Consider the following 115343-nt stretch of genomic DNA (forward strand, 5'->3'; position numbering starts at 1 on the left):
GCACTAGTAAAATCTTCGCTGTCCGAAAGATCGAAGCCCCCGACACAGCCCTTGCCTTCGAATTGCTTCGGGTCACGTTCCTGGTTGTTCCGCTTCAGCACTTCGAATGAAAGGAACGATTCCTCGTCCGCTTTGACAAAGATGTTCAAACGCTTGGTGATAAAGTCATTACGTTCAGCAGGAATATGTTTACGATCATCCCATTCCTTTAGCATGTCCTCCATTTTTATGGTAACACCCAAGTTAGGGTTAGCCTTCCCCCAGTTATCAGGATTTTCAATGTCATCCCCTGGGTCAAGCTCCGCCATAAAGTAAAAGGCATGCTCAGCAGGAATTACTCCCTCTAGAACATCCGCAGCTTTATCATAATAATCCATCAGCGGACCATCCAACTGATAACCAGCTGTTGTAATGTACAAGATCATCGGCTGTGTACGGGCACCCGTTGAGTTCTTTATGACATTGATTAGCTTGTACGTTTTGTACTCATGGATCTCATCAAAAGCACCCATACTGCAGTTCTTACCATCAAGCTTTTTACTATCAGTTGCCAACGGTAGAATCTTGGACATTGTCTTCCGGAAACGAATCTCATGTAGCGTCTCATCAAAGTGTTTTCTGAGTAACGGGGACGCCTTGATCATAGCCTTACATTCATCGAACATATCTCTAGCTTGTTCTTTGGAGTTTGCCAGCTGATAGACCCGAGCTCCGTTCTCTCCGTCCTTTGAGGCACCGTAAAGAGATAGACCAGACACCATAGAGGTCTTACCGTTCTTTCTGCCCATAAAAATAAGCCCCTCGCGAAAGCGACGAAGCCCGGTATCTTTATGCACCCACCCATAGAGTGAGCCGATTATGAAATGTTGCCAAGGTTGCAGCTCCAGTCGATCAAAGTCACCCATTGAGGGCTTACAGAACTTTTCAATATAACCAACTGGACGGTATCCCTTTTCCTCATCAAAAACAAACGGAAATTCACGAGTTCCTTGCCTTTTTAGATCATTTAAATGGCGTTTACAGGCTTGATAAACCTTCTTCGACGTAATAATAAGGTGCGCTGTGACCGCAGTTGCATATTGTGTGGTTTGAAGTTTAGACGCTTCAATAGCCAGTAAATTCGTCACCTTTATCGCCACCTTCCGGATCAACTACACCGGAGACCTTTCTGTCTGAGGCAGGGGTCAATTTCAACTCGGCTTGCAGCTTCCGCTGGTGTTCAATAATTTTGATTACCATGTCCACAGACTTGTTCTGTCTGTACATTTGCTGTGACCCATTGACAAAAAGCTCGACCACACCACGAGCCTTTATGTCCGCCAAATGCTGCTGTTTTAACTGCTCAAGCAAAGCCAAGTTATCTGTTATCATGATGGTCCGATCAGAAAGATTATCATCAATCTCTAATTCTCGTATCACGATATCAAATAGTTTCTTAGCTGCTCTATCTTTGATCTCCCGTTTTGGTTTGTGTTCCATGACACCCCCCCCTCATATATGAAATGGTCATACGCCGAAAACGAAACTGGGGGCGCGGTCCCTTGTGCCTCTCGTTTTAACTTTTAAGGCAGGGGGGCTGGTCTTATTTTGTCCCATTTTTCCACCCCGTTTAATTTCACATCTATTTGTTGATGCATTGTCACAGCTTCTCTGAGGCTCACTGAGGCGTTATAACATTCATAGGAACACTTGTTAGAGTTATTCCAGAATCCCCCTGTAATGGCACCTTAATTAGCTATAATGTCTTATCTATCATTCGCTAGCTATCATCATCAGAACACCTCACTATTTCCTTTGGAAACTATGAACCTCGCCCTTCGGTTCGTTACTGATGTCTCTACCTTCTCCCCTGCAAGACCATGTTCTTTGTTATGGCAACTATTACAGAGGCTTAATAGATTCTCTAGTCCTAAAGCAAGATCAGGGTAATCACTCAGTGGTTTAATGTGATGGACCATATCAGCAGGAGTTAATCTCTTACGCTTTATGCAGTGCTGACATAGATAGTTGTCTCTGATGAGTGCTTGTACTCTTGCTGTCTCCCATGCTGTAGACCTGTAGAACGCTTTTGCTGACCTGTCTCTCTTGTAGCGGTCATAGTAGCGGTTCTGATCACGTCTGTCGCTTGCCATATTTATCAGTCCTTCACCTTAACGCGATAATTGGAACCACTACACCAATAACAACTCCTAACCATGCTGCAGGACTCTTGATGTAGTAGATTAGCATATCTCTCACAAGACTCATCCTCTCTCAACCTTTTCTTTCACCCTATCCATGCCTGCCTTAATCTGGGCTTGTATATCTTTAACTTGCTTCAGTGTTGCAGCCTGATCAACTCTGGGGTTCTGAAGCTTAGTCTGTACCCGTCTGATCTTTGCCTGTAGTTCCCTTACTTCCAGATCTGTATAGAAAGCAATGTACTCATGCTTACAATGTGGACATGTGAAGTACGTCCTCTCTATGGCTCCTGGTAGCCTCGCTGTCTGGAAGCCGTTAACCTCGAACTGTTTATTACAACCTTCGTTACAAATGGCTGGCATGGTCCTATTATTTCTTTTAGTACTCATCAACTTCACCCTTTCTTTGAAATACAAAAAGGCCACTCTTTTATGAGCAGCCTTTATACATGTTTTTATGAGGTTGTATATCTATAAGAATATGTGTCTCTTATATATCTTTATATATTACTTTCTTTAATGTTTCTTTTAGTTATCTTAGGGGGAGAACTCTCCACCACTAATGGTGGAGAATCATACCCCAAGGTGGTGGAGAACTCTCCACCACGGATGTATATGTTTAGTGGTGGACAACTCTCCCCCAAGAGCATTCATGATGTATGTATATTGTGTATAAGTTTTTATAGGTGCAGGCATAGAAAAAGCACCGACTAGGGTGCTTATATATTTCTTTTTGAGAAGTCTTCTTGAACATCAACTTTTGAGGTCACCTTAATATACGCGTCTTCCTCGTCATCGCCATAAGCATTTTCACAGAAAGCTCCCTTTGTTGCAGTTGCTTCCCATGTTCCCCGAACGCGTTTATATTGGATATTCCAATCACGATATGTTTTCTCTGCTGCCAAAACACTCACCTCCCAGCATCAAATTTCGACACTAGGTGACTGATTCCTTTATTTGTAACTAAACTAAAAGAAAAGCACCTGTTAGGGTGCCTTATCTTTGTAGCATCCTGCTGATTTCTTCATTAATATTTTCCAGCATTATTAGACGCTGCCATTGCTCTTTTTGAATTCTTGAAAGTTCAGCATCCTTTTCATTGAATGCTCGTTGTATCGGTTGTACAAATGATTCTAGGAAACCAGAATGTTCAGGTGTTCCGGTTAATCTCATTTCTACTTTGCTAACGACCTGAAGACGGGTGAACAGTTTGTTGATTTCTTCTTGCAGGGCATCAATCTCAGTCGAATCCGCTAATTCAGCATCAATTTCTTTTTTCCATTTTAGAAGTTCTTCATTGTTTATCTGTGCCATAAAGCACCTCCTACCGCCATAATTCGACGTTTGGAAGATAAATCCTGCACAAAGGACACTGATTAGAGAATCGAACTGTCAAAGTTGGAACCTACAGATCTTCCATTAACTGACCTCGTTATGAAAAAGAGGTTGTTAGATTTTCGTCCAGACTTATTGTTATTTGAACTACTTTGTGATGATATTAAAACCAGTGTGTCGATTCCTGTAATTAGAGAAGAAGTCATATAGAATTAAGGAGAGGACATTCATCACTTTGGCAGTAATCAGGCTTAAGTGAGTAAGCAATTCCTTTTCATTCAAACCAAACTCCCTACCTAATTGAAATAACCAATTGATTTGAACTTCTTCCGCAAAATAAAAATCATGTTCTGCTGGGGTATCTCCTATTTTGTACCCAGAAAAAAACTTTTCATCAGACAATGATTTCAAAACCTTTTTTGTTGACTCGAAGTCTCTCTCTTTAAGCTGTTTTATCCAATTTCCTTTGTTGTAATGGAATGTATTGTTTCTGACATGACTAAGGACTTGTCTATAAAAAGAACCATGGAGTTCGCCTTCAATCAACTCTACTAATTCCTTATATCTGTTCTCAAATTGCTCGATATTGTTAAATAGTCTCCAAATCTCAGGATAGTCCGATTGCGCTTTTTTCAAAAGGGCGAGGGATTCGTTAACATGTGCAGCAGACATTTTTGCATAGTACAATATACCGTCACTAGAGTTGCAGTCAATTAGATGAACTATTTGTTTGTTTACAAAGAATAAATCCTGTCTTGCAGCACCAATGGAGAGAATCCATAAATGGTACTCTTCGTTTTCATTGAACATATCCTCAATCTTAAATTTTTTTTCAAACACTTTTTCTCCTCCCAGCATCACTTTTCGACACCAAACAAGATTTCCTTTGTTTGTAATCATTTAAAAAAAGCACCTGCTAGGGTGCCTTTCTCTATTAATATGCACTTTCTCGTTGGGCAGTTTTCCTTGGGCCTGATTCTTCAACCTGATAAACAACTATAGCAGTAAAGAGCTTCAAAGCTTCATCATCAAGCGTAACTGCAACGACTGAATGCTTAATATCTTCTACTTTACTACCCTCAATCTCCAATAAAAATTCATTCACTTCATCTTCAAGAGACATCATGCTAGTATTCTCGAAAAGTTTTATTTTCTTGTTCATATTAAAACACCTCCTTCGATGTCATATTTCGACGCAAAGGAAGTATTTACCTTCTATTATTTACCTATTTAACTTAATTCGCCGTCACATCATGAGCTTTTTTGGGTTTAGATTATGGGTTCAAAGTCCTTACATGAGCCTTATCAAATTCCCTAATAAACTCTTTATCAGCATCAGTTCTGTTAGGAAATTCAGTTGGTTCTCCATTTAAAAAAATCATTTCTCCTTTAAATGGCTCCGGCTTTGCTATCGACATATGCGGACCGAATTTCTGCATAAACTCCCATATTTGAAATCTGGTGTACCCTTCAGAATCTACCTTCGATACATATGGTCCGATATCTTTAGCCCCTCGTTCGAGATAATGCAGGTTCCACTCTTCATGTCGGCTCCTCAGTATCTGCTCACCGAAATCAGTAAGCTGTACTTTGACGCTCTGATTGAAGTTCATTCGAAAGTCCATAATAACCACCCTTTCTGGACATAGAAAAAGCCACCCGGGTTATGGATGGCTTTATGTAGTCTATATTAATTTGTTGGTTTACCAAAAGAATGCCGATGCTGCGTTTGAATCTTCAAGAGCTTCTACTACAACATTTAGAAAAGGCTTTGAATCAAATACATCCAGTTGACTACCAACTACTTTCACCAACTTTGATTTTCTCGAGCCATCGCCAGTTTCAACTGATATCTTGATACTATCCGTTGCAAAAAGCGCAGTTACTTCGGATTGATCTAAATCTCTCTCAGACCCAAGACCCGTCACGGTCTCTCCGTTTTCATTCTTTAAAATAAAGATCACTCTCATATATCTCACCTCCCACAACCATAATTCGGCATATGGAAGATAAATCCTGCTATGGTTTGACAAGGAGTGTAGTCAAAGTCTTCCACAAGAACCCTACTAAATCTTCACCTTCAGCGGATTCAATAATCTCATCAGTGATGAGCAGCCAACCTTTACCCCATGCTCTTAACTCAAATGATTCTCCGTAATAGCCTATCATATCAATAATGGCTGTCGTTGAGATGAGTGGTAAACAGTTGTCATAATAATCAATTACCTTACCACCGTCATAAACCACGTTTAAGTTATTATCTCTTTCTTCTGCTTCGATTACGTAAGCCTTGTCTGGTTGGTCTTTTATAAAAAAATATTCTCCAGCAGAAAAGTCGTAGAATTCAAATAACTTATCAAGGATTGCTGAATCTGTAGCTTGGACCTCTGCAATGGAAACTCTCTCACGTGGTAATCTCAAGTAAATCCCTCCTAGGCGTAATAAGTGTCTATTCGACGGAGAGGAATCATTACCTTCTATTACCAGATCATTCGCTTATTCATTTGATAAGCTGATGTAATGCCTCTTCATTTATTAAAGCTTTCACATTGCTTTCGCCTATCACTAGCTCCGGTCCTCTGCGCTGTGCGATGGTTATCAATACATTGAGTACGTCTACCATTCTGTTGTCGGTATCATTTGCGTAATTCTTTGCCCTTTCCTCAACAAGGCTATAACTATCGCTAAAGATTTCCTGTGCCTTATTTATTATTTCGAGGTCCATCTCCCCAACCTCCCATATCATTTTTAAATCAATGATACTACATATATTATAGGAAGCAAAAAGAACAGCTACCCCGCAAATGATACCCTTGCGACTCTCTGTAGGATTTACGCTCTTAGCTACCTACCGCCGTCAAACAGGTACTGCTTTGTGTCGGGTGCTGCTCTTTCTTGATTTCCTATGCTACTAATATAACACGTCTAAAACCTAATGCTCATTCCTAATCCTTTGTTTTTCCTTCTATTATTCTTTACTCTCTGCTACTACTTTATGGTGGTTAAAATATCTCTTTGGAGTTGATCTAAGCTTTCAGCTGCGTCTGATTGCATGTTAGGCATCAAATGCCCATATGTGTCCAGTGTTAACGACACCGAGGTATGTCCTAATCTTTCAGATATAACTTTGATGTGTACCTTCTGCTGGATCAAGAATGCCACATGAGTGTGTCTGAGATCATAAAATGCAATATGAGGTGCTTCGTATTTCTTCAATTGACGTTCCCACATACGTTGAATACTTCTCATTGTTGATGGACCACCGAAAGACGTACAAACCACTAAATCGTTCATTTGGTATTCTGAACCTAGTGATAAACGTTCCTGTAAAATCAGTGATCGGTGTTCCTTCAAAGCTGTAATTGTCTCTGTAGACAACGCTATTGACCTAACACTTGACTTGGTTTTTGCCCCCTCTTTAATCCGCCGTCTTTTGGTTACGGTCTGCTTTATGGATAGGTTGTTATTTTTGAAATCAATATCTGACCAACGTAATCCTAATATCTCTCCAGGTCTCATACCAGTCATTATGGCAAGATATGTTGCAATCCAGTATCGGCTCGTCCCTTTGGTCTTCTCTAAAAAATCAAAAGCAAATTCAGGAGTCCAAATTGGGCGTATTCTTTTATTCACCTTAGGCTTATCAACAACACTACAAGGGTTATACTCAATAAGCTTCTTCTTAACGGCATCATTCAAACATGTATTAACATTAGAGAACGTCCGCTTAACTGACCACTCTCCAAGTCCTTTTTCTTCTATCATGAATGTAATGAAATCCTCTATATGTTGTGCATTTAATTTAGATAAAGGAATATCACCGAGTGAAGGTTTAATGTAGAGTCGTATATTGTTCTCATACATCTCCCTTGTTTCTTCAGATATTTTTCTTTTATTTTTACACCATTCTGAAATGAATTCTCCAAACGGAGTCTTTTGAGGATTAAAGTAAGTTCCATTCTTTAGCCTAGACTTATGCTCAACCTCAGCTGCCTCAGCTTCCTTCTTTGTCTTAAATCCACGTTGCTTCTCCCGATCTCGTTTGCCATTCGTTATAGTTCCCGTATAGAACGAATAATACCAAGGATTCTTTTTAACGTTCTTATCTTTATATACTCCCATGGGTAGCCTCCGATCATTAAAAAACATCATTAACACCAAATTAGCACCAAATCATGAAAAAAGCAAATTATTATCTTAAAAAACCCTTATATATCAACGTTCTTATCATTAGGCAGTACACCCTTCAATGGTGTCACCCCTCCTTGCCCTGGGTTTGTTTGGTATAACAAGGTAAAGGGATACAGTCAAAACATATTATGTATTGTTGATGTTAATGGTGCTGTAACAATTATAAAATGGGCTTAGTTCATTCAAATGCAAAAGCCTGAAATTTTCATGAATAAGAACATCTTTTTTCAGGGCAAACTACGGTTTGTTGTTCCTTATTAAAGGAGGTGTATGTATGAGCCATTCAAAAAACAATCAACCCACCAAAGCAGAAGTACAAACAACGAAATTAAACAAATTACCACTCGTAGGTAAATTCGAACCTGAATTTTCTGCAGAGGAAGCTGCAGAAGTGTTCGAAAACCAACCCTCTGCCGATCATGAATCCCATAATGAACGATAAAAAGCAGATGACCTTTGATCTTATTCTTAAGCAGATCAAACCTTCAAAGAATGGGACTGTCGCATTAACAGCTTAATTAACTATAAATGAGACGGTTCGCTTCATTTAAACATCGTAAACAATATAGAGCAGCGATTCGCCATTAATGGGAATCGCTGCTTTATGTTGTGGACCGTCGGCTGCCCGCTCCAATAGTGTATTCATCAGCCCCTACTGAGGCTTTCGGACCCAGATGGCGTTATTTGCAAATTTATCGCCTTTTGAGCGAAGTTTCGGACTCCAGTGACGCTATTCCTTAGAAACAGGCCCATATTCGGTACTTTTCAAGTCAATAGTGACTATGCGGTCCGATAGCGACTCAAATATCGAATAATGCTGCATTTAGTGTCATCTGAGTCCTTTAGTTACTGCGTATGCCCAAAGATCAACTTGTCGGTTACTGCTGACTACGCATAAAGGTTCGCTGGGGCCTTTACTGCTGCGTACGCGCAAAGGTTCGCTGGGGCTAGAGCTGAGTTCGTTGTTGCTGAATATGCGAAGAGAATAGTTGGGCCGATTACATAGTACTGTGTACGTTCGCTTGTTCGCTGGGGCGGTTACTATTCTGCTTTTTCAATTGTAATCGGATACATTACCACAAACCATACTCCCAACCCTGGGAGTTTTTTGTCGGGCAATTATTACAATGAGATACATCACATTTTTATATTGACAGTAATTGTATACGGACTTATGATAAGTCCAGCATAATTGATAACGATTATCATTTAGATATAAAAAAGGGGTGTTTTTTTAATGAAATTTACTTATGCGGTGCCTGCAGGTCTGCTTGCAGCCTCCATACTATTTACCGGATGTACCAATAACAACAATTCTACAAATACTGCTGCTAACAGCACTACAGCCACCACTGCACCGGAGACTGCTACGGCTACCACTGCACCGGAGACTGCCACCGCTGACTTTACGTCAGCTATAGATTCATATCGTACATACGTCATCCAGCAATGTGATGAATTTGTGAAGCAAACAGAGAGTTTCACCAACGCTGTAAAAGAGGACAAGATTGATGAGGCTAAGGCGCTCTACGCTCCTGCCCGCATGTATTATGAACGGATTGAGCCTATTGCAGAAGCACTTGGCGATTTGGACCCAAATATCGATGCCCGGGAAAATGATGTAGATGCGGCAGAGTGGCGCGGTTTCCACAAGCTTGAGAAAGCACTCTGGCAGGACAATACAACTAAAGATATGACAGAAGTTGCTGACCAATTGTTGAAGGATGCACAGCTGTTACGTGCGAAAGTTGAGACCGTTGAGATCGACGCGAATCTGCTCGTAACTGGTGCTGTTGAGCTTTTAAATGAAGTCTCCTCCTCCAAAGTAACCGGAGAGGAAGAACGTTACTCGCACACAGACCTGTATGATTTCGTCGCAAACGTTGAGGGCGCGCAAAAGATATACGAGCTGTTAAAACCAGAACTAGCTAAAAAGGATGCCGATCTTGAAAAAACCATTGGTGAACGATTCGCTGCCTTGCAAGCTGAGCTTGCCCCTTTCAAATCCGGAGATGGATATGTTTCCTATGAAGAGCTGAAAGAAGATGAAGTACGTAAACTGAGTCAGAATTTGGACGCCTTGGCTGAGCCATTGTCCAACATGGGAACTATTCTAGGAGTGTGACCCTCATGAATAAACATAACAAGTTCACTGGAGTACCAGGTAATCCTGAAAGTCCCCCTCTTAATGATCAATCGAAGAATGAGCCTATATTTGGTAAAAAATTAAGCCGCCGCGATATGCTGCGGCTTACTGGCGCCACTGGCCTTGGTCTTTTGTTAGGGGGCGGAGGTGTCGGTGGAATTATAGCTGCGCGTAATGCTGTAGCTGAGCCAACGAAAGCCGCAGAAGGTGATTCCAGTTCCATTCCTTTTTATGGGAGCCATCAGGCGGGGATTTTGACACCTGCACAAAACTTTATTTATTTTGCTGCCTTTGATTTCACCACAACCAAACTGGCCGATGTGAAAAAACTAATGCAAGCATGGACCACTGCCGCTGCCGCTCTTACTACTGGCGAGCTTATTGGTGACGTAAATGACAATCCCAATCTTCCGCCCTCAGACACCGGGGAAGCGGACGGGCTAAACCCTGCACGGTGTACGCTGACCTTTGGTGTTGGCCCTTCCTTTTTTGATGAAAGATTCGGCTTAGCTTCGAAACACCCAGCCCTATTGGCCGATCTTCCGGCATTTGCGGGTGACAATCTTGATCCGAAATGGTGTGGCGGGGATATTTGTGTGCAAGCCTGTGCCGATGATCTGCAGGTCGCATTCCATGCGATCCGCAATCTGGCTCGTATCGCCCGGGGGACTGCTGTACTACGCTGGACACAGGAAGGTTTCCAACGTACTGGAGCAGCGGATCCCAAGGGGGCTACGCCACGCAATCTTTTGGGTTTCAAAGACGGCACGGGCAATCCCGATACAACTGATAACTCTGAAATGAACAAAGTGGTCTGGAACAGCAGCAGTGACGGTCCTTCTTGGATGAGCGGCGGCACTTATATGGCAGTACGCCGGGTGCGTCTGCGTATTGAAGTCTGGGATCGGTCTTCGCTAAGTGATCAGGAGGCTACCTTCGGGCGTTATCGTCACACCGGAGCTCCACTCGGAGCTAAGGATGAATTCGATGAGTTGGATCTTTCAGCGGCGGACGCTTCCGGGAAACCTGTCATTCCGGCGAATTCACACTCCGCATTGGCGCATGGTGACGGTACAGTCAAAATGCTGCGCCGCTCCTACTCTTTTTCCAGCGGTTTGGACGTCACCACGGGACAGCTTGATGCAGGTTTGTTATTCATAAGCTTTCAACGTGATTTAATGAAACAATTCGTTGCCATTCAGCAGCGCCTCTCTAAGACTGATCTCCTGAACGAATATATGACTCACACCGGCAGCGCGGTATTTGCCTGCTTCCCGGGTATCCGCAGTGGCGGCTTTATCGGGGAAACACTACTAAGCTAAATTTATGGCTGTCCATTATTGAAGGGGGATTATCCCGATGTTATCTCTTACGCATCCTAAACGGCAATTGCCAAAGGTTGCCTTGCTGATTCTTTTTGGCTTTTTGTGTATGCTTTTGCTCTCCAGCCCCGCGGGGGCGGAGGGCGATGGCACGGTCGACGAGCTCCTGCCGCCGATCGGCAGCGCGCTCGTCGAAGCCGGCCAGAGCCGCTGGGACGCGGCCGCGGCCGATGTAGAAGTGTTCGCTGCGCTGTGGCGCACCGCGAACACAGGCACGCCGGACCCGGCACTCGCCGGTCCGGCTGCTGCCGTTGACGCCGCGCTTGCAGACGCGGCGAAAGCCCTTGCAGCGGGCGGCGGCGAGCCCGCCAAAACCGCACTGTCCACGCTCGCGAGAAGCGTGGACGCGTACGTCACCGCCGCCTCCGGCACGGTCGGCGGTGATACTGGAGCCGCCGGACGCGAGACGGCGGCGAAGCTTTTGCCCGCGGCGGAACGCACGCGGGATGCGGCGCACAGCGCCGACTGGAGCGCGGCAGCGGCAGCGTACCGCGACATCGTCAGCGGATGGAAGCCGGCGGAGCGCAACATCCGGGCGGACGATTCCGCCGTCTACAGCCTGCTGGAGACGCGAATAAGCCTGCTGCGGATTGCGCTGCAGGCTGAACCGCTCCGTGAGGCGTCGGCGAAATCGGAAGCAGAAGCACTATATCAGCTGCTGGCTGATTACAGTGAAGGCAAAACCATTGACGCTGGGGACACTTCCAGTGAACCAGCTTCTATAGAGGGATTAATCAACTACCTGAACAAAGCATCCTCCGCTGCCAAAGACAATAACAGCACAGAGGCCGCTAACATCATGGAGCAATTCATCGTAGCCTGGCCTTCTGCCGAGGGGCAAGTCCAGATCGCCTCACCAACAGTCTACAACAATATCGAAAATGAGAGTGCGGCTGTCACAGGTTACCTGCTCTCAAATCCACCTAAACTGGATCAAGCTTTAACCATCATGGACAATATGCTTAGTGAACTAACGCCTTTGGCTGGTGAGACCACTTATAATGCTTGGGATGCCGCTTTGATTCTGTTGCGCGAAGGACTTGAAGCTATTCTCGTCTTGTCAGCTCCTCTTGCTTACCTGAAACGTGATGGCAACGCCAAAGCGCAAAAATGGATCTGGTCCGGTGCAGCTGTCGGCCTCACCGCAAGTATCGGATTGGCTGTTGTGCTCACTTATACCATTTCTCGGGCAGCTTCCGGGGGAGCGCGGGAGATGATTGAAGGGATTACTGGTCTTGTCGCGGTAGTTATGATGCTCACCATCGGACGCTGGTTGCATAGCAAATCAAACACTGCGAACTGGAACAACTACGTGGGTAGGCAAGTTGATGGCGCGCTGGCCAAAGGAAACCTTTGGTCACTGTCCTCCGTTGCAGCGCTTGCGATTTTACGTGAAGGTGCAGAGACTACTATTTTTTATGTGGGCATGGCTCCATCCATCAAGCTGTCTCAATTACTGCTTGGGATTGGATGTGCTCTGATTATTCTTGGTATTGTAGGCTATGCAATGATTGCCTTGAGTGCAAAATTGCCGATTGCCGCCTTCTTCCGTACAGCTACAATTCTTATTTATTACCTAGTATTCCGCTTTCTTGGGGAGAGCATTCACTCGCTTCAGGTCGCTGGCAGACTTCCTGCGCATGTACAAGAGGGCTTGCCTTCAATTAACTGGCTTGGCATGTATCCAACTTGGGAAACCTTGCTTCCACAGCTGCTTGTCCTGCTGTTTATTGTGTGGGAGCTGCTTCGGAACAGATCGCCAAAGGCTTCACGAACAGCTTAGTTTTATTAATACAATAGATCTACCGGTCCGTCACGCCCTTGTGGTTACGCCGGTTTAGTCCGGTAATCTCTTGCATTTACAGTCTAATTTATGAAATGGATTCCATAGCAAGCTTTTTATTTGGGAGGTTATTTGCGGACAATATGATAAAATAAAATGACTATACACAAGCACCAAAGGGAGGCTGTTGTACTCTAATGGCTAATATTAAAGAAATTGCCCGTATGGCTGGTGTTTCCGTGACAACAGTCTCGCGGGTGCTCAATAATCACCCTTATGTAAGTGAAGTCAAACGAACCGCAGTTCTAACTACAATTGAAAAATTAAAATACACGCGTAATATGAACGCTGTGCATCTGATCACTGGGCGGACTCAAGCTATAGCTGTTATTATTCCGTATACCAACTTATTTTATTTCTCAGTCATTATAGCAGGCTTGGCTCAAGAAGCACTGCTGGCTCAATACCGGCTCGTTCTGTGCCAAACCGATTATCGTACTGAAGAAGAAATTAAGGTGCTTGAGATGCTGCGCAATAAAGAAATTGACGGTGTGGTTATGGTCTCTTCAACAATGAGCTCAGAAGCTATTGAAGAATATACAGCTTATGGCCCTATTGTGGTATGTCAGGATAGAGGAGAACGCCAATTTTCTTCTGTATATATTGAGCATTATTCTGCTTTTCGCAGCGGCCTTCAATATTTGAATGATAAAGGTTACAGCCATATTGGCTACTGTGAAGGAAGACCACACGGCAGCAGCAGCTCTATCCGACAAATTGCCTTTAGAGACTTTCTGGCGGCTACAGATCATCCTTACATTGATGAATGGATGATCTATAACTGTGTGACCGAAGAGGACGGTGCCCGCGTACTACACCAACTGCTGCAGATGAAAAATCGTCCTGATGCCCTGATTATTTCAGCAGGTGATCATATAGCGGCCGGTTTAATCATCGAAGCTTGGAAAAAGGGTATCCGCATTCCTGAGGATCTGGCCGTCATCGGATTTGATGATCAGCCTATCGGCCGAACGTTAGGTCTGACCACTGTAGATAATCAGTTAACTGAAATGGGCATATCCGCTTTTCGGATTATCTATGATCAGATCCAGCGAAATGATGGACAACCCGTTCACCGCAAGCTTGAGTACCGTATTATAGAACGCAATACCGTATAGTATCCCTTTTATCTTATATCTCCGTCGTAATTACATCATTTAACGGTCCACTTTGCAGCCTTCTGCGAGTAGGCCGTTTTTTATTTTTGCATATTCCCCTCTAGTATTCATTTTTATCCCTTGCTTCCGAATGGAATTTGTTTTATCCTAAGTATGAAAATAATTTTCTACATTTAGTTAATAATTATAAAAATAATTTCAATACCCCATTGAAACGAGGTGGATGAATGGATGTCCCCAATACTGCATGCACTCGAGCATGAGAAGGCCAAGCTCTCTCAAATGGAACGAAAGCTGGCTGAACGAATTCTCTCCTCACCAGGCGAAATCGTTCATATGGGCATTACAGAATTAGCAGAACAATGCGGAATAAGCCCGGCAACGATCACACGTTTCTGTAAGGTGCTTCATTTTAAAGGCTTCCCCGACTTCAAGGTGAAGCTGGCAGCAGAAATTGCTCATAGTGATGCCGCGCCGCAGGATGGTGGCTCTTCTTATCAAGATATTGTAGCAGGCAACCCACTCTCCGTGATTGTGGAAGCGATGCAGACGAACCATCTGACCTCCATCAGGGACACTACTTCCCTGTTAGATCTGGAGCGACTGCAGGCAGCAGTTAATTTATTGTGCCAAGCACGCCGCGTTGATCTATACGGGATGGCGACCTCTTCCATTGTTGCTCAGGATTTCTATCAGAAGCTGATCCGCATAGGCGTAAATTGCACTGCTTTTGCTGATTCCCATATGCAGATTACCTCTGCTTCATCACTCTCCGAAGGTGATGTCGTGTTCGCAGTATCCTATTCGGGAGAGACTCCCGAGACCATTGATGCCTTGATGTGTGCGAAGGCTAGCGGAGCAAGCACTATCGCACTAACCTCTTATGGCAGCAGCACCTTGGCTACTCTGGCGGATATCCCCCTATTCTCCTCATCTTTGGAGAAAGGTATGCGCCGGGGAGACATGGCCTCACGCATAGCTCAGCTTCACATCATTGATATTTTGTTCACTGGAATGGTCAGCACCCGTTTTGGGGATTTTATTCCTAGACTGGAGCAATCTTATCTCAATGTCCAACAATACCGAAACAAACGAGGAGGACAATCCTAATGAATATTCTAAAGTTCCATAGTGATGAAGATTTCGTACAAACGGGTGCGAATCTTATCGCCAGCCTACTGCAAAGCAATCCTAAAGCCGTGCTCGGTCTTGCGACCGGAAGCTCCCCAGTTGGTGTTTATGCCAAATTGGTTGAAATGCACCAAAAAGGACTTGTGAGTTTCTCTAAAGCAACTTCCTTTAATCTGGATGAGTATATCGGCTTGCCTGTCGACCATCCACAGAGCTATCGCAGTTTCATGAACGAGCAATTATTTAACCATATAGATATTGATCCAGGACAGACACATATCCCTAACGGAAACGCAGCGGATATGGAAGCAGAATGCCTTGCATACGATAAAATGCTGGAAGAAAACGGACCCGTTGACTTGCAGATTCTCGGTATTGGCAGCAACGGCCACATTGGATTCAACGAACCCGATGCTAACCTCAGCAGCAAAACCCATGTCGTTGACCTGCTTGATGATACCCGGGAAGCGAATGCCAGATTCTTCGACAGTTTGGACGAGGTACCTCGGCAAGCGATCACAATGGGCATTGGAGGCATCCTAAAAGCACGCCAAATTCTCTTATTAGTTCGTGGTGCCGGCAAAGCTGAAGCCATCCGCAATGCTGTTGAAGGCCCGATTACAACCCAATGCCCTGCATCCTTGCTGCAGAGCCATCCAAATGTAATCGTTCTCGTAGATGAAGGAGCAGGCAAATGGCTGAAATAAATAAAGAACTAGAACAGTTGCTGTTCGGTAAGGTACTGACTCCCCAAGGTTTAATTGAGCATGGTGTGATTGCCGTATCTGGAGAGCAGATCCACTATGCTGGCGATGCGGCTTGGCTCCCAGAGCGTTACGCTCATTGGCCTGCCAGTGGTCAAGCAACGGATCTTCTGATCCCCGGATTTGTAGATGTACATGTTCATGGTGGAGCTGGCCACGACTTTATGTACAGTGATACTGAATCGCTGAATGCCATCACTAAGTTCCATAGTTCCCAAGGAACAACAACAATGCTGGCTACAACCATGACCGCTTCCAAGTCTGCTATTGACCAAGTATTCTCCGAAGTCAGCGCTTATCGTGCTGCTGAAATGCCTTACACACAAATTGCAGGCATGCATCTGGAAGGACCCTTCATCAGCCCGAAATGGTCCGGCGCACAAAATCCAGAGCATATTGTTCCTGCCAATATTGAGTGGCTAGCACAATGGGAGAACGATTATCCAGGAATGATCCGGCAAGTCACGCTTGCTCCGGAACGTGAAGGTGCCCTCGAAGCTATTCTCTGGCTGCGCAAGCACGGTATAACTGCAGCGCTCGGGCATACGGATGCTTCCTTTGAAGAGGTTATTGCCGCAGCAGATGCTGGACTTAACCAAGCTGTGCATATGTTCAATGCGATGACACCCCTACATCACCGTAAACCTGGAGCGGCTGGAGCTATTTTGTTCGATAAACGCATTCGCGCAGAGATTATAGCCGACGGGATTCATGTTCATCCCGCAGCCATTTCTATATTGACCCGTCTCAAGAAAGAGAACAATTTATTACTGATTACTGATGCCATGTCTGCAACTGGACTTAGTGATGGTGAATATACAATTGGTGATTTACCTGTACTCGTTCAAGATGGCATCGCCACCCTTAAAGATAATCCTGCTGCTCTAGCTGGAAGCACACTAACGATGATTCGCGGCTTCCGTTATCTGATCCAAGAGGTAGGACTCAGCTTGGAAGAAGCCTCCCGTGCTGCAAGCCTTACGCCAGCGGCGTCCATTGGAATGGAGCGTAGCATTGGTTCCTTGGAGGCTGGAAAACGCGGCGATATCCTGCGCCTTGATGCTGAATTTAATATTTGCGGCGTATGGATCGGCGGACGTCCAATCACCACTTCATAAAATTAGCTCCAAACAAAAAAGCAACAATTCTCTCCAGATGGTGAGATTGTTGCTTTTTTATTTAGATCACAATAATCATTAATGATTACGTGTTGGGAAAATTCGTTCAACCATGGTACGGAATTCATCCACAAATCCTTTTATCGGATGACCAGCACGAGCCTCTTCAGCATAAACATTAGCGCGTTCCACGAAGTCAGGATTTGCTGATACGTATACATCCTTAATTCTCGCATCATGTTTTTTAACTTCTGCAGCAATTTTATCTTTAATTGCTTTGGTAACTGTTTCTGTTTCTCTTGTATTTATGGTGTTATTTGTGTTATTTGAGTTATTCGTGCTATTGGTGTTGTACATATGCGTCGAATTACTTCTGTAATTCGTGTCATGGGTACTAGGAGTGGTACTGCGCATGCCCATGCCCATTCCAGTTCCCATACCTTTTCCCATCCCCATATCTACATCATGTTTCGAGCCATCGCTGTTCAGCAGAGGACCATTATTATAAGTATGGTTTCTTGTCGTACCTGTTCCCATAGTACCTGTACCTGTACCCAACATACCCGCTCCCAAATTACCCATACCATTGATTCCATTTCTGGTTGCCGGTCCAGTACTTGTTGTACCAGGAACTGTATTTACAGTACCTCTTAAGGCTCCGTTCATACCATTTGTTACGGCTCCAGTATCATTCATTCCATCACGGCCAATTTTCACTCTTCCTGTACCAGACATTACGCCAGTCGGTCCATAATTGTGAGGAGTGGTTGAAGATTTTGCCCGATACGATGGAGTCCCTTTGGCACGCAAGCCAGCAGTTGCATCATTTAAAGTTACTGCTACATACGCGCTTTTACCTGCAAGCATTACATTCGCTGAACGGACTTCAGGCATAGCAGCAATCCGGTCTGCAAGCTCCTGACTAACTTCCATCTTAGTGATGTTATGCGTGCCACCGCGTACGGAATTTACACCAATACGCCCATCATCTACTCCCCGGACACTATTGGTTTGCACATTAGATTTTTCTGCCGTATTGGTTCCACACCCTGTAATACTCACCAAGCCGAGAAGCAATGCAGCTGAGACTGACATACTGATCTTGGATCGCAACATGAATTCATCCTCCATCTCTAATGTTGTATGTGTGCAGTGTACGATCGTTAGGATGACCTTCTGAAGAACAAGCTATCCTGAAAGGATTTGGAACTATGCCACTTTGACCGTCACCCGCGAGTGCAGATCGGCGTATCTTATAAACAGTAAGCCATATCTCAACAAGTCGGTATTGCTCCGCAAAAGTCAGGAGGCTTGTGCATGAAAGTTCTATTTACGTTTTATGTACCGAGTGGCGGGGTGGAGACATTAAATAAGCTGCGATGTGAAAGTCTCCAGCGAAGTGGGATCGAATGCCATGTTTTATATCTAATGCCGGGTTCAGGCCAGAATACGACCAATTTTCCGGTATTTGTCTCATCTTCAGATGAAGAAATTAAAAATTTGCTGGATACCCATAATTACGATGCTATTATTGTTACATCAGATTATTTATTACTGAAACGTCTGCGTGAACTCGGTTACCGCGGTATTATGATATACGAATCTCAAGGCCTTGGAAAACGCAGTCATGCGGAAACTCTGATCAGAGATGCTGTCCCTTATTTACGTTCTTATTGTAATGCGGTACTAATCCCGCCAACCGATCATTTGTTGGAGCTGTTTATTGAAATCTGTCCCTGGCTGCATCGTTATGTAATTCCGAATATTGTTGATGTCCAGTCCTTTCAGCATATCCCTGCTGAACCTCCGGCTAATCCGGTTATCGCTTGGGTAGGCCGGCTAGAGAGCAATAAAAATTGGCGGGAATACTTGAGAATCGCCCATGAAATTCGCCTTTATAAACCAGATCTTCATTTGTGGATGTTCCATGATCCTAATTTAGCCGCAGAGGATCAAAAACAATCCTTTCAGGAGGAGCTACACGCCTTAGGGCTGAATGATCGTCTAAGTACTTTTACCAATATTCCTAATCATGTAATGCCGATTTATTATTCCTCGATAGCCAATTCTGGTGGATTCCTGTTAGCCACCTCCATTACAGAAGGATTTGGATATGCTGTTGCCGAAGCGATTTGCTGCACTTGTCCAGTACTTAGTACAGATTCCGATGGTGTCAGATCCTTTATTGTTCATAATGTCACGGGTAAATTTTACCCGCTTGGCAATATTCCAACTGCCGTCAACGAAGGACTGGAGCTTATGAACAATATTCCTCTGCGAGAGGGTCTCCGTCAGCAAGGAAGAGGATATATGGTCTCACGCTTCGGAACCGAGAAGTATGCGCAGTCTTTTCGTGAAATGATGAATTCATATGCCATCTTCTAACCGAAATCAAGCAAAAAAACCTTCAAGCCACTTCTCAAGTGGTACTGAAGGTTTTTTATATTTTAAGGACATATTACTAAGAGTTCCTCGCTACGATCTCAAACAGTGCATTCTGAAACAATTGTGTGCTTTTTTCCCAAGTGAAATGCTGTGAATCCTGCTCCCCCTTACGAGCCAGCCGCTGGCGTAAATCCGGGTCTTTAATTAAGGTTATGATATCATCCGCGAGCCGATTCTCAAACCGGTAGGACATTAAGCAGTTGTGGCCATGCCTGCCATATTCCATATTCCCACCGGAGTAAACAGTAACGAGTGCTGCTCCACAACGCATAGCCTCGATGCCTGGTAGCGATCCCGTATCATACGTACTTGAGCTTACAAAAATATCACTCTCACTATAATGGTAACAAAGTTCAGTATCATTTGCAGGAGTCCTTATATGATATCGTTCATCCATTAATAAAGTTTGCAGTGTAGTCGACTCAGCAAATTCACCAGGAGGAATAATCAAATAAAGTTCAACTTCTGGATGAAGTCTTCTGACCCGATTTAACTGTTCAAGTAAATAATCTTGTTCACGATGACCTGAGAATCCTCCCTCCGGCTTTCGCATAACCGCGGAAACTACAAGCTTATTTTCAGGTTCACGAATGTTCAGGTTTCTAAAAACAGGATTCACACCAATGGGCACGATTGTCCCCTTAATGCCATGATTCATCTGGACGATTTCTTGCTGCCAGCGGGAAAGTACGAGCAGATTGCTGGTTAAACTATAAGATGCAAAAGAACGGCTATTGTCAGGTAAAAAAGTGGGCTCGTAGCAAAGTGCTAAGCGAATATGAATCCCTTTCCCCTCATTACTTGCCTGCTGCGATACCTCGACTGTGGTATAAAAGTTGGAGACAATCACGTCCCCCACTGGAAAATCGTTGGCCGACAAATCATCATCTGCCGCATAACGCAATTCACAATTTATCTCGTATTCAACGACACCATCGCTGGGCAAGAGGATCGTAATTTCATGACCGATCTCTGACAGACGATTAGCCAGTTCTGCCAGCATCCGTTGTGCTCCGCCCCTAGATAGAGTTAGAACAGGAAATATTAATTTCATTCCCCTCTCTCCTTTAGCAGCAGATGCGATAGAACCCCGTGATGTTTTGCTTGTACCAGTTCTATCTCTCTTTTCTGCGCCTCACTATGAATCACTGAGCCCATCTCTTGATGCACTCGATAATCAAGCTGCGGATGCTCAATATAAGACCAGCTAAAATGCGGTAAAATACGCAGCCATAAATCATAATCTTGAGTATATAACAACATTTCATCGAACGTTCCTACAGCACGAAATATATCCATATGAAGAAGAACTGTACTCCCATTCACCGGACAACCCAACATCATAGTCTCAATAAAATGGGCCCTGCTGCTAAAAAGCATACTTACCGTATCTGAGATCCGTTCTCCCTGCTCATTTATATAATAATAGGCTGTATAGTTAAATAAAGTGCCCGTACTTTTGAGCTTTTCTATTTGGTTTTTGATTTTATCCGGGTGAAATTGATCATCTGCACTGAGCCAGGCAAAATACGTTCCGGTAGCCACTTCTATCCCTTTATTCAAAGCAGAGGCCGTCCCGCCATTATCCTTTTGTATATAAATGATCCTGTCACGGAAGGGAGTCAACTTCTCCAGCCATAGGGTAGAACCGTCGTCGACTACAATGAGTTCTATATTCGGATAGCTTTGATTCAAGACACTTTGGATGGCGAGATCCACATACGAACAGTTATAAAATGGGATGATCACCGATACTTTAGGTTCTTCACTCATACGCGCTCACCTCCTTCACCCGGAGCTCAACTTTTTATACTGTTTTACAAGCAAGCAAGGCATCTACTGGTGCATGGTCTTCACCGAACGCTTCTCGAAACGATGGGTTTTGGGCATGATGGAAGCCTTTCAGTACCGTTACCTCATACCCCAGTGCAATAAAATCCTCCGGCTCCCATCCGCTCCGGTGCTTTTGATAATGCTCCCCCTGCAAATGATAATGATCCATACCCTCCTGTGGAAAAAAGCCCCGAGGGGTAAATACAACTACTCGGTTATTGGCGATTCTTTCGGCCATCCCGAGCAGTGTCTTCGCTTCATTTTTATTAAAGTGCTCTATTGAATCAATAAAGGTAACCGCTGAAAATGTTTTGGGGAGGAACAATTTATCCATATGACTGGCATCTGCATGTACCGGAATAATATGAGGTGACTTATATTGACGATGCAGCAGGTACGGCCTGTGAATTTCTAATCCAAGCACTACTGCGGCTTCATATCGTTCAAGCAGGGTACCGGTGCCGCTGCCGATATCCAGAATACTCTCGCAGAATTTCAACTGTTCCAGTAAGACTGGCAGAAAGTCATTCACTTCAATTTCCCGGTACATTACCTTCAGCCCCCCATAGAAGAAATCAAGTGCTGCAGCGAATTCTTGTAGCGGGCATTGGTCGCAGCTGCCTCTGCCATAATTACATCAAAATATTTGATCGTTCCCATGCCATCATGAGTCCGGTAAGCTGTAAGTGATTGATTCAACATCACAGGTGGATATCCGTTCAGAATGGCGCGGAACCATAAGTCATAATCATGTGTGTAAGGAAGTGATTCATCAAAAAGCCCTATGGCTCCAAACACCTCTCGTTTAAACATCACCGTACAGCCATTAATAGGATTACCGTGTAAAAAACAACGTAAGTAATCCAGGTGACTAGGAAACAATGGCGCAGCATTCAGCTGAACCAGCTGCGATTGAGCGTTAATATAATTAAAGTTGGTATAGGAGATTAACAAGTGGTTCTGCTCCATGAACAGAACCTGATTGTTGATCTTATCCCGATAAAATAAATCGTCTGAACTAAGCCAGACCACATAGTCCCCTGTTGCATTCAAAATGCCGTGATTCAGTGCGGAGGCGGTTCCCCCGTTGCCTTTGCCCAAATAATGAATTCGGGAGAGATACGGTGTAATTAGATTGCTATGAGCGTGCGAGCCGTCATCGACAATAATGATCTCGTAAGGTTCCCAAGACTGGGAGAGCGCACTTTGCAGGGCGTGTTCAATATAAGGACAATTATAAAAAGGAATCACTACCGAAACCTTCGGTCTCATAACAACCTCCCCTCCCCGTTAACTCGGTAATAATTCAAAATATCCATTAACGATTGGCTAAGCCCAATCTCCGGGCGCCAGCCCAGTGAAGACACATCAGCCTCAGGGGTTGATGCTTCTGAATGAACCTTCTTATCCGCTGTGGCTGCGATCTCTGAAATAGCCCGTTCAGCATCTGCAGGTCCCCAGTCCATTGGCACTGGTCCTACAGAATGACTGAGCATCTGCTCCGCGATCTCCCCGAGTTCCCGCTGCTTCCCCGAATCGATGCGATAGATGGTTCCATTTGTACCTTTACGCAAAATGTAGTCATAAGCTCTAACGGCATCTCTAACATCTAAAAAATCACGCAGCGCATAACGAGAAGAGAGCTTAAATGGAGGTATTTCCTCATCTGGCTGGACTTCACTTCGAACAATGTGCTGTGCTAATAAAGAGCAGAAGCCGGTGGAAGGACCGGGACCAATCAGATTACACGGCTCAGCCAGCAGAACCGGCTGTTTAAATAAGGTGCCCCATGCGAGGGACACCAGCTCTTCTATTGTTTTGCTAAGGCTATACGGGTGTGGTGGCCCAGCCACCACACCCGGTTTGAACTTAAGTCTGGAGCCTGCCACTAGAATCCGACTGCTCGGCAAGCTTCGCATTGCCTCTAGTAAATATAAGGTGGCCATCACATTTGTCTCCATATAAAGCAAGGGATTAAGCCATGACTCGGGTACGGAGTTCTTCCCAGCCAAATGAAGGACAGCGTCCGGCGCAGTTTGCTTGATCATCTCAGCTACTGCTTTCCGGTCACTTAAATCACAAACATATATCTTTACTCCTTCTGGAAAAAGAGTGGAGGCAGCTGTCGATTGCGGCCGCAATACAGCGATAACCTCAGCCCCTCCTGCCGAAAATAATCGAACCGCATGTTGCCCGGTGAATCCACCGGCTCCGGTAATCAGAAGTCTTTGCCCTGTCATAAATACATCTCTGACTGTTTCATCCAGTCAGCCAGTTCCTGCAGCATTAAAGGATATGAAGGCAGCGGCAAGAGGACATCCGCTCTTGTATTCACTAGTGTACGATCCTGAATATGTTCATCCTCAGGGATGATCTCCACATTTTCTTTATGAAAAGCCGCCTGAATATGCTGAAGCAGCTCATATTTACTTACTGGCTCTGGATGCGCTAAATGGATCAGCCCCGATACGGTGGAATCCAGCATTACATCCACTGCTTTGGCTAATTGGAGCGTTGTGACCCCGTTCCACATCACCCGCCGGTATCCTGAAACTTTACCACTCTGCGCCAGGAACCAATCCATCAGACCAATACCGCCTGAGCGGATTTCGGGGCCAATAATGGAAGTGCGAATCGTAAGATGCCCGGGTTTTTGCACCTCACCGAGGCTTTTCGAAATTGCATATACAGAGGTTCCATCAGGAGCATCCTCTTCGGTGTACCCTCCGCGTGTTCCTTCGAACACGCAGTCGGTACTGATATGGATGAGCCTTGCCTGAACATCCTCCGCCTTTCGCCACAAGTGATGAGGGAGAAAGCCATTCACGTGGTAAGCCCCAATTTTGTCACGCTCCGCGAATTGATTGAGAACCCCCATTGCATTGATAATGCAATGAGGGGAAACGATATCGACCAGCTTCTCAACTCCGGCTATATCGTTCGCATCTACATACAGCCCGCCAAGATCGCTCTTATCCCGGGTTGTATGGAAGACGTGATGCTTGCCCTGGCGGCGAAAATAATCCGCCAGCATATGCCCCGCCATACCGTTTCCACCTAGGATAAGCAGCTTCATTGCAGGAACCCTCCCCGGATCAAGATGCTTTTGATCTCTTCCCGATCCATCAGATTCGTCTCTGAACTGAAGCTATTGAAAGAGACATGAGGATAAGCGCTATAATGTGCCTTTAATTCCGGCATGTTCAGCGTAGGGAGAATTACTAGATACTGTTCATCGTAGACAACGGTAGTTAAGCTTTCGAAATCGCTCATCAGAATCTCGTGGATTTTCTCCCCCGGACGAATCCCGGTCTCGACAATACTCACATTGGACTCTCCGGAAGCTTCAATCAGCACCTCAGCAAGATCGATAATTCGGCAGGTAGGCATAGTCATGACGAAGATTTCTCCACCCAAGCTAACCTCAGAAGCTTTAAATAATAATGTAATAGCATCGCGTAGGGTAAAAAAGAAGCGGGTCATTTTCATATCCGTAATGCGTACCTGACCCTTATCCTTAATCTGCTTCATGAACAAATGCACGACGCTGCCGTTCGTTCCGAGCACATTACCTCCGCGTACAGTAACGAACCGGGTGTTTGAGCCAATCAGATTGGCATAAACGAACAATTTTTCCCCGATCGCTTTGGTCATTCCATAGAAGTTGGATGGGTTCGCAGCCTTATCGGTAGAGATGTAAATTGCTTTTTCAACGCCATTTACAATGGCAGCTTCGATCACATTTTGAGTTCCCACTACATTGGTTTTGAGTGCTTCATAAGGCTGATCTTCACAGACTGGAACATGTTTGAGCGCCGCCAGATGAAAGATGTAATCAACGCCACGGCAGGCTGCAATCAGCGCATCCTTGTCACGGATATCGCCAATGATAAAGCTGAGACGTTGATCTTCAAACTCCCGGCTCATCGCCACTTGAGCGGATTCACTGCGGGAGAATACGATGATTTCCTTAGGATTTTGTGGCAGAAGTTGCCTAATCAGTTCATGCCCCCAGGAACCAGTTCCGCCTGTGACCACAATCCTTTTATTATTGAACATGCAGGTTCCCTCCAAGCAAGAATTTAACTACCTTGACCGAAACATCCGGAGTCATGTATCCTTCCGGTGCCTCCCAATCCCGATTGAGCGCCGTCATCAGCTTGACGCTGCGAAGAATACTTTTCTGATCTACACCTGAGACTACATTGCTGCCACAATCCACTGTTTCTGGACGTTCCGTCGTTCTGCGAATCGTAACTGTTGGCACTTTCATCAAGCAGCATTCCTCCTGTACAGTCCCGCTGTCGGTGATGGCACATAAGGCGTGCTGTTCCAAATAGACAAAATCAAAAAATCCGAAAGGTTCATGAAATTCAACTAGTGGGTTCATTGGAAGGGAAAATTGCTCGGTAAGTTTGGAGCGAGTGCGAGGATGAATGCTGCATATTAAACGAATTCCAAAATGCTCAGCCACTGCGTTAAGACCCGACATAATTTGTACAAGGGACTCTGGATCGTCTACATTCTCAGCACGGTGGGCCGTGACTAGAAAATACTGTCCTGAGGTAAGCTTCAGCTGCTCCAGAATGTCGCTAGTCTGGATTTTGTGCTCAAAATGGGTCATGACCTCATGGATCGGATTTCCTGTTAACACGATACGCCTGCTGGGGAAACCTTCGCTGATTAGATGTCTTTTGCTCTGCTGCGTATAAGGCATATTAATGGTCGAAACGGCGTCGATGACACGGCGGTTTTTCTCTTCTGGTACTTGGAGGTCATAGCAACGGTTGCCCGCTTCCATATGCACCACCGGAATTCCCATACGTTCAGCCAAAATCGCGCATAACGCGCTGTTCGTATCGCCCAGAAGCAAGACACGATCTGGCTGTTCTTTTAGTAAAATGCTTTCTAACCCTCCGAACATGGCGGCAAGCTGACCGCCTAGTCCTGCTTGTTTATCCTGCAGCACATAATCCGGTGCCCGCAGTCCCAGCTCAGCAAAGAAAATGCCGCTGAGACTGGCGGTGAAGTTCTGGCCTGTATGCACCAGGATGTGCCGCTCAGCATGTTCGTCGAGAAGCGGAATGATTACACTGAGGCGAATGATTTCAGGCCTCGTGCCTAAAATCGTCATGATCTTCATGAGTTCACTCCCCTGCCTGTTTAATTATGGTCTGACTTGGCTCAGTCAGCGGACTGTGCTCTGGTTGCTGGATTGAGCTCTTTAAACGGGATTTTTACCGTTCATTGCGCTCAAGTTGCTGGATTGAGCTCTTTAAACGGGATTTATACCGTTCATTTGGCTCAGGTTGCTGGATTGAGCTCTTTTTGCGGGATTTATACCGCTCATTGCGTTCAGATTGCTGGATTGAGCTCATTTAGCGGGATTTATACCGTTCATTTGGCTCAGATTGCTGGATTGAGCTCATTTTGCGGGATTTATACCGCTCATTGCGTTCAGATTGCTGGATTGAGCTCATTTTGCGGGATTTATACCGTTCATTTGGCTCAGATTGCTGGATTGAGCTCATTTAGCGGGAAATGTACCGTTCATTTGGCTCAGGTTGCTGGATTGAGCTCTTTAAACGGGATTTTTACCGTTCATTGCGCTCAAGTTGCTGGATTGAGCTCATTTTGCGGGACTTATACCGTTCATTGCGCTCTGGTTGCTGGATTGAGCTCTTTTAGCGGGAAATGTACCGTTCATTTGGCTCAAGTTGCTGGATTGAGCTCAATGAAGAGCATTTTTATCTCTCTTTGTACTCAGCTTGCCACTTCGCTGCAATCGAGGCATTTACGCCGCGCGCCGCCGTCCACCGCGGCGGGCCCGGCGGCGCTTGCCCCCGGCGGTGCTGCGCCGCCGGGCAGAACCTTTACGCCGCTTGCGAGCAACGCGGCGCAAAACCAACGGGCGCCCGCTTCGCCGGCGCGCCCGGGCTTTGCCGCGCCGCTTGCGGGCGACGCGGCTCGGCAGGCCCTTGCTTCGCGGCGGCAAAGCCGGCGACGCTGCGGGTAAGTCAGGCTGGACAGCGGGTGGTTCCACCACCACCACTCTGTCAGCCTCGCGCACCGCGGGTGCGCTGCAATAGCGGAGGTTCCACATCTCCGCAAGACCCTGCAGGCGGCTCCGATAAGCCGCCGGACCATAGACGGCGTCGACGCGCTCCCGCGCTTGACTGCCTATAGTTAACGCCATTCCTGGCTGCGCCAGCATGACGTTGACTCTTTCTGCCAGCGCGGAAATGTCCGATGCTGGCACGAGATTTTCGCCGCAGCCCGCTGCGTGCAGAATTTCTCGTAAGCCCCCAGAGTCGTAAGCGACCACGGGTTTTCCAAAAGCCATTCCTTCCAGAGCAGTCATGCCGAAGCCTTCGCGGATCAGACTAGGAACCACTAGCACATCCATGGCGCAATAAGCGGATGGAAGGCATTCAGCATAACCAACAAATTTAAACCGGGTGTACAGTCCCTCAAGCTTCACCTTGCGGACACAACGCTCATAGTAGCTTTTATCACCAGCAGACCCAATGACAACAAATTTCGAGCTTGGATGAACCGCGTGCACAAGCACAGCTATTTTCACAAAATGTTCTAGCCCTTTTTCCTTGTTGATAAAAGAAGAAATATAACCGACCAGCTGTTCATGCGGTTTAACCCGCAATTCCCGCCGCCGTTCGCTCCGAAGCTTGCTCCAAGCCTCAATCATCATCTCTTTATCATTCCAAGAGGGAGGCAGCTGGATCACTTTTTCCGCTCTCACGTCCTCTGGAAAGCAAGCTGCAGCTGTTTGTGAAATAGCTAATATCTCATCACTATTCCGATGAATCAGCCCTACACTAATAGGTGTATATTCATTGTCTGTTATCGTCTCTGATATTTTCCATATCACCGGAATGCCCAGTGACTTTGCAGCCATTGCTGGCAGAGCATGCACACAGGTACTTGTAATAACAAACGCCGGGCGCAGGGAATTCAGCCAGTCTGTTAACTCGTGATACTCCCTGCTTTCCTGGAATTTCTGAGCATCTGCCTCCAACCCTGCATAAGGAGTGTACATTCCATATAAAAGAGGAATCGAAAGCAACTGTACACTTATTCCACAGCTTCGAGCCTGAGAAGTCAGCTTGCCGTCCTGAGGTGCAACGAGAATACAATTAAAGTACGGAGAAAGCTCCTGAGCGAAAAACAACAATAGCTTCTCCGCTCCCGTAATACTGCGTGTATTGGATACATGTGAAAAGAGGACGATTGTAGCTTTGTCAGCCATGGCGTTTCGGCGCTCCCTAACGAGGGGCCTGGAGCAGCCATTCACCTCCTTAAAAAATTTACAAACTTTCGCTAAATTCTATCCTTCGCAGTAAAACTCTCTTAGAAGATAGTCGCTCCTGTGACTCGCAACATCGCTTCCGCTTAGCTCTAGAATCTCGTCAGTCAATTCACTTCGCTCCCGAGCTTCGCCCCTTCGCTTCCACTCTGCTCTCGAATCTAGCCAGTCGCTTCCGCTCCGCTATACAAGCCCGCTCCAGACGTTGCTTCTTTTCATCAGGCCACAGGCATAAGCTGAGGTTCGGTTCTACAGTATATCGAGGAAAAACAGATGCCGGCACGACACCTGTCCCCTGGTAAGCGCACATTTCCATTCCATTTTCGGGCATATGACCTAGCCGTAAATTACTGTTAACAGCTGGTGTATACGTTTAGTGTAAGTGTGATCCTTAAGCGTCCGTTCAAAAGCGCGCAGGGCTATCGCACGACGTTCTTCCTCATGAGTCAGGTAATAACGGATTTTATCCATCATTTCTTGAGGGCTTGCAAAAGTCTCAATTTCTTCACCAGGTTTGTAAAAGGATCCCATATCATCTCTGGCATCCACTAATTGCAGCGTACCCGTTGCCGCGATTTCAAAAGTACGCGGATTAGGAGATACCGCCGGAATCGAAAGCGTATTGTTGTTCACTACTTCATCAATGTGCGAGCGGTGGAGGTTGATGACGATTTTGGATCCGCTGTAAGCTACCGCGGTTTCTTGTGGTGACATCCATTTGCCAATCTCAATTCGATCTCCATAAAGCGCTGCTTCAGGCAGACGATCCCACCAGATGCCGTTAATCACCGTGTTATAGTTCATCAAATCCGGAAGAATCTCACGGAAGAAATTAACCCGGTTCCAATAGGCAGAGCCAATAAAACTAACTTCGCGATTCAATGGTGAACGTGTTGTAGTTGGACGGTAATGCTCGCGGTGAGCGGCAAAAGGAAGATAATGAACTTCAGGGCAGCCAAGTCCCTTATAAAAATCAATACAATTACGCTCAAGCGTGAACACAAAATCGTAATGCGCCACAATTTTAACTGTAAAATCAGTGTAATAAGGATCATCTGTAAGCCAAATGGCTGTCTTAATCCCGCTAGCCCGAAGAACGGAGATCTGCTCAAGCGGTAAATCCATACCGTCCAGCACAAGTACCAGATCCGGTCTTTGCGCGGCGGCTAACTCCACTAAGTTTTGGCGTACATCCGTTATCGTGACTTGTGCGGTTAATTTTTGCAGCGCGTAGAGGACTGCATCGTCTAATGGAGAGTAGGGATATCCTTTACCAGAAGCCACATACATTACATGAATATTCCGTACGGGAAATACTTCTTCTGGCCGACCATCCAAAATCGCAAGCCGCCCCCGTAAATATCCCTCATCATATCCGCCCTTAAAACCACTCAGACGACCACGAAGCTTTTCTTCCTCTGGAGGTGTCAGAGGTAGCGGTGGTGCAGGCATAATAAATTCATTGTTGTTCATCATCATCCTCGCTCCTTTGTCCCGTTATAGATTTCATACACTTGAAGCAATCACATTCAGCAAATGAGGCAAACGCGCAGTGAATGTATGGTTGCGCATGGTTGTCTGTAGTCCCCGTAAAGCGTAAATTCGGCGCTCTTTTTCATGCTTCAGATAGTACTCAATCTTCTCCTGCAATTCCTTAGCAGAGCCAAAAGTATCCAAGTCATAACCTGGCCGATAATAATTGCCCAGATCCTCACGAACATCCGTAAGCTGCATAGTACCGCAGGCACTGATCTCATAAGTACGCGGATTGATAGAGCGTGATGGTAAACGGAAGCTATTCCGGTTATCCTGCCCCTCCTCCCACGGACGGTGAATATTAATGACTAGCTTTGCGCCACTGTAATAGTTCGCAGTTTCCTCAGGCGGGATAAAGCCATTGCTAATGAAAGGGGCAAGCTGGTCATAAGTCGCAAGCCGTTCCCAGAACCCCCCAGCGATCAGCACCTTCTTATCCTTTAGATAGGGGGCAAGTTCATCAAACAGCGCTGTCCGATTATGAAATGCATTGCCAATAAACACAATGTCGTACTTATACTGCGGTGCCGTACGGCGTGGATAGAACATCTTTGGATTGACGCAAAGCGGTAAATAATGAACGGATGGAACCCCAAAGGATTGATAAAACTCCACACAACCGAGCTCATGCGTAAAAACGTGATCATAATGCCGGCAAATCACTGAAGTATCCTCTGTAAAATAAGGATCATCCACAAACCAGATCGCAGTCCGAATGCCCAGCTTTCTGATTTCTGTAATCTGTTCTAAATGATTTTCCGGAAAAACATGCAGTCCATTCATAACCAGCACTGCCCCGGGCATCTCCCGAGCCGCAGTCTCCAGCATAGCTTCTGGAGTGCTAATCACAAGCTCACTTACAAGCTGCTGGAGCGCCTCAATTACCCCAGTATCGATTGCATGGAACCCTTGAGGAACATACATTAGCTTAAATGGCCGAGAGGCTTCGACCTCTACAGTACTCCGACGCTGTACAGCCTCACACATGCCGAGACGATATCCTTCGTGATAACCGTCGCGATAATCTCGCGGACGCTTGTGTTTTCTCCTTTTTGCTTTCACGGCCTTCACCCTGCCCCGTTGTATTCTCAAGACAGTATAACTATATGCGGAGTCAGCACTCGCCTCATGGACATCTGTCATTACTAGAACTAAATTGGCAGATGTACCCTGTCTTTTGCCCGGCTTGCCCGAACCCCGTCAAGATTTCATCCACTCGCTGGATGCTGTTATACTATAAAGGTCTAGCTAGAGGCACTAAACTTGTCATCTCTGTCCAATCTGTCCGAAGATGATTATTTTTTGAAATTCACAAGGGGGGAACTATGAATAACACCACGTTGTATTTGCGACACGCGGAGCTGCTGCGTGATCTGGTGCCATCCTTTCAAACCTATCCTTTTCATCTGCCTGCTGTTCGAACGCTGGATCGCCTGACTTTTCAAAAACCAGTGACCTTTCTTGTTGGAGAGAACGGCACGGGCAAATCAACCTTGTTAGAGGGAATTGCTGCTGCTTGGGGCTTTAACCCTGAGGGTGGAACGCTAAACTTTTCTTTTAACACTCGTTCCTCGCATTCGAGTCTCTATGAGTATTTTAGAATTGCTAGAGGGGTTAGACGGCCGAAGGACGGCTTTTTTCTACGTGCGGAGAGTTACTATAATGTGGCTTCTTATATTGATGAGTTGGATGAACAACCCGGTGGCCCACCGATCAAAGACTCCTACGGAGGCAAATCTCTGCATGAGCAGTCCCACGGAGAGTCTTTTTTAGCTACGTTCGTTCACCGTTTCGGCGGCCGCGGTCTTTATATCCTCGACGAGCCTGAAGCAGCGCTTTCCCCCTTACGTCAAATGTCTCTGCTGGTGCGTATGCATGAGCTGGTCGGGCAGGATTCACAATTTATTATTGCTACCCATTCGCCGATTCTGATGTCCTATCCCGGTGCTGAAATTTTTCTCTTGGAGGGGGAGGGAATACGTTCCGTCGCCTTGGAGGAAACTGAACATTATACCGTGACCAAAGCGTTTATGAACGATCGTCAAGGGATGCTGCGTGAGTTATTTGAGGATGAACAAGCATAAACGCCTTCGACGGCTATAAGGACGGTAAGCGTTTAAGCGAGAAATATAAGGATAATTTACAATATGGAACATATAAATTCTTATATTTTAATAAAAACAGCAAGTCTCCATAATCGGAAACTTGCTGTTTGATTTGTTCCATAAGCTAACGTCTTACAAATCCCACTACCTTGTGAACAATCCACCCAAACATGACCACAACCATCATATCGAAGCACACATTAAACAAGAATAAATGCTTACCGATGTCAGCCCTTCCGTCCCCAAGAATCGGAACCAAGAAGGAGAAAATCCCTATTAGCCCTAGCAGCATCAGCAGCTCGCCGGCAATTTTGCCGCGAATATCTCTGCTGCGGAAATACTGGAACAAGGCTCCCGCAAAATACACCAGATAGAATATGGAGAGAAATCCGAGCGTGTGCGGAATATGTTTATTTTTGAATTGGCTCCATCCACTGTAAGTATAGGATAATGCACCTGCTGGTTTATTCTCGCTTTTCTCGTAGTTTCCTAGATAATACGGGCGAATCGCCATGCTGTTACTCGCAGCATATTTCATATTATCTATCAAACGGTCCGGATGCTTCAGATAGAAGAACAACACATCTTTATGAGATACACGGTCATAGAAGTCCGGAACCAGCGAAGGATCATCCTGCTTAATCGCTGTATCGGTCTGAAAATAATTCGTACCCGCCAGTACCTCCAGCCGCTCCGGTAATCCGAGATCCTGCAAGTCTCCCTTCACATCCGGCGATTCGTTTAAAATCCCAAAAAACACCGTTTGATACAGATTAATATGCTTCAGATCTTTTGGCGCTGCCACATACAAAACGATGGATACAAGAAAGATGGCAATCGAAAAACGTAAAGCCAGCTTCCTCCATTTGCCCTCTCCGTCAAGCATCATAAACCGCAAGAAAATCAGAGCAAAGGCAATCCCAATCGGTGCATTCTGGATTTTGGAGGTGACCAGAAACAGAATCGCGATAAAAAACAAAGTTAATCCTTTAGTGGTTGGCTTCTCTTGGCTAGTTAATCTTAATCCTAATGCAAATGTCAGCAGCATAAACACCATCGACACCGGTTCTCCAAACAAGGAGTTGAAATAGGCCACATACCCGATATCGTAAAATACAAATAAGATAGCTGCACCCAACAGCAGCCCTGTAACATAAGAGCCACGAGCATTATACTTCACCAGCAGCCAAGTTGCCGCCAGTAAAAGAAGCCCATAAACTGCACCCAGCAAACGAACATCAAAAAAGCTGCCATGGATGAGCCCGCCGATCAACCTCGGCACAAGCACTATAAAAATCTGTGAGGAAGGATAAAAGCCCCTAAACAAATCCTCATACGCAAAACGAGAATGGCTAAAGCTGAAAAACTGATCGGCATACGATGCAGCAGTATCGTAGTAGTTCAGACCGATGGTATTCATCATACGCAGAAAATCTCCATTATCGGCAACACCAATAAATGGCCCTACGAATAGCAAATAAATAATGATACCGCAGCCGGCAAGGCCTACGAGATACTCCGGTTTCCAGAACTTTTTCATGATTCCCCCTATCTCTGTGGTAACAGCTTCACATATTCGTCGGACAAATTCATTAGCTTCAAAATATAATCATAATCAGTCTGATATTTTGTAAAATCCGATACTGGCTTAAGCGTATCCAGCGACACAGCTTCACCATCAGCAAAATCTCTACCAGGCACATAGAGAATATCATCATTAAAAAATGAACCGGAAGGTAAATAATACCGCATCCCTAACACGTTACGATCAATGTTCAAGAGGTCATGACCAAATGCTGTATAACCTTCTTCCCTTAAAGAAACCCCCAATAGGTTAGCTATTGTAGGAAGAATATCCAACTGTCCACCTGTTCGCTCTACTACCTTCCCTTGCTCCATTCCTGGTACATGTACAATCAATGGAATATTAAAGCGGCTGATCCGGGAATCGTATGGAATCCCCAGTGCACTTTCCACTTGCTCCGGTGGAACATCCTGCGGCTGCAAGCCAAAATGATCACCATACATCACCAGCACAGTGTTATCCCACATTCCGTTTTTCTTCAAACCCTCTATTAAAGTTCCAATGGCATAATCAGTATAGTTAATAGCAGTCAAATAATCGCCAAGCATCGTGTTTTTCAACTCATCAGGCACTGAGATCTTCTTAAAAGAGTCCGGAATTTGGAAGGGATGATGGCTGGACGCCGTCACCAGTTGTGCGTAGAAAGGAGTTCCTTTCTTCTGCAATTCTGCCATTTTCTCGACACCCGTAATATAAAGCTGTTCATCGGAAGCACCAAACGCATTAAAATGATCATTAGTAAAATAATCTTTGTCATAATAACCGTTAAAGCCAAGCGCTGGATATAGCTCGTTCCGATTCCAAAAGCCTACTTGATTCACGTGAAAGGTGTACGCCTCATATCCTTTATCTCTCAGCAGACGTGGTAGGCTCGGCAGTTCTCTGTCCCCGAATCCAGTGGACATTGCCAACGTCCCGATTGGATAAATCGACGTGTTGCTCATAAATTCAGCGTCAGAAGTATTGCCCGGACCAATCTGCTGGTAGACATGGGGAAAGTAAAATCCCTCATCTGCCAACTTGTTCAACACTGGAGTCAGCTCTTGACCCTTCAGGGATTGATGCAACGGGAAGTTTTGAAAAGCTTCCATTTGAATGACAATTACATTTTTGCCCTTTTGCGAGCCGAAATACTCAGGTGCTGTGCCCGCGGCTTTACTACTATAAGGATAGGAAGCTTGCAGCTCATCAATCTTCGCGATTGTATCCTTAATATCTCCGGTTCCAATGAGATTGTTATCTTCCTTGACCTTGATTGCGGCAACGACCTCATAATTCAGGAATCCGGCACTTTCTGCCTGCACAAGTTCATTTGTAATTCCCCGCGCAGAATTGACAGAATTGGCCGAAAAAGCAAAACCTCCAAGAATAGCCACCAGAATCACCATCATATGTGCCAATCGTGTGTTCCGGGAGCTGAATCGCTCACGCTCATGCGGATAGGCTTTTCCATGCTTCCATCTGCGGATCAAGACATAGATCACCATGATCACAAGATCAGCGAAAAATAAATAATCAATAGTCTGTATCGTTGATTCTACGCTTGCCTTCACTTGAAATACCTGATTCAGTTCATATAAAGCCAGATACGTCGGAACAGAACCAAAGTGATTGAAATATACACTGGCTGCGAACAGCAGCAGCGATAATATCCCGTTAAATGTCCAATAGACGGCTGTTCTCACCCGCGAAGGAGTAATGACCGTCAGAATCCCCATGATGAAGAGGACTGGAGCAACATCTGCTGCCATCCACTCCCAAGCAATTCTATCAAAGAACAGCACTCTTAGCAGGAGCAGCTTCAACCATAGCAGCAGGACAACAATATAGAACTGAGCTCGATTCGGCCCGTGCTTTTTCACGTTTTAATCCCCTCTTACCTTTTCATTTGTTCTGATTATGAAATCTATTCATCTTTTCTGTAAAATATCAGATTGTTCTAGTATAACAATACTTACTTTTTTTATCAAAAATGTGCACCGTTCGCTTCCACTACAAATAGGGAAACCCCACGCCTTTTCGGCTGTGGAAGCTCCCTATTTAAGCCTATTATGTTATGCCCTTCAATCTAAGACTGGCTTGCTGGCGAATCCTCTTTCACCTTCCAGATCGTTAAATCACTATCATAATATACAGTGATCTCAGGACTGCCAAGCTTATGAAAGGTGAGATTCCCGGGCTCCTGATCTCTTTTAAGCAAGCTATATTCGCCCACATCAGCAACGCTAAATATCTTAGTCAGCAGAGGTGCTGCCTTCTCACGTAGGCGATCCCCATCAATTAGAGACAGCTCACGGTCTAATACCGTTAGTTGTTTGGGATCTGTTTTATCACTAGCACGAGGATTTGTATCACTAATCTGCTCAATCCTTCTAGTAACAGTATCGAGCGTAACCGAAACCTTTGATCCGTATTGCAGCGTAAGTCTATCCTGATCCATGTCCATAGCCCGAAATACTAAACTAAGCTCTTCATCACCTCCGTTACCTCTCAACATCTTCAATGCCTCTTCCCCAGCTTGACGCATCTCTTCTGATACCGCCGAGGCCTCAAGCGTGGCTGATGCGTAATCGAATTCACCATTTACAAATCCGATACGCCATTTCTCCGCCCTAAAGTTATTTTCAATTTTCACGCCAGAAGAATTTTGTGTAGCATCATATTCAACATATCTGAGCACATCATAAGCTGAATCATTCGCATAACCCAGTTTGCCCTTGATCTCTTCCGCACGGGTTTTCATTTCAGCGTCGATCTCCGCAGCTGTCAGAATCGTACTCATCTTCGTTTGCACCAGTTCTCCTGTCACATAATTGATCCAGATATATGCGGAGTCCTCATCTTTCTGGTAAGAGTAAAATATCTGCTGTTGCTCCTTAAGCCATTCCCGGTGATCTAGCGGATAAGTCTTTCCAAGTAAACTCTGCATCACCTGATCTGCGTTCCGCTGTAGCTCAGCCTCCGTGAAATGCGACGAAACCTCAGTTTGCGCAGGGTTGCTTGATTCATTACCAAGGAACCTTCCGTTCAGAAAGAATATGCCTAAGCCCAACAGTACAATAAAACTTGCCACAGCCCACATTTGCACAGATAGTCTTTTTCCTGAAAAAGATTTCGTTCCCTGTTGATCTTCTTGAATACGGCGAATGACGTTGTCTGCATGCCTCATAGTAAACTTTTCATTTCCAAAAGGTCCTTTTCGGGCCTGAGCATACCATTCCGGTTGATGATCCTCCATCATTCTACCCCCTTTAATTTGTTCTGAATTTTTTGCCGCGCTCGGTGCAATCTTGATTTTACCGTTCCGTGACTCAAGTTCATCAGTTCAGCTATTTCTTTTATAGAGAGCTCATATTTCAAATCCAGGACCAATACTTCGCGCAGCTTGGGAGACAATGCCATAATTAAATCCCATATCTCACCAATGGACTGATTACCCAAATACTCCATCTCCGCAGATCGGGCTATACCAAGAGGTTCAATAGTTTTTTCCCGCTGCTCCACATCAACCGTGGACAATGGCTGTACACCACCCCATAAGCCCGAACGAAAAAAGCGCGATTTCCGGTGCGAAAAAACAGTATTCCTGGCAATCGCAAGCAACCATGCTTTAAATGAAGAATTCCCCCGGTACGTGCCAATCCGGTAATAACATTTAATGAATACTTCTTGGGCCAGATCATCGGCCTGTTCAGAATTTTTGGTAAGATAATAGATATAATTCCATATATCCTCTCCGTAACGGCTCATGATTTCTCTTAGTTGCTGTTCATTCATCGTCTCGCTATGCTGAAGACCTTCCAGTTCCAATTAGCTTCACCTCACTTAATACGACCTCATAAAAGGCACTTTAGTTCCCTTATGTTCATATTTTCTCATAAAAAAACAGGGGGTCCAGTGATCCCCTGCAAATAAAGATATCCGAATCGCCCTCTCTCCTCAAACGATCGAGGTATGCGTAAGTAATCTTTTAATAGAACGGTTAGCTTCATTTAGTACAATTTCTTTATCCACAGTCTTTAGCAAACCTCTTTCCATCACGATCTCCCCGTCGATTATCGTTGTCTCCACATCTGCCCGCGTAGCGGAATATACAATTCTAGAGATGGGATCTACGTCGTAAGAGGGGAAGGTATGAAAATTGTAGAGATTCAGGAGCACTAGATCTGCTTTTTTGCCTACCTCGATACTCCCGATCTTATCCTCCATCCCTACGGCCTTCGCCCCACCAATAGTAGCCATACGGAATACACTGCGGGCATCCATGGTTGTGGGTCCGTGATGAGGCTTTTGAATAATCGCCGCCAATCGCATCTCATTAAACATATCCAGATTGTTATTGCATGGAGCGCCATCCGCTCCCAGACTAAGAGAAACATGCTCATGAAGCATCCCTGGTGTGTCCGCAATTCCGGAGGCCAATTTCAGATTGGAACCCGGGCAATGACTTACATGCACCCCTCGATCCCGCAAAATCCGCCGCTCCTCAGCATCCAGCCACACGCAATGCGCCAGTATAAGCCGTTCATTGGCTAATCCTAGATGATCCAGATAGACGATATTACGCATGCCAGTCATGGCCTGCACAATCTCAATTTCCCCTAAATTCTCAGACGCATGAGTATGCACCTTCACATCGTATCTTGCGGACAGATCCCGCACCTCGGTTAATAAAGGCTCTGTACAGGAAATCACAAAACGTGGAGAAAATGCATACTGAATCCGGCCGTTTCCATAACCATTCCATTTTTCCAGTAAATCGACACTTTCCTGCAAAGAAGATGCGGTATCCTCCTGCAGCGCCTCAGGCACATCTCCCCCTTTTTGATCCATCATCACCTTGCCGGACAAGGCCCGGATTCCACTTTTAGCTATAGCCTGAAACGCAAAATCCGTATGATGGACAGTCTCCATATCCACAATCGTCGTCGTGCCGCTGGTGATCAGTTCGCCGATGCCAAGCATAGCCGAATAATAAAGGGATTCTTCATCATGCGCGGCCTCTAATGGCCAGATTCGTTTGCGCAGCCAATCCATCAGCTCCAGATCGTCCCCTTTACCACGGAATAACGTCTGGCATAGATGAATATGAGTTTGGATAAAACCCGGAATTAATGTACGGTTCGTAGCATCAATGATCTTCTCGTCACCCTGCGGGATCAGGCCAGTGCCGATTTCAACGATGAGATCATCCTTAATCCGGACATCCCCGTGTAAAATTTCCTCTTGCTTGTTCATCGTAATGATTTCGGCATTTTTGATCAAAATATTTCCCATAGCCCTTCTCCCCCTCATTGAGTTAATTCCAGCACAACTTCACGCCTGTAAAGCAAAAAGGCCACAAAAATATGCCTGAGCATATTTTCGTAGCCAGAAATTTACGGTTCCCGGTAGAGACCCTTAAACCAATTATTAAGGATATACGAAAAAAAGACTATTCATTTGTAATTTGAATAGTCCAATAATAATCTAAAGACAGGTTACATGTCAATATACATGACACACAATATCGATTATGTATTTTAAATAGTGTTTTATAAAAGGAAATCAGCGTTTTGCGTTACATAAAATAACATTAATTCGTTTTATGATCACGAATTCTTACGTTAAAATATTTTCGATTATGCTACGCTGTGCATCGTGTCAGACTTACTGTCAGGAAAACATGGAAAATAAGCTATCCGAGAGCTATTTCATGGCTTAAGAGACAGTCGTTTCGGACGATTAGGTCGGCCATTTCGAATGATTAGATCAGCCATTTCGGACAATCTCTGCTTACTCTAACGCCTTGTGGTAAACCGCTGTGCATATAGCGCGGTATGGTGGACAGGTTAGAGCCCGAAAGTGTACGTCTAGCTCTATTCATCTTTTGAACCTATGCCTTCCCTACTGCTACTCAACTGCTTCTGCACTCCTACATTCTCCTTGCGCCCACTCCACTGCAACGTCTAATGCTTCTGCTACTACTACTGCCCCTACACTACTCCTACTTCTGCACCGCTACTTTCTCCTTACGCCTACTCCACTGCTACTTCTACTGATACTGCTTCTGCTTCTGCTTCTGCTTCTACACTACTCTTATTTCTGCACTTCTACGTTCCCCTTGCGCCTATTCCACTGCTACTTCTACTGCTTCTGCTACTACTGTCCCTACACTACTTCTACTTCTGCACTTCTATGTTCCCCTTGCGACTATTACACTGCTACGTCTTCTGCTTCTGCTTCTGCTTCTACACTACTCCTACTTCTGTACTTCTACTTTCTCCTTGCGCCTATCCACTGCTACATCTACTTCTACTACTACACTACTCCTTCTTCTTCACCGATAATTTCCCCATGCGCCTACTCCACTGCTACATCTACTTCTGCTTCTACTGCTCTCGCTACGTCCACACCACTGGTGAGTCATAATCCTCCATACTTTCGGACCCAGATGGCACTATTTGCACATTTTTCGCCTTTTGAGCAAGATTTCGGACTCCAGTGACGCTATTCCCTCGAAACAGGTCCATATGCGGTGTGTTTTGTACCAATAGCTGCGGTGGAGTCCGATAGCATCCCAAATGTGGGGAAATGCCACGTTTAAGGTCATCTGGGTCCGTTACTGTCGAGTCATACTCAGCCACTGATGCTTAAGGACCCAGATGACGCTATTTGCACATTTTTCGCCTTTTGAGCATGGTTTCGGACTCCAGTGACGTTATTCCCTCGAAACAGGTCCATATGCGGTGTGTTTTGTACCAATAGCTGCGCTGGAGTCCTATAGCCTCCCAAATGTGGGGAAATGCCACGTTTAAGTTCATCTGGGTCCGTTACTGTCGAGTCACAATCAGTCACTGATGCTTTCGGACCCAGATGACGCTATTTGCACATTTATCGCCTTTTGAGCAAGATTTCGGACTCCAGTGGCGCTATTCCCTCGTTACAGGCCCATATGCAGTGTGTTTTATACCAATAGCTGCTCTGGAGTCCGATAGCATTCCAAGTGTGGGGAAATTCCGCATTTAAGGTCTGCTGGGTCCGTTACTGTCGAGTCACACTCAGTCACTGATGCTTTCGGACCCAGATGACGCTATTTGAACATTTTCGCTTATTGATCAGGGTTTCGGACTCCAATGACGCTATTTGCACACTTATCGCCTTTTGAGCAGGGTTTCCGTAAGCGCAAATTGCTACCTAATCAAACAAAGTTTTTGTTTAGAAAACGGTGTTATTTCCACAAAAAGAGGATATCTCAGTAGCCATTAGATGGCTCATGAGATATCCTCTGGTTCTCTCGCTATGTTAAGCTTCCGAATTCCCGTGTTTTTCTAGAACCTTCTCGAACACCGGAAAATTAGCGGTACGCCCTGGAAAAGTTACCTCACCCCTGAGGTCATAACCCAGCTTGGGATATAGGGCGAGTGCCCCAGTGTTCTTAGCATATGTGTCCAGACGGATACTTGAATAACTATTCTGGCGAGCATATTCTTCTGCAAAAGTGCTAAGACGGCGTGCAACTCCCTTTCCTTGAACTTCAGGATGCACAGCCAATCTATGCATAATTAAATGAGGCCCTTGCGTTTCTGTCCAGTCAATCTTCCCATACTGCTCGGATTGGTGCTCGTCCAACACTAGAATGCCGGCCACCGCATTGTTCTCCTCACATACCCATAGATTGCCACGTTCAATATCAAGGGAGATGATCTCCCGGTTCGGATAATGCTCGTCCCACTGATCGCTGCCACCTGCTTGCATCACCTGTACGCATTTGGCAATCAGCTCCATAATTTCATCAATCTCATCTTTGCGTGCTCTGCGAATCTCAGTATCCATGAATCATCCCTGCCTTCATCTTAACCTCATATTATTTTCACTTTCATTATGAAGTTTATCACATCGGCAGCGCAGCAAACCAGTCCGCACGAAAACCCCAAGACCCGCTCACGGGCGGAGCGGATCTTGTCATCTGTGTCCCCTAGCTGAATTCCAGCTTATGCCCGTCCTCGAAGCCCTTGGCGAAACCGGCGTCGAACCCCACGTTGTATGCTTCGGTGTAGCCCTGTTGAAAGGCGTCTGCCGGGGGCGTTTCCGGCGAAACGCCCAGCTCCGGGGGGAGCGGAATTACCTGTGGAGCAGGCGGAGCCTCGCTCACGGGTACCACAAGCACCGGTGGCTGTGAAACCCTTACTTTACGAACAAGCTTACGACGAAGTCTTCTTTTCTTGCGTAGCAATAGGCCTTTTTTCGACTTCCCATAACGAGCAGTTTTCCGGGCAAGAACTCTGCGGGTTTTACGGGCTAGCCCTTTACGAACTTTTGCTTTCCGCGAGAGCAGCAATGTGCGTCTACGGGTTCTGCCTGAACGTAGCGTTCTGCGGCTTTTCTTCTTCATGCTTCTACTCCTCCTGTGCTCCATGTTCTCTGGAGGTTCCTACGGCGTATGCCTTACTCAGCCATGGCGCAGCAGGAATTCCCCGTTTAGGACGATGTAGTGAAATCCCGGACATCATCCGGCACATCGCACTCTGATACCCACTTAAAATCCTGATATTGTCGCTCAATTTGCGGGCCGTCAACTCAGATTGCTCCGTCAATTCGGCGATGCTCTCCAAGATGGCCGCCAAAGCAGCCTGACTGCGCGAAATGGAGCGAATCATCTCCAGCTTGACGGCATGTTCAGAGAGACGGTCCCCGCTCATTTGCTGTCTTCTCCAAAACTAAAGCCATCACCTGACATGTCTCCAAAACCTTCCCCGCCACCATCGTCTTCACCACTGCCCAGCACTGCTTTTAAATTGCTGTAGAGTCCGTTCTCCAGTTTGGTCAGCCCTTCGACCATCTCCACGATGACCTCGTGTATAGAGAGGGACTCCTTCAGTTGCTCACTGTGGGAATCAAAGGCTCTAGCGTGGATATGATGCTGTGCCCACTGCTTTACCTTTTCAGCTTCAACCGCCTTAGCTTCCAGAATCAACGCAACGTTCCACTGGATGGCGGCGGTGGACTCCAGCATTTGCAGATAAGCCTTTTCTCTGCTCATCTTCCGCCTCCCGCTCCTATAGCGTTACTCTTCTTCTTGACCGTTCAATTCCTTAATCACTCTGCCTACCCCATCAGCCATCGCTTCTTCCAGATCTGCAAGTGCATTCAAGTAAGCAATAATATTCTTGTTTACCTGAGTTGAGCTTTCGATCATCCCGCTGATCCCATCAAAATCAGGTTCCGCATCTGGCAGATCGTGGACAATTTGCGACATACGGACAGCCACATGGCGCTCAGCGTCTAGAATCCGCGCCATCTGTTCGTGCGTATGGGCCATGTGCTGCAGGACTTTAGTTATTTTACTCTGCACCTTCATGTCTCCTTTGCTCAAACGCCCTGCTACAGCATATGCGGCAGGAGCCGTTACGGTGCCGGGGATCCTCGACAAGTTAAGGCTCTACAAGTGACTGGATGACATAAAGATTACGTTATTGCTAAGTACATTTAAAAGGATTAAAATGTGAAATGCGCAATCCTGAGTTTACCAATGATTGGTGGGGAATATATGAAGCTTGAAAGCCAGCGGATCGATCTAATACCTTTAACTGCCCCAGAGCTCTCACTAGCAATAGATAACTATTCGGAGCTACAGCAACAATTAGGCTTAGCTGCCATCAGTGCGGCGCTTGATGATGAAATGCAATATGCTATGCAGATCAGGCTAAAAAAGGTGCAGCAGGACCCCGACCATTACCTATGGTTAACGAACTGGGCCATCGTCCATCGGGAAGATCAATGTATTATAGGATTCATTATCCTTAAAGGTTACCCGAATGAGAAAGGCGAGGTTATTATAGGATATGGGATTGATGAGAAATATAGAAGAAAAGGGTATGCAACAGAGGCACTACGCACAATTACTGCATGGATTTTCTCCCATCCCCAAGCTGTCTATGTAATCGCTGACACTGAAAAAGATAATACAGCCTCCCACAAAGTATTGGAGCGTCTAGGCTCTGAGAGATACAAAGAAACTGAGGATTTAATCTGGTGGAGGATTTCCAACCCCCGAGCCCTCTGAGTAACGCGTGATTTCAAAGCCCTTGCGGCTATCTATAGCAAGATTACAACAAAAAAAGCACTGCCTTATGGCAGTGCATCCTTTAACTTTTCCCCCGCCTCGTGCAAAGACTGGAACGTCCCCGCATCACTCCACCAATCCTTAAGCACATCATAACTAAGTCTGCGATCAGCGGCGTATATATTATTTACATCAGTAATCTCCAGCTCCCCCCTTTTGGAAGGTGATACCCGCCGGATGATATCAAATACAGCTTCATCGTACATATAAATACCAGTTACACAATAATTAGTCTTCGGATGCTCCGGCTTTTCTTCGATATAAGCAATCCATGCCGCATCTTGACTATCAAACACAGGTACACCGTATCTGCGCGCGTCCTCCACCGGCTTCAGCAACACCTTTGCAGTGCCCGCTGGCTGACGAAGATAACCCTCCACATAAGGCTTCAGATCATCCATAAAAAGATTATCCCCGAGCAATACAACAAATCGTTCCCCCGGGAAAATGAACCCTTCTGCTAAATCAAGCGCCTCGGCAATGCCTCCGGCAGCTTCCTGAATTTTATAGGTCAGAGATACACCAAATGCAGCACCGCTGCCTAAAAAATCCGTGTACAGGCCAGCAGACTGCTTGCTTATGACCAGAAGAATGTCGGTAATTCCTGCCCGGCGAAGCCGGTCTATGCCGTAACAGACCATAGGATATTTGCCGACCGGAAGCAAATGTTTGTTCATAAGCCGGGTCAGCGGTTGAAGTCTAGATCCTGTTCCGCCCGCCAGTATGACTCCTTTCACTTACTTTCCTCCTCTTTATCTACGTCCTTTGCCTTCGGATCTGCACTTCATATGAAATTTATAGGGTCTACATTCCATTTATCTATAAAAATCTTGCGATTTCGTTCCACCAGTTCTTGCAGTCCGGTATTGTAAACTTGCTTGAAACTTGCACTTCCTTCATGGTGCACCAAGCAATCCCCGGCGATAAGCAACCGATATCCCTTTATCCTGGTACGGTAACAATAATCATCATCTTCGTAATGTCCAGGTGAGAATCTCTCATCCAGTAGACCTACGGAAGTAAGCAGCTCTCTTTTGAATAAAAAACATAATCCTACCAGCCGTCTCGTCTCCAACCATTTCTGGGGATTTGGAAGGTTCGCCCTCTCAGCAGCCTGATGAAAATCTATCAGACCTTCATAATCAGTCTTCACCTGTTGACGTCCACTAGCATAGTTTGTGACTGGCCCAACAATACCAACATCAGGAGCACTATATAGAGCTCTCTTCAGATTAGTTAACCATCCTTGAGATACCACTACATCGTTATTCAGCAGCAGTAATTCATCACCTGAAGCTAGCTGTAGCCCCATATTGCATGCAGCTGGAAAGCCGCGATTGTCAGGCAATGAAATAAACGTTATATGATTCGCACGGCAATAAGTGTCTGTTCCGTCCGTTGAAGCATTGTCCACTACGATAATCTCATAAGGCGGCGGAGTGTAGGCAAGAATAGATTCCACACAGGCCCGCAGCAAGGGCAGCGCATTGTAGGTTGGAATAATAATACTCGTCAGCGTCATATGCGATTCCTCCAAGCGGCTACCTGTCTGCGGTACTCGCGCTGAGTCTCACTACTTAGCAGACCGCCAGCTTTTCGCCGCGAAAGAACCTCATGTAGGGCCTCAGCATGATCTCCTATGATCAGTTTTTCCACAGCATTTCCAACCCCTGTATTTGCCTTGCGCAGCCGATTATGTTTAATAACATTTACCGTCCCAGCCTTCTCCACCCGTAACTTTTCTAATACAGAACGAGCTTGGGCTTTAGGTGGAACCATTAATTCACGGTAGCCTATGGTCTCAAGCGCATGCCGCGAAAGCGCATGAGGAACAGCTGTCATAGAGCTAACCCCGAGATCGTACCTATCCAGAGCATAATTCAGAAACAGTTTGCTGCGGGTGACATCATCACATAATCCAAAAGAAGGCATCAGTGAGTCTAAATCATTAAGAGCTACATCAATCCCACGATCTACAGCCGCCGTGAATGAAACGAGCTGAGAGGCCGGAATGACCATATCTCCATCCAGAAAAAGCAATATATCCCCGCGACTCAGCTTCGCACCGATAGCCCGACCCACATCATGTCCGACAGACTCTGGGCAGTGTACTACAATGGCTTGACGATGTTGTCTAGAAATAGGAAAAGAGTTATCACTGCAGCCATTAAGTACGACGATAATTTCTGCAGGTTCAAGCCGTGCAACCTGATGCAGCAGACGTGACAAGGTCTGCTCCTCATTACGCGCGGAGATAATGACTGACAAAGTCCCGCGTAACTTCGGTAACTTCAGAGTCTCCTTGCCTGCCTTCGATTGCCGAGACAGAAGCGGGCGAGTAGCAGCGTTGCCTTTTACAGAGCGATTGGCTGACCTGTGACGGATTGGGCGTTTCTTTGCCGTTCGAGCTGCTGTGCCTCGTAAAGTTGCAACCATCATCTCACCATCTCTCTGCGCCGGGCTCCGTCGCCAAAGCCCGCTCTGATCCCCCGATGTTCCAGCAACAGGGATACAGCCTCCATATGATCCGCTGTAATCAACTGCTGCAATGGATCTTTGCCGTCTTCCTTGCGCCTTACCGCATTCAATTTCCCTACAGGTACTTTGTGAGCGGCTACCACATGCAGTCCACTAAGAATTGCCTGGGCATGCGCCAGTGGAGGACGTGATAATGAATCGCTCCCTAAAATATCAAGTGCTCTGCGGCTGATTGCGTGCGGAACTGCCGTCATCGAACATCCCTTCAGATCTGGACGGCCAAGCAGAATATTCAGTGCATGTTTAGACAGCACCACCGGATGGGGGGACAGCTTCCGGACCGGACCGGAATAATCATTAAGCGCTATGTCCACTCCACCACTAACAGCAGTGACGTAAGGACGCAGCCCCGAAGCAGGTATCACCAAATCTCCATCTGTAAACAATAGGATTTCTCCCTTGGCTGCCTCAGCTCCCACACTACGGCCAGCGTCGTGTCCAAGCGGCAACTCATAGGAAATAACACGCGCACCTAGCGATTGTGCAATCCCTGCCGTTTGATCAGTGGATCCATTCACGACCACAATTACCTCGCAGCGCGGATGGACCCCTCTGGCTCCAGATATCACTCCCGCAATGGTCTGAGCTTCATTCATGGCTGGAATAATAACCGAAACATAGGGATTAGGATGGTTAACTATAGGGACTACAGCGACTTGCCGCACTGGGCGTGAAGTCCGCCGCTTCATCCGAGAGACCCGCCGTCCTGTGCGGCGGGCAGAAGTTCGTTTGGGCTTCATGCTCATCCACCTTCCTTACAGAGCCAATTCTTCAGGCTGAGGGTTACATCACAGTTTATGTACTACAACGCACAGGGTAACGGCAATTGTCTCCTGTCGTTCTGAAAACAGGACAAATGTACTCCCCACCAAACTTCAGCTTAGATACATTGCGCATAGCCAGCTGCCGCGGCCACAATCTGGGGCGGTAACGAACGCAGATTGTGTCCGCGGCAGGGCGATTAGGTTAGGACAGTATCGGACAAAACCGAATCTGCAGCGGATGTTTAGACATTAGCGCTATCGGACACAGTTGCTCCTATTCGCCGCATTATCACACTTTTAGATTATTAACGGACTCCGTAGCAGCTATTGGCATGAAAAGAACTCAATAATGCTCTATTTCTATACAATTGCTTCACTAGAGTCCTAAACCAGCCTTAAAAAACGACAAACCTGCAAATAACGCCATCTGGGTCCGTAAGTAGCAGCGGATGTTTAGACTACCAGGCTATCGGACTGAGCCGCAGCCACAGCGAATGATTAGAACCCGGCGATGCTGACATGTACCGTTCCCCCCCAAAAAAACAGAGCAGCGATCTCCAATAAGGAGATTCGCTACTCTGCTATTTTTAAGAGGAACTGCTTAAGGTTCAATCAAATACGCGATCATCTGCTGCCGGCTTAGCTAAGGGAGCGCCTATAGCAATCCAAGAGATAACCCCATAGAAATGCGGAGTCTCGCGCAACCGCACTACTTGAATCACTGCTTCTCCATTGGCTCTGCTCTTTAAGGAAGCGTAGAAGTAAGGCTGATTGGTCATGGCAACAAGCACATAACCCGTATGCCCAAAGCTCTCATCAAACGATACGGTCACCTCTACACTCTCTGCATCCCCATTGAACATAAATGCTGTCATTCCAAACTGCTGTAGTGCTTCTCGCTTCCCAGCTGTTTGAATCGGACTGAAGGACAGATGATCTGTATTTACAGAGTTCGGTGCCAGATGAGTCCCGTTTACTGCACCTGGGGAAATATGATATTCCTGAACACTCTCTTCTTCCAGATGGCGGGCTTGAATCGCAAACGAAGAGATTTTGGATGCTACTACCGCTTCATCCTGAAGCTCTGTTGTCCCTACTGCACCTTCTGTCAGATGAGCGGACTCGATACTGCCTTCCTTCAGCTTAGCTCCGTTGATACTGCCATCCGGGAGCAGTGCTGAGCTGCGTGTTTCATCCGCAAGATGCTCTAATTTGATGATGCCAGGCTGCAAATGCCGATCTGCCACGCTCTTGTCAGCAAGATGCTCTCCGTAAACACTCCATGGTTGTAAATGTGAAGAACTCACGGAGCCTTCGGCGAGTTTTTCTTCAGTAATACTGCCATCCGGCAACAAATCCGCACTGCGTACCTCTTCTGCCAAATGCTTCAGGGTGATGCTGTCCGATCGAATATGGCGGCCATCCACCGCATCCCCGGCCAAATGACCTCCAGAGACGCTGCCTTGGGCTAAATGGAAAGACTGAATCGTCGCGACTTCAATCTTCTCGCCTGTAATACTGCCTTCCGGCAACAAATCAGCGCTGCGCACTTCTTCTGCCAAATGATTCAGAGTAATGCTTCCAGCACGGATATGGCGGCTATCTACCGCATTCCCCCCTAAGTGTCCCCCATAAACACTGCCAGGAGCCAAGTGGTAGGCAGTAATAGATCCACCCTCCAACTTTTTACCGGTAATGCTGCCATCCGGCAGTAACTCGGAGCTGCGTACCTCATCCGCTAGATGTGCTAGCTTGATCTCACCTTTTCCAATATGGAGACCTTCTACTGCAGACGGACTCAGATGAGTTCTATCCACACTGCCAGGCACTAGATGAATTGCTTCTACGGAGGCTTCCGCCAGCTTCTCCCCAGTAATGCTTCCGTCCGGCAGCAGCTCGGAGCTGCGTACCTCATCCGCCAAATGCGCTAGCTTGATCTCACCTTTTCCAATATGGCGTCCTTCTATTGCAGACGGACTCAGATGAGTTCCCTCCACGCTTTCAGGTACAAGGTGATTTGAATTTATGGATGCTTCCGCCAGTTTCTCCCCAGTAATGCTACCGTCTGGCAGCAAATTGGAGCTGCGTGTTTCTTCGGCCAAATGAGCCAGCGTGATCTCACCATATCGGATATGACGTCCTTCTATTGTGTCCGGACTCAAATGACTGCCATCTACGCTTCCAGGCACCAGATGATTAGAATTTACGGATTCTTCCGCCAACTTCTCCCGAGTGATGCTACCGTCTGGCAGCAAGTCAGCGCTACGTGTTTCTTCGGCCAGATGAGCTAACGTAATCTCACCTTTTCCAATATGGCGCCCTTCGACAGAACCTGAACTTAGATGAACGCCTTCCACACTGCCAGGTACTAGATGATTTGAATTTACGGAAGCATGTGCCAGCTTTACACCAGAAATACTACCGTCTGGCAGCAATTTGGAGCTGCGTGTTTCTTTTGCCAAATGAGCCAGCGTGATCTCACCGTATCGGATATGACGGCCTTCTACTGTGTCTGGGCCTAAATGGCTGCCATCCACACTGCCAGGCACTAGGTGAATAGAACTTACGGATTCCTCCGCCAGCTTCTCTCTAGTAATACTACCGTCTGGCAGCAGATCAGCGCTTCGGGTTTCATCGGCGAGATGAGCCAGGGTAATCTCACCTTTTCCAATATGACGTCCTTCGACGGAACCTGAACTCAGATGTCCGCCTTCCACACTTCCAAACACTAAATGAATAGAATCCACGGATGCTCCCGCCAGCTTCTTCCCGGTAATACTGCCTTCAGGCAGCAAGTCGGAGGTATATGCATCTGCAGCCAGATGAGCAAGCGTGACCTCACCCGGTAGGATATGTCGACCTTCGACAGAACCCGAATTCAAATGGCTTCCGTTCACACTTCCAGGCAGGAGATGGTTGGAATCTACCGATCCTTCAGCCAGCTTCTCCCCAGTTATGCAGCCGTCTGGCAGCAACTCAGAGCTACGTACCTCTTCCGCCAGATGAGCCAGCGTGATTTCACCAGGTAGGATATGACGACCTTCAATCGTATCGGTACACAAATGGCTGCCGTCTACACTACCAGGTGAAAGATGCTGAGAATCCACGGCACCTTTTACCAGCTTAGAGCTATTAATACTGCCCTCTTGGATTTGAACCGCAGAAATAGAATTCGGAAGGATATGACCATTCCCTATAGACAACGGCCGGATATGCGCCCCACTGACACTGCCGGGATTCAAATGTCTACTTTGAACGGCACTTTCGCTTATGGTTTTCGAACTTACAGCATTTACCGACAAATGCTCAGCATGAACTGCTGACGCCGCCAGTTTACTGGATTCTATGCTGCCGTCTGCAAGCTTAGCCGAAGTGACTGCTAAATCACTGATTTTATCCGTTGAGACACTTTCCGGTGAAAGCTTCAACGAGGTCACTGCATGATCGGCCAGATGATGAGGCTGCACAGCTCCTGCTGCCAGGTGAATTTCTCTCACCGCAGCGGAAGCCAGCTTATCTCCTGAAACTGAGCCCGATTGAATCGCAGCGGAAGTCACACTATTTTCACCAAGATGTCTTCGTTCCACGGCTCCCGTGGCCAAATGATCCTTATTTACCACAGCATCCTGCAATACACGGCCGCTCACACTGGCATCCGCCAGATGCTTTTCCTCCACTGTACAAAAAGCGATATGTTCACCACTGACTACTTCACGCGCAATCGTGCTCCCGATCACTGCACCTGCTGCCAGCTTAGCTGCATTTACACTTCCATCTGCCAACTTGGCAGAAGTAACGCTCTGTGCACGAAGATGCTCCCCGCCCACAGATTCTGAAGCCAGCTGTTCTCCAGTCACAGCACCGGAAGATAAATGTTGAGTCTGAATAGCTTCTTCCTTAAGCTGCTCCGAGCCGACCGCTTCCGCCGCTATATGCGAATGATTCACTGCTTCGCGTTCCAGATGAATAGAAGTTATGGCTTGCATAGCAATTTGCGGTCCGCGAATGGCGGATTTAGCAATATGTCTTGTGGTCACTGCTTCGTCTGCCAGCTTATGTGGGAGAATGCTTTGGTCAGCAATTTTGGACGAGGTTACCGCTTGCTCCACTAACTGTGCAGTTCCTACTGCACCCTCAGCCAGCTTTAAAAAAGAGATGCTGCGGTCAGCCAAATGCCGACTCGATATTTCGCCATCACCGATATGATTACCATTCACACTTTCTGGGCTTAAATGGACGCTTCTCACGACATCTGCACCAAGTTGCTTAGAGCCTATAGCTCCATCAGCTAAATGCCCGCCTTCGATAATACCCGACTGCAGCTGTTCCTTACCGATCAATTTGCTGGCAAGCTGATCAGAACCGATCGCTCCCGGGGCCAGATGTCTGGCGGTTATCAAAGCGTCGCTAAGATGGCGGCCTTCAATAACAGCATCCGCTAGCTTTGAACTGCTGATTTCACCATCAGCAATTTTATCGCCAGATACCGCTGCATCGGCCAGCTTGGAACGGTCAACACTGCCGTTAGCTAGGTGGCGACTTGTGATGCTGCTGCTTCCTATTTTGTCACTAGTAACGGCTCCATCTTCCAGTAAATCCGCAGTAATAATCAAATCGCTTAAATGGCGGCTCTCAATGGCTTTATCTGCAATTTGACCGCCGCCTATAATCCGATCAGCCAGCTTCTCTGGACTAATACTGCCATTTTTCAGCTTCTCTCCACTAATCGAATGATCCAGCAGCTTACCGCCACTAACGCTTCCTTCTGCTAAATGCTCGCCCACAATCGATTCTGGTGCGATTTTTGCAGAAGTGACTGCCTTGTCCGCGATATTGATACTCTGTACAGCGTAATCTTGCAGCCAAGGTGTACCAATAATGCCGAACTTTAGCTTAGAACCGTCAATGGTACGTGGAGCGATTTTGGCTCCGGTCACCGCTGCATCCGAAAGATCATCTGTATAAACGGGCTGAAAACGTTCTTTCTCTGGAGGAGCGAACCATACGGTTTCAGGAAGATTATCCGCCTGTTTCTGAAGCTGCGCTTCCTCTATAAGCTCCGGCTCCAATTGTAGAACTGGAGCAGAAGTTGGCTCCTCTAGAACGACTTCAGCTATTGCTCCCCCACTCACCTGAACTTCCGCGATCTCTGCTTCGCTGACTCCGTCACTGTTATTCCCCGAGCTTCTAGAGCTGCTTTTGGTATCCAGCATACTCAGTTCCTCTTTATTGGGATTATCTACAAAATAGAGTCGTTTCTGTGGACTGCGCGGCTGCTTTTTTTTGGAACCCCTCACAAGCAGTCTCCTCCTTCCATCTAATGTTTCTCCTAGGCATCATATGCAGCGGTATGGGCTTATGACACCCTTTTGCGATGAGGCCTTCATAAGATTATGTATAAAAAAAGGCATCTGCCTTCGCGCATTCGTCCACCCTGACACGCGGGTACAAACATACTATGACAAGAGTAGAAAAAGCAGGGATCATGTAACCGATGAAACAGGAGGAACAAACATGGGGCATAAGCTCGTTGGAATATTACTAAATGCCGATATGCACCGGGGCGTTCCCCGGCTAAAAACAGGACAGGAGTCTCTATCCAACTATGAAGAGGCCGCGGCGGCATACGGTTTAGTCCCTTGCTTCCTGAAGCTCGCGGACATCGATACGGACACAGGCTTTAGTGCCGCCTATATAAAGGGAGCCAACGGATATAAAAGCGTAGTTGTTCCTACGCCTGCTGTTATCCATAACCGGGCAATATACAGCAAAAACAGCCCTGGGATGCAGCGTCTGCTGAAGCACTATCCCCTGATTTTCAATACATGTAATCGATACGGCAAAGATGAGATCCATCAGCTGCTTGAAAAAAATACGGAGCTTCGCGAATATTTACCCGTAACAACGAGAGTCTCAGGCCTAAAAGAAATGATGAATCTTTATCCCGATCTCATTCTTAAACCTTGCCGTGGAAGTATAGGGAATGGGGTCATGCGGCTGGTCCGCAAGGGATCTCAGCGTTGGACCTTGAGCTACCTCTCCCCTTCGATGCAGCGCTGGAGAAATATTCCCGTAAATCAGGCGGCGTTGCCACAAGCGCTCCGCGCACGCCTAACCTCCGTGCCTTATCTTGTTCAAGAACGTATTCCCCTTGCTGAGATTGGAGGACGTCCCTTTGATCTACGCGTCACCGTTCAGCGCGGCTGGGGAGGAGATTGGCAGGTCACTGGGCTCTTCGCCAAACTGGCTGCCCCAGGGGGCTTTGTCTCCAATATAGCCCGCGGAGGAGAAGCGTTAAGCTCCTCCCTAGCGCTCGAAAAAGCCTTTTCAAGATCCACAGCGGCCCACATCCGTATGTCTGTCGAAATACTTAGCCTTGCAATCGCACGGTGTCTGGAGCAAGACCTTCCCGGACTGGCCGATATCGGACTGGATATAGGCATTACTAAGGACGGACGACTCTTCTTCATAGAATGTAACGGTCGCGACCAACGCTACGGATTTCATAAAGCCGGCCTTACGGAAATTTGGAAAGACAGCTATCGCAGACCTATGGGATACGCGCGTTTTTTAATAGAAACGAACAGTACGGTATATAACAGTTATTGATTTGTCTCCTATTCTATGTCAATATAATGCAGAGCAGAGACGACCCGTATACAACCGTACTGCTGCATTATGGAAGGGAGATGGGCATGGTAAAACAATTGCTACGGCTGATGACCGAGCTATCCTCACACCGGTGGCTTTCACGGTTAATGGGATCTTTTTCTCATAGTAGAATCAGCCGTTTTCTTATCCCGGCATTTATTAAGACTTATCAAATCCCCTCCGCTCAAGCGGAGAAAAATCCTGGAGAATATCTCACTCTTAATGAGTTTTTCAGCCGCCGGCTGAAGCCGGGCATGCGGCCTATTGCAACCGATGCTGACGCTTTGGTTAGTCCCGTAGACGCAACGATTACTGCTATGGGTGACATTACCGCCGGTACGATTATGAATGTAAAAGGGCAGGATTATAAGATCGAGGATCTCCTTAATCACTCCCCGCATCTGGAGCTGTACAAGAAGGGTTTTTTCTTCGTTCTTTATTTGAGTCCTACCGATTATCACCGGATTCACTCTCCCCTTACCGGACAAAAGGTGGAGAGCGATTATATTCGCGGACGGGCCTATCCTGTCAACGATTTCGGAATGCGACATATGAAGGGTGTCCTGAACCGCAACGAACGTCTCATTACGTATATTGCCGGGAGTTACGGGGAAACCGCGGTAGTAAAGGTAGGCGCAATGAACGTCAGCAGCATCCGTTATACGGATGCTACGGCTGCCGAGTGGCAAATAGGCGATGATCTGGCTTATTTTGAGTTTGGCTCCACCGTAGTGCTGCTCACGGAAAGCGGTACCTTTACCCCGAGACCCAAGCTTGAGGTCAACTCGAAGGTAAAGATGGGCGAACTACTGGGAACGTTGCATCGACCTTTGTAGGGAGAGTTGGGCGAATGTCAAAAATTAGAGGGTGCCTCAAAAGCCATGAAATGGCTGCTGGGGTGCCCTCTAATTTTGGGGACTTAGTGTGGAGCACAGTTGCGGACACGAACCCTCTAGCTATCGTATACCTATCGTATACCTATCGTTAGCTATCGGACCCAGCTGACCTTATACGCGGATTTTTGACACATTTGCGATTCTATCGGACTCCACCGCAGCTATTGGCATGAAAAACACCCTATTTGCGCTAGATCTTAGGCAATAGCGGCACTGGAGTCCGAAACTCCGCTCAAATGGCGATAAATGGGCAAATAGCGGCTGCTGAGTCCGTAAGCATTTGCAGAGCGTTGGTCGAGGTTGGTCGAGCGTTAGTTGAGGATGGTCGAGATAGTGGAGGGCTGGTCGAGATAGTGGAGGGCTGGTCGAGATAGTGGAGGGCTGGTCGAGCGTTAGTGGAAGGTGTGCGCTCGCCGCTATCGGACCCAGCTGACCTTATACGCGACTTTTTCACACATTTGCAATTCTATCGGACTCCACCGCAGCTATTGGCATGAAAAACACCCTATTTGCGCTAGATCTTAGGCAATAGCGGCGCTGGAGTCCGAAACTCCGCTCAAATGGCGATAAATGGGCAAATAGCGGCTGCTGAGTCCGTAAGCATTTGCTAGAGCGTTGGTCGAGGTTGGTCGAAAGTTAGTTAAGGGCTGGCCGAGAGTTAGTTGAGGGATGGTTGAGCATTAGTGGAGGACTAGTCGAGAGTTGGTGGAGGGATGGTCAAGAGTTAGTTGAGGATTTGAGGGCTAGTGGAGCGTTGGTCGAGGATCTACGGAGCGTTGGTCGACGGTTAACATTCAACGCTTTCGCACCCAGCTGACCTTATACGCGCCATTTTCGCACATTTGATTGGTCACAAACACACTAATAGCAAAAAGGACAGCCCCGAGGCTGTCCTTTTATCTTTTCATGTAACCCACCTAATACGCCTGTTACGCTTATTAACCTGCTACGCCCTAATGTGATTATTACGCCGCCTGTTTTGCTTACTATACCTGTACACCCGTTATACTCAATACACCTGTTACGCCTATACGCTTATTACACGCCAATTACACATGTCCCTGCTTAGCAACATCAAGCGCCTTGGCCGCTACCTGTTCCGGATCTCCTAGATAAAAGCGACTGATAGGATTCATGTCCTCATCCAGTTTGTACACGAGCGGTACTCCGGTAGGAATATTGAGCTCCAGTAATGCCGCTTCATCAATATCCTCCATAAATTTAATCAATGCACGCAGCGTATTGCCGTGGGCTGAGATAAGCACCCGTTCTTTTTTACGCAAAAGAGGTACGATCCGGTTTCCCCAGAAATCGCCTACACGATGTACAGTGTCCTCCAGGCTCTCTCCACGCGGGATATCTTCCGGACGAACACCGCTGTAGCGAATATCGTTTCTGGCATACCTAGGATCATCAAGCTCCAGCAACGGGGGTCTCACCGATAAACTCCGCCGCCAGATATGCAGCTGCTCATCTCCATATTTTAGCGCTGTCTCGCTTTTACTTAATCCCTGCAATGCCCCGTAATGGCGTTCATTCAATTTCCAAGACTTTTGCACGGGTATCCACAGCAAATCCATCTCTTCCAGTACATAGTTAAGAGTTTTAATCGAGCGTTTGAGTACCGAAGCAAAAGCCAGATCAAATGTATACCCAGCGTCCTTCAACAGCTTGCCAGCAGTCTTTGCCTCTTGGATACCCTTCTCAGTTAAATCCGGGTCACTCCAGCCTGTGAACAAATTCTGTACATTGTACTGGCTCTCACCATGACGTATTAGTACGATTTCGTACATTTTCTCTCTCTCCTTCCAACTATGGACCTTATATATTCTACCGACGAACAACATTATGCGAAACGTATCGCGGAAAGCTCTCACCTTAGTAATAACCCAATCGTAGAAATAAATATCTACCGCTACCTCATAGTTAGACCAATTAAACATCCTCAAAGGTACGTGAATGAGGCGTGCATGGACCGTGAACGGCGTGTAGATAGTGCGGTACATGAGCTTACGCTTCATTGCAGAATGTGCAACAGAAAATCTTAACTCTCACTTGAAAATACATTACATTGTACTTTGTGCAATAGATTATCGTGATGATCTCTAGAAAGGCTGCTTCTCCTGAATTTGAATGTAAGATGTGCAACAGAATTCAAATCCGACTGCTTTTAGACTCAATCCCATTGTACAAAATACAACGTGAGGCACGATGTAATGTCCATCAGTTACTCTAGTCTTCGACTTAAGTTCATTATATATATCAATTTCTAACAACACAAAAAAACCGGATGCCTCATGGCCCCGGCTATTTATATTTTTAGTCATATCATGCGATTGTATGCTTGCTTGTTCCGTTTAGAACCAGCTGTCCACGACAAAAGCGTTCGCCTGCTTTAACCGTTTTAAGCGGTTTCTAAAAATACCTCCGCCTCCACTCTTACAATCCGTGTTGCAGATTCTGCGTCTGATGATCATGCCAAGAGTCTCCTTCCAAGAAGTTATGTAAATTCTCTGTAAACTAAACTGCAAAGTATTTACCCTTGGTTGAACAAACTGAAACAAAAAAAGAGAATCAGCGGATCTCAGATGGACTTTTTCCGGTATATTGCTTGAACTGGCGGCTGAAAAAGAAAATGTCACGATATCCGAGCGCATCTGCGACCTCAGTAACATTCATTCCTGCGTACAGCAGTAAATGCTGAGCACGCTCAATCCGGGCTCGGATGACATAAGACTGCACAGAAGAGCCCGTAAGCTCCTTAAACTTAATTGAAAAGTACCGAGGCGAAAGCCCCGCACGAGCAGCAAGATCCTCTACACGATGTGCAATCCCCGGATGCTGGCTCACATAGTTCGCTATTTCGTGAATGATTTCTGTCAAATGGTTGCTAACATAACGTTCTACTGGCTTCACACGGTCCTCCCTCAGCAGATGAATCATCAGCTGCTTCAGTACAAGCTGCCCTTCTTCCTCAGCGGCGTAAGTATCCACCAGAAATAGTCGAACGTACCTAGCAAGCAGATGTTCAAATTCAACGGTTTCTGTAAGCTCACGATAGGGCAGCGGAATATCCGTCACCTCTTCGGAGACATCAAAATGAATATATGTAAGTACAAGTGGCTTTTGCGGATTATGTGTAGCACTAGTATGGTCACCCGGACGAAAAAGGAAGCAGCTTCCCTTACCTACTTGAAAGGGTTCATCGTTACGCACAACCGTCCCTTCCCCGCTCCATACATAAAATAAATCATAATTTTGCAGCGACTTCTCTCTTTTTTGCCATTTCCAGCCCGGCTCGCATACAATCTTAGCCAGAGCCGGTAAAATAACAAAAGAGGACGGCGATGCATGCAGCATAACGTTCCCTCCTAAAAGTTTTGTTAGCATAAACTACCTTGAACACTTCGCAAAACTTGCTTCGTAAGCATTTCGCTTTGTTTTGTTAGCATAAACTACCTTGAACCACTTCGCAAAACTTGCTTCGTAAGCATCCGCTTTGTTTTGTTAGCAAAACTTGCCTCGTAAACATTCGCTTAGTATTGTCAGCAAAATCTGCTCTGACTTCGCAGCGTCCATATAGTTTTGTTTAGCTTAATCTACTCCGAGTTTCTTCGTCAAAATTCGTAAGTATTCGCTTAGTTTTGCATTTCATCTTCTTTATCATACCTTGTCATGTTGCATTTTGTACATCTTCCCACGCCAGATGCAGGCTTGTTATCCCTTCCTCCAGCTCCTCGGCATTCAGATGGGCAAAAGAAAAACAAGCGGCCGGTGCTCCCGGTGATAGCTGATATAACGCGGCATCTCTAAAATCCGTGTCGCGCCTAAGCGCTGCCGCTCGGAAAGCAACAAACTCTTCACTGCTGCGCAGCCAGCGGGCATATACATGCAAGCCCGCATCACCAGGCAGCAGCTCGAAGAGCTCCTTAAGCCGTTCCGACAGCAGCGTCCTGAGGATGCGTCCGCGTTCACCATAGATGCGTGTCATCCGGCGCAGATGACGGCCATAGCCGCCTGTATTCATGAACCGCGCCAAGGCACGCTGCTCCAGCAGCCCTACCGGCAAGGGCTCATATAGCGCCTTGGCGGCGATAGTCGGCTTTACCAGAGAGGGCGGAAGCACTGCAAAGCCTAGCCGCAGGCCCGAAAACATCGTGTTTGAAAAGGAGCCTACATACACGACCCGCTCTTCGCGATCCAGTGCTTTTAAGGGCTCAATAGGACGCCCAGCCCAACGGAACTCACTGTCATAATCATCTTCAATGATTACTGCATTATGCCGCTGCGCCCATTCCAACAAGGTCCGTCGTCGTTCCAAAGGCAGTACCACACCCGTAGGAAATTGACGGCTCGGCGTAACAAACAACAGCCGGGCATCCCAATCCTCCGGAATAAGGCCGTTGCCATCCAGCTTCCCTGCCAGCAATCGGCCTCCAGTGATCTCTACGGCTCGCCGGATCCCGTGAAAGCCCGGGTCCTCTACGACCGCTGAGCCCCCTGCATCCAGCAGCAGCTGCGTCAAAATAACGATGCCTTGCATCGAACCGCTGAACAATACGATATGCTCTGCATCCGCGCGAATCCCGCGGGTAATCCGCAGATGTGCAGCGATAGCTTTCCGAAGTCCTTCATCGCCTTGAGGTGGACAAGTGCTTTGCAGCAATCCACCTTCCTTCCCTCCGGCATAAGAGAGCGCACTGCGCCATTCGGAGTAAGGAAAATGTTCCATCCGCATACCACTACTCTGGAAGCTCACTGCTTTCTTATTACTCTTTTCATAAAAGGGTATCGGGCGCGCAAGCAGCCGCTTTCCCCATGCTGAAATAGGAATCGTAGTCTCGATTTCACAATCTCCTCCAGCAGCATCTGTGGCTTCACCCAAAGCCTGATTCTCACCGTCACTGCGACTGGCAGCTGAAGCAAAGCTATCTTCCGATACGAATGTCCCCCGCCCCGTTTCAGTCCTTACATACCCATCAGCGAGCAACATTTCATACACCTGCGAGACCGATCCGCGCGACAGCTCATAGTGCTTAGCAAGACTTCGTGTAGACGGCAACGGAGTGCCTCCCGGAAGTGTTCCTTCCAATATTCCTGCGCGGAGCGCGTGATATAACGCTAAATATTTGTAGCGGTGTATCGCCAGATATTGATCGTATGCCAGCGTGATATTCATCGTTATCCTCCTTGACCAGCAAGTGGTCCATTAAAAACTATCTTAATTGGTCCTTTTTAATTGTCAACCACTCTACTATTCTTTAAAGAACAATTACATTGGAGCAGACGCTCTAGACTAAAAAGAAAGAGGACGTGATCCCTATGCGCAGAAAAGAATTTAAAGTAGATCAGGAGGAAGAATTGGTCTCTTTTCTAAACGGAATGAGTTTTGGTTTTCTCGGGACAAGCGATGAACAGGGGCAACCGCGGGTGACACCGCTGAATTTTGTATATACAGATGGTTGTTTCTATTTCCATGGCAGTCATGCTGGTGGCAAAATGAAGTCGATCCGCAATCAGCAGAAGGTCTGCTTTACGGTAGCGGATGAGTATGCTCTTATCCCGTCTTATTTTAGCGATCCCGAGCTGGCATGCCCTGCAACCGCCTATTTTAAAAGTGTGACCGCCTACGGCACAGCCGAACCTGTCGAAGACATTAATGAAAAAGCCGGCGTACTCTCCTTATTTATGAAAAAGCTCCAGCCCGAGGGGGGGTATGATTCCATCGATGCAGAGGACCCTAGATACCGTCCCCGTCTAAAGGGAGTTGCCGTTGTGCGCATTACCCCCGAGGAGATCACTGCGAAGTTTAAGTTTGGGCAAAACCTAAAAGAAGAAGAGCGCTCCGGCATCATTTCCGGCCTGTCCGAAAGAAATAATCCACGGGATGAAGAAACGATAGAAATGATGAAAAAATACTGCCCTTTCCACGCCGAATGATATTTTTTAAAAATCGTATCTTTCCAAGTGACGGTTGCAATTGGCGGTGATATAATGTTAGGCAATGTTAACAGTATGTTATCCCCAAAGAACCCTGGAAGGATGAAACTGATGAATCCACTAGCTGGACAATTAAACGAAAGTATCAAAGCAGGAAATGAACATGTGTATGATATGCTCTCTACGCTTGGCAAAGAGATTTACTTCCCAAAAGAGGGCATCCTGAGCCAATCCGCTGAAGCAGGAGCTCACGCCAAGAAATACAACGCAACCATCGGTATTGCTACTGAAGGTGGCGTACCTATGCACCTCGGCGTCATTCAGGATAAACTCTCCGCTTACAGTCCTAAGGATCTTTATAGTTACGCCCCTCCGGCAGGTAAACCAGAGCTGCGTACTGTATGGCGTGAAAAGATGCTGCGCGAAAATCCATCGCTAGAAGGTAAAACCATCAGCAATCCCGTTGTAACCAATGCCCTGACTCACGGGCTTAGCATTGTCGCTGACCTCTTCGCAGAGCCAGGTGACGCGATTATCTACCCGGACAAGAACTGGGAGAACTACGAATTAACCTTCGGAATCCGCCGCCATGGGGAGACCGTTAACTATCCGCTGTTCACAGAAGAAATGACTTTCAACAGTGCAGGTCTGGAAGACGCGCTGCTCGCTCAAAAAGAACGCGGCAAAGCGATTGTGCTGCTGAACTTCCCTAACAATCCTACCGGATATACTCCAGGAATTAAGGAAGGCGATGAGATCGTCGCAGCTATCCTTCGTGCGGCTGAGGAAGGCATCAACGTTGTTGTTGTAAGTGATGATGCATACTTCGGGTTATTCTTTGAGGATTCACTAAAAGAATCGCTGTTCGGCAAACTGGCTCATCTGCATCCTCGTGTGCTTCCAATCAAGATTGACGGTGCGACCAAAGAAGAATTTGTCTGGGGCTTCCGTGTGGGTTTCATCACTTATGCCTCGGAGGACAAAGACCTGCTGGCAGCATTGGAGCAAAAAACACTAGGTATCATCCGTGCCACCATTTCCAGCGGTGCGCATCCTTCGCAGACCTTCGTACTAGACGCCTTGAAATCTCCGGAATTCGAAGCACAGAAGGAAGAGAAGTTCCAGATCATGAAAGGCCGTGCGAATAAAGTAAAAGCACTGCTGGATAGCGGTAAATACGGCGAGGATGTATGGACGTATTATCCTTTTAACTCCGGTTACTTTATGTGTCTGAAGCTGCACACAGTTGCGGCTGAAGATCTCCGGCTTCACCTGATTCATAATTACGGACTAGGCACTATTGCTTTGGGTGAAACTGACCTACGTATTGCTTTCTCATGTATCGAAGAGGAACAGCTCGAAGATCTTTTCGATCTTGTATACGCAGGTGTTCGCGATTTAGAAAAAGCCTAACTGAACTTTATATAGCTTACAATCAGCTCCGTTTTCATGGAGCTGATTTTTTTTGTACACGACTCCGACATTGGCCTATACACGCCCCTCTCTCCGCACATACAATACGATGTACTCAAGTACAACACACACACCGAAAGGGGAATGAACATGAGCGAAGAAGTTAGAGGCGGATATGGATGTTGTGGAGGTGGCCCATTCACTAGCACTGGCGCCATCCTGGTTCTCTTTATCTTGCTGGTTATCATCAGCCGTTCACTTTTTGTCTAACCATTAATGACAGTCTCGGGAGAGAGCTTTAAGCTCTTTCCTATTTTCAATCCCTTTTTTTTACAATAGACGTGGGTGTCCAGTAGGTCATGATAATGGCCGCTGTGACGTCCGCGTCTTTTTTTATTCCACCTTGGTCTAAGCACCAACCGCACCAACCTTCGTTACCGCAGATCACATTTGCCCGCACAAAGCAGCTATCGGACACCCCTGACCCTAAAGGCAGTATAATCCCATATTTTACTTACTTACGGACCCCAAAGCCGTTATTAGCATGCCAAACCCCAAATATGAACCTCTTCATAGGGAATAACGCCACTGGTGTCCGAATTTCCCCGATAAAGGTTATATATTGGCAAATAACGTCTGCGGGGTCCGTAAGCCTCCGGGGATAATTATGATCGGCGGCGGAGTTGCAGGCTTAATGTAGATCTAGCTAATGCGAACTTCTAAACTTAGATACTCACCCAATAACCACACCTAAAAAAGGCTGTCGCAAACGTAGAAAATCTACGGATGCGACAGCCCAAAAGCTAAAAGTATCTTTACAACTGATGTATTACAGATTGTACAGGTTGTAGATCAAAACCGCTGCCTCTGCACGGGTGGTAACACCTTGTGGATGAATCCGCAAGCCGTCTCCCTTGATCAGGCCAGCACGTATTAGTGCTGCCACACTGTCACGTGCAAATGCTGATACTTGCTGGCTATCCGTGAAACTGGACATTGAAGCTCCGTTGCCGGCTGGAAGCTGTCTGCCGGCTGCTGCAATCGCTTTTGCAGCCAGTGTCATCATTTCCTGCCGCGTAACAGAAGCGTTAGGATCAAAGCTTCCATCTGGACGACCAGTGGTGATCCCCAACTGCTTCGCCATAGCCAACGCTTCATATCTGTAATCGCCAGGCTGCACATCTGTGAAGCTTTCTGCACTATCTCCTTCCAAGCCAAACGCTTTTATAAGCAGGAGCACAAAATCTCCCCGCTTCACTTCCGCTTGAGGCACAAATTGATCCTCTGTCATTCCGTTGATGATGCCTTTAGAGCCAAGCACCTCAATCGCATTGCGGGCCCACTCAAATTTGCCGATATCCCGGAATGTCTTCTCCGTAAAGGTGATACTGTACGTACCAGAGAGAATTCCTGTAAAGGAAACCATCCCCGTAGCAGCGTTATATCTGCCACTTGGAACAACCGTTAGAATCCCCAACGAATTCAGACTATGAATCGTTATATGTCCTTCTTTACCACGTTCTTCTGATTGTGGAGTATACGGCAGGGACACCTTAACCCGCATGTCAGAACTGTTCCATACGGCTTCCTTGCCATTGATAGTTACGCTCAGTTTAAATTCTGGGCGAGAATCTGAATCCACCTTGGTTATCGTAATTACCCATGGGGTTCCTGCCTCTTTTGCCGCTTGTTTCAGCAGACTACCTGGCAGCTCCAGCACACCAAATTCAGTATGAACGACCAATGAAGTCTTATCATCTGCAAAGATTATACCGTTTGGCAATTGTAGCTCATAACCCTTAGCTTTAGCTACTGCCGGTATATCAACAGTAACCGCTGAAGTTGCTCCACTTAAGCCTGCTGTAGCAGCCTTTTTCAAGCTTTCCAGGTCTATACTTGCTCTTGCCGCACCGGTATTACTGTTCAGCACTGGTGCTGCTGTAAGGATGGTGCTGCCTGTTACACTGCCTGCATTTCCGCTTGAATCCCCCCCTGTTGTTCCGCTGTTGCCACCACCTGAGGTACCCCCGCTTCCGGAAGTTGGTGCTGTCGTTGGCTGAGTAGTCGGTTCAGAGGTTGGACTTGGGGTTGGTTCAGGCGTTGCTGTTGGTGTAGGTGTTGGTGTTGGTGTTGGTGTTGGTTCAGGTTTATCCGCAGAAACGATATATTCAAAACTGGAAATATCACTTGGCTTCCAGCCCTCTTTTACAGCAATCGCCTTAATCGTCTTGTTCTTGCCTACATAAATCACTCCACTATACAGTTCGCTGGCTGCTGTAGGTACAGTGCCATCCAACGTGTAGTGAATAGACGCTCCAGCTGTAGCTGTAGTTAACTTCACAGCAACCTGCCCTGTATAAGTTCCCCCGGCAGGATCAGCCTGCGGTGCTGACACCGTCTTCATATCAACCGCTCCGCTGATCACATACGTGAATGGAGCTACAAAACTGTTCTCCATGCCCTCTTTTACCGCTATCGTACGAAGAACTGTGACTCCTGCTGCGTCAATAGTTCCGGTATAAAGTGGACTGTCTGCTGTAGGCAACGACCCATCGGTTGTGTAATGAATCTCTGCTCCTGATGTCGCTGTAGTAAGGCTGATCGTTTGTAATCCGCTGTAAGCTCCCGGTTTCAAAGAAGAAACAGGTAAGGAAGTCTTTGAATGAATCGGCTGCTCTCCTTCTTCCGTCCGTTCAAGCGTGAACCAATCTAGATTGGCACCGTCATTATTGAAGTTCATCCGTACTACCTGTTTTCCTTGCGCAAGTTGTACGACACCACTCGCCAGCGTGTAATTCGACCAGCCACCTGTAGTAGGCATAGGCACTGTCGAGAGTTTTGTACCATTTACAGATAGCGTAGTGCTTACTCCGCCTTGTGCTGTAGCATACCGATATACGATTTTATAAAATCCGGCTTCAATAATATCAAGCATATAATCCATGGAACCACCTGCAACGGTAAACCCGACATTTCTAAAATCCAGCACACCGCCAGTCAAGGTACTCTGAATTCCATTGGGTGTAGCATCGTAATAATTCTCGGCTTCCACTTTCAAAGAACCAGTGCCATCCATGATTACTTCAGTATAAGGTTCTATTTTAATACCACTAAGCTCGTATCCTGCTGATCCAGCTTGCAGGCGCAGCTTCTGTTCACCAGCCTTCAATTGAAGAACGGTGCGTATGCCAACGGTTTGCGAGTAAAGATTCGGCACATCAACGGTTCTTAATGTCTTCCCATCCTCCGTTTTATAAATAATGCCCTTAGGAGCACCATTCGCGGAAGTCACGGTAAGCGTAAAAGCATAGTTTCCATCCTGCGGCACATTTACCCAGTAATCAATGCTGTCTCCAGCATCAATGCCGGTCAGCTTCGCTCCACTGCCTTGGCCGCTGACTGTGATACCTTGAAGCTGGTAGAATTGATCCAATCCGTTCAAGCTTGTGACTTCTATAGGTGCTGTAGCACTAGTTGTTCCTAAGAGCTTAACCTCCGCACGCAGCACGCCGCCACCACTTGAATCGGCATAAGCATTTGCAGGCACATTCACGGTAAGCTGCAAATCACTATAATACGGGGTATGATCATTCCATGCCAGCGTCAGCTTCACATGGGTTGGGTCAAGTAAGGCAGCTGCCCCAATACTTACATGCCCCTGATCCTTACCTGGGCCAGAGACAGAAATGCTCTGAATGGCATCAGGATTAAACGTTCCTCCTATAAGGCTAACTACCAATTCATTCCCGTTCACTTGATAAGGAAGCGTGTTCGGAGAAAGACTGATGCTCTCTTCGTCGTTGATTGCTGTAACTATAAGTGGCAATTTCAGAACATGGACGCTGCCAAAAGACTGATTTGATTCTGTCTGATACACATCAGCGGTAACCGTAAGCGTACGATCAGTGTCGAAATCAATAGCTCGCGTCCCCGCTAATACGACCTTCGCTGTATAATCATCCACCCGGTATACGCTATCCACAACCGTTCCCTCGTAACCTTCAATAGACCAATAAGCGGTATCCAGTTCAGGTGCATATTTGTCATTTACTAGCTTGACGATAACTTCTGCACCCTCCTCATTTCCTTCTACCAAAGCAGTCTCCGATTGAAGCGCGGGTCCGATCGTAAGCGACTGCAGATGAAATCCTGCTCCATTTACTTTCATGGTCAGCGTCTGCTCCCCGGCAGGCAAGGTTACCGTTCCATTAGCTATTTGCCAATTGGACCATCCCCCCGTCTTCGTCAAAGCATAAGTCGCTGTCGTTACTGTTGCTCCATCCTCTCCCGTCAGCAGTTCCAGTTCTGCATCATCCTGATTAGTAGCATAGGAGATCAAGAGTGGGTAGGTACCGCTGGCAGGTACATTAATCTTGTACTTCATCCAATCGCCGGGGTCAGTATAACCCACTGCACCACCCGTCACTAACACCCCTGAAGCTGTAGTGTAGTCTTGCGCTTGAAGCACACCAGGAAGCTCATGTGATCCGGAAGGCGCTTGGCGTAAAGTTAATGAACGGATATTATAACCGTTCCCGTTCGTCTTCAAGGTGAGCTTGTGAATGCCCTTGTTCAGAAAGATCAAGGATTGATAATCTGCAAAATCTGTCATACTCTCCGTCTGCTGCACAATTGGAAGCGTAGCGATAACCTTACCATCTTCACTAATTTCCACCGATTTTCCGGCGCCATCGCTGAATTGAGCGGCATGCTTAAATTGAAGTGAATATTTACCGCTTTCTTTAACATCAATCACATAGTCGAAGGTGGACGAGGCGTCTGGCGCGAACCCGCCAATATAACCCTGCTCATTTACAGTGTAAACCCCTTGCGCTTCTTCAAAATCAACAGCATTCACTACACCCGGCACCGTCTGTATACCATTCAGACGTTCCCAGCTATAAGTGCCCACTGATTTCGCCGGCAGCACAGCACTAATTTGCGCACCGTCCACTAGCAATTTGAACGGCTGTGGATCCGACGTCTGGTTGATCACTACCGTCACAATCTCTTTTCCATCCGGACTAGCAAAAGCTACGTTCGTTACAGTGCTGCTTGAGCCGTAGTCACTATCAATCCGCACGTACCCCGGTTTAACGAATTTCGTATATTGGCCCATCAGATAATATTCTGGCAGCAGCCAGTAATGGTTACGGTCTCCCGAATCCTGCACAATCGGGGTTGGGTCTGGCGTTCCGGTCCACTGATGAGAGGCAATATCACTGTCCAGCATCGCTACCCAGGAGTTATAGCTGCGGGCCCAATTACGGAAATATTGAGCAATGCGGTCTGCGCCTGAGGTACCCCAGACTGCGCGTTCGGTCAAATATACATTTTTGTCAGGATAGAGATTATGGAGCTGGGTCATCAGACCAAGGTCACCGCCATAATCATGAAAAGCAGTTCCGTCCACCGCATCGTAGGCACCTAATTCAGGATTGCCAAGGATTTGTGCTGGATAGGCCATCGTGTCACCAGGATTATGATCAAATGTCCACAGCTTTACGTCTTTGAAACCATGTTCATCTAATTCCTTCCGCAGCAGTTTAGCCAGCTGTGCTTCTTGCTCCCACGGCATTTTGGTGCTTGGATATTCAATTTCCAGCAGAGGTTCATTCTGCAAGGTCAAACCTTCAAAGGTAATTCCCAGCTTCTCGTACTCCTGTACGAATTTGAGATAATATTTGGCCAGTACAGGCAGATATTCATCCTTCACTTGGCCTTTGATCATACTGTCTGTAGTCTTCATCCAACCCGGCGGACTCCAAGGTGAAGCAAAAAACTTAATGTCCGGATTGATGTTTTGAATTTTTTTAACCGTGCTGATGATATGGTAGTCAATGTCCTTTTGGATGGAGAAATGCTCCAAATTAATGTCCGTTTGTCCTGGAGGCATATCATCGTAGGTATAAAATTGTTTATCTGTAAAGTCAGCCGTCCCAATCGTCAACCGGAGCATACTCATTCCGATCCCTGATACAGGATCAATCATTTTCCGCAGCAATTCCTCCTGCTTCGCCGCAGACATCTTCGCCAGATTATTAACCGTCGATTCCTCCATGGAGGTACCGATCCCTAGAATAGATTGATATTTCCGGTCAGGATCAATATGGATCTCTGTACCTGCCTTCACATCGGGAACCATAATATCCAGCTTCGCCTGCTCTTCCAGCTTCAAATCACCCTCTTGATAACGGTCAGCATAATACCATTTCCGATCGGAAGGATCTCGCTCACTCGATACCCAGGAGCTAACTACATCTGACTTAATAACATGTTTAATGCTTTCCCCGCCATCTCCGGGATTTGATGGATCTACAGGCACATCACCTGTTCGAGTGAAGCTCACCCAGTTCAGGTTGATATCCCCACCGGTAAATTCCAGACGGATCTTTTGCAATCCTGCCTTCTTAAACACAACATTTTCTACAGCTTTCGTCTGCCAATTCTGCCAGCCACCTGTTGAGGTCACGCTTAATGTTCCTAGCTTGGTTCCCTCTGCTGATTTGATGTTGATGCCTGTAGTGCCACTATTAACGGAATAGCGGAAATCGGCTTGATACGTACCTGCTTGCGCCACATTCACGTTATATTCGAGCCACTGTCCAGCCGAGGTATAGCCGACATCGAGACCGCCACCTATATCCTGCGTGTTTTCAGTTTGCAGTCCTGCGCTTTTGTTCAAAAAGTCCTCTGCTTCAATTTTGCCGGGAACCGGCAGGGAAGGAATCTCTGGAGCTTCCGGATCGACAGGAGCGGTTGGAAGCTTTGGTGTTTTCTCATTTTTGGTCAAGCCATATCCCGTTTTGAACAACACATTGGTACTGTTATTGTCTGCCGGATAATTATTCAAAGTGAATGGCCAACGAATTGGATTTTTGCCTACAAAATCCTTAGTACCAAATAACACATCAGCTACTCCAGCACCCTCTGTACCTGGTAGCCAAGCTGCCACAAGCCCATCCCAATCTTCCACTTGGCTGGCTATCGTCATTGGACGTCCAGACACCAATACGACGATAAGCGGAATATTAGGATCAGCAGCACGTATATTCGCAAGTGTCGCCAGATCCTGCTCATCCAGATTCAAGCTGGTCCGGTCGCCATCGGTCTCGGCGTAAGGTGTCTCACCGATAACAGCGATCGCCGCATCATAACCCGCAGCTCCCCGCCCGTTCAGGTTATATTTGACCGTTGTAGAAGCAGGAACAGCCTCCTTTATCCCTTCGAGGATCGTCGTGCCTTCAGTTATATTGCCCGACTTCCCTTGCCAAGTGATCGACCAACCACCGGCTTGGTTACCGATATTATTAGCGTTTTTACCTGCTACGAATATTTTATCCATCCCGCTTAATTGCGATAGAATTGGACTTCCATTTACCTCATCGTTCTTCAAAAGAACAAGCGACTCCGCCACAGCTTGGCGGGCTAATTTGCGGCTTTCTGCTGAGCCAAATGCACTCAACAGATCCGGTTCGCTTTTGGGATGCTCGAACAATCCTGAAGCGATTTTGACATGCAGGATACGTTCTGCCGCATCATCTATGCGCTCAGTAGTAATTTTACCTTCGCCTACAAGTTCTGTGATGTACTTAATCGTATCCTTCCAAACGGTCGGCATCATGAACATATCGACTCCGGCGTTTACGGACACATACAGCTGGTTCTTCAATCCGCTAACTGCTTTGCCCTCGCTATCCACTGTGATTTGCTGCACAGCGTTATAATCCGAAATCACGAAACCGGTAAAGCCAAGCCCGCCATTTTTCTTGTCACCCTTCAAAACATCGGTCAGTAAATGTTTATGGGCATGCATTTTAAGACCTTGGATGCTGTGATAGGAGGCCATAACCGTCTGCACCCCTGCGTCTACAGCTGCTTTATAAATTTTCAAATCCTTATCCATGATCTCTTGCTCGGTATATTTAGTGATGTTGCCTTGATTTACACCATTATCTGTATAACCTTCACCTAGATAATGTTTTGCTGTTGCCGTGATTGTATCTGTCCCTGCCAATGCAGCAGCAGTCCGTCCTTGCAGTCCAAACACATAAGCCGCACCTAGTTCTGCTGAAATATCCTGATTATCACTAAAACCTTCATAGGTTCTACCCCATCTTGCATTATGAGGGGAGGCTATCGTTGGGGCAAATGTCCAGTTCGCTCCTGTTGCGGCTACTTCCCTAGCAGCAGCTGCACCAATAAGCTCAGTCAATGCGGGATCATTAGCAGCCCCTAGGCCAATATTATGCGGAAAAAGCGTTGCGCCTTTGACATTGTTATGTCCATGCACCGCATCCACCCCATAGAGCAGCGGAATGCCTAATCTGGTAGACAATGCACCATCCTGATAGCTATCTATCAAGTCTCTCCAGTTAACGCGGGTACTGTCACTTTCTTTTCCGTTAGGGAATGAGCCTCCCCCGCTGAGTACAGAGCCAAGAGCATATTTCTGTACCTCCTCAGGAGTGACGGCAGCTCTTTCTGCTTGAACCATCTGCCCAATCTTCTCTTCCAGCGTCATTCGGGATAATAGATCCGCAGTGCGCTCCTCCACACTTTTTGTGGGATCATAGTACACTGGAACTCCTGCGGCATCCGCTGCGGCCCGTGGTATACCCGCCTCAAGCACATTCAAGAATAAGGATGATAGTAAAAGCGCCACCATGAATATTGATAATCTTCTTTTCACGCCTGAATCCTCCCCCAATACTGTTTTGTTGGTACGGATGACTACGCCTATGAATGGAAGCGTATACATGATGTAAGATACAGGCTTATTATGCTGGAGCTATCTGGTAAAAGACATACAGCATTTTTTAAATACTCTGTTCCGTTTTTGCAAATTTAAGGACTTGCCCGGCTCAAATTATGCTTCCAGCAAAAAAAGGCTCTCTCATTCGTAGAATTTCTCTACTGTGAGACAGCCTTTTTATTGTGACTATGAAATTGCTTTACAAATCGTCGTCATCCAATCGTGCCGCTTTGCGGGACAAGTATCCTTTAAACAGGAAGACTACCACAACACCTGCCGCTAAGGTAAAGATCACTGGCATCAGACGGTCACCTATGGAAGCTAAGAAAGGTAATCCAAGAATCAATGCCACAACCAGATGCGCACGGAATACAAATTGTGTCGTGTTGTCCGCCTTACTGCCTTCAGGAAAAGGATACACTGTCAGCCAAAAAGACTCGCTATGCAATTTGCGGAGTGCCGACAATTGAACACCAATGATGAACAGGAAGAACAAATAAATTCCGGTGCCAAAGTAACTATCACGGTTCCACCAATTCAGCAGCAGAGCCAGCACCGATATCCGCATAATGATTCCAAAGATATCGCCCCGGGCAAAGCTTTTGGTCAGCAGATACCGATAAGCAGTATCCTTACGCCAAGGCAGCTTAGCGCCCCATTTGGAAAGATAACGGCGGGAATACACCCGTTGCTCACGGCCCGGTACATCCACGAACCAGCCCAGAACCATCAGCGCACGTGCACCTTGATTGTTTTCCATGGCGATCAGTCTTTCCCATGGCACAGCGTGACGCCCAGGCACAGACAGTGCAGCAAGATAGGCTGCTGCCAATAACACCATAAATATCAGGCTTGGGCCGGCAGGCTGCCACAGCCAAGCGGCAATAATCAAACCTCCAACTGCCCAGCGCAAGAAAGCAAACACACCCGCCATCGGACGTGACAGCATAGCTATCTCTTTCCATAATCCATAGCTCGCGATCAGCTTCACAGCAATCAGGATCAATACTGTAAATAAAAGTCGCTTGGGAGAATCATCTGTACGTATGTACAACGGCCAAAGGGTAATCAGTACAAATAACAAACGAATGATCTTCCACACGTTTCCACTGACCCAGGAGGGTGCAAAATATTCCTTCATGCGGTGACCCTGAGGCAGCAGAAAGATCGTATCCGGTGTCTGCAAATAGGTTCGGAAGCCGCTATGCACTGTCGCAGGCAACAGTAATGCTAACATAATCCAGCGAATGGGAATGCCTTCAGGTACATTTTGTAACAGCGATGTATACCAAGCAGAGAAGACGATCAACACGAACAGGAAGACCATGGCTACGCCGCTTTGAATGATATATCCCACATAAGGAAGCATGCTTCCCATGAATCGACCGCGCCGCGTGCGCCGCAGCTCTTTCAAATCCATATTATTTCCCTCCCTGAACCAGCTCGTAGAACAGCTGCTCCAAAGTCAGCCCCTGATGCCCGGCAGTTGCCGCTATTTCCGCCAACGTACCCTGTGCAATCACCTTACCTTTATGCAATACAATAAAACGGTCGCAATAATTCTCTATTGTGGAAAGAATATGAGAGCTTAACAGAATCGACGATCCAGAGTTCTTTAGATCCATCATGAAATCAAGCAAGGAGCGGATACCTAGCGGATCCAATCCTAAAAATGGCTCGTCGATGACATATAATGCAGGTCGTGCAACGAAAGCGCACATGATCATAACCTTCTGTTTCATCCCTTTAGATAGATGGGTCGATAGGGTGTCCATCTTATCCTCCATATGGAACAGCTTGGCAAGATGCGAGGTGCGGGATTCATAATCCTTTTGATCTACCCCATAAGCTCTGGCAGTAAATTCAACATGCTCACGAACCGTCATTTCGTCATACAGTAGCGGCGATTCCGGTACAAAAGACAACGCATTATTGTATCCAACGGGATCTTCAGCACGCGTCTTGCCCTGTACGGTGATATCGCCCTTATGGGGCGACATCAATCCTAGAATATGCTTCATCGTCGTACTTTTTCCTGCTCCGTTTAAACCAATCAAACCAACCATTTCGCCAGGCTGCACCTGAAGTGCAATATCATGCAGCACTGGCTTATTCAGGCTGTACCCACCACTGAGACCCGTAATTTGCAATACGGGAGCATTATTCATTGACCGTCACCTCTCGGAGTTTTGTCTTTCAACCACTTTGGAGCTCCTTTATTTTTACGGTTCTTCTCACGTTCCGCATTGCTGCTGCGTTTGCTCCGTGCAGGTGTCGCATCTCCGCGTGCTCCCGCAGAAGGATTCGCGCTGCGCTGTGGATCGCGCTGTTGTTCTCCGCTTGTTGTTTCACTTGTGTTAATCGTAGCCATTCTTTTGGCAGGCGGTGTACCTGCTCCAACGGCTGGCGACTGAACATTGGAGGCTCCAGATGTGCTAACAGGCGGCTTGCCGCTGCGTGGAGCGGATCCATCACGGCGTTGTTCACTGCCTTCACTACTCCGTCCCCGTCCATTGCGCAAAGCGCTGCGCGCTTCATCTGCTGCAAGCACCTTACCACCGACCATCTCCCGCTCCTCAAGCGCAATATCCAATTCGCGGGCGAATTTCCGCATGATAAAGGTCTGTTGCTCCGTAACAATTGTTACAGATAAGCCGCGGCGTCCCATCCGTCCGGTACGGCCTGCACGGTGTACATAATGTTCAGAATCAAAAGCCGGATCGTAGCTAACTACCAAAGAAAGATTCTCAATATCCAGTCCTCTGGCAGCTACGTCACTGGCAACAAGCACACGAAATTTACCTTCCCGGAAACCTTTTAATACATTGCTGCGCGTTACCTTATCGGCATCTCCGTAGAGTGCTGCCGCAGTAAGCCCAAGATGATTCAGCTTAGCCTCAACCTCGGCAATATCATCTGTAGCATTCACGAACACAATCGCTTTATCGGGATTGTAATGGCGAATCACCCGGCGCAGCATGTCCATTTTGTTACGCTCTTCAGCAACAACATAATGATGCTCCAAACTTTCAGCTGTCATTACACCTGGAGCAATTCCGACCTCTGCCGGGTTCTTCATTTCACGATTAGCCAGCGCTTTCGTCTCTGGTCCGATCGTTGCCGACAGCATAACGAGCTGGCGTGAACGCAGCGCACTGCTAACAATTTTTGTGACTTCGCCTGCTCCGCTAAGCTGGAACATTTGGTCCGCTTCATCCAGAACAATTGTACTGACTTCATGCATCTTCAATTTACGAAGTCCAATCAGCTCGCGGATCCGCCCAGGCGTTCCCACAACTAGCTGTGGATGCTCACGCAGCTTGTCAATCTGGCGTTTGATTGCGGCCCCGCCAATAAGACCCATAACTCGGATTCCGCGCTGTTCACCATAACGTTCCGCCTCGCGTAAGATTTGCATCGCCAGCTCCTGTGTAGGGGCGAGCACCAGCTTTTGGACCACCTTCTGCTCCGGATTAATCGTTTGAAGCAGCGGCAATAGATAGGCCAGCGTCTTACCCGTTCCAGTCTGGGAAGCTGCAATAACATCTCTTCCCTCTAGTAGAAGCGGTATAGTCTGCTCTTGTACCGGGGATGGAGCGTTAATGCCGAATTCCGACAACCGGGCAATGAGGTCTTCCTGAATGCCGATAGCCGCAAAAGAAGCTTTATTCATAAGTGTAATTCATCCTTTTCGCTTGAGATAATATCTTCATTATATGCCAAAAAGGCCTCTCCACCAAATGGAAGGCCAATAAAGCTGACAACAGGGTCTATTTTCTGTTCATCGCATTATAAGTAAGCTTGTCCGCCAGGCGAGGAAACAGCCCGTAAAGCCGTATGCCAAACCCTGCCAGACCCGGAAGATCGAGCTCTTCTTTGCCGGTCTCCATAACCTTAACGATCTTGGAAGATACATGCTCTGGGGTCATCATCATCCGGGCTACACTCTTCTCATAATTGCCAGACGGGTCAGCCGTTTTGAAAAAATCGGTGGCGATAGGCCCCGGGTTCACAGCCGAGACGATAATTCCACTCTTCCGCAGCTCCTGACGGAGCGCATTTGTGAATCCGAGAACAGCATGTTTGGTAGCTGTGTAGGCTACAGATTTGGCTGTGCCTATCTTCCCTGCCATGGAAGCCACATTTACAATCTGGCCGCTTCCCCGCTCCAGCATATGTGGAACAACAGCCTTCGTGCACCGGACAATCCCCATGTAATTAACATCCATCATATCGTCAAATTCATGAGGCTCCATCTCCGTAAAAGCAGCAAATTTGCCGTACCCTGCGTTATTTAGCAAAATATCAATTCTGCCATATGCGGCCAAAATTTGTGCGAAGGTCTTTTGAACACCTTCAGCATCTGTTACGTCACAGGTGTACAGTCCAAAAACGCCCGGGATACCGGCCGCTGTTTCTTTCAGCTTCGCTTCAGAACGTGCTACCAGGACGGGGATTGCCCCCTTTTTACTAAGCATCTGTGCTGTTAATGCACCAATGCCGCTTGACGCTCCTGTAATCACAACAACCTTATCTTTGAGTACCATGAAAAGTATTTCAGCTCCTAACTCTTGCCTAAGAGATCATCACCTGAATATCCATCTCTCCAACCCCATCCATCAACAACGGAATACTAAGCGCTTTACGAGGCATAAAAGACATGCTTTCCATCTTCATAATCTGAGGAGGACTTATATCCACCGAAACACCTTGATTATATAGAATGGTACTGGCATTCCCACTGATCATATTGCTCAGCTCTGAAATCGCACTTTGACCCATCTCATCCATCTCGGTGATCACAAAGCCACCCATCATAATCGATACCATTCGCAAGGCTACCTGCTCCGCGATACCAAATATAATATTTCCGCTCAGTTGGCCTGTCATCCCTACTTGAATCCATATATGATTATCGATCAGTTCAATTTCTTTAATGCCTAAACTCCCCGTAGAAGGCGAGACCTGAATTACTTGTTCTATAACAGTCCGTGCAGACTCTAGAAACGGATTAATTACTTCTGCTTTCATGAATGTCTAGTCTCCCCCTTTATCGTGCTTTGGTCATATACCAAAAGTCCCAAGCAATATGGATATATTATACTTTATATATCGGCACAATTCAGCAAAAATTAATGCATATGTCGAATTCAAACCCAAGATAGTTTACGCAGCAACATTGCTCTGCCGGGTATTATCTCCTATAATTTAAACAAATGCCAACGTGGAACGTAAGATATTAACGCAATTACAGATCCAATTCGATGGTCCAAAGGAGGTATTCCATGAACATCAGCCAGCTGGAGACACTAATAACAATTTCCAAAACGATGAGCTTTCGCAAGGCCGGAGAACTGCTTAATCTGACCCAACCAGCGGTTTCAGCACAGATTAAGAGCCTTGAAGAAGAGTTCAAGACTCAGCTGGTTGACCGAAACCAGCCTGTTACATTAACGGATAGAGGGACTGTCTTTCTGGAGCATGCGGAACAAATTGTGAGGATTGTCGAGGAACTTAAGGAACGGCTTGCAGATCTTGATGAAAATCCCCAAGGTCATATAGTTCTAGGCACAACTACCTCAATCGCCATTCAAATTTTACCGCGTATTCTATCTTATTTTAAAGACCAGTTCCCCCATATCAAAACATCAATTTCCTCTATGTCCTCATCACAAATTTATCAGCATGTCGAAAACGGCATTGTTGATGTCGGCATCGGTTATTTAATTGGACGTAGCCCGGGCATGTCTACTTCCATTTTGTATTATGATACCTTCGAACTGGTGGTCTCTCCCAGACACCCTCTCGCTCAAGTGAAGACCGCTGGGATAGAAGCCTTAAGCAAGACCCCGCTAATTCTGCTCTCACCAGATACAGTGGGCCGTAAATTTGCGGATGAGGTTCTGAACAAACATGGCATTCAACCTCAGGTCATTATGGAGCTGACCAGCAGCGAGGAAGTGAAACGGATGGTCGAGCTCGATTTGGGCGCCGCCATTATTTCCAAGCAGTCAGTAACCGCTGAGGTTCGAGCCGGCACCCTCAAAATTGTGCCAATTATTGAGCTGGAAGTCACCCATCCTGTTGGCGTGATCACAAAATCAGGAAAATACGTAAACTCTGCTATGAGGCAGTTCCTAAGCGATCTTAAAGGCATGCCAGAAACCCAATTTATCGGGTCTGAATAAATCCCACCCACAAAGTGGAACCGATTACTTCTGAGCTGATTGCATAACCTTGTTTAAAGGAGATGTTCTTGATGAAATTTGATTTACACACCCATCATTTCCGCTGTGGCCATGCTGACGGAACGATTAGAGATTATATCGAAGCTGGGATTGCCGCTGGATTGGGCGTTATAGGTATTTCCGATCATACTCCCTATTTCGGAGATCCATCCGATCAGGCTTTTCCCAAAATCGCAATGGCTAAATCCGAATTTGCTAATTATGTAGATGATGTTCTCTCCCTCAAAAAAGAGTACGAAGGCGTTATCGACGTACTGTTAGGCATCGAATCAGATTACTTCCCCGAACATGCTGAGATATACCGTAAGACATTATCCGCCTACCCTTTTGATTATGTGATTGGATCGGTACATAGTGTTGGTGGAGTCAGCATTTTTAACAAAGGGCGCTGGAAAAACCTTAGCAAAAATGAGAAGATCCGCGTGAAGTCTGAATATTACCGGTTAATTGCTGATTCCGCACGCAGTGGTATGTTCCAAATACTCGGACATATTGATGCGATGAAGGGGAATTATCCTGCTTTTTCCGAAATCCCTGCACCTCAGCCGATTGACGATTGTCTGCGTGTAATCAGTGAATGTGACGTGGCCATCGAAATCAATACCTCAGGCGGGACTAAGCTGGTCGGCGGCTGGTATCCCTCTGAAGATATTCTGGAGCGGGCACTACATTTTGGCGTAGAGGTTAGTTTTGGTTCGGATGCACATAAGCCGTCCCGGGTCGCCGAGGATCGGGATGCGGTAGCTGCACAGCTTAAAGAAATAGGCTTTACACACTGGGTTTATTACAAGCAGCGCCAAAAAGTCAAAGTTTCTCTGTAAACAAGCTTAAACGCCTTCACCGTCCCTATAAGGACGGTAAGCGTTTAAGCGAGAAATTAAATAATGCACCAAGCGTTATTGGTTTAGAGGCAGGGTTCACCCTCCGTTAAACCAATCTCAGCTTGGTCCATCTTTTTGTTTATTTACAGATTATCACAGCTAAAACCTTGTTGTTTCAGCGTACGTTTCGCATCTCCATATTCCGGGTTGATATCATAAAAATGAGCAATCGTACTGGTCCAATCTCTCTCCGTCATCCCCTGCTGCTGCAAGAATTCACGGTGGGTTTGATTATACGCCTCCAGGAGGCCTTGTACGTCCGGATTGTATTGCTCCTCATGAAATATAGCTTCCAGTGGCAGCCGCGGCTTCTGAGAAACCTCCTCCGCTGGGTATCCCACACAAAGGCCGACGACAGGGAATACGTACTCCGGCAGCTTCAGCAGTTCAATCACACCCGCTGTGTTGCGGCGCACACCCCCAATAGGAATGATGCCCAGTCCCATGGATTCCGCCGCTGCAATCGCGTTAGACAATGAGATTCCCACATCTGTAGCTCCAACCAAAAGTGCATCCACATCTTTCACGGCTTCAAAAGACTTGCCTTCCAGCTCACTAGCTACTTTAGCTCTATAAAAATCCATGCAAAATACCAAAAAAACCGGTGCTGCCGCTACATGCTTCTGATTTCCGCACAAAACTGAAAGCTGCTGCTTACGCGCAGGATCTTTGATGGCGATTATCGATACCTGCTGTCCATGAACCCATGAAGGTGCGGCTTGAACCGATTCAATCATAATTTGTAGCTTCTCTGGCTCCACAGGCTGGTCTGAATATTGCCGGAAAGAACGATGATTTTTTAATGTTTGTACCACTTCATTCAAAATGTTACGCCTCCTTGGTCATTCCTCCATAGTATGTTAATCATAAACGATCGGATTCGGTACTGCCAATCACTTACGCTACTCTTTTCAATCAAAAAAAATGGACCCGAATCATCGGGTCCCAAAGCAGTATATTTTTAAAAGGGGGTCATGTACTTAGTTTAACCGCACACTGTTAGAGTTTGATAACGGCATTATTTCATTTGTGTAACAATGTGAATACTTTCATTACATCGTCCAAGGAGCCGACTTTGGGCATCACCCGCTCCAGCTTCATACCGTTCTTGAGCATCACACGTTCCGATCTAATATTATCTCCTGTGCAGCGTCCTTCGATCCTTGTTATCCCAAGGGTATGAACACTATAGTTCAAAAACAAACCCACGGCCTCCGTCGCCAGCCCGCATCCCCACCATGCCGGGTCCAGCATATATCCTAAGGTAGCTGTGCCCTCACGGCGGTTCCAATTCTGCAAAGCCACTATACCGATCAACCGCTGCTGCCCCTTTAAATAGATCCCGGCATGCAGCGCACAAGGATCGAAGGCAAATAACATCCGGTTTACCAGCTTCTCCACCTGGGCAGATGCTGATCCAGGGCCGGAGCGTACTAGAATATGGCGCTGCACATCTGGATGGGAGAGCAGCTGCCGCAAAGCTAAAACATCCTCAGGCATGATCAGCCTCAGATCAACTGCTAAACCATGTTGTGTCTCTAACAACACTGCTCCATAGGTGCTCATCTTCTCTCCCCTTCCGTGCAGCTAAAATTCCAGCCTAATCAGCTCATGGACCGATGCAGCGTCAGAACCGTTAATTCTGGCCTACACAATAACCGAAAAGGCATGTATGTCTCTCCAAACCCTCTATTCACATACACAGGCATGGCTTTGTCTTCTGTATAATACAATCCATTTATGTATTTAAGAGATCCATAAGGTGTAAATGGCGCACCTATAAAGGGCAGGCGAATTTGTCCGCCATGACTGTGCCCGGAAAGCTGTAGATCAAATGAATAGGCCTGTGCGGTATCCGCATAATCCGGCTCATGCATCAAAAGGACGTTAAAGGTTCCTTCAGGAACACCAGTAATGGCTTTCGCTGGGTCGGGTTTACCGTGTAACAGATCATCCAGACCCGTAACCGCCATGACTGCCCCGCCTCTTTTTAGAAGGTAGGATTTATTCCTCAGCACCCGGAAGCCCGCAGACTCCAGCAGCTCGGTAACCAGCTGGGTATTCTTGTAATCATGATTGCCTAATATCGCAAATTTACCCAATGGCGCACTTAACGCTGCCAGCACCGGTACGGCTTCAACAAGATCCTCAGGATCGCTGTCCACAATGTCACCCGTGAAGCAAATAAGATCCGGTTCAGCTTTGCTTATATGTTTAGCGAGTCGGGCCAGATCCCTGGCATCCTTATTAAATCCGAGATGCGTATCACTGAAATGAACAAGCTTCATCCCTGAAAAAGCGGAAGGAAGCTCCTTAAAACGCAAGTCCAGCTTAGTGACCTCAATCCAGTTCGGCTCCCCCTGCCATGCATATCCGCTTGTAAGCAATCCTGCGCCGATTACAGCAGCCGCACTCCGAGTCAGGAACTGCCGGCGGGTAATTGTAGACTCGCTACCAGAACGCCCCTTAGAGGGGTCCTTGTGGATCTTATCGCCATTCTTATTGGGAGAAGCCCCAGACGATTGTATCTTCATAGGGAGATTCTCCTTTCTTTACCTTTTCCCCGAAAAACAGACGGTCCAAATAATAACTTATATATTATTTCGGGCAGTTAGAACAATCCGGCATTCTTCTTCCGGAGTTTCGCTGTAAGCGCGTGCAATCCCTTTTTTTGCGATTTCTGATTTTTGAACTCGTCTCAGCATAAATGCTACTTCCAGGTTTTTTACAAAAGGAAACGGTTCAAGCATTAACGTTGACTTATCCTGCCACTCCGCTGTGATAACACGACCTGACGTAAAACTGAAATCTTCAGTGCCTGAGAACCCTTCACGCCACCATGGATGCTCCTCTGATTTCGGACACCCCGGCTCATTTAAGGCCAAATACAAGGACAGATCATCGCAGAATTCTAAAAGACGGGCATCATAATACAGCTCATCTTCTCCGATAGGCTTAGAAGCTTCAAGCTCCCGATGGATACGTGCTCTGCGTTCCTCTTCATGTTCTTGATATAACGTTAGTTCTGGATAATCGAGTCCCGAAATCTTAATAAGCCGCTCAAAATGCAAGCTGCACAGCAACGCTCCGTACGGTGTGTGTTCCTCGATCTCATCTAATCCACGCTTATAAAAGGTCAACTTAGGCACTACAGGAAAATCAATAAAGGTGTAGGGTGCTTGCTCCGCATCATTCCAGAAAGGGGTCTCATCGAGATCAATCCAACCCCTATCATGCTGGGCTACTGCCCACAGTACCTCTTCCCGGCGTCCTTCAGTTGGCACATGCTGCTCTTTGAACCCAATGGCCAGCTCTCCGGCAAGTTTCCCGTGATCATGCTGCTTAACCATTACAATTGCTCCATCTTGCTCCCGACAAATCACGATTATTCCTCCTTGTTCCACAGCTAACATTACGTTAACAATGGATATTATAGCATAAATTGGTCAATATTCTGAACTTGCTCCAGCCCTGCAAGACTTTCCCGCCTCAAGCAGATAAGAGAGTCTTAACAACATAAAAAAAGCTACCCCCAGCGAATGGAATCCACTTTGAGGATAGCTCAATAGATAAACATTTGGCGGTACTATTAATTACACACCTAACCAACGTTTGAACATATGCTTCGTTGTTTGCTTGTTTATTTCTGCAATAGATGTCGTAAGAGGAATCCCCTTTGGACAAGCGCGTACACAGTTCTGTGAGTTACCACAGCCATCGATCCCGCCATCCTCCATAAGAGCGTCCAATCTTTCGTCAGCGTTCATTTCACCTGTAGGGTGAGCATTGAACAGACGTACTTGAGAAATGGCTGCCGGTCCGATGAAATCCGTCTTTTCGTTGACATTCGGACAAGCCTCCAAACATACGCCACAGGTCATACATTTGGATAATTCATAGGCCCACTGCCGTTTTTTCTCCGGCATCCGCGGTCCCGGTCCAAGATCGTACGTACCGTCAATCGGAATCCATGCTTTCACCCTTTTTAGCGCATTGAACATCCGGGTACGGTCAATGACTAAGTCACGCACCACCGGAAATGTCTTCATAGGCTCAATGCGTACAGGCTGCTCCAGATTGTCTATAAGTGCAGCGCAGGCTTGGCGGGGTTTGCCATTAATCACCATGGAGCAAGCTCCGCACACTTCTTCTAAACAGTTGGAATCCCAGCATACGGGAACTGTGCTGTCACCTTTGGCATTCACAGGGTTACGCTGAATTTCCATCAAAGCACTGATCACATTCATACCTGGACGATAAGGAAGTTCAAATTCCTCGACATACGATGAACTTTGTGGATCGTCCTGGCGGGTGATGATAAACTTTACGTTTTTGGGAGCTGCAGCTGTTTCCGCCATAATGGTTCCCTCCTCAAATTGCCTGATTTTATTTCATGAAGCTTGCCTCGCAAGCTATTCTGTTACTGGAAAGCATTAATCCTTCGAATAATCGCGTACCCGTGGAGGAATCAGCGAGACATCCACTTCATCGTAGGAGATTTGTGGACCCTCTGCAGTCCAGGCTGCTTTTGTGGTCTTCAAGAACTCCTCATCATTACGATTCGGGAATTCCGGTTTGTAATGTGCACCACGGCTCTCATTGCGCATAAGCGCTCCAAGTGTCATCGCTTCGGACAGCTCCAGCATATTCCAGAGCTGGCGAGTGAAGGCCACACCTTGATTATTCCAGCGCGATGCATCATTCATATTGATCTTGCGATAACGCTCCTTAAGCTCTTTGATTTTGCCAATGGTCGCTTCCAGCTTCGGATTGTGCCGCACCACGGTCATATTGGCGGTCATCCATTCGCCCAGTTCCTTGTGAATCACATAAGCATTCTCTGTACCTGACATCGCTAACAGAGATTCATATTTGTCCGTTTGCTTTTTGTGGAAGCTATCGAATACGGAAGAAGAGATATCCTGCGATGATTTCTTCAGGCCTTTAATGTATTCAACAGCCTTTGGTCCTGCGACCATACCGCCGTAAATAGCAGATACCAGTGAGTTGGCGCCTAGACGGTTCGCTCCATGATATTGATATTCACATTCTCCGGCTGCAAAAAGACCAGGAACGTTCGTCATTTGATTGTAATCAACCCACATGCCGCCCATAGAATAGTGTACAGCCGGGAAGATCTTCATTGGTATTTTACGGGGATCATCCCCCATGAATTTTTCGTAAATTTCAATAATCCCGCCAAGCTTCACGTCCAGCTCTTTCGGATCCTTGTGAGAGAGGTCCAAATACACCATGTTCTCGCCATTAATGCCCAGCCCTTGATCCACACACACATTAAAAATTTCACGTGTAGCAATATCGCGCGGCACCAAGTTACCGTAGGACGGATATTTTTCTTCGAGGAAATACCACGGTTTCCCGTCTTTATAAGTCCAGATACGGCCGCCCTCGCCACGTGCCGATTCCGACATCAGGCGGAGCTTGTCATCTCCCGGAATAGCGGTTGGGTGAATCTGGATAAATTCTCCGTTGGCATAATGTACGCCCTGTTGGTACACCGCACTTGCAGCTGTCCCTGTATTAATAACGGAGTTCGTTGTTTTGCCAAAAATAATACCCGGCCCGCCACTTGCCAAAATAACAGCATCCGCAGGAAAAGTCTCAATCTCCATCGTCTTAAGATTCTGGGCACTGATGCCGCGGCATACACCTTCGTCGTCGATGATAGCCGAAAGGAACTCCCAGTTCTCGCGTTTAGTTACGAGACCTTCAGATTCCCAGCGGCGCACCTGCTCATCCAACGCGTACAGCAGCTGTTGGCCTGTTGTCGCGCCGGCAAAAGCTGTACGGTGCCGCTTCGTTCCGCCGAAACGACGGAAATCGAGCAGACCTTCCGGTGTGCGGTTGAACATAACGCCCATCCGGTCCATAAGGTGAATGATACCTGGCGCAGCTTCACACATCGCCTTAACCGGCGGCTGATTCGCCAAAAAGTCACCGCCATAGACAGTGTCGTCAAAATGCTCCCAAGGGGAGTCGCCCTCACCTTTTGTATTTACCGCGCCATTGATGCCGCCTTGCGCGCATACGGAGTGTGATCTTTTTACAGGAACTAATGAGAATAAATGGACATGCGCACCAGCTTCCGCTGCCTTGATGGTAGCCATCAAGCCGGCCAGACCGCCGCCCACGATAATGATATCGGATGTTGCCATGATAGTTCACTCCTTTTATCGAAAATATCAGAAAGGATTCTTAAATTAAATGAAGGTCTTTATGGACTGGGCAATAGTTGCTGCAGTTTGAAATTCACTGTCACGGAAAGTAACCAGCGAAATCAGAAACATGAACGTTACTAAGACAAATATGCCAAGACAGAGGTAAGAAGATACCCGCTGTGCACGAGGACCGACGGTAATTCCCCAGCTGATTAAGAAAGACCAGAGACCGTTCGAGAAGTGGAAGCATGCAGCAACGATACCGATAATATACAGTGTCAGCAGAAGTGGCTGAGTCACGATATCGTGCATGAGACCGCCTAATTCTTCGTGCTCCACATTACCCACTGCCACCTGAACCCGTGTTTGGAACAAGTGCCAGACGATAAAGATAAAGGTAACAATACCTGTAATCCGTTGCAGGGTATAACGCCAGTTTCTTTCAATGTTGAAACGGTTCAAGTTCGGCTTGGATTGATACGCAATATAAAGTCCGTATACCCCATGGTACAGCAGAGGAAGCCATATACCGAACAATTCCAGGAAGAAGACGAGCGGTAAGCTGTTCAGCCATAACACGCTGTCAGTGAAACCGGAAGCGCCACCCTCTACAGCCGCAAAATTCGTCATCATGTGCTCAATGAAGAAGGCTCCAAGTGGGATAACGCCTAGCAAGGAATGAATCTTTCTGGAATAAAATCCTTTCATACAAAGTAACCCCTTTCCGATTAAAACAGCGTTTTCATTAATGGGTATTCACCGCCGGAACTACATTTGACACAGGATAACGTTGACAATCCAATGACATAATTCCTTAATTTACCGTTATCCTAGAGTTTACCGGACTAAGTTTTATTTTTCACAAAATGTGAATATCTTGTGTCACTTTTCATGTTACTCTTTTTTCGCTTATAAGGGAATTGCAATCTAATTATTAAACGTTATACAATAAACGCATAAGAATAGATTTTATATGATAATAATTCTCATTTAGCGAAACAACATTTTCCGACATAACCTGATTTTCCTTATGTAATAAGAACAGTTACTCTTACGGCTATGAATTTCATCACTACTGATCGTACATCGCATTAGGAGAGGAACTCAATTATGTTTGACGATTTAGATGTTTTTGCAGCAGTTGTGGAACATTCCAGCTTAAACCGGGCCTCACGCCAGCTCAATCTATCCCAGCCCGCCTTGTCTCGCAAAATTTCTAAACTCGAGGAACGTCTGGGGGTCGCACTGTTTAATCGTTATGGCAAACGACTGGAGTTAACCGAGGTTGGGCGTCTCACTTATTCCTATGCGCTTGAACAACGGCAGCAGCGTTCCAAGTTTCTGGAAGCCCTTTCTAAATTCAAAGAGGGGGAGCCAAGGCTTGTCACCTTGGGGGCTAGTCTTACCTCACTGCAGACCACGCTTCCGCCGCTGGTAAACGCTTATATGGACAAATATCCGGCCGCAGAGCTGAAGCTGATTACAGGCCGAACGCATGAGATCGTATCCTCAGTTAGTGAGGGGAAATCAGATGTAGGTCTGATCGCTTCCTCTATTCAAGAACCCGGGTTACGCTGCATTTCTCTGTTTGAGGATCAATTGCGACTGGTCGTCTCAGAGCAGCATCCTTTAAATTTATCCTCCAAGCTAACCATGGATAATCTATCCCGGCTGCCTATGATTCTCTTCTCAAAGGGTACCTGGTACCGGCGCCTGACGGACGATCTATTCCAGCGCTGCGGGATTGATCCCGATGTGCGTATGGAGATTGACTCCTTCGAAGCCATCGTGCGGCTGCTTCCGACTGTCAAAGCGGCTGCGTTGCTGCCAAAGTCTTATCTGCGTCCAGAGCTGCTGAACGGCGGCGGACTGGTGTCCCTACATATCAAGGAGCTGGAGCAGACTCAACGGACCACCTGCCTGATTTACCGTGACGATGGAAGCATGAGCACGGCTGCTCGCAGTCTGGTGCAAGTAACCGAAGAGATGTTTCTGACAGAACGTGAGCAGTAAAGCCGGACCAAATGAATCAAGGGGCGCACCTATTGATCTCCAAATGAGGCAATAAGTGAAGCACTTATCGAAAAATTAGGGGATTTCTCCCTAAAATTCAGAGATTTTTGTTCATAAGACTTATAATTAGGGAAAACTTCCCTAATTTTTGGCCGATTCAGTAACTAATAAAGGAATCCTTCTAATTATTAGGGAGGAATTTCCTAATTTCGTTCATTTAGAGCGAATAGCGGCTATTTTCGGGGAAGTTTTCCCTAATTAGTTCACACCCAATCTGTACATCGTACAAACAAAGAACGCATATCGCCCATAGTCCACCGTCACAGATACCACAAATCATCTACTACAGCCGTACGAATATCACACCTAGTAACTCGCCCACCACACACCCCAATAGCACAGATCACTACGCGTGATCTATAGTCATATGGCATAGTAAAATCCATTACTTTTCCTACTCTTTACTCCATAAAAAAGAAGCTGCCCCCAAGTAGAATTCACTACTTTTGAGTCAGCTTCTTTTACTATGATTCTTGGTTCACAACTTCACTCTCAAAACGGTCAATACTTTCATTAGGACCAATGAGTACCATAACATCGCCTTCACTTAAATAATCATGGGCAGTTGGAGCGACGATTATTCCGCTTTCCCTATTTAGGGCAACAATGCTGCAGCCATATTTAGCTCTTGTATTTAAATCGGACAAGCTTCTGCCGTTCATGCAGGATGGCACGGTCAGCTCGACAATTTTATAATCCTTGGACAGTTCAATATAATCCAGCAAATTGGGCGTCACCAGCTGGTGTGCCACACGAATCCCCATATCCCGCTCCGGAAAAATAACCCGATCAACCCCCAGCCGCGACAATGCGCGGCCATGAAGGATGGAGATTGCCTTAGCCACCACTTGCTTGACTCCAATCTCCTTTAACAAAATGGCCGCCAGAATGCTTCTCTCCATATTGTCACCAATCGCAACAATCCCACAATCAAAGTTCCGTACACCAAGCGAGCGCATAATTCCCTCATCTGTAGCATCTGCTACTACCGTATGCGTCAGCTGATCGCTCATTTCCTCCACGCGTTCTTCATGGTGGTCAATGCCGAGCACCTCGTAGCCCATTTCCATCAGCTCAAGCGCCAGGCTTGAACCGAAGCGACCTAAGCCGATTACTACAAATTGCTGTGCTTTCATTTCTAATTAACTCCTATCCAATAATTATTTTACCTTCCGGATACTTATACAATGGTTTACCCTGTTTGGGACCGAGTGCATACGCTAAGGTTAGTGGACCTAGCCGACCTGCAAACATCGTCAGACAGAGTAGAATCTTACCGATCGCTGACAGTTCCGGAGTTAGCCCCATAGTCAGTCCTACCGTAGCAAAGGCGGAGGTCGTCTCAAACAAGATTGCCAAGAAATTACTGTCTTCAGTTGTGGAGAGTATCATCGACACAGAGGCGATTAACAACAAAGCCAGCAGTGTGATCGTTAATGCCTTGTAGATGCGCTCTTGAGCCAGCCGATAACGGAACAACACAACATCTTCCCGTCCACGCAGCATAGCAATAACAGCACCAATCATCATCGTAAAGGTTGTTGTCTTGATCCCGCCGCCCGTTGAGCCTGGAGAAGCACCAATAAACATAAGAATCACTATAAAAAATTGTGTAGCCTGCCGAAGTCCAGCAATATCAACTGTGTTCGCGCCAGCCGTACGGGGAGACACGGATTGAAAGAAGGCTGATAATATTTTACCGCCAAAATTCAGTGAACCCAGGGTACGAGTGTTAGTAAACTCGAATATAAAAATAACCAAAGCTCCGATCAGAATCAGCCCTGTGCTGGTGGACAGGACAACTTTACTATGTAGAGACAGCCTGCGGGTTACCCGAAACTCCACCAGATCTGACATTACAATAAAACCAATCCCGCCGGAGACAATCAGAAACATCACAATAATATTCACAAGCGGATCATATACATAATCAGTTAAACTGCGAAAATCCCCAAAAATATCGAACCCCGCATTATTAAACATAGACACCGCATGAAATACGCCAAAATAAATCGCTTTTCCAAGTGGCATATCAAAAGCCCAGCGAATAGACAGCAGCAAAGCGGCACAGCCTTCTATGACAAGAGAATATATAAGGACTCTTCGGATCAGCCGCACAATTCCTTCCATAGAGCCTTGATTCATGGCTTCCTGTAGGATTAGCCTGTCCCGCAAAGATATTTTACGCTTTAACACCAGTGAAAATAGAGTGGCCATGGTCATAAAACCTAAGCCGCCGATCTGGATCAGGATCATAATTACGGTTTTCCCAAAAATCGTGAACGAAGTTCCGGTATCCAGCACAACAAGCCCTGTTACACAGGTTGCCGAAGTTGAAGTAAATAATGCATCAATAAATTCTACGGAATTCCCGCTTGTGCTTGAGATGGGCAGCATAAGCAGCAAGGCCCCTATCAGAATAATCGATGCAAAACCAAGCACCAGTATCTGCGGCGGCGAGAGCTTCAGAAACTTAAATTCAGAAATCCTGCGAAACTGTGAAGCCACTTTGCTCACCTTCTTATCAAAAATTCCAACAAAAAAAGCACTGGAAAACCAATGCTGACTTGGTTCCTGCAGTAAATTAGCCTACGAGGTTAGCTGTCGGATTCGGACTGTGCAGGCTGCCCTATTCGTTCCTAGAACGAAATTCACCCCTGATGAAAGTGCCATTTATCTTGTACACTCCACTTTTCATCACTTCTTATGGTTCCCCCGTTTTCACCAGAAATTCGGCTACTATACAATTGCATACAAATTATATACGTTATTTAGTGAATTCACAAAGACACAATTAATGCTCATTCACATGAAAAAATGCGGTTTAAAGAGACTGCATCAAATGGAGTACCTTTTCTCATCACTTTTCCGTGTTTTCCCTGCAATTACACCGATTCTCACCATTCGTACACAAATGAACACGATAAAATTCATGGTATAAATTCACATGACTATTCTATACTATCTCTATTACCCATAAAAAGAACATATAATGTTTTTTGTAACCAGCCAGGCACTAATACTATAATGGAACATAATATTGTCAGTACATAACAAGGAGGCGTTACATGAATCCCGTCGGCCAGCCCCTACAGCAACGTGCCCTCTCCAAGAGGCTCATCATCTCGGGCATTATCGGTCTTATTCTATTTATTATGTTTCAGATTTCCCCTTCGCTGCTAAGCAGCTCTACAGGGGAAGATACCACCGTCATTAGCAAGGCAGAAGCCCGTGACCAAGCCGTATTATTCGCAGAACAAAAGCTCAATTACACCGAAGCACCAAACGATCAATGGAATGTACTTTACGAGACGGACTCTTCCTTTTATGGTTATATGTCTCGCGAGAAGCTTGTGGAGGACTATACCAAGAAAAAATTGGATCAAAAATATCCTTTTGATGTCTTTCGTGCAACGCTTACTCCGTCAGCGGATCAAGAGCCGCAAATCATTGTTGACCTCAATATGTATACCGGCGAGATTGTCGCTTTCTCAAAGGCTGCAAAAGTTGCCTCCGAAGAGGGGGCTGGCATTGCTTCCGTTGGTGCAAAAGAGGACAAGGGAGCTGACCTCACTCTAGCGCAGAAGGAGAATCTTGCTCGTCCTTGGCTTCAGGAATGGGAAGTAAATCCTGCCAAGCTACAAATTGAATCGAATACAGGAAGCCATGGGCTAGTGTATACGGATAGTACTGTTCAGGTCGGCGAATCCTTATTGCACTATTATTTTGATTTCAGTGGAGAGCAGGTCTCCAGCTTTAATGCCGGATTCACTGCACCAGCTTGGCATACCTCCTACGTACAAGGACAGACCTCTTTAGCGGAAAAGCTAACATTATTCGGTTACGGTATACCCACACTGATTTTAGGAATTCTGGCACTCGTCTACAGTATTCTTAGAAGAGAGCATACTTCCTTTAAACGTGGAGTATTCCTAAGCTCAGCCTATTTTGTAATCATGATGATCAGCACCTATAATATGCTGCCTGAATCTACGGGCGAAGGGCTAGAAGCACAGATTACCTCTGTCATTATGTTTATCATTTATGCTTTGTACAGCCTGCTGATGTCCTCCTTGCTCTACTTCTCTTTAGTGGGCGGCAATGGCTTATGGCGAAAAGAGGAAGGCATGAACCCTTGGCCCCGCGCCAAAGAGCCCGGCTATGGACAATATGTGTTGGACAGTATCCGGGCTGGTTACATCTGGGCTTTCGTTCTGCTAGGGGTGCAGACGGTTATGTTCATCATATTATCGTTTACCTTGCACAATTGGTCTACTACAGACGCCACCCAATCTCCTTATAACATGAGATATGCTTGGCTTCTGCCTATCGTCGCATGGCTCGCTGGTTTATCTGAGGAAGCCATTTATCGCTTTTTCGGAATTCCTATGCTGAAAAAGGTGTTCCGGAACACTTTTGTCGCTTGCTTGATCACCACGCTGGTTTGGGCGTTTGGCCATACGTTATATCCGATCTATCCCATCAGCTCCCGTCCCATTGAGCTGACCGTAATCGGGCTGCTGTTCAGTTATATTTTCCTTCGTTACGGATTTATTGCTGTCATGTTCAGCCACGTCGTGTTTGACAGCATCCTGATGGGCGCTACGCTGATCTTTATGAAGGAGAGCGTAAATGTAGGCGCGGGTATCTTCGCGATTATTATGCCGTTCATAGTCGCTTACATCGTCTATCGATTTAATCCACCACAGAAACCTAAGCCGGTGGAGCCTTCTTCTTTGATTTAAGAAAATAAAATAGTGTACATCCTATAACCAAATTAAAAAAAGGGCATCATAGCAGCTTTAGTCGCTGCTGTGATACCCTTTTTCTTTTGTCATCATTGCTATGAGGTTGGCTCTTCGTCCTTGAGCGCATCAAGAATTTGTCTTGCCAGCTTTTCTCCAATAGAAAGTGTACGGAAATCATCCACGGAGGCTTCTTTAATTTTCTTAAGCGATCCGAAATGCTTAAGCAACGCTTTACGGCGCTTCTCACCTATACCAGGTATAGAGTCCAGCTTGGAGGTAACCATGGACTTCCCGCGCTGTTCACGGTGGAAGGTGATCGCGAACCTATGGACCTCATCCTGAATCCGTTGCAAAAGGTAAAATTCCTGACTGTCCCGGGCTAGCGCGACAGGTTCTGGCGGATCTCCAACCAAAAGCTGAGCCGTCTTATGCTTATCATCCTTAACAAGGCCGCAGACCGGAATGAATAATCCCAGCTCATTCTCCAGAATATCAATAGCAGAGGAGATTTGCCCTTTCCCGCCATCGACCACGATAAGATCCGGTATCGGAAGATTCTCCTTCAATACCCGTTCATATCGCCGCCGAATGACCTCGCGCATCGTTCCATAATCATCCGCACCCACTACCGTACGAACCTTATATTTACGATACTCTTTTCGTGCAGGCTTGCCATCAATGAAGACAACCATCGCTGAGACCGGGTTAGTCCCCTGAATGTTCGAGTTATCGAACGCCTCAATGCGGCTCAAGCGTTCAAGACCCAAGCTCTCACCTAAGCTGATCGCTGCTCCAGAGGTACGCTCTTCATCCCGTTCAATCAGCCGGAATTTCTCGTCGATAGCCACTCTTGCATTTTGACAGGCCATGCCAACCATCTGCTTCTTAAGGCCGCGTTGTGGCACAAGCACCTTAATGCCCAGCCACTCCTGCAGAATGGAGGCGCCGCCGGCGGCATCCACGATCCCAGCTGCAGCAGCTTCCTCCGCCGCCGTCGAACGTGCCTCAGCCTCTTCAGCCGATTCAGGAGTATCTTCACCCTGTTGTAAATCCGCTTCTGCTGGAGCAGCTATCGTGATCTCAGGTTTAGCCTCTTTATTAGCCAGAGACTCCTCATCGAGCACATCCGGCAGCAGAATCTCCTGCGGCAAAGCGGGATTATCACTGTAATACTGCGTCACATAAGACATAAAGTCACTGTAGGCTTCACCATAGAACGGGAACACGGAGGAATGGCGCTGGATCATCTTCCCTTGTCTCATGTACAGAATCTGTACACACATCCATCCCTTGTCTACAGCATAACCAAATACATCCCGGTCCTTAGTATCTGTAGTGTTGATCTTCTGCTTCTCCATCAATGCATCGATATGGATAATCTGATCCCGCAGTTCCTTCGCCCGCTCAAAATATAACTCCTCAGCAGCTTCCTGCATTTTTTGCTGTAAATCCTTTTTAACCGCCTCATGACCTCCGCCTAGAAAAGCAGCGATATCCTGCGTAATCTGCTCATACTCGGATTTCTGAACCTCCTTCTCACACGGTGCCAGACACTGGCCCATGTGATAGTAAAGACAGACCTCCTTTGGCATCACACCGCATTTACGAAGCGGGTACATACGATCTAGGAGCTTTTTTGTCTGCTGAGCAGCATAAGCATTAGGATAAGGGCCAAAATATTTTGCTTTATCTTTAATCACCCGGCGTGTAACCTCAAGGCGCGGGTGAGTTTCATTCGTTATTTTTATATAAGGAAACGTCTTGTCGTCTTTCAAAAGCACATTATAACGCGGCATATGTTTCTTAATCAGATTACACTCTAGAATGAGCGCTTCCATGTTACTGGACGTAACGATGTATTCGAAATCAGCAATATTAGCGACAAGCCGCTGCGTTTTACCATTATGACTGCCTGTAAAATAAGACCGCACCCGATTCTTGAGTACCTTCGCTTTGCCCACATAAATAATAGTGCCTTCCTGATTCTTCATCAGATAGCAGCCAGGCAGATCGGGTAGTAGTGCCAGTTTATTGCGGATATTGTCCAAAATGATCCCCTCCAGCTAAATTGGACCCATGATTAGTTGGCATTCAGCACACAAAACGCCTCCGGAATGAACCGAAGGCGCTGAGTGGCAGGGCCGAGGCCCGAACAGTAGCATCTATCAATTATTGATGTTTTGCTACGATATTTTTCAGGGATTCTTTGGAGTTCAGTCCCACAACTTTATCTACCGGTTGACCGTCTTTGAAGAAGATCAGAGTTGGGATACTCATAACACCAAAACGGGAAGCCGTTTCCGGATTCTCATCCACATTCAATTTTGCAATTTTCACGTCGTCTCCCAGCTCTGTGGACAATTCATCCAAGATTGGAGCGAGCATTTTACAAGGACCACACCAAGGAGCCCAGAAGTCTACTACTACAGTACCTTGACCTTCCACTTCGTTACTGAAGGATTGGTCAGACACGTTCACGATAGCCATGATATTGTTCCTCCTTTAAGTTTTGCGAAGCATTACGCACATCTTAAGCCAAAGCTTAGTTCATGGAAGCTGCTCCGAAATATGAGTTAATAAATTGTTTCATGTAATATGATAACCAAATTACCACTTACCGACACATTACAAGTATAACATATCTTTATGGGATATGTGAAATATCACTCGCAATTATATTGCCTTCAATGTATTTTTTTTACGTACTCTTTTCTTTACAACCTCCCCAGCATTTCGGTATACTTAAATAAAGCGCATTAATTGTCAATGACTTATTTCATAAAACTAATGTCAATTTGCATCTAACAATACAGGGCTTGTCCCTGTAAGGAGGCAGAAACTATGGATGTTAACGCGCAAGTACGGGACCCACGAGAACATATCAACGAAGAACCCCGCAATGATCTTGGGGATTTAATGACCGGATTTTTCGGAATGACCACGTTTATGACGGTTGTCTTTTTCGGAATGGTCATCCTTAAATTCATTCTCTCGGAGTAAAGGAATCATCGCACAATAAAAAGAAGCTGTCTCAAAAGTAGTGAATGCTACTTATGGGACGGCTTCTTTTTTTGAGAATAATGAGGGAAAACCTCCCTGATTATAGCCGATAATTGCTATAAATGAACAGAATCAGGGAATTCCTCCCTAATAATCGGGAGAATATCTATTTTCGCTGACGAATCAGTTCATTTTTAGGGAGATATTCCCTGCTATGAACGAATTAGTCAATTCCCCTGTTTTCCCCTTTAAACTAGAGGGTTTTCAATCCCTTGGGCACAGAGACAAAATGCGAGTCGTCGGCTGGCAATCTGCTATCCGTGGGTTGGTTACCACATATTATGCCTACGTCGAAGGAGCTTCCGTAAACTAATTTCGCACGTTAGATCAGGGATCCTGTGCACAGGGAATTCACGGATTCTCCTCGAACCTTTCTCTTTGTCTCCATGCCCCAAGGATTCAAATCTTTTGGGTATGTTTTTATTTTTTTTCGTTTCACCTACGCCATTTTTCGTTCTGCCTCTACCGCAATCGACCAGATAAATCCAATTAACTCACGACCCACTGCTGCCATGGTTAAATTTCGGTGTTTCCCGCGTCTGACTAATTTTAAATACTTGCTGTGTAACCGTTCTTGGGCTTTCCACGACGTTTCATGGACATGAATACTCTGGCCCTCAAGACGCACTGCTAAATCTCCCTTGACGGCAGGGCGGTGACGGTAACTCCATGCGGACTCCACCAGTGCGCGCCGCACTCCGGAATTTCCGACTTTTGTAAGACTCCCTCTTTTGGTACTTGCTCCCGAGGAATATTCCCGTGGCACGAGTCCCAGGTAACTCATGAGCTGAGCCGGTGAACGAAAACGTTCGAAATTTCCAATCTCGACAACTAAAGTCATAGCTGTCAGCAGGGCGATTCCCCTCAGGCCTTGCAACGCTTGAATGACAGGTGCGTAAGGGCAGATCTGTGCTTCTTCTCGCATTGCGGCTTCAAGTCGCTTGATTCGCTCCTCCACTTCCCGGAGCTGTTGCAGGGATTCGGTAAATACCCGTTCTTGAGCTACATTATTAAACTTCAGCATAGAGAGCCATTCCCGGTACCTTTTGGTCCAGCGTTTTTTCATACCCTCTGGCTTGTGAATTTGGTGGCGCAATAGAAAATGAATGAGCCGTTGCCGAGCCCGATGTAGGTCTTGCCTAGCATCTTCTCGTGCACGAATGAGATCTCGTAAAGCTTCGAGTTCTGGCGTTGGCACATAGATCGCAGTCAATTCTCCAGCCCGGTGTAACTGAGCCAGTTTTTCTGCATCCCGTCGGTCGGTTTTTATGGCATCTCCGGGACGCTGTGGCATACGCGAAGGTGCAATTACCACACAGGAAATTCCCATCTTCGTCAACCAGCGGTATAAGTCGTACCCCGTAGGCCCGGCTTCATAGCAGACCTCCAGTGTAATCCCTGAACCTTTGAGTTTCCGAATCATTCGAGCCACTGCATCTGGGGTATGGGGGATGGCTCCATAATATCGTGCGGGTTCCCGACCCTCATCTGCAATCGCCACCGCAATTTTTTCTTTAGACACATCCAAACCGACGTATTTTATGGTATTCTTCATAGTAACAGCTCCTTTCGCATGTAGCTCTGTAATGGTTGTCCTTTTAACTTCCATTTTAACCTACGGTGTGCGAAACAGGGGCTGCCTTTCGTTCATCATAACTAATTAGTAGTCTAATGAGCAGAAACCTCTGAATTTTAGGGAGGTATTCCCTAATTATCGATCAGAGTGAGTATGCCCGCCAGATGTTGCAGCCGGAAAGTGTGTTTGGACAATTAAAGTACACTCAAGACTTCCGGCGATCCTGCTTCGCAGCATGGAAAAAGCGGCGTTTGAGTTCGAATAACTAAAAAAACGAAGAGCAGCCATCCTCCAATAAAAGGAGAACCACTGCTCTTTTGAATTTTACATTATGAATATTCCAGCTTATCTATTGGCCCCTCGCTGATTCTCCCCATGCAGTGGAAGCACATCCACAAAAGGAGCAATGCGATCCATTAGTCGTTGGCCTTTATAGACCTCTTCACCATCTTTGCTCGTAAAGCTAAGATGTTTCTCCAAGCCATCCAATGGATAATTCGAGGTATAGAAGGTTGGTTTGCGGTTCATCCGATAATTCAAGATCGCCCCAAGTACATGATCACGAGCCCAAGGATTCAAATTTTCCGCACCAATGTCATCAAAAATAAGCAAATCACAGTTTTTCATCGTATCGACAGTTTCCTTCATTTTCTGGCCATCCATCATGATCGATTTCAAGTCCTCTATAAAGTCTGGCATGTATACGATCACTCCGGTATATCCAGCAACAGCAAGCTCATGCAGCAAATAACACATCAAAAAAGTTTTGCCTGTTCCGAAAGAGCCATGTAAATAAATGCCGCGTGAAGTCAGGCCTTCCTCTTTAACACTGGTGATATAATCAAATATTTTATTCACAGCCGAGACCCGGCGCGGGTCTTTGCCCATAATATCTATCTCATCATAACCGCCGTTAAGTACACGCTCGTCCACATAAAAGCTACGAATACGTTTGCGGATATTATCCTGATTATCTTGTGCCACTTTAAGTCGGCATGCCGTCTTGCGTTCATATAGATCCACTGAACCATTCACAGTTTCTACCGTTAGTTTACTATAATGGCCAGGAAAATCATTTGGACACTTCTCTAGTCCTGGGCAGTTCGCACAGTTTCGGCTTTCCTCTACATATTGATACAGGCGACTCATATGAAGCCGCAGTCGTGATTCGTCCAGCTCAGGATGTTCGGACTGTAATGCCTTCACAAGTGGATGATTGAATAACCCCTGTTCAAGATCGCGTTGACGCTGCCGTAGAGTTGGATTGTTGATCGAACGAAGTACATCGCCCATAGACTCCATTGTTCCACCTCTCTTTCATTAAGGCGTTTGCGATACGCCTTTTTTCTTACTAGCCTTAATTTCTGCCGCTTTCTTCATCATCGCCGCGAATTCCTCTTCCGATACTGTTCCGGCACTTCCATCATCCAGCACAATCGGAATTTCCGGTTTATTGGATCGGCCTGTATTTTTGGCATAAGAACGTGATCGTGTTCCTCCAGCAGTATTAGGCGTTGTCCCCTTGCCCTTCACTTTGGACTGATCTCTAATATATCTTACAGCCTTCTCATAGGTGTTCACTTGTTTAACCAGCATATTGGAGGCGATAGCCTCTACAAAATTGCGGTTCATCCGCTGTTCTCCACCCGAAGCTACCATAGTCATTAAATAATGAATGAGTACATTAATTACTTCACCGCTCAGCTTATAGTTCAGATCTATTTTCTCGAACATATCCATCAGATGGCTGGGCACTGCACCCGGGAAAAAGGTTTGTAGCAGTCTTGTATAAGGTTCGTTACGCAGCATCATATTATATTGGTGAATGTCGCATTTGGACAAAAATTGTGGCGGTACTTCTACATAATACTCCATCTCAACTGATTGCTCTGGTGGTGCTATAGAATCATCATTCTCTTCGGTCGCACTGGACCGGATGGAAACAACTTTTGCAGCCGCAATTTCACGTTTTTCCTGTCGTTTCATATCTTGCCTGAAATGTTGGCTCGCTTTATATTGCAACGCATCCAGCATTACCTCGCCCTCCGGTGAGAACACTCCATCCTCATCCAGCAAACGACATAAATCCTGCGGACTCAGTTCGTATTTATGAGCAACATAGTTAATTACACCCATTTGAGTATGGTCAAAGCGCAGTTTTTCTACATGAGCCCGATTCACAGACTCCCGTGGAAAACGCAAAATAATGTCACTATATCCGATTGCCTGCTCTCCGGATTCAAGCGTGCCGGGCTGTCGAACAGAGGCTACCTCCGCCAAAGCTTGCTCCAACTCATAATCAATGACATGTGTATTAAGTTGAAAAATATCATAAAAAGGCACGGAAATATTCTCTTTGCCTATAGATCTGCGACTCCACTCTTCCGGCTCGCGATTCCAGAACTGTTCCCGTAAGGACAGCACAGCAAATTTGCCAATCTTATCACGTAACAGCAAGGTTAAATGCTGAGTGGCAAAAAAGTCGGCTGGCGATAGCGGCGGCATTAGCTCATATTCATATAAATAATCATCTGTTTCCGGCACATAGATTCGACAGGTCTGCAACAGACCCACTGCTTCTAACCGGGAAGCCTGATCAATTAAATATTTGCGGCCTTTCTCATTGGGTTCAACACCCAAAGTCATAAATAGCCTGCGCTGTTGCTCCACTCCAGAATAGCCAATGCTATCTGCTGGCACATGTTCAACCAGCAAGCGATAGAAACTGATTGCAAAGGCTCCCACCATAGGTTGATATACAGAGCTAAGCATACGTCCATCTATAACACTAAGACCAAATTCGCGGGAAACGCAGTACCGATGATGTTCGGTGAAATGATGTAAGTTACTCATCCGCATCTACGGATACCCCCTTGTTTACACGAATTCATACAGGATTCTATTCTATCACAAATTAACATAGCGAAAATGTAAATAAAATCCCAATTTCGACTCTTTTCGCAATATAATCAACTTCTTCTTACGAATATCTACCTCTATTAAACAAGAAGAAACGGCTTCGCCGTCCTCTAAAGAGGAAGGTATCCCGTTTCTCGCAGAAATATAAGACTGATTCATAACATAGGCTCTTTCGAATCTTTAAAACATCTTGTAACCGCCAAAGCGCAGCTTTTGAATGGTCCATCCACTAAGTATAGCACCTGCAAGACCAGCGACACCTGTAAGATAATCAACAAAGTGGAAACTGGAGAGATGCTCCCAGAGCGACATCGCGTTTCTATCCCAAATAGAATAGATTACGACGGGTAGAATAATAAGTACGAATAGATAAGCGGGGAACCAGGTTGTCTTCATTAACATGTTAAGAATAAAGCCGATACCAAACATCATCACAAAGAATAAAACGGCTAGGATAAACACTGGAATAAATCCCATCTTACCGTCTCCACCCCTTTCTATAAAGAAGCGCACATCTTTTACAAGCTAGTAGTAAGTTTACTAGAAAAAATGTCACGAAGCAATGAACTTTATTCAAATTCACGCACTAATTCGCACACTTACAGGATGCCTCCGTTTGCTCTTGGCGGCTTGATTGCGATACAATGCAAGTAGATTAATCAGATCATACATAGCCTATGAAGCAGATGCTTCGTAAGACTAAGTTTATGCTTCAATTGCGAGTTTTACGCGATGTTATTTTGGGCGAGGCTTATGCTTCGTAAAACTTTTAAGGAGTGAGATCATGATCGAAGCCGCTTTGACACTGGAAGGCTGGTATGCACTGCATGACTTCCGCTCTCTGAACTGGACCGCTTGGACGGCAGCAGATGATGAAGAACGTGCCGTTGCCCTGGAAGAACTACATGCTTTTATGCAGGAATGGAGCCCTGTTGAGGAAGCTAAAGAAGGCAGCACCGCAGTATACTCCATAGTGGGCCAAAAGGCCGATTTTGTAATGATGTTTTTGCGCGAAAGCCTAGAAGCTTTGAACCAACTTGAGACCGCCTTTAACAAAATCGCTTTTGCTCAATATACAACCAAAGCTTATTCATATGTAAGTATTGTTGAATTAAGCAACTACGCTGCTGGTGGCAGTGGCAGCGACGGCAGCGATCCAATGCAGAATCCGCATGTTGCCGCACGACTAAAGCCTATTTTACCGCAAGCGAAACACATCTGTTTCTATCCTATGAACAAAAAACGCGAGCTTGCCGATAACTGGTACATGCTTGATATGGACAAACGCCGGGAACTCATGGCTTCACACGGGTTAATTGGACGTTCATATGCAGGCAAAGTGAAGCAAATTATCACCGGCTCCGTCGGTTTTGATGACTGGGAATGGGGCGTGACTCTGTTCGCTGAAGATGCACTGCAATTCAAAAAGCTGGTATACGAAATGCGTTTTGACGAAGTAAGTGCTCGTTACGGCGAATTCGGACCTTTTTATGTCGGCAATCTGCTGACTGAAGAATCTTTTGAAGAAATGCTCAAGCTGTAATAACAAAAAAGGGTGTGTCTCCAGTTCGTATGGAGACACACCCTTTTTATTGCCATATTATTAGATTAAGACACCGAAGTTCCTGAATCCTCATCTTCGTTATCCTCATCATCTTCACGTAAACTTTCCAGATATTCAGCCGTGGCCCGATCCCGAGCGCGCCCTTTATCCTTCAGGCGTTCGATACCAGGGAGAATGAGCAGATCAATTTCCTTCTGAACGATATAAGCCAGATCATACTGGTTCTGATCCTCCAGATAAGATCCAACCTCTATCAGTCCGTTATAACGGTCCAATTCTTCCCGAGTCAGCAGTCCGCGTACCTGTACGCTGCAATGGCGCATCTTATAAGAATCTTCCTTTTTTCAGAACCAGCGGAATTCCGCCGATAATGAACAAGTAGCGCATATCTACAACTTTTTTCAACTGAGCTGCAGTCCAGCCCTTGTAAGTTTTGCTGCCTACTACAGCGATTCCTTGGCCTTTGCCTAGGGAAGCTACGGTTCCTTTATTGCTGAATGCGAATTTCTTCGGCTGTTGATTGCGGATTGCTGCCACCAAATTATGCGCACAACATTCACCCTGCTGCATAGCAATTTGAGCGGTTGGCGGGTAAGGGCGTCCTTCCGGATTAATCATAAGGGAGCCATCACCAATAATGAAGATATTCTCTTGGCCCGGTGCACGTAGATATTCATCTACCTTCACGCGCCCACGCATAGCTTCAAATCCGGCAGCCTCAATAAGACGATTGCCACGGATTCCGCCTGTCCAAATAATTGTGGAGGCTTTGATTTCTTCGCCTGATGCCAGAATCACCCCGTTTGGCAGACACTCCTTGATCGCAACCCCCATCTTGAAGGTAACTCCCTTTTTGGTGAGCAAGTCCATCGCATACTCAACAAGCTCAGGAGCAAAACCAGGCAGTGCTGTCGGAGCAGCCTCTACGTTATATATATTAACCATACTTGGATCAACGTCATATTCTTTACACAGTCCAGGGATACGGTCAGCTAATTCAGCTACAAATTCGATACCGCTAAAGCCGGCACCACCGACAACAAAATTAATATGCTCCTGAGCATTGTTCTCGTTCTTGTACTTAGCGAATTGATATTCAATATGCTCGCGAATTAAACGAACGGAATTGATGCTCCGGATTGTCAGTGCGTATTTATCAAGTCCAGGAATACCAAATGTTTCAGGCTCTCCACCTAAAGCAATGACAAGATAATCGTACGATAGGGTACCATCCTCCAAAATAATCTTTTTCTGCTGAGTACGAATTTCCTGAACAGATGACTTCACGAGGTCGATCTTGAATTCATCGATTAGTTTCGAAATGGACACCCGAGTGTGTTCAATACTGTCCGTACCCGCGGCAGGCATATGTAGATGGGTAGTAAAATAGTGGTACTCGTGACGGTTTACAAGCGTGACATCCGCTTCATTATAATTCAAAGCCTTCTGCAAGCGCTGTGCGGTCAAAATACCCCCATAGCCCGCGCCTAAGATAACGATTTTGGGAATACTACTCATGTTCCGGCTCCTTCCAAGAGGTAAATCTGTCTTTGTATTTTTTATTGAAACAATGTACGGTCCTTTTTGTGAATTTATACACTTATATTTAGAAGAAATTCCAATCAAACTTGAAGCATTTCTAAATTGACCATATCCATTGTAAACCTTAGTGTAGCATTAATCAAACATTAAAATACTAAAAAACGTCACACTTTTATTGACTTCTAAAGTCTTTCTTTGCAGGTATGTGTCACAATGATTATAATAAGTAGGTACACAAGTATGGCAAAATGAATATATCAACTCGGAGGTGTAATATCCCGTGACCCAAGAGCAATCCAGCGTTCCTATGAGCGACCTTTTAATCATAGGTGGCGGGCCAGCTGGCATGTTTGCCGCATTTTACGGCGGAATGCGTCAGGCATCAGTAACCCTTATTGAAAGTATGCCCCAATTGGGGGGACAACTTGCTGCCCTTTATCCAGAAAAATACATTTATGATGTGGCAGGTTTTCCAAAAGTAACAGCACAAGAATTGGTCGACAACCTGTCACGGCAAATGGATATGTTCCAATCCAATATCCGGCTGGAGGAGAAAGTGATTTCTGTTCAAAAACGGGACGAACGTCATTTTGTGGTTACAACCGATGTAGCCGAATACCACAGTAAGGCGATCATCATTACAGCTGGTGTAGGTGCATTTGAACCTCGTCGTTTGGAATTACCCAACGCTGGACGTTTTGAAAAAGCAAACCTCCATTATTTTGTAAATGATCTAAATGCCTTTAAAGATAAAAAAGTTCTGATCAGCGGTGGCGGTGACTCTGCAGTTGACTGGGCACTCATGCTGGAACCCATCGCTGAACAGGTAACCCTGATTCACCGCCGGGATAAATTCCGTGCGCATGAACATAGCGTTGAGAACCTGATGGCTTCCAAGGTTAACGTAGTTACCCCTACTGAAATTACAGAGCTGCATGGTGAAGAGTTCATTACTAAGGTTACATTGTCAAATATCAAGACCAAAGAAACTCAAGAAATTGAAGTGGACAGCGTTATTGTTAACTTCGGATTCATCTCTTCCCTAGGTCCTATTGCCGAATGGGGTATTGAGATTGAGGGGAACTCCATTGTTGTTGACTCGCGTATGGAAACAAGTATTCCAGGCATATTTGCTGCCGGCGATATCACAACTTATCCTGGTAAGCTGAAGCTGATTGCTGTAGGATTTGGCGAAGCTCCAACGGCTGTGAATAATGCTAAGGTGTACATTGATCCAGAAGCCAAGCTTTCACCGGGTCACAGCAGTAATATGAAACTCTAAATCTATTAACACAATAAAAAAGGGTATTCTTACAGGCCTGTTGATAACAGCCTGTGAGGATACCCTTTTATGTTTGTTTGTGCCTCGCGGTTTTATATATGTAGCCTGCTACAAAGTTATCCTTTGCGCTTTTTAATGAAGAACCGCATGTACTGGAGAGTGTAAGTTTCGTTTGCGAATTTCAACGAGTAGAAGAGCGATGAAATCATGCTCTAGTTGCAGCTCTATTGCTCTATGGTAAGAGTCAAGCAGCATCTCATCCGACAATTCAACCATAAACTTCATCTACCTTTCCTTTATTTGGATCTGAATCTATCATATCAAACTATCATTTTTCGAACAAGCGTTCGCGTTATCCACAAGTACATGTGGAAATCCTGTGTATAAAATGTGTGTAAGCGTTATAAAGGTACTAGCTACACAGTGGACTATGGGGATAATAGTTATACACAGGATTGAACCACTTGTATACAGCTAAAAATATATTTTTATTGTAAATAAATTACAATGTTATTTACCCCAAAAGAACGCAACTAAACGCAATTTTATCTTACTACTCTATTATCGTCAATTCTTAAAATAATTGTTAATTTATTGAGGTCTTGTATTAACCTCCAGAATCCATATTTTCCCCGAATAATCTACAGCATAATCAAAGCCCAGCTCACCTATTCCCGGAAAATGCCGTTCCATAATTCCGATACATACATGGGTTAGTCTCCGCATTTCTGCTTTCTTCGCTGAAGCTTTAATCCGCGGCAACGATCTACGAAGTCCTTCACGACATGATAGCATCGTTCCCCCTTTACAAAGATTGGTCACGAACAGACCTGGCCGAGCCAATCTACCTACCATGGAGCGAAATTCCCAAACATCACCATTTTTAACTACTTTGACCCGATAATCAATAGGCCGCCCGCCGATTCTCGCCAGGGAAATCCCTTGTTGAATCAAATATCTGCGTCTTGCTTTCACAGTATTAAGCGCACGTCTCATGGATCCAAAATCCTTGTAAATTCGAGTTCTGTCCATATAGGTGAATCCATAACCGCGACTATCCCGAAAAACTTTGATTACACCGTAACCTCCGCCACCCACAATAGGTTTAATGACAACATTTCCATATTTACGAAGCATTGCCAGGAGCGTTTCTGCCCTGTACCCCCTCGTCATTGGGATATAGGGTGCAACCCGAGCATCGGTCAGCAACGCCTCTGTCTTCAGCCACTTACTGGCCAATTGTCTTCCTGCCATCGTCCTTTCCCTCCCTTCACAATCCAGCCTACCCTATACATTACTCAGAGAAGGTCTCGCCCTCTTGTATGATTGTCCGTGTAAGATGCCGCTCTTAGCAAAAAGGGCTTAGTGTTTAGCACAGCATCAGTCGACAGCGACAGGGTACAACCGCGGATTTTGTAGATTCAGTTCTCAAGAAATTCGACATCATTATCTTAATGGATGAGTTCACTATAACTAGAATAATCTTCAAAATCGTTGTATTATTAATAGCGGTTACATTTTCAATTTCTACTATTATAGTGAGTACTAACAGAATCACTAAAAAGCACAGCGCGGGGAGGGCTCAGAATGGCACAGTTTTTTGAGGTTTTATATTGGGTGGCTATGCTTGGGATGTCCATTGTATTGGCTGGAACGACTATACTGATCTGCGCCATCGGCTTTAAATTTATTAAAGACAAACGCAGAGCACTGGGTACGGGCTGTATCGCCTTCTCCCTTGGAGCTGCAGCGCTCATCGTATTTATGATTAATTACAAGTTTATTATTCCAGCCTAATGTACGCAGGGACTGCCTATAAGCAGCTTATTTCTATGAACAGACGGTCCGACCATCGCAAAAAAACAACAGAGCAGCGATTCTCCAGTTATGTGGAGAATCGCTGCTCTGTGTTTTTAAACAATAGCTATCTGCTTCAACAGCGTCTTTAACCCATGAGCATTTCGGACCCATATGACGTTATTTGCAGATTTTCAACCTTTTAGGCGTGGTTTCGGACTCCAGTGACACTATTGCTTAAAAAGAGCTTCATATTTACTGATTTCATAGCAATAGCGGCAATGCGGTCCGTTGGCACCACAAATATGGGGAAATGCGGCGTTTAGGGTCATCTGTGTCCGATACAAGGTTCGCGATACATGGTTTGCTTCCTATGTAAAAGAATAAAGAGCTACCCCAGCGCCCATTAAATGACTTCTGAGAAACTCCCCTATTACTCATAAATCCAGCGACAGGCGTATCATATCTATGACTTGAATCCCATTTTCAAAGATTTCTTCACTGTAATGCCTAATAAAAAAATTTCTATCAATGCCGGTGATTCTGAATCCACATTTCTGATAAAGTGCCAATTGTCCAACGCTCGAATTTCCTGTGCCAATTTCAATGGTTTTTGCCCCAAGCTGCTTGGCATTCTGAATCGCATGGTTCAGCAGCTGTTTTCCTATACCTTGCCCGTGTTTATTTTCGTCGACGGCGATATTTACGATCTCTACAGTCTCCGGTCTTGTCTGCAGCACAACGTAGACTCCGATGATGCTGTTATCCACCTCAGCCACACAACATAACCCTCTTTGTAAATATCCGTTAACCAAGCTCTCCGAAGGATCTGCTAATAGAAGTAATTCTAATGGAGGCTGTTCACCAGCTTTTAATTTTCTGATTTCCATTTCCATTTCCGAACTCCTTGTGATGATTTTTGTCATTGAGAATAAAAAAAACTCCAAGCCTGTGTTGTTAGAATCCAACACGGGGCTTGGAGCCGTGATTGCTGTGATTAGCAAGGCTCTTCGTTAGGTTTCCCTGCATCCGTAGCTGTCCGGAAGCTTGAACCGCAGCCGCAAGTTGCAGTAGCGTTAGGGTTGTTGATGGTGAAACCACCCGTCATGCCGGATTCTTCAAAGTCGATTTCGAGACCGTCCAGGTAACGAAGGTTCTCCTTCTCCACAACCACTTTCATGTCTTGAATATCCATATATACGTCCTGATCGGTTTCATTATCATCAAAGCCCATAGCGTACGAGAATCCACTGCAACCGCCGGGCGTTACTCCAATACGGAGGAACATGTTCGGTACTTCTTGTTCAGCAAGCATCGCCTTTAATTGTTCTGCTGCCTTTTCACTAATATTAATCATGATCTCATCCTCCTACAAATTCGTCTCCCTTCATAAGCGGAAACTTATGTTTAAGGGACCTTCCGGCCAAAAGTTATTTCATAAAAATATAAGATAGTATAAGTGTTGCACCTATTCTTTATGTCTTATATTTCTCGCTTAAACGCTTATCAACTTTATAAGGATGCCAATGACGTTTATGCTTGATAAATTCAGTATAACCGACTATTCCGTTACCCTCAAGTCACAACTGCCTTAGGCATGACCCTTCACAGCAAAAAACACCATCAATATCAAGCTGTTGATACCCTTAGGAGAGTAGGTTTATAATAGGGAAGGCACTCTAAGTAAAAATTCGGAAATTTGTCACGGAGGCAAGCTCGCCTCTTTCTTTTTTAGAATGAACAGCTACCACTTGGGTACGTCTGGAATTTATCTTCGAGCAATCTGCTCGTAAACTTTCAGGAGGAAATCATAATATGTCTACTCTTTTTACCCCCCACACGGATGCCCGAATGGCGAACATTATTGATAAGGTTCGCAGCGGCGAAAGATTGAATTTGGAAGATGGCGTTTATTTATATCAAAGCAACGATTTACTTACCATTGGCCAGCTAGCGAATGAAGTCAATATCGCCAAGAATCACAATCGGGTATATTTTATCGAAAACATGAGTCTATATTTCACCAATGTTTGCGAATCGCACTGTGCATTCTGCAATTTCCGCAAAGATGATGGAGAAGAGGGAGCCTATACCCTTTCCGGTCAGGAAATGGTGCAATATGTCGAACAGCATATCCACCCAGGCGTACGTGAATTCCATATTGTTGGTGGCCATAACGACAAGGTTCCCTTCCAATATTATGTGGATTCTTTAAAAGCTTTGAACGAACGTTTCCCTGAGGTTACCTTAAAAGCCTACACTGCCGCTGAAATTGATTTTTTCACCCGTATTAGCGGTTTGAGTATTCGTGAGGTACTGGAACAATTGCGTGCTGCTGGACTGAAAACACTCACCGGTGGTGGTGCAGAAATATTATCCGACCAATATCGTAAAAAAATGCGTGTAGATAAAGCTAATGTGGAAGAATATCTGGAAGTCCATCGGACAGCACATCAGCTTGGGATGAAGACCCATACCACTATGCTGTACGGCTCCATTGAATCTCACGAAGACCGTATCCGCCATATGATGCAAATCCGTGATTTGCAGGACGAAACCAATGGCTTTATGGTATTCATTCCATTGTCCATGCAGCCTAAGAATAAAAACGCTGGCATCATGCGTCGCAACTCTGCTTATGAGGATCTGAAGACCATTGCGATCAGCAGATTGATGTTGGACAATTTCGATCACATCAAAGCGTACTTCATTAACATTGGCCCTCAGCTTACTCAAGTCGCGCTGAACTTCGGTGCATCAGATGTGCATGGCACAATTCTAAAAGAACGTATCAGCCACGCGGCTGGCGCCTTAACACCGGAAGGTCTGACTCGCGACGAATTGATCTGGCTAGTGAAAGGTGCTGGACGAATTCCTGTCGAACGTGACACTTTCTATAATGAAGTTAAGGTATACGAATAAGAAGACTACCTGAGATTTGTTATCCCATATTGGAAAGGAAGTTCGGTCAGCATGAGAACAATACTCGTTCTTGGCGGTGGCTACGGCGGCCTAGCCTTAATTCAAGAATTACTCAATAATCATCTTCCTCATGATGTTGAAATTATCTTAATTGACCGAATGCCTTATCAAGGAATCAAAACGGAATATTATGCGCTCGCCGCAGGTACCGTAACTGATTATCACCTGCGCATTCATTTTCCGGTTCACCCCCGGCTTACTGTCCGGTACGGTGAAGTGAGTTCCATTGATTTGGAGAGCAAAATAGTCAGTATGGAGTCCGGTGAGATTGTATCTTATGATCTCCTAGCCATTGCTCTTGGCTGTACCGACAATTACCACAACATCCCTGGTGCTGATCAATATACCTGCAGCATCCAGACCTTTGCTGGTACTCGGGAAACCTACCGCCGTTTAAATGATGTGAAGCCTTACGGAACGATAAACATTGTAGGTGGAGGATTGAGCGGTGTTGAATTAGCCGCAGAGCTTCGGGAAAGCCGTCCAGACCTTAACATCGCTATTCTGGATCGCGGTGAACGTGTTTTGTCTGCCTTTCCGGCAAAGCTGTCACAGTACGTAGAGGAATGGTTTCATCACCATCAGGTGCAAACGCTGGGACGAATCTCTGTATCTCATGTAGAGAAGGATTCGATTTTTAACGGTACCGAGGAAATCCTTTCAGATGTGACAGTATGGACCGCAGGGATTCAACCTGTAAAAGTAGTTCAAGATTTGAATGTGTCGAAGGACCGCGGTGGACGGATTATGCTGGATGAGTATTATCGTATACCGGATTATCCGGAGGTATATGTGATTGGTGACTGTGCCAGTCTGCCATTCGCACCAAGCGCACAAGCCGCTGGAGCACAGGGTGAGCAGGTAGCTCAGGTTATCCAAGCGACCTGGCGCGGTGAGACTCCTAAGCTTCATCCTATTCGCCTGAAGGGTACTTTAGGGTCACTAGGAAAAAAAGCAGGATTCGGACTTATGGGACAACGCTCCGTCAAAGGACGGGTTCCCCGCATCCTCAAGAGCGGAGTGCTCTGGATGTCGAAACGCACTTTAGGATAAGCCTATGATTGGTTCATAAGTATTAAAGGAAGCTACTCTCAGATAAACACGAGAGTAGCTTCCTTACGTTATTGGTGCGTATACCCTTCGGACTCAGATGACCTTATTTGCAAATTTTCAGCCTTTGAAGGAGAGTTTCGGACTCCAGTGAAGTTATTGCTTATAATGAGGTTCATTTATGCTGTTTTTCAGGTGAATAGTGACTATGGGGTCCGATAGCAATCCAAATGTAGGAAAACACTCAATATAAGGTCGCCTGAGTCCGGTGGCACCTTCACGGTAGCCCCTGCACTCTCCAATATGTTGCCTAATCGATCAAATTGGTGGATTTTGTTCAAGTAAGGTTCCAAAAAGAGGGAGCACTCCATAATTTAGATTATGGAGTGCTCCCTCTTTTTTTCTCGAGAAATTTAGTCAAGATCTATATTAAACCAAGCCTCAAGCTCTTTGATCTTGGCCTCAATTTTCTCTTCTAGCTCTGCAACAGTTTCTGCTGCAATAATGTCACCTTCAACCATGGCGAAAGGCATTAAATAACACTCTCCACAATTGTTCAGACATCCGTATTCAATGACATCATAATCTGGATTTTCCTCCAGCTTATGCATTAGCTTGTCTGTTCCATGACCCATGTTGCTGGAACAAAATTCAATAATTGGTCTCATGATGATCTCCCTATTCCGCCTAACCATTTTATTTTTTAACTTTTTGTACTATAATGAACTTACGAAAGGAGTGATTGAGAAATGAGTGAGAATGCACAAAGCACCGAAATGTATGATGAAGTACTAGAAGTGCTGGATAAGCTTCGTCCGTTCCTGCAGCGCGATGGCGGTGACGTAGAACTGGTCGATGTGGAAGACGGCATCGTTAAGTTGAAACTTATGGGTGCCTGCGGCAGCTGCCCAAGCTCCACGATCACCTTGAAAGCCGGGATTGAACGCGCCCTCCTTGAAGAAGTAGAAGGCGTTGAAGAAGTAGTTCAAGTATTCTAAATCCCGTTCAATAACCCTCCCGATTCTCCTGTAAAGGAGATCGGGATTTTCTTATTATAGAGGATTTAACATTCTCTCACAACCTTAGAACATAAAACCCGCAAGCCAACTTGGCTGCGGGTTCTTGTTATGACTATAGACGAATTTAGCTTCATTCCTTAAAACGCTGGAATGATCGCACCTTCGTACTTTTCTTCAATGAAAGCTTTAGCTTCTGGAGAATTCAGGGCAGCAACCAGCTTTTTGATGGCTTCGGAATCTTTATTGTCTTGACGGGTTACCAAAATGTTAGCATAAGGGGAATCTACACCCTCGATGAACAATGCATCTTTAGTTGGCACAAGACCAGCGTCTAGTGCAAAGTTCGTGTTGATCAAAGCAAGGTCTACCTCATCCAGTTGACGTGGGAGCATAGCTGCTTCCAACTCAATGATGTCGAGATTTTTCTTGTTTTCAGTGATATCTGCTTTTGTTGCAGCAATGTTTGTATCATCTTTCAAGGTAATCAGACCATTTTTTGCAAGTAGGATTAGTGCACGGCCACCGTTAGTAGCATCGTTCGGAATGGCAACTTTTGCACCATCAGCCAACTCATCGATCGATTTGATTTTTTTGGAATAAGCTCCAAAAGGTTCAACGTGAACGGATGCAACAGAAACCAGGTCGGTTTTATTATTTTTGTTTTGGTCATCCAGATACGGTTGGTGTTGGAAAAAGTTAGCGTCTAACTCCTTCTCATCAAGCTGCACGTTAGGTTGAATATAGTCAGTGAATTCTTTGATTTCAAGTGTAATTCCATCTTTTTCAAGCAATGGAGCAATAGCCTTCAAAATTTCAGCATGAGGAACAGGTGAGGCACCAATCACCAATTTCACTGGATCTTTAGTAGGTTCACTTGTTGCTTCTGCGTTTGGTGCTGTTGTAGCAGCCGAGCTCCCAGCATTATTAGATGCATTGTTGTTACCGCAAGCCGCAAGCACCGCAACCAGTGTCAGGCTAAAAAATGTAAGTAGTACTTTTTTCATTGTAAATCCCCCTCTAATCTATATTTTGTATTGAATAAGGATATATATGGATGTACCTTATTTCCGTGTGTAATGTTTTACGAGTCGGTCACCGGCCATTTGTAGCAATTGCACCAGTACGACAATAAATATTATAGAAACAATCATAATCTCCGTCTCATAGCGGTGGTAGCCGTAACGAATCGCCAAGTCACCTAATCCGCCGCCCCCAACCATACCAGCCATTGCTGTATAGGAGACCAGTGTAACCAGTGTGATCGTAACTCCAGCTAGCAGACCTGGACGAGCTTCTGGCAAAAGAACACGCATAACGATTTGGTTCGTCGATGCTCCCATACCTTGTGCGGCTTCGATGACTCCGCGGTCTACCTCTCTTAACGACGTCTCTACCAAACGGGCAAAAAACGGAGCTGCACCAATCACCAGAGGTGGAATCGTACCGAGTACACCAATGGAGGTTCCAACAACGGCTTTGCTGAAAGGAATTAGAGCCACCATCAAAATGATAAAGGGTACGGAACGTAGGATATTTACAAGTAATGATAAGACCGAGTAAGTTACTCTGATTACTATACTATTCGATTTCCCCCATAAATACAATAGAATTCCGAGTGGTAAACCAAGAATAATTGTGAACAATCCGGAAAAAAATATCATTTTTATAGTAGCAACCGTAGCATCCATCATTTCTTGCCAATTTAGATCTGCAAAATTCATTACGAAATCACCTCCACATCAAGGCCTTGAGCAATTAGTCTGGAGATCGTTACAGCAATTGCCTCAGCTGGCCCTTCAAACCGCACAATCATCTGTCCATAAGGCACATCTTTAATCGTTGAGATGGTACCATGTAAGATTGCAAAGCTCACACCCGTATCACGCACGACATCGGATAGTGCCGAGCCGTAAGTTTTTTCTCCGAAAAAAGTAATTTTGACAGCTTGAGAGTTATCCCCGGCAGCAGCATCAAGCGCCACTCGAAGAGGCCCTTCATTCTGTGTCTCACTGCGGATGAAATCGCGTGTAACCTCATGCTGCGGCTTGAGAAATACCTCTGTAACTTTGCCTTGTTCAACAATCCCACCACCATGTATGACCGCGACACGGTCGCAGATACTCTGGATTACATGCATTTCATGCGTGATCAGCACAATGGTCAAATGGAATCTTTTATTAATATCAAGCAGCAGCTTAAGAATGGAATCCGTTGTCTGGGGATCAAGCGCAGAAGTGGCCTCGTCACACAGCAGTACATCAGGGTCACTGGCTAGTGCCCGGGCGATGCCGACCCGCTGCTTTTGTCCTCCAGATAACTGAGAAGGATACTTATCTGTATGTTCTTCAAGCCCAACTAGAGCGAGCAGATCTTTCACTTTTGTATCAATAGCTGTTCTAGATGTACCTGCAAGTCGCAGTGGAAAGGCAATATTATCATACACAGTCGCCGAAGAAAGCAAATTGAAATGTTGAAAAATCATCCCAATCTTGCGCCGCTGTTCCTGTAATTGACCTTGGTTAAGGCTAGTGAGTTCAACACCGTCTACCCAGACCTCACCTTCTGTCGGACGTTCCAACAGATTAATGCAACGGATCAATGTACTTTTCCCCGCTCCAGAGTGGCCGATGACTCCGAATATTTCACCTTTCTCGATGGACAGATTCAATCCAGAAAGCGCTGTTGCCGCATTACTCCCTTTTCCATAAACCTTTGTTATCCCTTTTAGATTAATCAACTCTCGTCGCCCCCCCTTTATATTTCACTTATTCTATACAAAAAAACCTCCAACGATCGATGCAGATCGCAAGAGGCTCTGTGGGTTTATTAAGACAATGCCTTCTCATCTGCCAACGACCGCAACCTGCGCCATTGTAGGAATTAGCACCATGACATTTGTACAACGCTTCCCGCGCTGGATACAAATCGGTTGCCGGGCTTCATCGGGCCTATCCCTCCGCCGCTCTCGATAAGATAAAGTTATGAAATTATATTTTTTCTGAAATCGTACATACTTTAATGCAAGCATAAGTATAGTGAGTTTATCGATTTTTGTCAAAAGGAAATATATTGAACGATTACGATTTTATGCTCTTTGCCTTGCTTATTTCCTTACGCAGCTGTTCATTGCTGTAGCTGAATGCCGCGATTAATGTCTTACAGTTCATTTCGAGCGATTGTTTTAAATCCTCAAGATGGCTATCCAGATCCTCGAGCTGAATTTTATCATGCAGACCTTGATGCCGCTGCCACAGATCATCCTGCATTTCAGAATTCATATAATGAATTTCAGCATTTCTGCGCTTGCGTAAATTCTCCAATGGATCGCGGTAGGAGTTCTTGATCTGTTCCAGTTGATCCGCTAATGCAGGATGCACATTCAATAATTGAAGCTGACGCAGCACTGTAAAGTAAGAAAAGTGCGTTTTTAATTTGGATGTTTTGAGATCATAAAAATGATTCAGTACCGTCCCAAGCTTGTCCAGAAGAGAGAAAACCCGGATAAAGCCATCTTTATAAAAATAAACATAACGTGCATAATCGCCCTGTTCCACCGGTGTCATATCATCCATATAACCCGCGATCACTAATTTCCGGTAAAAAGCGGCCGCGAACCAACTTTGCTCCAGTTCATCCAGAGAGGAAATCAGTCCACGTGTCCAAATCTCCAGCTTGCGGTATTCATGGTCATTATCCTCATGGGCACTCATTTCCTTGCGCAGCAATGCTGCAAAAGTGGCCATATTCTCCATCGCATCAGCCAACACACCACTGTTCTTTCGAGGCGGCTCTCCAAGTAATACCCGCAGCATATCCCAGTCCTCCTAAAGTTTTGTTCAGCGTCTGCTTCCATGGACTGCTTCGTACAAAACTCGCGACGTAAGCATCGGCCAATCAGCTCCACGATATACCGATTTCCACTTTATTATTCCGCGGGTGAAGCGCCTCTATCCACGGAGGGAATGTTCTACCAAGGCGGTGGAATCATTGGGTTCGTTACATTTTTTCCAGACACGACACTACCCGCACGATTTAGCTGCCAGACTCTTACACTCATATAACATAAGACACCAAACAAACTGGCAATCAGCAAAATATGAGCCAAAGCGGCAAATATGTACAATCTTTCATTATCTAGGGTGTAAACCACAGCCGCCCCACTAAACACCTGCATCAAGCATAACAGCACTGCAGCTACACCTAGCGCTCTAAGCTCTGGATAATCCTTATGTTTCCAAAATGCTAAATGCCCAAGCAGCGCAGTAAGCATGAATAAGAGCAAAGCCGCAATCCGATGCGTAAAAACAACACCTACACCTCCAGAAAGCTCCGGAACCCATTCTCCATTACAAAGCGGCCATCCCGAACACCCGCCCTGTGAATCCGTATGACTTACAAAGGCTCCAATATACACGACAATATAAGAATAGATGGCAGTAAAACAAGTTAAATTGCGAAAAGCCTTACTTACGGGCTTCTTTTGAGCTTCCAACGTATGATCATATTCGCGCGATTCATGCCATCTCTTGGTTCCAAGAGCCAACATCATAGCGCTCGAAAAGGCGATCAAAGAAAAACCCATATGCAGCGCCATTACAGCAGCAGATTGAGATTTAATTACTGCAAGCGCTCCCATACCACCTTGAACGATGACGAATAATAAAGTCATAAATGCATAGCCCAGCAAATCGCGCCGAGTACGGGCATAACGCCAAAAAGCAAACATCGAGGCAAGTGAGAATAACCCTGCCAAACCGCTAAACAAGCGATGGGTGTATTCAATCATCGAGCCTATAGTATAAGCCGGAATTAATTTCCCATGACAGAGCGGCCATTCATTTCCGCATTCCAAGCCCGATCCAGTCTTCGTCACTACCGCTCCTCCGAGTACAGCGAGGAACATGATAAGGCAAGTAAGATAACTAAGCCATTTCAACTGATTTGTCGTCAAAAATATCACCCGCAGTTTTTAGTAATGAAGAAGCAGCCAGACTTATATTTCAAAAAACCACCGCTTTTGCACAAACAGGCGAAAGCGGTGGTTCCTTAGGAATTACTTTTGAAGGCTTTGATGCACTTGGACCGCTTTATCAAGGAAATTTTCAATCTCTTCACGGGATTTGCGCAATTTATTAACGAATCTAACCAATTCCCGTCCATCCGAATATGCGACGAAGCTTGGAATACCCATAATATTTTGTTCTTGGCTAACATCGCCCACGGCATCAACATCTACCTCAACCAGTGTAAGGCGGTCTGCATAAGCCTGCTCTACCTCTGGGATAAAAGGATCGATAAATTTGCAATCCGAGCACCAGTCAGCCT

The 115343-nt window shown here is 46.1% G+C and carries 105 protein-coding genes and 3 riboswitches (2 of these 108 running past the window's edge); of the genes, 27 read left to right on the forward strand and 78 right to left on the reverse strand.

Going from position 1 to position 115343, the window contains the following annotated elements; all coding sequences use genetic code 11:
- The 13 genes from MHH86_RS25650 to MHH86_RS25710 all read right to left on the reverse strand — a co-directional run.
- Positions 1–1133, reverse strand: the 5' portion of a protein-coding gene (locus MHH86_RS25650) for a terminase large subunit (protein WP_342479791.1). It extends 580 nt beyond the left edge of the window; 1133 of the gene's 1713 nt are visible here — the first part of the coding sequence; it begins with the start codon at positions 1131–1133; its stop codon lies off the left edge, out of view.
- Positions 1105–1479, reverse strand: coding sequence for a P27 family phage terminase small subunit (locus MHH86_RS25655; RefSeq protein ID WP_076148440.1), 375 nt, complete (start codon positions 1477–1479; stop codon positions 1105–1107). Before MHH86_RS25655 ends, MHH86_RS25650 begins: the two co-directional genes overlap by 29 nt.
- Before the next feature lie 293 nt (positions 1480–1772).
- The gene (locus MHH86_RS25660; RefSeq protein WP_342479525.1) at positions 1773–2132 is read right to left on the reverse strand and encodes an HNH endonuclease signature motif containing protein; all 360 of its coding nucleotides are present in this window, start codon (positions 2130–2132) and stop codon (positions 1773–1775) included.
- 111 nt (positions 2133–2243) lie between these two features.
- Positions 2244–2570: a hypothetical protein gene (locus MHH86_RS25665; protein WP_342479526.1), complete on the reverse strand. Its 327-nt coding sequence runs from the start codon at positions 2568–2570 to the stop codon at positions 2244–2246.
- Positions 2571–2899: 329 nt separating this feature from the next.
- Complete coding sequence (locus MHH86_RS25670) at positions 2900–3085, reverse strand: hypothetical protein (protein ID WP_342479527.1); 186 nt, start codon at positions 3083–3085, stop codon at positions 2900–2902.
- A gap of 91 nt (positions 3086–3176) precedes the next feature.
- A complete protein-coding gene (locus MHH86_RS25675; RefSeq protein ID WP_342479528.1) occupies positions 3177–3494 on the reverse strand; it encodes a hypothetical protein in 318 nt (105 codons plus the stop codon).
- Positions 3495–3662: 168 nt separating this feature from the next.
- Positions 3663–4415, reverse strand: a complete 753-nt coding sequence (locus MHH86_RS25680; protein ID WP_342479529.1) for a hypothetical protein — start codon at positions 4413–4415, stop codon at positions 3663–3665.
- Positions 4416–4449: 34 nt separating this feature from the next.
- A complete protein-coding gene (locus MHH86_RS25685; protein WP_342479530.1) occupies positions 4450–4677 on the reverse strand; it encodes a sporulation protein Cse60 in 228 nt (75 codons plus the stop codon).
- Positions 4678–4789: 112 nt separating this feature from the next.
- A complete protein-coding gene (locus tag MHH86_RS25690) occupies positions 4790–5128 on the reverse strand; it encodes a hypothetical protein (protein WP_342479531.1) in 339 nt (112 codons plus the stop codon).
- Positions 5129–5218: 90 nt separating this feature from the next.
- Complete coding sequence (locus MHH86_RS25695) at positions 5219–5485, reverse strand: hypothetical protein (protein ID WP_342479532.1); 267 nt, start codon at positions 5483–5485, stop codon at positions 5219–5221.
- Positions 5486–5534: 49 nt separating this feature from the next.
- Positions 5535–5936, reverse strand: a complete 402-nt coding sequence (locus tag MHH86_RS25700; RefSeq protein WP_342479533.1) for a hypothetical protein — start codon at positions 5934–5936, stop codon at positions 5535–5537.
- A gap of 79 nt (positions 5937–6015) precedes the next feature.
- Positions 6016–6240 carry a hypothetical protein gene (locus MHH86_RS25705; RefSeq protein WP_342479534.1) on the reverse strand — a complete coding sequence of 75 codons (225 nt, stop codon included), beginning with the start codon at positions 6238–6240 and terminating at the stop codon, positions 6016–6018.
- A 263-nt stretch (positions 6241–6503) separates the two neighbouring features.
- Positions 6504–7637, reverse strand: coding sequence for a site-specific integrase (locus MHH86_RS25710; protein WP_342479535.1), 1134 nt, complete (start codon positions 7635–7637; stop codon positions 6504–6506).
- Positions 7638–7980: 343 nt separating this feature from the next.
- Between MHH86_RS25710 and MHH86_RS25715 the strand changes: the two genes are divergently transcribed.
- The 8 genes from MHH86_RS25715 (at position 7981) to nagA (ending at position 17208) form a co-directional block, all read left to right on the forward strand.
- Positions 7981–8148, forward strand: a complete 168-nt coding sequence (locus tag MHH86_RS25715) for a hypothetical protein (protein WP_169744806.1) — start codon at positions 7981–7983, stop codon at positions 8146–8148.
- Between the two features lie 795 nt (positions 8149–8943).
- Entirely contained in the window at positions 8944–9831 is an 888-nt protein-coding gene (gene efeO / locus MHH86_RS25720; protein WP_038573125.1) for an iron uptake system protein EfeO, read from the forward strand.
- A gap of 5 nt (positions 9832–9836) precedes the next feature.
- Positions 9837–11174, forward strand: a complete 1338-nt coding sequence (gene efeB / locus MHH86_RS25725) for an iron uptake transporter deferrochelatase/peroxidase subunit (RefSeq protein WP_076316874.1) — start codon at positions 9837–9839, stop codon at positions 11172–11174.
- Between the two features lie 238 nt (positions 11175–11412).
- Positions 11413–13017, forward strand: a complete 1605-nt coding sequence (locus MHH86_RS25730) for an FTR1 family protein (RefSeq protein WP_256717375.1) — start codon at positions 11413–11415, stop codon at positions 13015–13017.
- Between the two features lie 197 nt (positions 13018–13214).
- On the forward strand, positions 13215–14195 hold the full coding sequence (locus MHH86_RS25735; RefSeq protein WP_076316876.1) for a LacI family DNA-binding transcriptional regulator: 981 nt from the start codon (positions 13215–13217) through the stop codon (positions 14193–14195).
- A gap of 231 nt (positions 14196–14426) precedes the next feature.
- Positions 14427–15305: a MurR/RpiR family transcriptional regulator gene (locus MHH86_RS25740; protein ID WP_036679688.1), complete on the forward strand. Its 879-nt coding sequence runs from the start codon at positions 14427–14429 to the stop codon at positions 15303–15305.
- The gene (gene nagB, locus MHH86_RS25745; protein ID WP_036679689.1) at positions 15305–16033 is read left to right on the forward strand and encodes a glucosamine-6-phosphate deaminase; all 729 of its coding nucleotides are present in this window, start codon (positions 15305–15307) and stop codon (positions 16031–16033) included. The genes MHH86_RS25740 and nagB overlap by 1 nt, the downstream gene beginning before the upstream one ends.
- Positions 16021–17208 (forward strand): N-acetylglucosamine-6-phosphate deacetylase, encoded by a 1188-nt coding sequence (nagA, locus tag MHH86_RS25750; protein ID WP_036679691.1) that lies wholly within the window; start codon positions 16021–16023, stop codon positions 17206–17208. Before nagB ends, nagA begins: the two co-directional genes overlap by 13 nt.
- A gap of 78 nt (positions 17209–17286) precedes the next feature.
- Here the strand turns inward: nagA and MHH86_RS25755 are convergent, their stop codons facing one another.
- Positions 17287–18324: a YhcN/YlaJ family sporulation lipoprotein gene (locus MHH86_RS25755; RefSeq protein WP_076146398.1), complete on the reverse strand. Its 1038-nt coding sequence runs from the start codon at positions 18322–18324 to the stop codon at positions 17287–17289.
- Between the two features lie 201 nt (positions 18325–18525).
- Between MHH86_RS25755 and MHH86_RS25760 the strand changes: the two genes are divergently transcribed.
- Complete coding sequence (locus tag MHH86_RS25760; RefSeq protein WP_036679693.1) at positions 18526–19593, forward strand: glycosyltransferase family 4 protein; 1068 nt, start codon at positions 18526–18528, stop codon at positions 19591–19593.
- A gap of 76 nt (positions 19594–19669) precedes the next feature.
- On the opposite strand, the gene MHH86_RS25765 is transcribed toward MHH86_RS25760, so the two are convergent.
- The 12 genes from MHH86_RS25765 to MHH86_RS25820 all read right to left on the reverse strand — a co-directional run bounded on the left by MHH86_RS25765 (position 19670) and on the right by MHH86_RS25820 (position 31417).
- On the reverse strand, positions 19670–20707 hold the full coding sequence (locus MHH86_RS25765) for a glycosyltransferase family 4 protein (protein WP_076146400.1): 1038 nt from the start codon (positions 20705–20707) through the stop codon (positions 19670–19672).
- Complete coding sequence (locus MHH86_RS25770) at positions 20704–21426, reverse strand: glycosyltransferase (RefSeq protein ID WP_036679696.1); 723 nt, start codon at positions 21424–21426, stop codon at positions 20704–20706. Before MHH86_RS25770 ends, MHH86_RS25765 begins: the two co-directional genes overlap by 4 nt.
- Before the next feature lie 34 nt (positions 21427–21460).
- Positions 21461–22036, reverse strand: coding sequence for a class I SAM-dependent methyltransferase (locus MHH86_RS25775; RefSeq protein WP_036679697.1), 576 nt, complete (start codon positions 22034–22036; stop codon positions 21461–21463).
- A gap of 5 nt (positions 22037–22041) precedes the next feature.
- Positions 22042–22758, reverse strand: a complete 717-nt coding sequence (locus tag MHH86_RS25780) for a glycosyltransferase (protein WP_036679699.1) — start codon at positions 22756–22758, stop codon at positions 22042–22044.
- A complete protein-coding gene (locus MHH86_RS25785; RefSeq protein WP_076146404.1) occupies positions 22755–23726 on the reverse strand; it encodes an NAD-dependent epimerase/dehydratase family protein in 972 nt (323 codons plus the stop codon). The genes MHH86_RS25780 and MHH86_RS25785 overlap by 4 nt, the downstream gene beginning before the upstream one ends.
- Positions 23723–24562: an SDR family oxidoreductase gene (locus MHH86_RS25790; protein ID WP_076146406.1), complete on the reverse strand. Its 840-nt coding sequence runs from the start codon at positions 24560–24562 to the stop codon at positions 23723–23725. The genes MHH86_RS25785 and MHH86_RS25790 overlap by 4 nt, the downstream gene beginning before the upstream one ends.
- Complete coding sequence (locus MHH86_RS25795) at positions 24559–25545, reverse strand: polysaccharide biosynthesis protein (RefSeq protein ID WP_036679704.1); 987 nt, start codon at positions 25543–25545, stop codon at positions 24559–24561. The genes MHH86_RS25790 and MHH86_RS25795 overlap by 4 nt, the downstream gene beginning before the upstream one ends.
- Positions 25535–26629 carry a UDP-N-acetylglucosamine 2-epimerase (non-hydrolyzing) gene (gene wecB / locus MHH86_RS25800; RefSeq protein ID WP_076103696.1) on the reverse strand — a complete coding sequence of 365 codons (1095 nt, stop codon included), beginning with the start codon at positions 26627–26629 and terminating at the stop codon, positions 25535–25537. Before wecB ends, MHH86_RS25795 begins: the two co-directional genes overlap by 11 nt.
- Positions 26630–27280: 651 nt before the next feature.
- Positions 27281–28753, reverse strand: coding sequence for a glycosyltransferase (locus MHH86_RS25805; RefSeq protein ID WP_342479536.1), 1473 nt, complete (start codon positions 28751–28753; stop codon positions 27281–27283).
- A gap of 169 nt (positions 28754–28922) precedes the next feature.
- Positions 28923–29093, reverse strand: coding sequence for a hypothetical protein (locus tag MHH86_RS25810; RefSeq protein ID WP_155288192.1), 171 nt, complete (start codon positions 29091–29093; stop codon positions 28923–28925).
- Between the two features lie 53 nt (positions 29094–29146).
- Positions 29147–30262, reverse strand: coding sequence for a glycosyltransferase (locus tag MHH86_RS25815; protein WP_036679773.1), 1116 nt, complete (start codon positions 30260–30262; stop codon positions 29147–29149).
- A 54-nt stretch (positions 30263–30316) separates the two neighbouring features.
- Positions 30317–31417 carry a DUF3880 domain-containing protein gene (locus tag MHH86_RS25820; protein ID WP_036679709.1) on the reverse strand — a complete coding sequence of 367 codons (1101 nt, stop codon included), beginning with the start codon at positions 31415–31417 and terminating at the stop codon, positions 30317–30319.
- 254 nt (positions 31418–31671) lie between these two features.
- On the opposite strand from MHH86_RS25820, the gene MHH86_RS25825 reads away from it, so the two are divergent.
- Entirely contained in the window at positions 31672–32430 is a 759-nt protein-coding gene (locus MHH86_RS25825; protein ID WP_036679711.1) for an AAA family ATPase, read from the forward strand.
- Positions 32431–32575: 145 nt separating this feature from the next.
- Here the strand turns inward: MHH86_RS25825 and MHH86_RS25830 are convergent, their stop codons facing one another.
- From MHH86_RS25830 to MHH86_RS25875, 10 genes are all read right to left on the reverse strand, one after another.
- Complete coding sequence (locus MHH86_RS25830) at positions 32576–33991, reverse strand: hypothetical protein (protein ID WP_036679712.1); 1416 nt, start codon at positions 33989–33991, stop codon at positions 32576–32578.
- Positions 33992–33999: 8 nt separating this feature from the next.
- Positions 34000–35898, reverse strand: coding sequence for an LTA synthase family protein (locus MHH86_RS25835; protein WP_036679714.1), 1899 nt, complete (start codon positions 35896–35898; stop codon positions 34000–34002).
- A gap of 206 nt (positions 35899–36104) precedes the next feature.
- Positions 36105–37274 carry a hypothetical protein gene (locus MHH86_RS25840; RefSeq protein WP_036679716.1) on the reverse strand — a complete coding sequence of 390 codons (1170 nt, stop codon included), beginning with the start codon at positions 37272–37274 and terminating at the stop codon, positions 36105–36107.
- Entirely contained in the window at positions 37274–37846 is a 573-nt protein-coding gene (locus MHH86_RS25845) for an RNA polymerase sigma factor (protein WP_036679717.1), read from the reverse strand. The genes MHH86_RS25840 and MHH86_RS25845 overlap by 1 nt, the downstream gene beginning before the upstream one ends.
- A gap of 129 nt (positions 37847–37975) precedes the next feature.
- Complete coding sequence (locus MHH86_RS25850) at positions 37976–39313, reverse strand: 5'-deoxyadenosine deaminase (protein WP_036679719.1); 1338 nt, start codon at positions 39311–39313, stop codon at positions 37976–37978.
- A gap of 70 nt (positions 39314–39383) precedes the next feature.
- A riboswitch (purine riboswitch) is annotated at positions 39384–39482 on the reverse strand.
- Positions 39483–41320: 1838 nt separating this feature from the next.
- Positions 41321–41851, reverse strand: a complete 531-nt coding sequence (locus tag MHH86_RS25855) for a GNAT family N-acetyltransferase (protein WP_036679721.1) — start codon at positions 41849–41851, stop codon at positions 41321–41323.
- A 142-nt stretch (positions 41852–41993) separates the two neighbouring features.
- A complete protein-coding gene (locus MHH86_RS25860; RefSeq protein ID WP_143760491.1) occupies positions 41994–42434 on the reverse strand; it encodes a hypothetical protein in 441 nt (146 codons plus the stop codon).
- Positions 42415–42717, reverse strand: a complete 303-nt coding sequence (locus MHH86_RS25865) for a hypothetical protein (protein WP_051491084.1) — start codon at positions 42715–42717, stop codon at positions 42415–42417. The genes MHH86_RS25860 and MHH86_RS25865 overlap by 20 nt, the downstream gene beginning before the upstream one ends.
- Positions 42714–43058, reverse strand: a complete 345-nt coding sequence (locus tag MHH86_RS25870; protein ID WP_036679724.1) for a hypothetical protein — start codon at positions 43056–43058, stop codon at positions 42714–42716. Before MHH86_RS25870 ends, MHH86_RS25865 begins: the two co-directional genes overlap by 4 nt.
- 24 nt (positions 43059–43082) lie before the next feature.
- Positions 43083–43370, reverse strand: coding sequence for a hypothetical protein (locus MHH86_RS25875; protein ID WP_036679726.1), 288 nt, complete (start codon positions 43368–43370; stop codon positions 43083–43085).
- A gap of 195 nt (positions 43371–43565) precedes the next feature.
- Between MHH86_RS25875 and MHH86_RS25880 the strand changes: the two genes are divergently transcribed.
- Positions 43566–44081, forward strand: a complete 516-nt coding sequence (locus MHH86_RS25880; protein WP_036679727.1) for a GNAT family N-acetyltransferase — start codon at positions 43566–43568, stop codon at positions 44079–44081.
- 65 nt (positions 44082–44146) lie between these two features.
- On the opposite strand, the gene MHH86_RS25885 is transcribed toward MHH86_RS25880, so the two are convergent.
- From MHH86_RS25885 to MHH86_RS25905, 5 genes are all read right to left on the reverse strand, one after another.
- A complete protein-coding gene (locus MHH86_RS25885) occupies positions 44147–44878 on the reverse strand; it encodes a sugar phosphate nucleotidyltransferase (protein WP_076316363.1) in 732 nt (243 codons plus the stop codon).
- A 47-nt stretch (positions 44879–44925) separates the two neighbouring features.
- Complete coding sequence (locus MHH86_RS25890) at positions 44926–45663, reverse strand: glycosyltransferase family 2 protein (RefSeq protein ID WP_036679731.1); 738 nt, start codon at positions 45661–45663, stop codon at positions 44926–44928.
- On the reverse strand, positions 45660–46580 hold the full coding sequence (locus MHH86_RS25895) for a glycosyltransferase (RefSeq protein ID WP_094903705.1): 921 nt from the start codon (positions 46578–46580) through the stop codon (positions 45660–45662). Before MHH86_RS25895 ends, MHH86_RS25890 begins: the two co-directional genes overlap by 4 nt.
- Positions 46577–47419 carry a glycosyltransferase gene (locus tag MHH86_RS25900; protein WP_305953534.1) on the reverse strand — a complete coding sequence of 281 codons (843 nt, stop codon included), beginning with the start codon at positions 47417–47419 and terminating at the stop codon, positions 46577–46579. The genes MHH86_RS25895 and MHH86_RS25900 overlap by 4 nt, the downstream gene beginning before the upstream one ends.
- Before the next feature lie 632 nt (positions 47420–48051).
- Positions 48052–52740 carry a WIAG-tail domain gene (locus tag MHH86_RS25905; RefSeq protein WP_076223495.1) on the reverse strand — a complete coding sequence of 1563 codons (4689 nt, stop codon included), beginning with the start codon at positions 52738–52740 and terminating at the stop codon, positions 48052–48054.
- A gap of 217 nt (positions 52741–52957) precedes the next feature.
- Between MHH86_RS25905 and MHH86_RS25910 the strand changes: the two genes are divergently transcribed.
- Both MHH86_RS25910 and asd read left to right on the forward strand, forming a co-directional pair.
- The gene (locus MHH86_RS25910; protein ID WP_036679737.1) at positions 52958–54052 is read left to right on the forward strand and encodes a YheC/YheD family protein; all 1095 of its coding nucleotides are present in this window, start codon (positions 52958–52960) and stop codon (positions 54050–54052) included.
- A gap of 86 nt (positions 54053–54138) precedes the next feature.
- On the forward strand, positions 54139–54930 hold the full coding sequence (asd, locus tag MHH86_RS25915; RefSeq protein ID WP_036679739.1) for an archaetidylserine decarboxylase: 792 nt from the start codon (positions 54139–54141) through the stop codon (positions 54928–54930).
- Positions 54931–56039: 1109 nt separating this feature from the next.
- On the opposite strand, the gene gpmA is transcribed toward asd, so the two are convergent.
- From gpmA to MHH86_RS25930, 3 genes are all read right to left on the reverse strand, one after another.
- Positions 56040–56783 carry a 2,3-diphosphoglycerate-dependent phosphoglycerate mutase gene (gene gpmA / locus MHH86_RS25920; protein ID WP_036679780.1) on the reverse strand — a complete coding sequence of 248 codons (744 nt, stop codon included), beginning with the start codon at positions 56781–56783 and terminating at the stop codon, positions 56040–56042.
- A gap of 781 nt (positions 56784–57564) precedes the next feature.
- On the reverse strand, positions 57565–58350 hold the full coding sequence (locus tag MHH86_RS25925; RefSeq protein ID WP_036679782.1) for an AraC family transcriptional regulator: 786 nt from the start codon (positions 58348–58350) through the stop codon (positions 57565–57567).
- Positions 58351–58663: 313 nt separating this feature from the next.
- Positions 58664–60169: a PLP-dependent aminotransferase family protein gene (locus MHH86_RS25930; protein WP_036679783.1), complete on the reverse strand. Its 1506-nt coding sequence runs from the start codon at positions 60167–60169 to the stop codon at positions 58664–58666.
- A 143-nt stretch (positions 60170–60312) separates the two neighbouring features.
- On the opposite strand from MHH86_RS25930, the gene MHH86_RS25935 reads away from it, so the two are divergent.
- The 3 genes from MHH86_RS25935 to MHH86_RS25945 all read left to right on the forward strand — a co-directional run bounded on the left by MHH86_RS25935 (position 60313) and on the right by MHH86_RS25945 (position 62613).
- On the forward strand, positions 60313–60930 hold the full coding sequence (locus MHH86_RS25935) for a pyridoxamine 5'-phosphate oxidase family protein (RefSeq protein ID WP_036679785.1): 618 nt from the start codon (positions 60313–60315) through the stop codon (positions 60928–60930).
- A gap of 111 nt (positions 60931–61041) precedes the next feature.
- Positions 61042–62343, forward strand: coding sequence for an aminotransferase class I/II-fold pyridoxal phosphate-dependent enzyme (locus MHH86_RS25940; protein WP_036679816.1), 1302 nt, complete (start codon positions 61042–61044; stop codon positions 62341–62343).
- A 150-nt stretch (positions 62344–62493) separates the two neighbouring features.
- Complete coding sequence (locus MHH86_RS25945; protein ID WP_212592220.1) at positions 62494–62613, forward strand: YjcZ family sporulation protein; 120 nt, start codon at positions 62494–62496, stop codon at positions 62611–62613.
- Between the two features lie 559 nt (positions 62614–63172).
- Here MHH86_RS25945 and MHH86_RS25950 read toward each other — a convergent pair.
- From MHH86_RS25950 to MHH86_RS25975, 6 genes are all read right to left on the reverse strand, one after another.
- Positions 63173–71035 carry a glycoside hydrolase family 3 N-terminal domain-containing protein gene (locus tag MHH86_RS25950; protein WP_256717044.1) on the reverse strand — a complete coding sequence of 2621 codons (7863 nt, stop codon included), beginning with the start codon at positions 71033–71035 and terminating at the stop codon, positions 63173–63175.
- A gap of 262 nt (positions 71036–71297) precedes the next feature.
- Positions 71298–72518, reverse strand: a complete 1221-nt coding sequence (locus MHH86_RS25955) for an ABC transporter permease (RefSeq protein WP_076134205.1) — start codon at positions 72516–72518, stop codon at positions 71298–71300.
- Between the two features lies 1 nt (position 72519).
- The gene (locus tag MHH86_RS25960) at positions 72520–73266 is read right to left on the reverse strand and encodes an ABC transporter ATP-binding protein (protein ID WP_036679788.1); all 747 of its coding nucleotides are present in this window, start codon (positions 73264–73266) and stop codon (positions 72520–72522) included.
- Positions 73263–74771, reverse strand: coding sequence for a DEAD/DEAH box helicase (locus MHH86_RS25965; RefSeq protein WP_036679789.1), 1509 nt, complete (start codon positions 74769–74771; stop codon positions 73263–73265). The genes MHH86_RS25960 and MHH86_RS25965 overlap by 4 nt, the downstream gene beginning before the upstream one ends.
- A gap of 97 nt (positions 74772–74868) precedes the next feature.
- The gene (locus tag MHH86_RS25970) at positions 74869–75645 is read right to left on the reverse strand and encodes an SDR family oxidoreductase (protein WP_036679791.1); all 777 of its coding nucleotides are present in this window, start codon (positions 75643–75645) and stop codon (positions 74869–74871) included.
- 28 nt (positions 75646–75673) lie between these two features.
- A complete protein-coding gene (locus MHH86_RS25975; protein ID WP_036679793.1) occupies positions 75674–76129 on the reverse strand; it encodes a chemotaxis protein CheX in 456 nt (151 codons plus the stop codon).
- Between the two features lie 254 nt (positions 76130–76383).
- Here MHH86_RS25975 and MHH86_RS25980 point away from each other — a divergent pair, with 254 nt between their 5' ends.
- The gene (locus MHH86_RS25980) at positions 76384–77286 is read left to right on the forward strand and encodes a LysR family transcriptional regulator (protein ID WP_038573173.1); all 903 of its coding nucleotides are present in this window, start codon (positions 76384–76386) and stop codon (positions 77284–77286) included.
- A 71-nt stretch (positions 77287–77357) separates the two neighbouring features.
- Positions 77358–78167: a histidinol-phosphatase gene (locus MHH86_RS25985; RefSeq protein WP_036679796.1), complete on the forward strand. Its 810-nt coding sequence runs from the start codon at positions 77358–77360 to the stop codon at positions 78165–78167.
- 143 nt (positions 78168–78310) lie between these two features.
- Here MHH86_RS25985 and MHH86_RS25990 read toward each other — a convergent pair whose 3' ends face one another.
- The 7 genes from MHH86_RS25990 to MHH86_RS26020 all read right to left on the reverse strand — a co-directional run bounded on the left by MHH86_RS25990 (position 78311) and on the right by MHH86_RS26020 (position 85114).
- Positions 78311–79042 carry an NADPH-dependent oxidoreductase gene (locus tag MHH86_RS25990; RefSeq protein WP_235219433.1) on the reverse strand — a complete coding sequence of 244 codons (732 nt, stop codon included), beginning with the start codon at positions 79040–79042 and terminating at the stop codon, positions 78311–78313.
- A gap of 208 nt (positions 79043–79250) precedes the next feature.
- Positions 79251–79793: a GNAT family N-acetyltransferase gene (locus MHH86_RS25995; protein ID WP_051491088.1), complete on the reverse strand. Its 543-nt coding sequence runs from the start codon at positions 79791–79793 to the stop codon at positions 79251–79253.
- 38 nt (positions 79794–79831) lie between these two features.
- Complete coding sequence (locus MHH86_RS26000) at positions 79832–80761, reverse strand: metallophosphoesterase (RefSeq protein ID WP_081382462.1); 930 nt, start codon at positions 80759–80761, stop codon at positions 79832–79834.
- A gap of 57 nt (positions 80762–80818) precedes the next feature.
- Entirely contained in the window at positions 80819–81610 is a 792-nt protein-coding gene (locus tag MHH86_RS26005; protein WP_051491089.1) for a DUF3891 family protein, read from the reverse strand.
- 210 nt (positions 81611–81820) lie between these two features.
- Positions 81821–82585, reverse strand: a complete 765-nt coding sequence (sdhB, locus tag MHH86_RS26010) for a succinate dehydrogenase iron-sulfur subunit (RefSeq protein WP_036679800.1) — start codon at positions 82583–82585, stop codon at positions 81821–81823.
- Positions 82586–82660: 75 nt separating this feature from the next.
- Positions 82661–84403, reverse strand: coding sequence for a succinate dehydrogenase flavoprotein subunit (sdhA, locus tag MHH86_RS26015; RefSeq protein WP_036679802.1), 1743 nt, complete (start codon positions 84401–84403; stop codon positions 82661–82663).
- 45 nt (positions 84404–84448) lie between these two features.
- Positions 84449–85114, reverse strand: a complete 666-nt coding sequence (locus tag MHH86_RS26020) for a succinate dehydrogenase cytochrome b558 subunit (protein WP_036679804.1) — start codon at positions 85112–85114, stop codon at positions 84449–84451.
- A gap of 402 nt (positions 85115–85516) precedes the next feature.
- On the opposite strand from MHH86_RS26020, the gene MHH86_RS26025 reads away from it, so the two are divergent.
- Complete coding sequence (locus MHH86_RS26025) at positions 85517–86419, forward strand: LysR family transcriptional regulator (RefSeq protein WP_342479537.1); 903 nt, start codon at positions 85517–85519, stop codon at positions 86417–86419.
- A 524-nt stretch (positions 86420–86943) separates the two neighbouring features.
- On the opposite strand, the gene MHH86_RS26030 is transcribed toward MHH86_RS26025, so the two are convergent.
- Positions 86944–87615 carry a TrkA family potassium uptake protein gene (locus MHH86_RS26030; RefSeq protein WP_036679808.1) on the reverse strand — a complete coding sequence of 224 codons (672 nt, stop codon included), beginning with the start codon at positions 87613–87615 and terminating at the stop codon, positions 86944–86946.
- A gap of 13 nt (positions 87616–87628) precedes the next feature.
- Complete coding sequence (locus tag MHH86_RS26035) at positions 87629–88987, reverse strand: TrkH family potassium uptake protein (RefSeq protein ID WP_235219432.1); 1359 nt, start codon at positions 88985–88987, stop codon at positions 87629–87631.
- A 64-nt stretch (positions 88988–89051) separates the two neighbouring features.
- A riboswitch (cyclic di-AMP (ydaO/yuaA leader) is annotated at positions 89052–89227 on the reverse strand.
- A 320-nt stretch (positions 89228–89547) separates the two neighbouring features.
- On the opposite strand from MHH86_RS26035, the gene MHH86_RS26040 reads away from it, so the two are divergent.
- Positions 89548–91224 carry a CPBP family intramembrane glutamic endopeptidase gene (locus MHH86_RS26040; protein WP_342479538.1) on the forward strand — a complete coding sequence of 559 codons (1677 nt, stop codon included), beginning with the start codon at positions 89548–89550 and terminating at the stop codon, positions 91222–91224.
- A gap of 98 nt (positions 91225–91322) precedes the next feature.
- Here the strand turns inward: MHH86_RS26040 and uvrC are convergent, their stop codons facing one another.
- Both uvrC and trxA read right to left on the reverse strand, forming a co-directional pair.
- A complete protein-coding gene (uvrC, locus tag MHH86_RS26045; RefSeq protein WP_305953519.1) occupies positions 91323–93275 on the reverse strand; it encodes an excinuclease ABC subunit UvrC in 1953 nt (650 codons plus the stop codon).
- Between the two features lie 121 nt (positions 93276–93396).
- Entirely contained in the window at positions 93397–93714 is a 318-nt protein-coding gene (trxA, locus tag MHH86_RS26050; RefSeq protein ID WP_036679814.1) for a thioredoxin, read from the reverse strand.
- 354 nt (positions 93715–94068) lie between these two features.
- Between trxA and MHH86_RS26055 the strand changes: the two genes are divergently transcribed.
- Positions 94069–94227, forward strand: a complete 159-nt coding sequence (locus MHH86_RS26055; RefSeq protein WP_094902239.1) for a YqzM family protein — start codon at positions 94069–94071, stop codon at positions 94225–94227.
- A gap of 499 nt (positions 94228–94726) precedes the next feature.
- Here MHH86_RS26055 and MHH86_RS26060 read toward each other — a convergent pair whose 3' ends face one another.
- From MHH86_RS26060 to MHH86_RS26075, 4 genes are all read right to left on the reverse strand, one after another.
- Entirely contained in the window at positions 94727–95842 is a 1116-nt protein-coding gene (locus tag MHH86_RS26060) for an IS110 family transposase (RefSeq protein ID WP_036683961.1), read from the reverse strand.
- Between the two features lie 366 nt (positions 95843–96208).
- A complete protein-coding gene (dnaI, locus tag MHH86_RS26065; RefSeq protein WP_036685219.1) occupies positions 96209–97165 on the reverse strand; it encodes a primosomal protein DnaI in 957 nt (318 codons plus the stop codon).
- Positions 97166–97183: 18 nt separating this feature from the next.
- Complete coding sequence (locus tag MHH86_RS26070) at positions 97184–98722, reverse strand: DnaD domain protein (RefSeq protein WP_038573182.1); 1539 nt, start codon at positions 98720–98722, stop codon at positions 97184–97186.
- A 240-nt stretch (positions 98723–98962) separates the two neighbouring features.
- Positions 98963–99259, reverse strand: a complete 297-nt coding sequence (locus MHH86_RS26075) for a YuiB family protein (RefSeq protein ID WP_036685224.1) — start codon at positions 99257–99259, stop codon at positions 98963–98965.
- A gap of 307 nt (positions 99260–99566) precedes the next feature.
- On the opposite strand from MHH86_RS26075, the gene hemQ reads away from it, so the two are divergent.
- Positions 99567–100325, forward strand: coding sequence for a hydrogen peroxide-dependent heme synthase (gene hemQ, locus MHH86_RS26080; RefSeq protein WP_036685226.1), 759 nt, complete (start codon positions 99567–99569; stop codon positions 100323–100325).
- A 65-nt stretch (positions 100326–100390) separates the two neighbouring features.
- Here the strand turns inward: hemQ and MHH86_RS26085 are convergent, their stop codons facing one another.
- Both MHH86_RS26085 and MHH86_RS26090 read right to left on the reverse strand, forming a co-directional pair.
- The gene (locus MHH86_RS26085) at positions 100391–100669 is read right to left on the reverse strand and encodes a hypothetical protein (protein ID WP_036685228.1); all 279 of its coding nucleotides are present in this window, start codon (positions 100667–100669) and stop codon (positions 100391–100393) included.
- Between the two features lies 1 nt (position 100670).
- Positions 100671–101864 carry an NAD(P)/FAD-dependent oxidoreductase gene (locus MHH86_RS26090; RefSeq protein WP_036685230.1) on the reverse strand — a complete coding sequence of 398 codons (1194 nt, stop codon included), beginning with the start codon at positions 101862–101864 and terminating at the stop codon, positions 100671–100673.
- Positions 101865–102195: 331 nt separating this feature from the next.
- Here MHH86_RS26090 and MHH86_RS26095 point away from each other — a divergent pair, with 331 nt between their 5' ends.
- A complete protein-coding gene (locus MHH86_RS26095) occupies positions 102196–103170 on the forward strand; it encodes an NAD(P)/FAD-dependent oxidoreductase (protein WP_036685581.1) in 975 nt (324 codons plus the stop codon).
- A 132-nt stretch (positions 103171–103302) separates the two neighbouring features.
- On the opposite strand, the gene sda is transcribed toward MHH86_RS26095, so the two are convergent.
- Positions 103303–103446 carry a sporulation histidine kinase inhibitor Sda gene (gene sda, locus MHH86_RS26100; RefSeq protein WP_036685584.1) on the reverse strand — a complete coding sequence of 48 codons (144 nt, stop codon included), beginning with the start codon at positions 103444–103446 and terminating at the stop codon, positions 103303–103305.
- A gap of 315 nt (positions 103447–103761) precedes the next feature.
- Positions 103762–104424, reverse strand: coding sequence for a YheC/YheD family protein (locus tag MHH86_RS26105; RefSeq protein ID WP_036685231.1), 663 nt, complete (start codon positions 104422–104424; stop codon positions 103762–103764).
- Positions 104425–104757: 333 nt separating this feature from the next.
- Here MHH86_RS26105 and MHH86_RS26110 point away from each other — a divergent pair, with 333 nt between their 5' ends.
- On the forward strand, positions 104758–104967 hold the full coding sequence (locus tag MHH86_RS26110) for a hypothetical protein (RefSeq protein ID WP_036685233.1): 210 nt from the start codon (positions 104758–104760) through the stop codon (positions 104965–104967).
- 437 nt (positions 104968–105404) lie between these two features.
- On the opposite strand, the gene MHH86_RS26115 is transcribed toward MHH86_RS26110, so the two are convergent.
- Positions 105405–105857 (reverse strand): GNAT family N-acetyltransferase, encoded by a 453-nt coding sequence (locus MHH86_RS26115; RefSeq protein WP_076099396.1) that lies wholly within the window; start codon positions 105855–105857, stop codon positions 105405–105407.
- A 107-nt stretch (positions 105858–105964) separates the two neighbouring features.
- Positions 105965–106324 carry an iron-sulfur cluster assembly accessory protein gene (locus tag MHH86_RS26120; protein WP_036685235.1) on the reverse strand — a complete coding sequence of 120 codons (360 nt, stop codon included), beginning with the start codon at positions 106322–106324 and terminating at the stop codon, positions 105965–105967.
- Between the two features lie 458 nt (positions 106325–106782).
- On the opposite strand from MHH86_RS26120, the gene mqnE reads away from it, so the two are divergent.
- A complete protein-coding gene (gene mqnE, locus MHH86_RS26125; protein ID WP_036685236.1) occupies positions 106783–107889 on the forward strand; it encodes an aminofutalosine synthase MqnE in 1107 nt (368 codons plus the stop codon).
- A gap of 51 nt (positions 107890–107940) precedes the next feature.
- A complete protein-coding gene (locus MHH86_RS26130) occupies positions 107941–109002 on the forward strand; it encodes an NAD(P)/FAD-dependent oxidoreductase (protein ID WP_076099373.1) in 1062 nt (353 codons plus the stop codon).
- 410 nt (positions 109003–109412) lie between these two features.
- Here the strand turns inward: MHH86_RS26130 and MHH86_RS26135 are convergent, their stop codons facing one another.
- Entirely contained in the window at positions 109413–109667 is a 255-nt protein-coding gene (locus MHH86_RS26135; protein WP_076099374.1) for a YuzB family protein, read from the reverse strand.
- 81 nt (positions 109668–109748) lie between these two features.
- Between MHH86_RS26135 and MHH86_RS26140 the strand changes: the two genes are divergently transcribed.
- A complete protein-coding gene (locus tag MHH86_RS26140; protein WP_036685249.1) occupies positions 109749–109997 on the forward strand; it encodes a NifU family protein in 249 nt (82 codons plus the stop codon).
- Positions 109998–110155: 158 nt separating this feature from the next.
- On the opposite strand, the gene MHH86_RS26145 is transcribed toward MHH86_RS26140, so the two are convergent.
- The 6 genes from MHH86_RS26145 to MHH86_RS26170 form a co-directional block, all read right to left on the reverse strand.
- Positions 110156–111022 carry a MetQ/NlpA family ABC transporter substrate-binding protein gene (locus MHH86_RS26145; protein WP_036685252.1) on the reverse strand — a complete coding sequence of 289 codons (867 nt, stop codon included), beginning with the start codon at positions 111020–111022 and terminating at the stop codon, positions 110156–110158.
- A gap of 57 nt (positions 111023–111079) precedes the next feature.
- The gene (locus tag MHH86_RS26150) at positions 111080–111739 is read right to left on the reverse strand and encodes a methionine ABC transporter permease (RefSeq protein ID WP_076099375.1); all 660 of its coding nucleotides are present in this window, start codon (positions 111737–111739) and stop codon (positions 111080–111082) included.
- Positions 111739–112755 carry a methionine ABC transporter ATP-binding protein gene (locus tag MHH86_RS26155; RefSeq protein WP_036685258.1) on the reverse strand — a complete coding sequence of 339 codons (1017 nt, stop codon included), beginning with the start codon at positions 112753–112755 and terminating at the stop codon, positions 111739–111741. Before MHH86_RS26155 ends, MHH86_RS26150 begins: the two co-directional genes overlap by 1 nt.
- A 102-nt stretch (positions 112756–112857) precedes the next feature.
- Positions 112858–112993: riboswitch (SAM riboswitch) on the reverse strand.
- 102 nt (positions 112994–113095) lie between these two features.
- Positions 113096–113830, reverse strand: coding sequence for a Cthe_2314 family HEPN domain-containing protein (locus MHH86_RS26160; RefSeq protein WP_036685261.1), 735 nt, complete (start codon positions 113828–113830; stop codon positions 113096–113098).
- 155 nt (positions 113831–113985) lie between these two features.
- Complete coding sequence (locus MHH86_RS26165; protein WP_076099376.1) at positions 113986–114969, reverse strand: COX15/CtaA family protein; 984 nt, start codon at positions 114967–114969, stop codon at positions 113986–113988.
- Positions 114970–115071: 102 nt separating this feature from the next.
- Positions 115072–115343: the 3' portion of a thioredoxin family protein gene (locus tag MHH86_RS26170; RefSeq protein WP_036685265.1), read on the reverse strand. Its footprint extends 73 nt past the window's final position; 272 of the gene's 345 nt are visible here — the last part of the coding sequence; its start codon lies off the right edge, out of view; its stop codon occupies positions 115072–115074.

The organism is Paenibacillus sp. FSL F4-0097 (genome assembly GCF_038593125.1).
Classification (GTDB): domain Bacteria; phylum Bacillota; class Bacilli; order Paenibacillales; family Paenibacillaceae; genus Paenibacillus_AQ; species Paenibacillus_AQ odorifer.

Excerpts from the sequence above, each read along its gene's own strand:
- MHH86_RS25655 (WP_076148440.1), bottom strand. The coding sequence starts at position 1,479 with ATGGAACACAAACCAAAACGGGAGATCAAAGATAGAGCAGCTAAGAAA.
- MHH86_RS25660 (WP_342479525.1), bottom strand. The coding sequence starts at position 2,132 with ATGGCAAGCGACAGACGTGATCAGAACCGCTACTATGACCGCTACAAG.
- MHH86_RS25665 (WP_342479526.1), bottom strand. The coding sequence starts at position 2,570 with ATGAGTACTAAAAGAAATAATAGGACCATGCCAGCCATTTGTAACGAA.
- MHH86_RS25675 (WP_342479528.1), bottom strand. The coding sequence starts at position 3,494 with ATGGCACAGATAAACAATGAAGAACTTCTAAAATGGAAAAAAGAAATT.
- MHH86_RS25680 (WP_342479529.1), bottom strand. The coding sequence starts at position 4,415 with ATGATTACAAACAAAGGAAATCTTGTTTGGTGTCGAAAAGTGATGCTG.
- MHH86_RS25685 (WP_342479530.1), bottom strand. The coding sequence starts at position 4,677 with ATGAACAAGAAAATAAAACTTTTCGAGAATACTAGCATGATGTCTCTT.
- MHH86_RS25690 (WP_342479531.1), bottom strand. The coding sequence starts at position 5,128 with ATGAACTTCAATCAGAGCGTCAAAGTACAGCTTACTGATTTCGGTGAG.
- MHH86_RS25695 (WP_342479532.1), bottom strand. The coding sequence starts at position 5,485 with ATGAGAGTGATCTTTATTTTAAAGAATGAAAACGGAGAGACCGTGACG.
- MHH86_RS25705 (WP_342479534.1), bottom strand. The coding sequence starts at position 6,240 with ATGGACCTCGAAATAATAAATAAGGCACAGGAAATCTTTAGCGATAGT.
- MHH86_RS25710 (WP_342479535.1), bottom strand. The coding sequence starts at position 7,637 with ATGGGAGTATATAAAGATAAGAACGTTAAAAAGAATCCTTGGTATTAT.
- MHH86_RS25715 (WP_169744806.1), top strand. The coding sequence starts at position 7,981 with ATGAGCCATTCAAAAAACAATCAACCCACCAAAGCAGAAGTACAAACA.
- efeO (WP_038573125.1), top strand. The coding sequence starts at position 8,944 with ATGAAATTTACTTATGCGGTGCCTGCAGGTCTGCTTGCAGCCTCCATA.
- efeB (WP_076316874.1), top strand. The coding sequence starts at position 9,837 with ATGAATAAACATAACAAGTTCACTGGAGTACCAGGTAATCCTGAAAGT.
- MHH86_RS25735 (WP_076316876.1), top strand. The coding sequence starts at position 13,215 with ATGGCTAATATTAAAGAAATTGCCCGTATGGCTGGTGTTTCCGTGACA.
- MHH86_RS25740 (WP_036679688.1), top strand. The coding sequence starts at position 14,427 with ATGTCCCCAATACTGCATGCACTCGAGCATGAGAAGGCCAAGCTCTCT.
- nagB (WP_036679689.1), top strand. The coding sequence starts at position 15,305 with ATGAATATTCTAAAGTTCCATAGTGATGAAGATTTCGTACAAACGGGT.
- nagA (WP_036679691.1), top strand. The coding sequence starts at position 16,021 with ATGGCTGAAATAAATAAAGAACTAGAACAGTTGCTGTTCGGTAAGGTA.
- MHH86_RS25755 (WP_076146398.1), bottom strand. The coding sequence starts at position 18,324 with ATGTTGCGATCCAAGATCAGTATGTCAGTCTCAGCTGCATTGCTTCTC.
- MHH86_RS25760 (WP_036679693.1), top strand. The coding sequence starts at position 18,526 with ATGAAAGTTCTATTTACGTTTTATGTACCGAGTGGCGGGGTGGAGACA.
- MHH86_RS25765 (WP_076146400.1), bottom strand. The coding sequence starts at position 20,707 with ATGAAATTAATATTTCCTGTTCTAACTCTATCTAGGGGCGGAGCACAA.
- MHH86_RS25770 (WP_036679696.1), bottom strand. The coding sequence starts at position 21,426 with ATGAGTGAAGAACCTAAAGTATCGGTGATCATCCCATTTTATAACTGT.
- MHH86_RS25775 (WP_036679697.1), bottom strand. The coding sequence starts at position 22,036 with ATGTACCGGGAAATTGAAGTGAATGACTTTCTGCCAGTCTTACTGGAA.
- MHH86_RS25780 (WP_036679699.1), bottom strand. The coding sequence starts at position 22,758 with ATGAGACCGAAGGTTTCGGTAGTGATTCCTTTTTATAATTGTCCTTAT.
- MHH86_RS25785 (WP_076146404.1), bottom strand. The coding sequence starts at position 23,726 with ATGACAGGGCAAAGACTTCTGATTACCGGAGCCGGTGGATTCACCGGG.
- MHH86_RS25790 (WP_076146406.1), bottom strand. The coding sequence starts at position 24,562 with ATGAAGCTGCTTATCCTAGGTGGAAACGGTATGGCGGGGCATATGCTG.
- MHH86_RS25795 (WP_036679704.1), bottom strand. The coding sequence starts at position 25,545 with ATGTTCAATAATAAAAGGATTGTGGTCACAGGCGGAACTGGTTCCTGG.
- wecB (WP_076103696.1), bottom strand. The coding sequence starts at position 26,629 with ATGAAGATCATGACGATTTTAGGCACGAGGCCTGAAATCATTCGCCTC.
- MHH86_RS25805 (WP_342479536.1), bottom strand. The coding sequence starts at position 28,753 with ATGGCTGACAAAGCTACAATCGTCCTCTTTTCACATGTATCCAATACA.
- MHH86_RS25815 (WP_036679773.1), bottom strand. The coding sequence starts at position 30,262 with ATGCCTGCACCACCGCTACCTCTGACACCTCCAGAGGAAGAAAAGCTT.
- MHH86_RS25825 (WP_036679711.1), top strand. The coding sequence starts at position 31,672 with ATGAATAACACCACGTTGTATTTGCGACACGCGGAGCTGCTGCGTGAT.
- MHH86_RS25830 (WP_036679712.1), bottom strand. The coding sequence starts at position 33,991 with ATGAAAAAGTTCTGGAAACCGGAGTATCTCGTAGGCCTTGCCGGCTGC.
- MHH86_RS25840 (WP_036679716.1), bottom strand. The coding sequence starts at position 37,274 with ATGGAGGATCATCAACCGGAATGGTATGCTCAGGCCCGAAAAGGACCT.
- MHH86_RS25850 (WP_036679719.1), bottom strand. The coding sequence starts at position 39,313 with ATGGGAAATATTTTGATCAAAAATGCCGAAATCATTACGATGAACAAG.
- MHH86_RS25855 (WP_036679721.1), bottom strand. The coding sequence starts at position 41,851 with ATGGATACTGAGATTCGCAGAGCACGCAAAGATGAGATTGATGAAATT.
- MHH86_RS25860 (WP_143760491.1), bottom strand. The coding sequence starts at position 42,434 with ATGGAGCACAGGAGGAGTAGAAGCATGAAGAAGAAAAGCCGCAGAACG.
- MHH86_RS25865 (WP_051491084.1), bottom strand. The coding sequence starts at position 42,717 with ATGAGCGGGGACCGTCTCTCTGAACATGCCGTCAAGCTGGAGATGATT.
- MHH86_RS25870 (WP_036679724.1), bottom strand. The coding sequence starts at position 43,058 with ATGAGCAGAGAAAAGGCTTATCTGCAAATGCTGGAGTCCACCGCCGCC.
- MHH86_RS25880 (WP_036679727.1), top strand. The coding sequence starts at position 43,566 with ATGAAGCTTGAAAGCCAGCGGATCGATCTAATACCTTTAACTGCCCCA.
- MHH86_RS25890 (WP_036679731.1), bottom strand. The coding sequence starts at position 45,663 with ATGACGCTGACGAGTATTATTATTCCAACCTACAATGCGCTGCCCTTG.
- MHH86_RS25895 (WP_094903705.1), bottom strand. The coding sequence starts at position 46,580 with ATGATGGTTGCAACTTTACGAGGCACAGCAGCTCGAACGGCAAAGAAA.
- MHH86_RS25900 (WP_305953534.1), bottom strand. The coding sequence starts at position 47,419 with ATGAAGCCCAAACGAACTTCTGCCCGCCGCACAGGACGGCGGGTCTCT.
- MHH86_RS25910 (WP_036679737.1), top strand. The coding sequence starts at position 52,958 with ATGGGGCATAAGCTCGTTGGAATATTACTAAATGCCGATATGCACCGG.
- asd (WP_036679739.1), top strand. The coding sequence starts at position 54,139 with ATGGTAAAACAATTGCTACGGCTGATGACCGAGCTATCCTCACACCGG.
- gpmA (WP_036679780.1), bottom strand. The coding sequence starts at position 56,783 with ATGTACGAAATCGTACTAATACGTCATGGTGAGAGCCAGTACAATGTA.
- MHH86_RS25925 (WP_036679782.1), bottom strand. The coding sequence starts at position 58,350 with ATGCTGCATGCATCGCCGTCCTCTTTTGTTATTTTACCGGCTCTGGCT.
- MHH86_RS25930 (WP_036679783.1), bottom strand. The coding sequence starts at position 60,169 with ATGAATATCACGCTGGCATACGATCAATATCTGGCGATACACCGCTAC.
- MHH86_RS25935 (WP_036679785.1), top strand. The coding sequence starts at position 60,313 with ATGCGCAGAAAAGAATTTAAAGTAGATCAGGAGGAAGAATTGGTCTCT.
- MHH86_RS25940 (WP_036679816.1), top strand. The coding sequence starts at position 61,042 with ATGAATCCACTAGCTGGACAATTAAACGAAAGTATCAAAGCAGGAAAT.
- MHH86_RS25945 (WP_212592220.1), top strand. The coding sequence starts at position 62,494 with ATGAGCGAAGAAGTTAGAGGCGGATATGGATGTTGTGGAGGTGGCCCA.
- MHH86_RS25955 (WP_076134205.1), bottom strand. The coding sequence starts at position 72,518 with ATGGATTTGAAAGAGCTGCGGCGCACGCGGCGCGGTCGATTCATGGGA.
- MHH86_RS25960 (WP_036679788.1), bottom strand. The coding sequence starts at position 73,266 with ATGAATAATGCTCCCGTATTGCAAATTACGGGTCTCAGTGGTGGGTAC.
- MHH86_RS25965 (WP_036679789.1), bottom strand. The coding sequence starts at position 74,771 with ATGAATAAAGCTTCTTTTGCGGCTATCGGCATTCAGGAAGACCTCATT.
- MHH86_RS25970 (WP_036679791.1), bottom strand. The coding sequence starts at position 75,645 with ATGGTACTCAAAGATAAGGTTGTTGTGATTACAGGAGCGTCAAGCGGC.
- MHH86_RS25975 (WP_036679793.1), bottom strand. The coding sequence starts at position 76,129 with ATGAAAGCAGAAGTAATTAATCCGTTTCTAGAGTCTGCACGGACTGTT.
- MHH86_RS25980 (WP_038573173.1), top strand. The coding sequence starts at position 76,384 with ATGAACATCAGCCAGCTGGAGACACTAATAACAATTTCCAAAACGATG.
- MHH86_RS25985 (WP_036679796.1), top strand. The coding sequence starts at position 77,358 with ATGAAATTTGATTTACACACCCATCATTTCCGCTGTGGCCATGCTGAC.
- MHH86_RS25995 (WP_051491088.1), bottom strand. The coding sequence starts at position 79,793 with ATGAGCACCTATGGAGCAGTGTTGTTAGAGACACAACATGGTTTAGCA.
- MHH86_RS26000 (WP_081382462.1), bottom strand. The coding sequence starts at position 80,761 with ATGAAGATACAATCGTCTGGGGCTTCTCCCAATAAGAATGGCGATAAG.
- sdhB (WP_036679800.1), bottom strand. The coding sequence starts at position 82,585 with ATGGCGGAAACAGCTGCAGCTCCCAAAAACGTAAAGTTTATCATCACC.
- sdhA (WP_036679802.1), bottom strand. The coding sequence starts at position 84,403 with ATGGCAACATCCGATATCATTATCGTGGGCGGCGGTCTGGCCGGCTTG.
- MHH86_RS26020 (WP_036679804.1), bottom strand. The coding sequence starts at position 85,114 with ATGAAAGGATTTTATTCCAGAAAGATTCATTCCTTGCTAGGCGTTATC.
- MHH86_RS26025 (WP_342479537.1), top strand. The coding sequence starts at position 85,517 with ATGTTTGACGATTTAGATGTTTTTGCAGCAGTTGTGGAACATTCCAGC.
- MHH86_RS26030 (WP_036679808.1), bottom strand. The coding sequence starts at position 87,615 with ATGAAAGCACAGCAATTTGTAGTAATCGGCTTAGGTCGCTTCGGTTCA.
- MHH86_RS26040 (WP_342479538.1), top strand. The coding sequence starts at position 89,548 with ATGAATCCCGTCGGCCAGCCCCTACAGCAACGTGCCCTCTCCAAGAGG.
- trxA (WP_036679814.1), bottom strand. The coding sequence starts at position 93,714 with ATGGCTATCGTGAACGTGTCTGACCAATCCTTCAGTAACGAAGTGGAA.
- MHH86_RS26055 (WP_094902239.1), top strand. The coding sequence starts at position 94,069 with ATGGATGTTAACGCGCAAGTACGGGACCCACGAGAACATATCAACGAA.
- MHH86_RS26060 (WP_036683961.1), bottom strand. The coding sequence starts at position 95,842 with ATGAAGAATACCATAAAATACGTCGGTTTGGATGTGTCTAAAGAAAAA.
- dnaI (WP_036685219.1), bottom strand. The coding sequence starts at position 97,165 with ATGGAGTCTATGGGCGATGTACTTCGTTCGATCAACAATCCAACTCTA.
- MHH86_RS26070 (WP_038573182.1), bottom strand. The coding sequence starts at position 98,722 with ATGCGGATGAGTAACTTACATCATTTCACCGAACATCATCGGTACTGC.
- MHH86_RS26075 (WP_036685224.1), bottom strand. The coding sequence starts at position 99,259 with ATGGGATTTATTCCAGTGTTTATCCTAGCCGTTTTATTCTTTGTGATG.
- hemQ (WP_036685226.1), top strand. The coding sequence starts at position 99,567 with ATGATCGAAGCCGCTTTGACACTGGAAGGCTGGTATGCACTGCATGAC.
- MHH86_RS26085 (WP_036685228.1), bottom strand. The coding sequence starts at position 100,669 with ATGCGCCATTGCAGCGTACAGGTACGCGGACTGCTGACTCGGGAAGAA.
- MHH86_RS26090 (WP_036685230.1), bottom strand. The coding sequence starts at position 101,864 with ATGAGTAGTATTCCCAAAATCGTTATCTTAGGCGCGGGCTATGGGGGT.
- MHH86_RS26095 (WP_036685581.1), top strand. The coding sequence starts at position 102,196 with ATGAGCGACCTTTTAATCATAGGTGGCGGGCCAGCTGGCATGTTTGCC.
- sda (WP_036685584.1), bottom strand. The coding sequence starts at position 103,446 with ATGGTTGAATTGTCGGATGAGATGCTGCTTGACTCTTACCATAGAGCA.
- MHH86_RS26105 (WP_036685231.1), bottom strand. The coding sequence starts at position 104,424 with ATGGCAGGAAGACAATTGGCCAGTAAGTGGCTGAAGACAGAGGCGTTG.
- MHH86_RS26110 (WP_036685233.1), top strand. The coding sequence starts at position 104,758 with ATGGCACAGTTTTTTGAGGTTTTATATTGGGTGGCTATGCTTGGGATG.
- MHH86_RS26115 (WP_076099396.1), bottom strand. The coding sequence starts at position 105,857 with ATGGAAATCAGAAAATTAAAAGCTGGTGAACAGCCTCCATTAGAATTA.
- MHH86_RS26120 (WP_036685235.1), bottom strand. The coding sequence starts at position 106,324 with ATGATTAATATTAGTGAAAAGGCAGCAGAACAATTAAAGGCGATGCTT.
- mqnE (WP_036685236.1), top strand. The coding sequence starts at position 106,783 with ATGTCTACTCTTTTTACCCCCCACACGGATGCCCGAATGGCGAACATT.
- MHH86_RS26130 (WP_076099373.1), top strand. The coding sequence starts at position 107,941 with ATGAGAACAATACTCGTTCTTGGCGGTGGCTACGGCGGCCTAGCCTTA.
- MHH86_RS26135 (WP_076099374.1), bottom strand. The coding sequence starts at position 109,667 with ATGAGACCAATTATTGAATTTTGTTCCAGCAACATGGGTCATGGAACA.
- MHH86_RS26140 (WP_036685249.1), top strand. The coding sequence starts at position 109,749 with ATGAGTGAGAATGCACAAAGCACCGAAATGTATGATGAAGTACTAGAA.
- MHH86_RS26145 (WP_036685252.1), bottom strand. The coding sequence starts at position 111,022 with ATGAAAAAAGTACTACTTACATTTTTTAGCCTGACACTGGTTGCGGTG.
- MHH86_RS26150 (WP_076099375.1), bottom strand. The coding sequence starts at position 111,739 with ATGAATTTTGCAGATCTAAATTGGCAAGAAATGATGGATGCTACGGTT.
- MHH86_RS26160 (WP_036685261.1), bottom strand. The coding sequence starts at position 113,830 with ATGCTGCGGGTATTACTTGGAGAGCCGCCTCGAAAGAACAGTGGTGTG.